This window comes from Anaerocolumna sp. MB42-C2 (genome assembly GCF_030913705.1).
Taxonomy (GTDB): Bacteria; Bacillota; Clostridia; order Lachnospirales; family Lachnospiraceae; genus Anaerocolumna.
On record NZ_CP133190.1, the window covers coordinates 2,018,500 to 2,133,842 of the forward strand.

At 36.4% G+C, this 115,343-nt stretch carries 90 protein-coding genes, 1 pseudogene and 1 riboswitch (1 of these 92 running past the window's edge); of the genes and pseudogenes, 21 read left to right on the plus strand and 70 right to left on the minus strand.

Features of this window, described 5'->3' with window-relative positions:
- Positions 1–21: 21 nt before the first annotated feature.
- Together dapB and dapA (RBU59_RS09035) are read right to left on the minus strand one after the other, a co-directional pair.
- Positions 22–777: a 4-hydroxy-tetrahydrodipicolinate reductase gene (gene dapB / locus RBU59_RS09030; RefSeq protein ID WP_308147550.1), complete on the minus strand. Its 756-nt coding sequence runs from the start codon at positions 775–777 to the stop codon at positions 22–24.
- Positions 778–843: 66 nt separating this feature from the next.
- Positions 844–1,734: a 4-hydroxy-tetrahydrodipicolinate synthase gene (gene dapA / locus RBU59_RS09035; RefSeq protein WP_308147551.1), complete on the minus strand. Its 891-nt coding sequence runs from the start codon at positions 1,732–1,734 to the stop codon at positions 844–846.
- Between the two features lie 259 nt (positions 1,735–1,993).
- Positions 1,994–2,168, minus strand: a riboswitch (Lysine riboswitch).
- A gap of 300 nt (positions 2,169–2,468) precedes the next feature.
- Here dapA (RBU59_RS09035) and RBU59_RS09040 point away from each other — a divergent pair.
- Positions 2,469–3,116, plus strand: a complete 648-nt coding sequence (locus RBU59_RS09040; RefSeq protein WP_308147552.1) for a VanZ family protein — start codon at positions 2,469–2,471, stop codon at positions 3,114–3,116.
- 77 nt (positions 3,117–3,193) lie between these two features.
- Here the strand turns inward: RBU59_RS09040 and RBU59_RS09045 are convergent, their stop codons facing one another.
- Genes RBU59_RS09045 through RBU59_RS09055 form a run of 3 tightly spaced genes read right to left on the minus strand, consistent with a single transcriptional unit; the run spans position 3,194 to position 6,678 of the window.
- Positions 3,194–4,804 (minus strand): extracellular solute-binding protein, encoded by a 1,611-nt coding sequence (locus tag RBU59_RS09045; protein WP_308147553.1) that lies wholly within the window; start codon positions 4,802–4,804, stop codon positions 3,194–3,196.
- Positions 4,805–4,822: 18 nt separating this feature from the next.
- Positions 4,823–5,731, minus strand: coding sequence for a carbohydrate ABC transporter permease (locus tag RBU59_RS09050; RefSeq protein WP_330698506.1), 909 nt, complete (start codon positions 5,729–5,731; stop codon positions 4,823–4,825).
- Positions 5,732–5,742: 11 nt separating this feature from the next.
- Complete coding sequence (locus tag RBU59_RS09055) at positions 5,743–6,678, minus strand: ABC transporter permease (RefSeq protein ID WP_308147555.1); 936 nt, start codon at positions 6,676–6,678, stop codon at positions 5,743–5,745.
- A gap of 229 nt (positions 6,679–6,907) precedes the next feature.
- Between RBU59_RS09055 and RBU59_RS09060 the strand changes: the two genes are divergently transcribed.
- Both RBU59_RS09060 and RBU59_RS09065 read left to right on the plus strand, forming a co-directional pair.
- Entirely contained in the window at positions 6,908–8,605 is a 1,698-nt protein-coding gene (locus RBU59_RS09060) for a sensor histidine kinase (RefSeq protein ID WP_308147556.1), read from the plus strand.
- Between the two features lie 64 nt (positions 8,606–8,669).
- Positions 8,670–10,316, plus strand: coding sequence for a response regulator transcription factor (locus RBU59_RS09065; RefSeq protein ID WP_308147557.1), 1,647 nt, complete (start codon positions 8,670–8,672; stop codon positions 10,314–10,316).
- 29 nt (positions 10,317–10,345) lie between these two features.
- Here the strand turns inward: RBU59_RS09065 and RBU59_RS09070 are convergent, their stop codons facing one another.
- Positions 10,346–10,978 carry a single-stranded DNA-binding protein gene (locus RBU59_RS09070; protein WP_161837972.1) on the minus strand — a complete coding sequence of 211 codons (633 nt, stop codon included), beginning with the start codon at positions 10,976–10,978 and terminating at the stop codon, positions 10,346–10,348.
- A 445-nt stretch (positions 10,979–11,423) separates the two neighbouring features.
- Here RBU59_RS09070 and typA point away from each other — a divergent pair, with 445 nt between their 5' ends.
- Both typA and RBU59_RS09080 read left to right on the plus strand, forming a co-directional pair.
- Positions 11,424–13,262, plus strand: coding sequence for a translational GTPase TypA (typA, locus tag RBU59_RS09075; protein ID WP_308147558.1), 1,839 nt, complete (start codon positions 11,424–11,426; stop codon positions 13,260–13,262).
- Between the two features lie 69 nt (positions 13,263–13,331).
- Positions 13,332–14,276, plus strand: a complete 945-nt coding sequence (locus RBU59_RS09080) for a DUF2156 domain-containing protein (RefSeq protein ID WP_308147559.1) — start codon at positions 13,332–13,334, stop codon at positions 14,274–14,276.
- Between the two features lie 183 nt (positions 14,277–14,459).
- On the opposite strand, the gene RBU59_RS09085 is transcribed toward RBU59_RS09080, so the two are convergent.
- From RBU59_RS09085 to RBU59_RS28635, 8 genes and pseudogenes are all read right to left on the minus strand, one after another.
- The gene (locus RBU59_RS09085) at positions 14,460–15,248 is read right to left on the minus strand and encodes a type II toxin-antitoxin system antitoxin SocA domain-containing protein (protein WP_308147560.1); all 789 of its coding nucleotides are present in this window, start codon (positions 15,246–15,248) and stop codon (positions 14,460–14,462) included.
- Positions 15,249–15,421: 173 nt separating this feature from the next.
- Complete coding sequence (gene ytvI / locus RBU59_RS09090; RefSeq protein WP_308147561.1) at positions 15,422–16,543, minus strand: sporulation integral membrane protein YtvI; 1,122 nt, start codon at positions 16,541–16,543, stop codon at positions 15,422–15,424.
- A 238-nt stretch (positions 16,544–16,781) separates the two neighbouring features.
- Positions 16,782–18,392, minus strand: coding sequence for a sensor domain-containing diguanylate cyclase (locus RBU59_RS09095; RefSeq protein ID WP_308147562.1), 1,611 nt, complete (start codon positions 18,390–18,392; stop codon positions 16,782–16,784).
- A gap of 402 nt (positions 18,393–18,794) precedes the next feature.
- Entirely contained in the window at positions 18,795–21,119 is a 2,325-nt protein-coding gene (locus tag RBU59_RS09100) for an ABC transporter permease (protein WP_308147563.1), read from the minus strand.
- Positions 21,116–21,799: an ABC transporter ATP-binding protein gene (locus tag RBU59_RS09105; protein WP_308147564.1), complete on the minus strand. Its 684-nt coding sequence runs from the start codon at positions 21,797–21,799 to the stop codon at positions 21,116–21,118. The genes RBU59_RS09100 and RBU59_RS09105 overlap by 4 nt, the downstream gene beginning before the upstream one ends.
- A 103-nt stretch (positions 21,800–21,902) precedes the next feature.
- Entirely contained in the window at positions 21,903–22,934 is a 1,032-nt protein-coding gene (locus tag RBU59_RS09110; RefSeq protein WP_308147565.1) for a sensor histidine kinase, read from the minus strand.
- Positions 22,935–22,943: 9 nt separating this feature from the next.
- Positions 22,944–23,630 (minus strand): response regulator transcription factor, encoded by a 687-nt coding sequence (locus RBU59_RS09115; protein WP_308147566.1) that lies wholly within the window; start codon positions 23,628–23,630, stop codon positions 22,944–22,946.
- Positions 23,623–23,788: pseudogene (locus RBU59_RS28635) on the minus strand (DNA-binding protein). The gene RBU59_RS09115 and the pseudogene RBU59_RS28635 overlap by 8 nt, the downstream one beginning before the upstream one ends.
- 201 nt (positions 23,789–23,989) lie before the next feature.
- Between RBU59_RS28635 and RBU59_RS09125 the strand changes: the two are divergent.
- Positions 23,990–24,229, plus strand: coding sequence for a hypothetical protein (locus RBU59_RS09125; RefSeq protein WP_308147567.1), 240 nt, complete (start codon positions 23,990–23,992; stop codon positions 24,227–24,229).
- A 212-nt stretch (positions 24,230–24,441) separates the two neighbouring features.
- Here the strand turns inward: RBU59_RS09125 and RBU59_RS09130 are convergent, their stop codons facing one another.
- The 4 genes from RBU59_RS09130 to RBU59_RS09145 all read right to left on the minus strand — a co-directional run bounded on the left by RBU59_RS09130 (position 24,442) and on the right by RBU59_RS09145 (position 27,455).
- On the minus strand, positions 24,442–25,182 hold the full coding sequence (locus RBU59_RS09130) for an ABC transporter ATP-binding protein (RefSeq protein ID WP_308147568.1): 741 nt from the start codon (positions 25,180–25,182) through the stop codon (positions 24,442–24,444).
- A gap of 18 nt (positions 25,183–25,200) precedes the next feature.
- Positions 25,201–26,295, minus strand: a complete 1,095-nt coding sequence (locus RBU59_RS09135) for an ABC transporter substrate-binding protein (RefSeq protein WP_308147569.1) — start codon at positions 26,293–26,295, stop codon at positions 25,201–25,203.
- Positions 26,296–26,392: 97 nt separating this feature from the next.
- Positions 26,393–27,190: an ABC transporter permease gene (locus tag RBU59_RS09140; protein WP_308147570.1), complete on the minus strand. Its 798-nt coding sequence runs from the start codon at positions 27,188–27,190 to the stop codon at positions 26,393–26,395.
- Positions 27,159–27,455, minus strand: a complete 297-nt coding sequence (locus tag RBU59_RS09145; protein WP_308147571.1) for a thiamine-binding protein — start codon at positions 27,453–27,455, stop codon at positions 27,159–27,161. The genes RBU59_RS09140 and RBU59_RS09145 overlap by 32 nt, the downstream gene beginning before the upstream one ends.
- Before the next feature lie 552 nt (positions 27,456–28,007).
- Between RBU59_RS09145 and larC the strand changes: the two genes are divergently transcribed.
- A complete protein-coding gene (gene larC, locus RBU59_RS09150) occupies positions 28,008–29,534 on the plus strand; it encodes a nickel pincer cofactor biosynthesis protein LarC (protein WP_308147572.1) in 1,527 nt (508 codons plus the stop codon).
- A gap of 234 nt (positions 29,535–29,768) precedes the next feature.
- Entirely contained in the window at positions 29,769–30,614 is an 846-nt protein-coding gene (gene larE, locus RBU59_RS09155) for an ATP-dependent sacrificial sulfur transferase LarE (RefSeq protein ID WP_308147573.1), read from the plus strand.
- Positions 30,615–30,768: 154 nt separating this feature from the next.
- Here larE and larB read toward each other — a convergent pair whose 3' ends face one another.
- On the minus strand, positions 30,769–31,512 hold the full coding sequence (larB, locus tag RBU59_RS09160; RefSeq protein ID WP_308147574.1) for a nickel pincer cofactor biosynthesis protein LarB: 744 nt from the start codon (positions 31,510–31,512) through the stop codon (positions 30,769–30,771).
- Between the two features lie 351 nt (positions 31,513–31,863).
- Between larB and RBU59_RS09165 the strand changes: the two genes are divergently transcribed.
- Positions 31,864–32,412 carry an ECF transporter S component gene (locus tag RBU59_RS09165; RefSeq protein WP_308147575.1) on the plus strand — a complete coding sequence of 183 codons (549 nt, stop codon included), beginning with the start codon at positions 31,864–31,866 and terminating at the stop codon, positions 32,410–32,412.
- Between the two features lie 115 nt (positions 32,413–32,527).
- Here RBU59_RS09165 and RBU59_RS09170 read toward each other — a convergent pair whose 3' ends face one another.
- The 9 genes from RBU59_RS09170 to RBU59_RS09210 form a co-directional block, all read right to left on the minus strand.
- A complete protein-coding gene (locus RBU59_RS09170; RefSeq protein WP_308147576.1) occupies positions 32,528–34,381 on the minus strand; it encodes a polysaccharide biosynthesis protein in 1,854 nt (617 codons plus the stop codon).
- A gap of 79 nt (positions 34,382–34,460) precedes the next feature.
- The gene (locus RBU59_RS09175; RefSeq protein WP_308147577.1) at positions 34,461–35,645 is read right to left on the minus strand and encodes a Coenzyme F420 hydrogenase/dehydrogenase, beta subunit C-terminal domain; all 1,185 of its coding nucleotides are present in this window, start codon (positions 35,643–35,645) and stop codon (positions 34,461–34,463) included.
- 2 nt (positions 35,646–35,647) lie between these two features.
- Positions 35,648–36,856: a polysaccharide pyruvyl transferase family protein gene (locus RBU59_RS09180; protein WP_308147578.1), complete on the minus strand. Its 1,209-nt coding sequence runs from the start codon at positions 36,854–36,856 to the stop codon at positions 35,648–35,650.
- 153 nt (positions 36,857–37,009) lie between these two features.
- Positions 37,010–37,822 carry a glycosyltransferase family 2 protein gene (locus RBU59_RS09185; RefSeq protein ID WP_308147579.1) on the minus strand — a complete coding sequence of 271 codons (813 nt, stop codon included), beginning with the start codon at positions 37,820–37,822 and terminating at the stop codon, positions 37,010–37,012.
- A 207-nt stretch (positions 37,823–38,029) separates the two neighbouring features.
- Positions 38,030–38,410: a DUF2304 domain-containing protein gene (locus RBU59_RS09190; protein WP_308147580.1), complete on the minus strand. Its 381-nt coding sequence runs from the start codon at positions 38,408–38,410 to the stop codon at positions 38,030–38,032.
- Between the two features lie 17 nt (positions 38,411–38,427).
- A complete protein-coding gene (locus tag RBU59_RS09195) occupies positions 38,428–39,117 on the minus strand; it encodes a glycosyltransferase family 2 protein (protein ID WP_308147581.1) in 690 nt (229 codons plus the stop codon).
- 63 nt (positions 39,118–39,180) lie between these two features.
- A complete protein-coding gene (locus RBU59_RS09200) occupies positions 39,181–40,425 on the minus strand; it encodes a lipopolysaccharide biosynthesis protein (protein ID WP_308147582.1) in 1,245 nt (414 codons plus the stop codon).
- A 20-nt stretch (positions 40,426–40,445) separates the two neighbouring features.
- On the minus strand, positions 40,446–42,221 hold the full coding sequence (locus RBU59_RS09205; protein ID WP_308147583.1) for a hypothetical protein: 1,776 nt from the start codon (positions 42,219–42,221) through the stop codon (positions 40,446–40,448).
- Between the two features lie 224 nt (positions 42,222–42,445).
- Entirely contained in the window at positions 42,446–42,907 is a 462-nt protein-coding gene (locus RBU59_RS09210) for a hypothetical protein (RefSeq protein ID WP_308147584.1), read from the minus strand.
- A 242-nt stretch (positions 42,908–43,149) separates the two neighbouring features.
- Between RBU59_RS09210 and RBU59_RS09215 the strand changes: the two genes are divergently transcribed.
- Entirely contained in the window at positions 43,150–47,508 is a 4,359-nt protein-coding gene (locus RBU59_RS09215; protein ID WP_308147585.1) for a S8 family serine peptidase, read from the plus strand.
- 94 nt (positions 47,509–47,602) lie between these two features.
- Here RBU59_RS09215 and RBU59_RS09220 read toward each other — a convergent pair whose 3' ends face one another.
- The 9 genes from RBU59_RS09220 to RBU59_RS09260 all read right to left on the minus strand — a co-directional run bounded on the left by RBU59_RS09220 (position 47,603) and on the right by RBU59_RS09260 (position 57,361).
- Complete coding sequence (locus tag RBU59_RS09220; RefSeq protein WP_308147586.1) at positions 47,603–48,331, minus strand: ABC transporter permease; 729 nt, start codon at positions 48,329–48,331, stop codon at positions 47,603–47,605.
- Between the two features lie 15 nt (positions 48,332–48,346).
- Entirely contained in the window at positions 48,347–48,940 is a 594-nt protein-coding gene (locus RBU59_RS09225; RefSeq protein WP_308147587.1) for an ABC transporter ATP-binding protein, read from the minus strand.
- Positions 48,941–49,047: 107 nt separating this feature from the next.
- On the minus strand, positions 49,048–49,953 hold the full coding sequence (locus tag RBU59_RS09230) for an ABC transporter substrate-binding protein (protein ID WP_308147588.1): 906 nt from the start codon (positions 49,951–49,953) through the stop codon (positions 49,048–49,050).
- Positions 49,954–50,180: 227 nt separating this feature from the next.
- Positions 50,181–50,768, minus strand: a complete 588-nt coding sequence (locus RBU59_RS09235; RefSeq protein ID WP_308147589.1) for a UbiX family flavin prenyltransferase — start codon at positions 50,766–50,768, stop codon at positions 50,181–50,183.
- 52 nt (positions 50,769–50,820) lie between these two features.
- The gene (locus tag RBU59_RS09240) at positions 50,821–51,693 is read right to left on the minus strand and encodes a UbiA-like polyprenyltransferase (RefSeq protein WP_308147590.1); all 873 of its coding nucleotides are present in this window, start codon (positions 51,691–51,693) and stop codon (positions 50,821–50,823) included.
- Complete coding sequence (locus tag RBU59_RS09245) at positions 51,683–53,119, minus strand: menaquinone biosynthesis decarboxylase (RefSeq protein ID WP_308147591.1); 1,437 nt, start codon at positions 53,117–53,119, stop codon at positions 51,683–51,685. The genes RBU59_RS09240 and RBU59_RS09245 overlap by 11 nt, the downstream gene beginning before the upstream one ends.
- Positions 53,120–53,592: 473 nt before the next feature.
- Complete coding sequence (locus RBU59_RS09250) at positions 53,593–53,754, minus strand: hypothetical protein (RefSeq protein ID WP_308147592.1); 162 nt, start codon at positions 53,752–53,754, stop codon at positions 53,593–53,595.
- Position 53,755: 1 nt separating this feature from the next.
- Positions 53,756–54,106, minus strand: a complete 351-nt coding sequence (locus tag RBU59_RS09255; protein WP_308147593.1) for a nucleotidyltransferase domain-containing protein — start codon at positions 54,104–54,106, stop codon at positions 53,756–53,758.
- A gap of 171 nt (positions 54,107–54,277) precedes the next feature.
- Complete coding sequence (locus tag RBU59_RS09260) at positions 54,278–57,361, minus strand: glycoside hydrolase family 2 TIM barrel-domain containing protein (RefSeq protein ID WP_308147594.1); 3,084 nt, start codon at positions 57,359–57,361, stop codon at positions 54,278–54,280.
- 290 nt (positions 57,362–57,651) lie between these two features.
- On the opposite strand from RBU59_RS09260, the gene RBU59_RS09265 reads away from it, so the two are divergent.
- Positions 57,652–58,509, plus strand: a complete 858-nt coding sequence (locus RBU59_RS09265; RefSeq protein WP_308147595.1) for a helix-turn-helix domain-containing protein — start codon at positions 57,652–57,654, stop codon at positions 58,507–58,509.
- Positions 58,510–58,554: 45 nt separating this feature from the next.
- Here RBU59_RS09265 and RBU59_RS09270 read toward each other — a convergent pair whose 3' ends face one another.
- The 9 genes from RBU59_RS09270 to RBU59_RS09310 form a co-directional block, all read right to left on the minus strand.
- The gene (locus tag RBU59_RS09270) at positions 58,555–61,905 is read right to left on the minus strand and encodes an ATP-binding protein (RefSeq protein WP_308147596.1); all 3,351 of its coding nucleotides are present in this window, start codon (positions 61,903–61,905) and stop codon (positions 58,555–58,557) included.
- The gene (locus RBU59_RS09275) at positions 61,865–62,527 is read right to left on the minus strand and encodes a DUF4194 domain-containing protein (RefSeq protein WP_308147597.1); all 663 of its coding nucleotides are present in this window, start codon (positions 62,525–62,527) and stop codon (positions 61,865–61,867) included. The genes RBU59_RS09270 and RBU59_RS09275 overlap by 41 nt, the downstream gene beginning before the upstream one ends.
- Positions 62,496–63,881 (minus strand): Wadjet anti-phage system protein JetA family protein, encoded by a 1,386-nt coding sequence (locus RBU59_RS09280; RefSeq protein ID WP_308147598.1) that lies wholly within the window; start codon positions 63,879–63,881, stop codon positions 62,496–62,498. Before RBU59_RS09280 ends, RBU59_RS09275 begins: the two co-directional genes overlap by 32 nt.
- A 173-nt stretch (positions 63,882–64,054) precedes the next feature.
- Complete coding sequence (gene queF, locus RBU59_RS09285; protein ID WP_308147599.1) at positions 64,055–64,552, minus strand: preQ(1) synthase; 498 nt, start codon at positions 64,550–64,552, stop codon at positions 64,055–64,057.
- A gap of 105 nt (positions 64,553–64,657) precedes the next feature.
- Positions 64,658–65,341: a 7-cyano-7-deazaguanine synthase QueC gene (queC, locus tag RBU59_RS09290; protein WP_308147600.1), complete on the minus strand. Its 684-nt coding sequence runs from the start codon at positions 65,339–65,341 to the stop codon at positions 64,658–64,660.
- Between the two features lie 23 nt (positions 65,342–65,364).
- Positions 65,365–65,940, minus strand: a complete 576-nt coding sequence (gene folE, locus RBU59_RS09295; protein WP_308147601.1) for a GTP cyclohydrolase I FolE — start codon at positions 65,938–65,940, stop codon at positions 65,365–65,367.
- 28 nt (positions 65,941–65,968) lie between these two features.
- The gene (gene queE / locus RBU59_RS09300) at positions 65,969–66,637 is read right to left on the minus strand and encodes a putative 7-carboxy-7-deazaguanine synthase QueE (RefSeq protein ID WP_308147602.1); all 669 of its coding nucleotides are present in this window, start codon (positions 66,635–66,637) and stop codon (positions 65,969–65,971) included.
- Entirely contained in the window at positions 66,624–67,061 is a 438-nt protein-coding gene (locus tag RBU59_RS09305; protein ID WP_308147603.1) for a 6-pyruvoyl trahydropterin synthase family protein, read from the minus strand. The genes queE and RBU59_RS09305 overlap by 14 nt, the downstream gene beginning before the upstream one ends.
- Before the next feature lie 451 nt (positions 67,062–67,512).
- Positions 67,513–68,304, minus strand: coding sequence for a lipid II flippase Amj family protein (locus tag RBU59_RS09310; protein WP_308147604.1), 792 nt, complete (start codon positions 68,302–68,304; stop codon positions 67,513–67,515).
- A 337-nt stretch (positions 68,305–68,641) separates the two neighbouring features.
- Here RBU59_RS09310 and RBU59_RS09315 point away from each other — a divergent pair, with 337 nt between their 5' ends.
- Positions 68,642–68,989, plus strand: coding sequence for a hypothetical protein (locus RBU59_RS09315; protein WP_308147605.1), 348 nt, complete (start codon positions 68,642–68,644; stop codon positions 68,987–68,989).
- Between the two features lie 25 nt (positions 68,990–69,014).
- On the opposite strand, the gene RBU59_RS09320 is transcribed toward RBU59_RS09315, so the two are convergent.
- The 11 genes from RBU59_RS09320 to RBU59_RS09370 form a co-directional block, all read right to left on the minus strand.
- Positions 69,015–69,857: a sugar phosphate isomerase/epimerase family protein gene (locus RBU59_RS09320; protein ID WP_308147606.1), complete on the minus strand. Its 843-nt coding sequence runs from the start codon at positions 69,855–69,857 to the stop codon at positions 69,015–69,017.
- Between the two features lie 175 nt (positions 69,858–70,032).
- Positions 70,033–70,818, minus strand: coding sequence for a response regulator transcription factor (locus RBU59_RS09325; protein ID WP_308147607.1), 786 nt, complete (start codon positions 70,816–70,818; stop codon positions 70,033–70,035).
- 83 nt (positions 70,819–70,901) lie between these two features.
- Positions 70,902–72,461 (minus strand): ADP-ribosylglycohydrolase family protein, encoded by a 1,560-nt coding sequence (locus RBU59_RS09330; RefSeq protein ID WP_308147608.1) that lies wholly within the window; start codon positions 72,459–72,461, stop codon positions 70,902–70,904.
- 50 nt (positions 72,462–72,511) lie between these two features.
- Positions 72,512–74,401 carry a sensor histidine kinase gene (locus tag RBU59_RS09335; protein WP_308147609.1) on the minus strand — a complete coding sequence of 630 codons (1,890 nt, stop codon included), beginning with the start codon at positions 74,399–74,401 and terminating at the stop codon, positions 72,512–72,514.
- A 72-nt stretch (positions 74,402–74,473) separates the two neighbouring features.
- Positions 74,474–75,268, minus strand: a complete 795-nt coding sequence (locus RBU59_RS09340) for a carbohydrate ABC transporter permease (protein ID WP_308147610.1) — start codon at positions 75,266–75,268, stop codon at positions 74,474–74,476.
- Positions 75,268–76,155, minus strand: a complete 888-nt coding sequence (locus tag RBU59_RS09345; RefSeq protein WP_308147611.1) for a carbohydrate ABC transporter permease — start codon at positions 76,153–76,155, stop codon at positions 75,268–75,270. Before RBU59_RS09345 ends, RBU59_RS09340 begins: the two co-directional genes overlap by 1 nt.
- 93 nt (positions 76,156–76,248) lie before the next feature.
- Positions 76,249–77,628: an ABC transporter substrate-binding protein gene (locus tag RBU59_RS09350; RefSeq protein ID WP_308147612.1), complete on the minus strand. Its 1,380-nt coding sequence runs from the start codon at positions 77,626–77,628 to the stop codon at positions 76,249–76,251.
- Positions 77,629–78,063: 435 nt separating this feature from the next.
- On the minus strand, positions 78,064–79,161 hold the full coding sequence (locus tag RBU59_RS09355) for a Gfo/Idh/MocA family protein (RefSeq protein WP_308147613.1): 1,098 nt from the start codon (positions 79,159–79,161) through the stop codon (positions 78,064–78,066).
- A 171-nt stretch (positions 79,162–79,332) separates the two neighbouring features.
- Positions 79,333–80,313 (minus strand): Gfo/Idh/MocA family protein, encoded by a 981-nt coding sequence (locus RBU59_RS09360; RefSeq protein WP_308147614.1) that lies wholly within the window; start codon positions 80,311–80,313, stop codon positions 79,333–79,335.
- 94 nt (positions 80,314–80,407) lie between these two features.
- A complete protein-coding gene (locus tag RBU59_RS09365) occupies positions 80,408–82,576 on the minus strand; it encodes a pyruvate formate lyase family protein (RefSeq protein ID WP_308147615.1) in 2,169 nt (722 codons plus the stop codon).
- A gap of 18 nt (positions 82,577–82,594) precedes the next feature.
- Entirely contained in the window at positions 82,595–83,488 is an 894-nt protein-coding gene (locus RBU59_RS09370) for a glycyl-radical enzyme activating protein (protein ID WP_308147616.1), read from the minus strand.
- A gap of 332 nt (positions 83,489–83,820) precedes the next feature.
- Here RBU59_RS09370 and RBU59_RS09375 point away from each other — a divergent pair, with 332 nt between their 5' ends.
- Positions 83,821–84,771 (plus strand): AraC family transcriptional regulator, encoded by a 951-nt coding sequence (locus RBU59_RS09375; RefSeq protein ID WP_308147617.1) that lies wholly within the window; start codon positions 83,821–83,823, stop codon positions 84,769–84,771.
- A 227-nt stretch (positions 84,772–84,998) separates the two neighbouring features.
- Here RBU59_RS09375 and dapA (RBU59_RS09380) read toward each other — a convergent pair whose 3' ends face one another.
- Complete coding sequence (dapA, locus tag RBU59_RS09380; RefSeq protein ID WP_308147618.1) at positions 84,999–85,877, minus strand: 4-hydroxy-tetrahydrodipicolinate synthase; 879 nt, start codon at positions 85,875–85,877, stop codon at positions 84,999–85,001.
- A gap of 211 nt (positions 85,878–86,088) precedes the next feature.
- Between dapA (RBU59_RS09380) and RBU59_RS09385 the strand changes: the two genes are divergently transcribed.
- Complete coding sequence (locus RBU59_RS09385; protein ID WP_308147619.1) at positions 86,089–86,931, plus strand: AraC family transcriptional regulator; 843 nt, start codon at positions 86,089–86,091, stop codon at positions 86,929–86,931.
- Positions 86,932–86,934: 3 nt separating this feature from the next.
- On the opposite strand, the gene RBU59_RS09390 is transcribed toward RBU59_RS09385, so the two are convergent.
- The 4 genes from RBU59_RS09390 to RBU59_RS09405 all read right to left on the minus strand — a co-directional run bounded on the left by RBU59_RS09390 (position 86,935) and on the right by RBU59_RS09405 (position 95,579).
- Positions 86,935–90,081 carry an alpha-mannosidase gene (locus tag RBU59_RS09390; protein ID WP_308147620.1) on the minus strand — a complete coding sequence of 1,049 codons (3,147 nt, stop codon included), beginning with the start codon at positions 90,079–90,081 and terminating at the stop codon, positions 86,935–86,937.
- Between the two features lie 476 nt (positions 90,082–90,557).
- Entirely contained in the window at positions 90,558–91,514 is a 957-nt protein-coding gene (locus tag RBU59_RS09395; RefSeq protein ID WP_308147621.1) for a hypothetical protein, read from the minus strand.
- Positions 91,515–91,731: 217 nt separating this feature from the next.
- Complete coding sequence (locus RBU59_RS09400; RefSeq protein WP_308147622.1) at positions 91,732–93,315, minus strand: extracellular solute-binding protein; 1,584 nt, start codon at positions 93,313–93,315, stop codon at positions 91,732–91,734.
- 164 nt (positions 93,316–93,479) lie between these two features.
- Positions 93,480–95,579 carry an AraC family transcriptional regulator gene (locus tag RBU59_RS09405; RefSeq protein WP_308147623.1) on the minus strand — a complete coding sequence of 700 codons (2,100 nt, stop codon included), beginning with the start codon at positions 95,577–95,579 and terminating at the stop codon, positions 93,480–93,482.
- A gap of 340 nt (positions 95,580–95,919) precedes the next feature.
- Between RBU59_RS09405 and RBU59_RS09410 the strand changes: the two genes are divergently transcribed.
- The 4 genes from RBU59_RS09410 (at position 95,920) to RBU59_RS09425 (ending at position 99,810) form a co-directional block, all read left to right on the plus strand.
- Complete coding sequence (locus tag RBU59_RS09410; RefSeq protein WP_308147624.1) at positions 95,920–96,891, plus strand: ABC transporter permease; 972 nt, start codon at positions 95,920–95,922, stop codon at positions 96,889–96,891.
- 55 nt (positions 96,892–96,946) lie between these two features.
- Positions 96,947–97,870, plus strand: coding sequence for a carbohydrate ABC transporter permease (locus RBU59_RS09415; RefSeq protein WP_308147625.1), 924 nt, complete (start codon positions 96,947–96,949; stop codon positions 97,868–97,870).
- Between the two features lie 99 nt (positions 97,871–97,969).
- On the plus strand, positions 97,970–98,971 hold the full coding sequence (locus RBU59_RS09420; RefSeq protein ID WP_308147626.1) for a glycoside hydrolase family 130 protein: 1,002 nt from the start codon (positions 97,970–97,972) through the stop codon (positions 98,969–98,971).
- Between the two features lie 248 nt (positions 98,972–99,219).
- Entirely contained in the window at positions 99,220–99,810 is a 591-nt protein-coding gene (locus RBU59_RS09425) for a 50S ribosomal protein L25 (RefSeq protein WP_308147627.1), read from the plus strand.
- 122 nt (positions 99,811–99,932) lie between these two features.
- On the opposite strand, the gene RBU59_RS09430 is transcribed toward RBU59_RS09425, so the two are convergent.
- Entirely contained in the window at positions 99,933–101,357 is a 1,425-nt protein-coding gene (locus tag RBU59_RS09430; RefSeq protein ID WP_308147628.1) for an MATE family efflux transporter, read from the minus strand.
- Between the two features lie 18 nt (positions 101,358–101,375).
- The gene (locus RBU59_RS09435; RefSeq protein WP_308147629.1) at positions 101,376–101,816 is read right to left on the minus strand and encodes a MarR family winged helix-turn-helix transcriptional regulator; all 441 of its coding nucleotides are present in this window, start codon (positions 101,814–101,816) and stop codon (positions 101,376–101,378) included.
- 343 nt (positions 101,817–102,159) lie between these two features.
- On the opposite strand from RBU59_RS09435, the gene RBU59_RS09440 reads away from it, so the two are divergent.
- On the plus strand, positions 102,160–102,537 hold the full coding sequence (locus tag RBU59_RS09440) for a hypothetical protein (protein ID WP_308147630.1): 378 nt from the start codon (positions 102,160–102,162) through the stop codon (positions 102,535–102,537).
- Between the two features lie 140 nt (positions 102,538–102,677).
- Here RBU59_RS09440 and RBU59_RS09445 read toward each other — a convergent pair whose 3' ends face one another.
- A complete protein-coding gene (locus RBU59_RS09445) occupies positions 102,678–106,040 on the minus strand; it encodes a DUF5107 domain-containing protein (RefSeq protein ID WP_308147631.1) in 3,363 nt (1,120 codons plus the stop codon).
- 249 nt (positions 106,041–106,289) lie between these two features.
- On the opposite strand from RBU59_RS09445, the gene RBU59_RS09450 reads away from it, so the two are divergent.
- On the plus strand, positions 106,290–107,153 hold the full coding sequence (locus RBU59_RS09450; RefSeq protein ID WP_308147632.1) for an AraC family transcriptional regulator: 864 nt from the start codon (positions 106,290–106,292) through the stop codon (positions 107,151–107,153).
- A 186-nt stretch (positions 107,154–107,339) separates the two neighbouring features.
- Here RBU59_RS09450 and RBU59_RS09455 read toward each other — a convergent pair whose 3' ends face one another.
- From RBU59_RS09455 to RBU59_RS09470, 4 genes are all read right to left on the minus strand, one after another.
- Entirely contained in the window at positions 107,340–109,439 is a 2,100-nt protein-coding gene (locus RBU59_RS09455; RefSeq protein ID WP_308147633.1) for an alpha-galactosidase, read from the minus strand.
- Positions 109,440–109,539: 100 nt separating this feature from the next.
- Positions 109,540–110,367, minus strand: a complete 828-nt coding sequence (locus RBU59_RS09460) for a carbohydrate ABC transporter permease (RefSeq protein ID WP_308147634.1) — start codon at positions 110,365–110,367, stop codon at positions 109,540–109,542.
- Positions 110,368–110,377: 10 nt separating this feature from the next.
- Positions 110,378–111,283, minus strand: a complete 906-nt coding sequence (locus RBU59_RS09465) for a carbohydrate ABC transporter permease (protein WP_308147635.1) — start codon at positions 111,281–111,283, stop codon at positions 110,378–110,380.
- A 200-nt stretch (positions 111,284–111,483) separates the two neighbouring features.
- Entirely contained in the window at positions 111,484–112,794 is a 1,311-nt protein-coding gene (locus RBU59_RS09470) for an ABC transporter substrate-binding protein (RefSeq protein ID WP_308147636.1), read from the minus strand.
- A gap of 603 nt (positions 112,795–113,397) precedes the next feature.
- Here RBU59_RS09470 and RBU59_RS09475 point away from each other — a divergent pair.
- The gene (locus RBU59_RS09475; RefSeq protein ID WP_308147637.1) at positions 113,398–114,462 is read left to right on the plus strand and encodes an aldose epimerase family protein; all 1,065 of its coding nucleotides are present in this window, start codon (positions 113,398–113,400) and stop codon (positions 114,460–114,462) included.
- A gap of 435 nt (positions 114,463–114,897) precedes the next feature.
- Here the strand turns inward: RBU59_RS09475 and RBU59_RS09480 are convergent, their stop codons facing one another.
- A protein-coding gene (locus RBU59_RS09480; RefSeq protein ID WP_308147638.1) for an HD domain-containing protein crosses the window boundary here: on the minus strand, positions 114,898–115,343 show its 3' portion. The gene runs 49 nt beyond the window's last position; the window shows 446 of its 495 coding nt (coding positions 50–495); its start codon lies beyond the right edge, outside the window; the stop codon is at positions 114,898–114,900.

A 115,343-nucleotide genomic window follows, 5' to 3' on the forward strand; every position in this document is an offset into this window, starting at 1 on the left:
GCTACAGCCCTTCACTTTTATTTAATCGATTGCATCACTCATATCATACAAACCCGGTACCTTATCCGCTAAAAATTTCGCAGCATGAATTGCCCCTTTTGCAAATATAGCTCTGGAATAAGCGGTATGTTTGATTTCTATTACTTCATCCAAACCTGCAAAGATCACTTCGTGTTCGCCGATAATTGTTCCGCCCCTGACAGCTGAGATACCAATTTCTTTTTTTTCTCTCTTTTTACGTTCCCCGGAGCGGTCAAATTTATAATTATATTCCTGATTCAATACCTGATTCATGACATCGGCTAAAGCCAAAGCGGTACCGGAGGGTGCATCCAGTTTTTGATTATGATGTTTTTCTACTATTTCTATATCAAAATCCGCCGAAGCTAAAACCTGTGCCGCGGTCTTTAATAATTTCATCACAGTATTAACGCCCACAGACATATTTGCCGATCTTAATATGGCAATATTCTGTGAAGCTTTTTCAACCATCGCAAGATCCTCTTCCGATAATCCCGTTGTACACAATACAACGGGCAATTGATTCTTTTCTGCAAATGCAAACATTTCGTCCAGCTTTTGCGGAGAAGAGAAGTCAATAATTACGTCTGCAATTACAGTACAGGCAGAAAAAGAAGTAAATACAGGATAACCGTTACCGGTTGATTCATGTAAATCAATACCTGCCGCAATAACTGCCTGTTTATCAGATTCAAGAAGTTTTGTTATCTCCTGGCCCATTCTGCCATTGCAGCCGCGTAATATTATTCTTGTCATTTTATCCTCCTAGTAACTATTATCTCATGGCACTTATTAATATTCTTACTTAACCTTATATTCATCTTAAACAATCTTAAGGCCGCTCTCTTTCATGGCTTTTATTAGCTTTTCTACGTTTTCAGGTTCCATATCCGTTAGAGGTTTTCTTAAACCTCCTACTTCAAATCCCATAAGATTTAATGCTTTTTTAATCGGTATCGGATTAACTTCGCAAAACAGGGCATCAATTAACGGTATGTAATTTAACTGCTGTTCACAACTTAATTTTACATTCCCATTTAAATAGTTTGCAACGATATCATGAGTTTCCTTAGGTACTATATTAGAAAGTACAGAAATCACACCAATTCCTCCTAAGGATAGTAACGGTACTATCTGATCGTCATTACCGGAATATAAATCAATGTCTCCCTGGGTTAGATGCATCAGGCTTGCTACCTGCGATATGTTTCCACTGGCTTCTTTAATTCCTACAATGTTATCCACATCTTTTACCAGCCCTGCTGCTGTTTTGGGAAGAAGGTTACATCCCGTCCTGCCGGGTACATTATAGAGAATAATCGGAATATTCACTTCCTTTGCTATATCAGTGAAATGTTCTTTTAATCCTCTCTGCGTAGCTTTATTATAATAAGGTGTAACCAGTAAAAGTCCGTCTGCCCCATATTTTTCAGCTTCCGTTGAAAGATATATGGCTGTATCCGTACTATTGGATCCGGTTCCCGCTATAACCGGTATTCTTTTATTTACTTTATCTACGGTATACCTAATACATTCCAAATGTTCTTCATGGGTCAAAGTGGATGCTTCACCGGTCGTTCCGCATATTACAATACTGTCAGTTCCATGTTCAATCTGATAATCCAGCAATTCTCCCAGCTTATCATAATTTACTTCCAGATTTTCTTTAAATGGTGTTACAATTGCAACACCGGCTCCTTTAAATATTGCCATAACAGCACCTCCTAATTTTTTTGCATAAAAGGAGTCTGGTTTACCAGACTCTGGCGCTGACGCGCTGTCACTTTAGTGACAATCTACCTCTGACGCGTCATGCGCATCCTGCCCGTTAGGGTTTTTATTTCATAGGGAAGTTCTAAGAACTTTCCTATGAAATAAAAAAAGCCGACTTAAGAGTCGACACTAAAGAATTTTCCTGTAACGCCCAATTCTTCAACTACAAATAGCAGTGTGCAAAATTAATGGCTTACATTCTTTAGGCAGCACTCCATCAATAAAATGATGACAGTCATATAGTTCTTAACCATATGCCCAACTAAGGCACTGCAGTTCTGCCTTAATTTCGGCATCTTTTCCTTTCCACAGCTTTCGTATATGTCTGCCATATCCAGCTATGTACTCTTAAAAAATGCGCCTCTACCAAAAAATCATCTATTCAATTTTATTTAAAGCTTCTACCATAATTCTTTTAACACATATTATCATTACCTTTATTGCTTGTCAATATGAATTTTAGATAAAACATGATTATTATACTCAGACTTTGAGCAAAGCTGAGGTTTGATTATACTTATTCAATTTGGAATTAATTAATCAATATCTTTATTTTCTACATATGAAATAAAGATTTATTTACTTTATCTTAATCAATCTTAAGGTTTTCAAAATGGTTATTATTCTGTTATTTTGCTAAAATTTATTTAACGAAATAGAAAAGAGGTGCTATTATGTTTTTGATTTTATTATTTACAAACGCTACAATTAATTTTACATTGATGATACCGCTTTTAATATTACTTCAGCTCTTGTTTAAATATATAAATCATATCTCTGCTTCCATTTATCATAAATTAGGAACTTATATTTTTTGTTTTTTAATGGCAGGTATTTTTCTGGTTACCGGTATTCCCTCCATTAAAACTATAAATTTGGACGCTAACATCAGTTTTAATCTTTTTGACGGAATCGTTCCGTATTATGATCAGTATGTTAATAATATTTTATTATTTCTGCCTTTCGGATTATTACTACCCCTTTTATGGGCTAAATATAATTTTAAAAAGACTGTTATTACGGGTTTTTTATTATCCCTGACCATAGAAACCATGCAGCTCTTTTGCTTTCGAATATCGGATGTAAATGATTTGTGGACTAATACATTAGGCACCTGTCTGGGATATATTTTGTTTCTCTCAGTGAATAAGCTCAGCCCTAAGATAATAAATAAATTTTGCATAAATACTTCCTTTTCAAAGAAAAAGGGCAAATTGATTTATCATGAATTGTATTTCTATTTTTTTATTACCTGGTTTGTTATCTTCTTTATTCATCCTTTTATATCGGATTCTATTACGAAATTTATCTATAATAACTGAGCTGATGGCTTAATTTGCCATCAGCTCAATACATTCTTACTCTATGATAACTAACTTAAGTAGTCCCTGTAATCTGCTTATTTTGTACTGTCCTGGTAAGCTTTATAAGCATCTTTCTGGATTTTTATGAAATCATCATATCCCATCTGCTTTAAGGTATCAAGATAAGTATCCCACTCTGAATCGACTCCGCCCTCCGTTACCCATTTTGCCTGCATAGTGGTTACATATGAGCTGATATCCATATAAAGAGTAGATAAATTATTTAATTGCTCATTCGTATAACTTACGTTGGGATAAGCAGGTTTTGCGTACTTGCTTAATTCTTTGTCCAATTCCAGTTTTAAACCGTCACCGCTGTCTGTCGGTAATTTTACTCTGTCATTAAACCCGTCTTCAACATATTTCGGTCCAAAATCACGTAAGGAATTGATCCATGCAAAAGTATCTGCAGAATTTCCGTCCGTCGGAGGCAGAAGGGAATAATTATCGCCGTCTTTTTCAATACCTATACCAAAGGAGCCGTAAAATGTCTGGATTGAAGCGTCCTCCGTATAGAACTGATCCATATACCTAAGAAGTGCAGCCGGATCTTTGCAGGTATTTGTAATCATAAATTCATTTCTGCTGTAATTCCAGTGTTCCGGATCAGAGGATACATAACGTTCTCCGTCAGGACCCTTAAGTGCCGGAAGAGCCGTGTATTCGGATGCGTTAGGTCCAAAAGTGGCATCTGCAGTCCAACCCGGTGCACAACCCACCAAAGGAGTTTCATTCATCAGTTTTGCGTCGCGCATGGAAGTATCCTGAGTATAAATTTCAGGATCTATCAGCCCTTCGGTAAAAGCTTTATTCATCCATTTAATACCCTCGCGATAAGAATCCAGTGTCGGTAAAAATACCGGCTCACCGTTTTTAACTGACATTAAATAAGTATTATCAGCACCTATGTTCATACCAAAAGGAAGCAGAAAAAACATGGTTGAATCGGCGTATCCCTGTCCATAAGGAATTTCATCTCCCTTATCTCCGTTGCCATTAGCATCCTCGTCTTTAAATTTCTTTAACACCTCATAAAATTCTTCATAAGTCTGTGGCATCGACAAACCTAAATTATCCAGCCATTTCTGATTAATAAACATCTGATTGGCTACTATAGGCCTGCAGGGCTTTTTACTTGGCAGACTATAAATATGCCCGTCAGAGGACGTGGCCAGTGCTTTCATGATTGGATCTTTTTCAAGAACAGCTTTAAAATTAGGCATATTTTCATCAATATAGTCGTCTAATGCAAGAAACGTATTCTGATTGGAGGCTATTTCCGCTGCCGAAAAACAAATAGAGCCAAGAAATGCATCCGGTAAATCCCCGCCGGCCAGCAGTACTGCCTTTTTATCGCCCCAATCGGCATTTAGTATTGTCTCCCAATTAATCGTAATCCCTGTTTTATCCGCTGCTGTGTCCACAAAACCCTCGTGATAAGCTTCGCCCCAGTCTGCCCAGCGGACGGTGGCAACTTTAAAAGCCTCTTTTTCGGCTGTACTGCTTTCTGACTTTGTACTGTCAGTCGTTTTTTCCTGTGCGGCAGGTTCCGATGTACCGGTAGCTGTTTCTTTTCCCCCGCAGCCCGTCAGTGCGGCTGCTAACATAGCTGCCATAACTATGGCACTTACTGTTTTCTTAAACATAATTTTTACATCCTCCTGTTATTCTTTAATGGCACCTATCATAACCCCCTGATTAAAGTACTTCTGTAAAAACGGATACAGACACATAATCGGTATGGTAGAAATTACGATAGACGCATATTTCATCATATCAGACAATCTTCGAAGCTCCGATGCCATTTCCCCCGTAGCGGCTCCAAGAAGAGACTGATTTGATATTAAGATTCTTCGCAGCAGTAACTGTAATGGCTGTAAATTTTCACTTTGCAAATAAATCAAAGCATTAAACCATGAGTTCCAGATACCTACTGCCGTCCATAACCCAATTACCGCAATAATTGCTTTGGATAAGGGTATTGCAAACTGAAAGAAATACCTTATGGTACCGCATCCGTCAATCTGTGCCGATTCCCAAAGTCCCTCCGGTAAGCTGGTACTAAAAAAAGTCCTTGCAACAATAATATTATAGATTGATACCGAAAAGGGTACTATCATTACCCAGAATGTATCAAGTAAGTTAAACTGCTTTACCACCAGATAAATAGGTATTAATCCACCGCTGATAAACATCGGAATGATATAGAAATAGTTAATCCATTTTCTTCCTGCCATATCTTTTCTAGACATGGCATAACCTGCAGTTAAATTGACCAGTAATGCAACCAGCGTGCCGGCAGCGGTATAAAGAACCGTATTGCCATAGCTTCGCCAGATAGCAGATTGCCTGAATAATTCCATATATCCGTCAAGTACCCATTTTTTCGGCCAGAGCCATACAATTCCGCCCGCCACATCAGCCGGGTTGCTAAAGGATGCAATTATTATAAACCACAGAGGGTAAATAACGGCTAATATCATTAAAACTGCAATTGTATAGATACAAAAATCAACAAATCTGTCCTGAGGGCTTTTCTTCATCCTCACAGGTCCTGTTTTTCTTTTACTCAATGACATCCTCCTTATATCAGTCCGGTATCAGTTGTCTTCTTTGATATCCAGTTAACGGCCAAAAGTACTGCCAGATTAACTACCGTATTAAAAAGCCCGATTGCCGTAGATAAACTGTATTGAAAACTCTGCATGCCCACTTTATAAACATACGTGGAAATTATCTCACTTCCCATGGAATTCTGGGTATTCTGTAAGAGAAATACTTTCTCAAACCCCACTCCTAAAATATTTCCTGCCCTTAAAATCAATAGAATCATAGCGGTTGGCATAATCAGCGGCAAATCTATGTAGCGGATCTTTTGCATGGTGGAAGCACCGTCAATAGTGGCTGCTTCATAAAAAGTAGGATCAATAGCGGATAAGGCCGCCAGGTATATAATACTATCCCATCCTAAATGCTGCCAGATATCACTCCACACATATACATGTTTAAAGGCAGTTACACTTGCCATAAAATTAGGTATCTGCACTCCGAACAGCCTGAAAAAGTTTGCTATGATTCCAGTGTTAGGTGATAAAAAAATCAGGATCAAACCGCACATTACCATAGTAGAAATAAAGTGGGGGAGGTAGGTGGTAACCTGAAAGATTTTTTTAAATTTCTGGTTTCGTATCTGATTACATAGTAAAGCCAGGGCAATCGGCAGCGGAAAACCTACTAAAATTCCATAAACACTAATAGCTAAAGTATTTTTTAATGTCAGTGAAAATTGGTAGGAATGAAAAAACTTAATAAAATGTTTCAGTCCTACAAAAGGACTCCCAAAAATCCCAAGGCCTGGAGAATAATCTTTAAATGCGATTACCAGGCCATACATTGGCAGATACGCAAAGCAGAACAAAAGTATGGCTGAGGGAAGTAAAAGAATATATAAAGGAATACTCTTTATAATTCCATTCCGCAGCGAAGCTTTTCTGCCTGTTTCTTTTGATATTTTTCTCATAACAGCTCCCATCTGTGGACTTAACCACATGTATAAATCCGGATGTAACTCATACTCTCCTTAGTGGAAATTTTATCACAAACTGGTTAGGGGACTATAGAACTATTCCGACATTTCTCTAGCACTATGCAGCCTTTCTTTTAATATTGCTAGAATATCCCTGTCCGTTACTGTATAATTATGGTTGATACAATCAAACATAATTATTAGAATTAAAATAGGAGTTGTTATGAAAAAGAAACCGTATCGATCCAGTTATTCCCTGGAACATTATATAAAGGTATTAATCAGTTTGTCCATTCCTATTATTGCAATTAATCTCATAGTCAGTTTTTTTTCTATTATTACAACCAGGGAACAAAACATTGCTCATATATCCAATACCATTACTTTATATCAGAATGAGACAATACGAAAAACAGCGGCTGTGGAGCACTTTGTCCGTTGGACTGCCATACATGAACCTTTAGTGGAAACCATAGAAACGAATACCAATTACGGGGACCGTATTGATGCCATTACCACTTTCCGTACAAGAGTCAGTGATAATCAATATGCAACCGGAAAAGAATTCCAGTATTTTCTATTTTTAGAGAAACAAAATTTATTTTTATGCTGTTCCGCCTTAAATCTCTCCTATACCGATTATAAAATCTGTAAAAAAGAACTTATGCAGAAAATTGAAAGTAAAGAAACTTTGAAAAACAGCAATGATTGGAAAATCCTAAAAATAAGAAATAATTTCTATTTATATTATACCATTACATATAATAACCGGACCTTTGTTGCTTTTATCTCTGCTAAAGATATGTTAAAACCTCTTGAGGATGTCAATCTTGGCACCAACGGCTATATGTTGATGAGAAATTTTAACAATACTACCCTGATCGGTACGAGCAGTAAAAAAAGAACTAAAGATCCGTCTGTCGGTAATCCCCTCTTTTTAAGCAGACTTGTCTTTACAAATAAGGATACAAACCTTCCTTTTACTCTTAATATCTATATTGATAACTGGTTTTATGAGCGTATTCTGTTTATTCAGGTTTTTGTTATTATTATGGCCTTTATCGTAGCCCTTACATTATTTGTCTTTTTATTCTATATGCAAAAGAAAGTGATCAAACCTATCCATAATTTTTCCCTTAATCTATCCAAAATAAATGAGGGGACAAATCTTCTGGATCTGCAGGACGGCAATATTATTGAGTTAGAACAGGCCAGTCAACAGTTTAAGAATCTTATGAGGGAAATCACGAAATTAAAAATCAACCTGTACGAACAGGAACTGGAAAAGAAACGAATACAGATAGGTTTCTTACAACAGCAGATCAAACCTCATTTTTACTTAAATTGTCTGACTACCATCTATAGTATGGCCCAGACTAAGAGTTACAAAGAGATTGAAACCATGGCCCTTTTTACATCAAATTATCTGCGTTACCTGTTCCAGACCAACAAAGACTTTATAAGCCTGGAATATGAACTGAACCATGTAAATGATTATTTAAGCATACAATCCTTACGGTATGGTTCTGCTTTTTCTTATGAATATCAGGTGGGTGAAGGTACCCGAGATGCCGTCATTCCTCCGCTTATCCTGATGACCTTTATAGAAAATGTTATTAAACACTGTGTATCCTTAACAATAACCTTAAAAATCAGGCTCTCCGTAAAAAAATACCAAAAAGAGAAAAAAGATTACCTTCATATTGTTTTAAGAGATACCGGTCCCGGCTTTACTACAGATGTACTGAATGCCTTAAACAACCGGCAATCCCTTGCAGGGGAAGACGGTACCAGAATAGGCATCAGCAATGCCATAACAAGATTGACTTTTTTGTATGGAGAAGCTTATGATTTAAAGTTCTCCAATAATGATGATATGGGCGCTTCCATTGAATTATGGCTGCCTTTGCAGTCAGAATAGGCACTCAGAAAACAGAAAGGAGAATATATAAGAACTGCATAAAGTTTTTATATAAGAAAAATTGATGAATATCTTACTTGTTGATGATGATCGATTTGTATTGTCCGCTTTAAATCAGAACATGAACTGGGAAGCTTTAGGGTTGAAAGAGGTGTTTATGGTTTCTAACATCAGCCAAGCAAAAGAAATAATCAAAGAAAAACCAGTACATATATTAATAACCGATATTGATATGCCCCAGGGAACCGGTATTGATCTTCTTTCCTGGATTCGTGAAAATAATTATGATATACAGACTATTTTTTTGACAAACTATGCAGATTTTTCATTTGCCCAAAAAGCCGTGGAACTTCAAAGCCTGGAATATTACTTAAAACCTATTCAATTTGATAAACTGAATCTAATTATTAAAAAAGCGGTAAAAAAAGCAGAATCTGCACGGCAGACAAAAAAAGCATTATCTATTTCTAACATGTGGGAGGATATTAAAACAAATATTTCAGAACATTTCTGGATGGCTTATATAAAGCAGGAAAATACTTATACGGAAGAAGAACTAAAACACCAATTAAATAAAAACCACCTTTCCTATAAAAAAACCGATGAATTCGTGACTGTTTTATTTGACCTTTATTCCATTACCTTATCCCATAATAATATTAAATGCTGTTATCAAGATGAGAAGAAACTGAATACCGGTTTTTATAACACTTTCCATGAGGTATTTGCAGGAGTATTGTCCCCTTATGACATTTTGTTGGAGTTAAATCCAGTTAGCGGTAATTTTATTGCTATTCTAAGATGTGATAAATCCATGGAAGATAAATTACTGACTGTTCTGTCTGATTATTGTGAAAAACTGATTGCCCTAGTTAATAAAAAGTTTAGTTCCTCCTTAAGCTGCTATATTGGTCTGCCCGCAACTTTTGATACTTTTCACTATAGGTTGCAGCAACTGCGCTCCATGAATGAAAATATTATAGACTGCAGAAACAGAGTCTTTTTATTAAGCAGCTATGTACCTGTTACTGCTGATTATATGGTACCTAACCTAAAACTGCTGGACGAATACCTGAGGCTTGAAAAGCATTCCTTATTTACCGAATACTGTGAGGATTACCTCTTCACCTTATCCCAGTCCAAAAAACTGAACTATACGGTTATTGCAAGCTTTCAGATTGATATTATTCAGTTAATTTATTATTTTCTAAAAGAGAAAGGGATATTGGCACATAAATTAATACAAGGCAGAACTAATGACATTTTACTGGAGCTATCCGTAAAGTCCGTTGAAAACATGATCATGTACATTTCTTACCTTGTCTGTACCTCCCTGGACTATGCCAAGTTTTCTGCCTCCCAGAAATCTGTTGCATCAATTATCTGCGACTATATAGATATACATTTTACCGAGGATATCAGCAGAAACAGTTTGGCAGAAATCGTATATTTAGATCCTGATTATACAGCTCGTTTATTTAAAAAAGAGACCGGAAGCTCTCTGGTAAATTATATTATCAAAAAACGGATCGCAACGGCAAAGGATCTGCTTGTCAATACAGATTTATCCGTTAATTTAATATCGGATAAAGTTGGTTATGGAAATTATTCTTATTTTACAAAGCTGTTTAAGAAAGAGACAGGTGTAACACCGGTAGATTACCGAAGAATTAATAAGGAGACTATAAACTCCCGAATTACAAAAAACTAACCGGGCAAAGTGTCCGGTTAGTCAATTTATCAATATTCTTCTAAATATTCCAGTTTGCTGACTGAAACTTCATATGCTACACGTCTTTCATAGTCGGTTTCTCCGACTTTTTTCTGATATTCTCTGCTTTGGATTCTACCCCAAACCTGTATGTGTCCACCCACAGTAAAATTCTCAGCGAATCTGGCATTTCTACCCCAGCAAATACATGGTATGTAATCAGATTTACCATAGGGACGATTTACCGCCAATAAAATATCTGCAATCTCTCTGCCTAAAGGAGTCTTTCGATATATCGGTTGCTTACAAACATAACCATCTAAAAAGATATAATTTGGTCTTACTCCATCCATATCTTCTTCACAAACTTTAATTTCTCTGGCAAATACGGACAGAACTAAACGGTTTTTATTGTCCTCATGCCGGTTGTAAGAGCGGAACTGCCCATTTACCTCCACATATTTTCCTTTTAAATCTGCTTTTACATCGATTAGTCTCTCAGACACCATGATAGGAATAATATCATAGGAATTACTTAACCGGCTTACCGATACATCTAAGATGTAAAAGCCTTCCCCGAATACATCGTGACTGAAAACAAAATCAGTCATTACCTCGCCTGCAATACTTACTTGATTGTTATCAAATACTTTATCTGTCATATCGTATGACTCCCTTCTCTTTAATCCTGCTCTGTACAAATATATTGGTCACCCAATTTCATTGTCCTGAAATTCAAGATAAATATTTTCTCCACTATTATATGTATGCTTGTTTTTATCATTTTAGAATCAAAATTTCAAAAAATTTCCTAATTTATTTTAAATATGGTTTATTCCTGACAGCAAAACGCTGAAAAATTGGGACAGTAAATGAAAAGCCTTGTAAATTTTCTGTTATATGATACAATATTCAAGTTAGAATGTTCCGAACTTTACTCATTTTAAAAGTTAACCATGATAATACGTTATAATCTATTACTTAACTGTATTTAATATGACAGTTCCGTTAATTCCGGTAATGGAATTATTTTATAAGTGAGTAAATTTTAAGCATAATTATATATTGCAGGGTGCCAAAAGACACCAAAAAGGAAGGAAGTACTATATGAAAATCAAAAGAGAAGATATTCGTAACATCGCTATTATTGCCCATGTTGACCATGGCAAAACAACCTTGGTAGATGAGCTTTTAAAGCAAAGCGGTGTATTCCGTTCCAACCAGACCGTACAGGAAAGGGTTATGGACTCCAATGATATTGAGAGGGAACGTGGAATTACGATACTTTCTAAAAATACAGCTATTTATTATGAGGGAGTTAAAATCAATATCATTGATACACCTGGTCATGCTGATTTCGGCGGTGAAGTGGAACGTGTCTTAAAAATGGTTAACGGTGTTGTCTTAGTTGTGGATGCTTTTGAAGGCGCTATGCCGCAAACTAAATTCGTTCTTAAAAAAGCCCTGGAACTGAACTTGCCGGTTATTGTCTGCATTAATAAGATTGACAGACCGGAAGCAAGACCTACAGAAGTAATTGATGAAGTTTTAGAATTATTTATAGAATTAGATGCTTCCGATGAACAGCTTGATTGTCCTTTTGTTTATGCATCTGCTAAATCTGGTATTGCTATTTTAGAATTAGATGATACACCTGAAAATATGAAACCCTTATTTGAAACTATTATTGATTATATACCTGCCCCGGAGGGCGACCCTGATGCCAGCACACAGGTACTGATCAGCACCATAGACTATAATGAATATGTTGGACGTATCGGAGTAGGTAAAGTAGACAACGGTACCATTAAAATGAATCAGGAAGCCGTTATGGTCAATGCCCATGACCCAAATAAAAATGTAAAAGTTAAAATCAGCAAATTATATGAATTTGAAGGTTTAAAAAAGATTGAAGTCACAGAAGCAACCGTAGGTTCCATTGTTGCCATATCAGGTATCGCAGAAATTCATATTGGTGATACCATATGTTCACCGGATAATCCGGTACCGATTCCGTTCCAGAAGATTTCCGAGCCAACGATTGCTATGCATTTTATGGTAAATGACAGTCCTCTTGCCGGACAGGAGGGTAAATATGTAACTTCCCGCCATTTAAGAGACCGCCTCTTCCGTGAATTAAATACGGACGTAAGTCTAAGGGTTGAGGAAACGGATGCTACGGAAAGTTATAAAGTATCCGGCCGCGGTGAATTACATCTTTCTGTTTTAATTGAGAATATGCGCAGAGAAGGTTATGAATTTGCAGTAAGTAAAGCAGAAGTTTTATATAGATATGATGAAAAAGGCAAACAGCTCGAACCTATGGAAAGAGCAATCATCGACGTGCCGGAAGAATTCTCCGGTACTGTAATTGATAAATTAAGTCAGAGAAAAGGAGAACTGCAGGGTATGTCAACTGCAAACGGCGGTTACTCCCGACTTGAATTCTCCATTCCCTCCAGAGGTCTCATCGGTTACCGCGGTGAATTTATGACTGATACAAAAGGTAATGGTATGATTAACACATTATTTGACGATTATGGACCTTATAAAGGAGATATCCAATATAGAAAACAAGGTTCTTTAATTGCCTATGAATCAGGTGAAGCTATCACCTATGGTCTGTTTAACGCTCAGGAAAGAGGTACCTTATTTATTAATCCCGGTGAAAAAGTTTATTCCGGTATGGTTGTCGGCCAGAATGGTAAAGCCGAGGATATTGAAGTTAATGTATGTAAGAGAAAACAGCTTACCAATACCCGCTCCTCCAGCGCTGATGAAGCCTTGAAATTAACTCCGCCGCGAGTTTTAAGTCTGGAACAGGCTCTGGAATTTATTGATACCGACGAATTATTAGAAGTTACTCCCAAAAGTTTAAGAATCCGTAAAAAAATATTAGATCCGACTATGCGTATGAGAGCTAAGAGAAACAGTCAGAACAAATAAAAATTAAATGAAAGGCGGCCTGGCTGCCAATGGCAACCAGCTGCTTTTTTATAATCTGGAGTGATATCTATGGGGATAGAATTTAAAAAATTAACTATAATGGACAGCATGTATTTAGAGAAATACAATAACTTACGTCCAATCTATATATCGGAACGTCAATCAATTAATGCAATTATATGGGAAGAATATTATGATACTTTTTATTACCGTAATGATACTTATATGGTGTGTCTAATTAAATCAAGGAATCGCAACTGTCCAATGATGCCCATGTGTAAAACGGAAGATATAAAAGATGTATTTATGGAAATTAAAAACCACTGGAATCAAACGCTGCATGAACCTTTAAATATGTATCTGGTAGACGAGGTTTTTCTGGAAGTTCTTAAAACAATTCCTGGTTTTATGGACGACTTTGATATTGTTGATGACAGGGACTCTTATGATTATATGTATGACGCCGAAAAGTTAAGAACCTTAAGCGGAAAGGCATATCACAAGAAAAAAAACCATTTGAATTCTTTTCTAAAGAACTATTCAGGACGATATGAATATAAATCTCTTTCCTGCTCCGATATTGACGAAATAGAGGCTTTTCATGATACATGGCTGGATAACCGTGACTATGAAGATAAACACGGCAGTATGCGCATGGAGGAAAACGGTATACACAGACTTTTTAGAAACTGCGGATTAATTGATTGTGAATTAGGCGGTGTTTATATAGATAATAAATTGGAAGCCTATTCGATTGGAAGTTATGCTCCTGATATACAATGTGCGTTTATTCACATTGAAAAAGCAAATATAAACATACCCGGATTATATAACTTTATCAATCAGCAATTTTTAATTAATGCTTTCCCCGAAGCTAAAATTGTGAACAGAGAAGATGATTTAGGCCAAGAGGGCCTTAGAAAAGCAAAACTCTCTTATCAGCCAATTAAATTAGAGCCCAAATATCACATCTATCAAAAAATAACCGGTTTTAAAACTTCGATACCTGAATAAAAGAAACTCATTCGTCCAGATAAACTTATGACACCGTTTTACTTGTTTAAAATAAACAATTTCTTATATATTTCACCCCAGATTATTCGGACCAAAATATATAAGAAATTGCTTAAGTAATTCTTATTTCAATTATTCTAATGATTCGCTGATTTCTAAAACAACTAAGACTTTCTATAAGCTTCAGATACCTTTTAACTGCATAAACCTTCTGTCAGGATACTTATTGATATCGTCCATATTATGTATATCATATTGAACTAAAATATCTTTAAAATAATTCTTTATCGTTTCTTTTGAAATAATCTTTCTGCCTTCTTTATCCCGGGATATCCGGAAATTAGATCGTTCTGACGTCGTGATTGATTTCAGTGCTTTAGGGCCGTACCAACAGAATGTGTCAAGAATTTTATTAATAAGTTTCATTTCTTCTTCTGCCAGTCTGCTTTCGGGAATTTCGAAGACATTAACACCATGTTTTTTCATCGTCGAATAAAGCTGGTAATAAGGAGCATTTTCCTGATTCACATTATAATCATCTTCAAAGATTTCTTTATCAAATAATGCCAGGGAAAAACCTTGGGAATAATATAAAAGCCATTGAAGATAACTTGGAGACATATCTCCCTGACTGAAATAAATCATATACTGTGCAATCAGATTAATCTTTTTCTCTGTCAATTTTTCCAGCACAGCCTGCAAACTTTTTCGATAAGCTACCTTGGTTAAATTATCTTTGTTCTCCAGTAATAATTCATAATAATAAGCCGGCTCTTCCGCTATGGTTTTTAATTTGTTGGAGTATTCCGCAGTCGGTATATCACCCTCTATATATCTTATGATGGTGGTTTCTCCCCAACCCAATAGTTTTGCAAGAGGTTTTTTGCCTATACGAAAATCACTTAATATTGCTCGTATTTCATTGGCAGTGACAATTGAATTAGCATTATTCTGCAGATTATTTTCTTTCATAGTTTTATCCCTTTCAGTATAATGTCTTCCCCAAATTCCCTTATTCCTTCGCATTCAATATCTAAATAATATATAATATTTATAGTTTGGTCAACAATAATTACGAAAAAACCAGGGTTATTTAAAGTAACTTATTTACCTAATTAAAATTAGTAATGATTCATACTAAAGTCCTAGAATTTACGAAATTCATTTAAATCATGAATTATAATTTTAAATCCTTTTATCACTCTGTCAAACATACCGATTTGGTAAAACTTAACTAAAATCATTCCAATTGGTATACCAATAATCATTCCAAGTACATTCATAAAACGATAACCGACAAACATAAATACCAAAGTTGCAAACGGATTGATTCCGATACTGTCTCCTACCATTTTAGGCTGCAGTACCTGCTTAACAATTTGACAGATAAGGTAAATCGCAATCAGCAGTACTGCTTTTAGATAATTGCCAAGTAAAAAATCTGCCAATGCCCACGGCCAGATTACCGCACCCGTTCCAAAGAAAGGGAGGAAATCCAGAAATGCAATACCAATTGCCAACAGGAGAGAATAATCTACTTTCAATAATTCCAAACCAATGAATAGTATTATGATCAGTATCAGCATAATTTTAAACTGAGCTTTGAAATAACCACCAACTGCCGTTTTAAAATTATCAATTATCAAAGTATAGCTCTTCACCACTGGGCCAGGCATAATCTTTCTAATACTTCTTGATAGATTATCCCGTTCTGCTATAAAGAAATATGCCGATAAAATAGTTATAATTGTCATAAGCAGCATTTTAACAATATTTTTTGCATATGCTCCGGCTTCACTAATAGTGGGCATATTTTCGTCCGCCATTAACTTTGATCCATATTCAGAAATATCTATATTCATCCTGTCCACCATATTTTTTAAGCCGGCAGGAAGTAAGGAATATACCCCTTGTAATTTAACTGATAATACATTTAACTGATTCTCTATACTTTTATAAATATCAGGCAAGTCACGCATTAACCCAATTGACTCCTTGATAACTAAGGATACTAAAGCATATAAAGCTCCAATAACTGCTGCAATGACAACTATGATTATAATTGCTGAACTATGCTTTCTTAAGATCTTCACTCTTTTCTCCAAAAACTTAACAAGCGGGTTCGCTATCATGGATATAATCCAACCAATTACAAATGGCATAAAAAATGCTAAAATTTTAGGGAATATGAATATGACAAAAAGCAGTCCTAAAACAAAAATTATTAGGTTTACAGTTATTTTAAGATATATTATCCCATTTTTCATCTATTCATCTCCATATAAGAATGTAATAATTTTACTGCTAAATTAATTATAATACTATACCAATTTTAATGTAAATATCTTTTTCTAAATTTAATTACTGTAAATCTCATTACTGGTTACTGTTCACAGGTAACAACAGAATGTATTTTTTGTGAGTGTATTGACACAGAATACCGGAGAATTGCAGTGACAAAATGCTTCCGCCCCATTTTGTGTGCATCGCGAAGTCTGTTATTGTTCACGGAACTGTAACTATATCTCTGCTGCCAACTACCTTGTTTCTCCCCTGTTCTTTTCCTTCATATAATGCTTTATCCGCACTCGAAATACACTGGTCAAAATTATTCGCTTTCTCGTATTCCGCCACACCAATGGTAATAGTAAAGGTTATTGTTTGAAAATTTTCTAATTTAGTAACAGAAGTTTCTATATCTTTTCTGATATTTTCTGCTATTCTAAGTGCTTCTTCATACGTCTTATTAAATAATAAGATTAGAAATTCCTCACCACCCCAACGGCAGACAATATCTTTTTTCGTTACATTTCTTTTCATAATATCAGCCGCATTAATTAGAAGCTTATCACCTGCCGTATGTCCATAAGTATCATTATATTGTTTAAAAAAATCGATATCTGCAATTAAAACGGAAATAGGTGATTTATTCTCTTCCGCCTCATTCATATATTCGATTAATTTTTCCTCATAACCCCTTCGATTGTAAGTGGTTGTTAGAAAATCCATTTTAGCAGCGCTCTCTAACAATTTCTGATAAGACTTTAATTCCACTATAGACTCCCTTAATAATCTGGCTGTTTTTTTCCTTTTCTCTGCTTCATTCATGGTCAATAATAAGAAAAGGCAGATTAACATAATAGGCAGTGTTGTAAGAACTGATTCTAATAATATAGTCCAGGCAGGTACACGTATAAACAATTTCCAGGGTGCATTGGCTAAACGAATGGAATAAACATAATAATCATTAATTCGTTTTACCTTATTTACTTCCATATGTTTCATAGTATTAGCGGTAAAATCTGAAATATCCATAAATTTTTCCATGGAAATCATCTCTTTACCCAATTCTTTTTTATGCCCGGAAGCTATTACAAAACCATTTTCATCAATCAGGCAGCTTTCAAATTTTGAATCTATCATTTCTTTGAAACGAAAATTTGAGAAATCAATTGTTACGACACCCATAAATTGTTTTCTATAATAAATAGGTATTGAATATGTAACGATCAGTTCTGTTTTATCACGGTTTAAGTACACCGGCGTCCAGACAGACTTTTGACTATCGTTTTCCTTTGGTGCTGCCTTTGTATAAAATATCTGCTTCTTTAAATCCTCTGTATATCGGAAATCTCTTGAATATATAAAAGGGTATCGGTTAATAAAATTATTCTCACTGATATAACTCATCCATTTTATATCCGGAAGTTTATGGTATAGTTTATTAAAAACTTTATTAAAATGTACCGCTAAATTTAATTCATCCCTTACAGATTTATCAATTGGTATCTTTCCGGCACCGGTTAAATTTCCCTCTGTTTTTTCCATTTTTGTACCACCGATGGCATCTGCATGGAAATAATTTTCCTTTGAATTAAATTTAATAAAATTAAGAAATCCGGAATTACCTGATTCTGTACTCTGATAAATACCATTACCAAAAATAGATATAATGTCCGCATAACCACTGATTAAATCTATATGCCGATTCAAAATAGCTTCCTTTGATATTGCATTATTTTTAAAATCCTTTATTAAAGAATCATACTTATTTTGATAAGTTATTAAGTTACTGATAAAAATCAAGAAAATTATAATAGGTTTTTTCAGTTTCATCAAATTCTCCTTCTAAGTAAGAATCACGTTGGATTAACATGCAGTCTCCCTTTGCTCTATTTGTTCCAGCTATAACTTGATGCTTTTTATTTCGCTGACAACTACTTCTCCCTCAGAATATTTGATTAAAACCCGCCTTTCTAATTAAATCAATTATTATTAGCTCGATATTAATTTTATACGCAAAATAAATATTATGATATAAGAATGATTCAATGATAACGCCAAAATACTACATAAAATAACAAAAAACGATTTTTATATATCTATTTTAACTAAAAATGTATATTTTTTCAATGTTTTTTTTATTCAAAAAGAGTCTTCCTAAAACTTACCATTATTACCTAATAATTAATCAGGTTTATAATTTAAGTTTGGGAAGACTCTTTTTGATTTAGTCTTTTATTGTGCGTTGACAATATCTGTAACGCTCATTTTATTAAGTGTTTTTACTGGACGTATGACGGACAAAACCGTTGATAATATAGTAATGCCGATTATAATTGCAAGCGTTCCAAAGGGTACTTGCCAATTAAGCCCCCATTTTGACGTTATCAGCATTTGAAATATCAGCCTGTGAATAGGCAGACTTATAATAAGCCCGGCCAGACAACCGCATATCGCATAGGTTGCCGCTTCAACAATCACCATATGGTGGAGTTGCCCTCCAGTCATTCCGATTGCTTTCATTACACCATATCTGTTTTTCCTGTTAGAAACGCTGTTGCTCATGCTGTTAATTATATTGAATACAGTAATAGACGCGATTATTACAAGAAAGCCATATATAAACAGTGCAAAGGAGTAGTATGCTGCTTTGGCTCCTGTATTGACCTCCCGCCGGTCTGAAAAAATCTGTTCAGATGAAGTAAGCCTGCGTAGTTGCGTAACTGTATCCTCACTTGCATTTCTTGCAAGCTGCGTATCTATTACCGAATATCCTTGTTCTTCGGTTAAACCTTGAAATGTCTGCTCGGAACAAATAACGGTCTGTATATCTGCTTCATTGACAAATGGACTGTTTGAAAGTACCCCGGCAACATAGACGGTGTTTTTGCCATGTGCTGTTTTTATTGTAAAAGTGTCGCCAACATGCAAATTAGAGTTATCCGAATAAACAACTAAAACAGTATTGTTTTTATTTATTACGGTATCGATGTTGCCGGAAACCAATTCCTGTTTTGCCCACTTAAACTGATTTTCTTCATAAGAAATTAAGCTGATTTTAGCATCACCATAAACGCTTGTTATAGATACATCTTCAAACATACGGCCAAAGGCGCGTTTTACACCGCTTATATTTTGCGCCTGCTTTAAAATCTTTTTATCCAATGAATTAGAATTGTCACTGCTTGCAATAGAAATGTCCGGCGTGTATGGTTTTAACGCTCGTATTCCCTGCCCCATAAAATCAACCATAACACTAAAGGAAAGAAAGAGTATTATGCTGATGGCGAATGAACCTGTCATTAAAATAATATTCTTTTTATCAGAGAACGCATGGGAAATCCCAAGTGATGTTTCCGGCTTAATTCGTTTTATATTCCATGCTGCTTTCGTTGTAAACATAGTGTTTTGCGCCGCATTGCCGGACACGGCGTTTTGCGGGGATACCTTTGCCGCTTTGTTGGCAGGAGAAAGTGCGGCCAGCGTCACAGTTAAAAATCCAACCAGTGTTCCACTTACAAGGCTTATCAGGCTTAGGTCAAATATTGGCATGTCACTGAAATATGCTGAATTGATGTATCTTAAAAATGCCGATGAAGCTATTGTTATAACCGTCCCAACAATAAGGCCGATCGGTATTCCAAACAGGCAAAGCCGGATACTTTCAAGCAGTACATATTTTTTGACCTGTGAAGTTGATGCACCAAGACAGCGCAGTAGTCCGAAAAATTGAACCCGCTCCCGGACAGACATGTTAATGCTGCTTGCAATCATCAATGTTCCGGCCGCAAGTACAAGTATAAACAAGATAACCGCTATGATATAGGTACTTACTATAAAACTATCGCGGCTTTGTCCAGTCAATCCGAGAAGCGCCGGATTTTCTGATACCTGTTCATCTGACAAATTGAAATCCTCTTTTATTGTATCGATGGCATTTCTCATATTAGCGCCGCTCTTAAACTGAACATAGTAAGTGTATCCGCTTGTGCCGCTGCTAATTTTCCGTATGCCATCATAGGATAAAAACAGACCATGGGTATCATCCTTTAGCTGTAACGGGGTATTGTTGTAAGTTCCGGTAATAACAAAGTCATGTGTGCTGCCGTCCGATAACACTACTTTTACGGTGTCATATAATGAAATACCAAGCTCCTTTACAAAATGTTCGTCCAGCAAAGCTTCATTTGCCAATCGAGGGAATCGTCCATTATTAACGGTAAGACCCATATTGCCGGATATTGCTTCATCACCGCCCATTATTGCAATAGCTTCTGTTCCAAGGATTCCTTCTTGTGTACTCGAAAGCCAACCGGCAACCTCTATTTCAGTGTGATTTTGAATGAGCGATGAGGTTTCATCATCTATATTTTTGAAAGCAACATGCCAATAACCATTTGCCTTGATTTGACCAATAGTTTGAGCCTGTATCATTGCTTCGGCCAAACCGAAAATAGCTGTAACAAGGCAAACGGCGATTGCAATACAGATGATAGTTATTCGTGTCTTTTTCTTATGGATTATTCCGTATTCCTTAATTAAACCAAGATAACTATTCATTCGGCGTATCCCCCCAAATCGGTTAAAACGCCGTCCGATACTTGTAGTACCCGGTCAGCTGCAGACGCGATGCTCCGATTGTGCGTAATCATAATGATTGTCTGCTGGTAGCGTTTTGACGCGGTTTTCAAAAGTGAAATTACTTCATTGCTGTTCTGGCTGTCCAAATTTCCGGTTGGCTCGTCGGCCAGTATCAGCATGGGGCGGGTAATCAGGGCACGGCCAATCGCCACTCGCTGTTGTTGCCCGCCGGATAGCTGCCGGGGCAGATGGCCGCGCCTGTCCTGCAAGGAAAGAACCGTCAATAATTCCTCTACATACGCTTTATCAGGTTTTTTATAGTCCAGCAACACGGGAAAAGTTATATTCTGCTCAACATTCAGTTCAGGAATAAGATTATATGCCTGAAAAATAAAACCAATATTTCTGCGGCGAAATATAGTTAGTTTTTCATCTTTCATACTGAATATATCTTTGCCGTCAATTAACACCTTACCGGAAGTTGGGGTATCCAGTGCCCCAATCATATTAAGCAGTGTGCTTTTTCCGGAACCGGATTCCCCTACAACGGCGATAAATTCTCCTTTAGGAACAGAAAAATTCACATTTTTCAATGCGTTTACCGCAGCTTCACCTGTACCATAGGTTTTACTAATTGCATTTACTTCTAATAAATCCATATCTTATCAGACCTTTCTAAGTGGCCATTTTATCACGTGTTTCTAACCACCTGATGACAAGGTAACATTGGCACCTTACTCCCACATGAATTTCCGCTTACATTTAAGTAAGGTTCAAAAAATTTATAACAAATGTACTTCCTTTTCCCAACACACTATCTACCGTGATATTACCGTCATGTGCTTCTACGATTGTTTTTGCAAGGGACAGTCCAAGACCGATACCTTGAGTATCTTTTGAAAAGCGGCTGCGGTAAAACCGTTTAAAAATATGGTGGATATCTTCCGGGTGTATACCGCTGCCATTGTCCTTTATGGTTATCTGTGTAACAGCCGGGAGTTTTTTCCACTGGGCTGTAATCTGACTTCCTGCGTTTGTATGGTCGAGTGCATTTTTTACAATGTTACTAATAGCTTCTGTTATCCAATCCCTGTCACAAAAAAGCTGGGTGTCATCTGGTCCTAACAAGATAATGACTTTCTGTTCCTTATTGGCACGAAATTCAAAATGCTGATAAATATCATTTATCATATTTGCTATGTTTACAGGTGCCTTTTTTATAATAATAGCCCCTGCGTCTAACTTCGTAATTTTCAAGAGGTTTTGAACGAGTATTTCAATCCGTTCAATCTCTTTCTCTGACTTTACGGCAAATTCATTTACATCGGCAATATCTACTGTTTCGTCCTGTAAAAGTCCGTTGTAAATCGAAAGAGCGGCAAGGGGTGTTTTTAGCTGATGAGAAATATCGGAAATAGTACTTTTCAAAAACTCTTTTACATTCTGCTCTTTTACCGCATGGGCATTAAGTGCCGTGGCCAGTGTGTTTACTGCATGAAAAAGTTTATACAAGCTGCCTTCCTTGTCGCAATTAATTCGGACATCTGTATTTCCTGAAAGGTATAAATTGATTTGAGATACCGCTTCTTCCATAATCTGATTTTGTTTGCGAAAATAAAGAAAGCAAACTCCTAAAATGCACAATGCAGCGAGCAAAGACAGTAATAGCATGACAAGGTTCAATGTGCCGTAAAACAGCCATGCAGACAATTGAAGTAAAAAAATAAAACCAAACAATATACACGATACTGCAACAAAAAAATTTTTAATATCTTTATTGGTAAAAATCTTCACCTGCCCACCTCAATTCAAACCATTCCATTTGTACCCCATGCCCCTGACGGTCAACAGCAATTGTGGGTCACCCGGATTGTTTTCTATCTTCATTCTTAACCTGCGAATATATACAGCTAATGTATTATCGTCCACATAGTTGCCCTCACCGTCCCATAGCTTATCCAGAATTTTTTCTTTGGATAGTATGATGTTGGGATTTTGCATGAGCAGACAAAGCAATCGGTACTCGGCTGTTGTCAAATCCAATAGCTGCCCATCTTTATATACTTGTCCTTGCAGCAATAAAACTTTTATCCCATTGGATATTATTTCCGTATCTGCCGTTCCAAAGTTCTTTATTCTCCGAAGCAAAGCGTTAATTCTTGATAGAAGAACCCCTAATTTAAACGGCTTAGTAATATAATCGTCACCGCCAATATCAAGCCCTGTGACAATATTCATTTCTTCATCTGACGCAGTTAAAAAGATAATCGGCACTTTGGATACCTGACGTACTTTTTGACAAACCTCAAAACCGGAACCGTCCGGCAAAGATACGTCCAGAATCAATAAATCGTATTTACCATCTGTCCAAATGGCATTGGCTTCTCTTACGGTTCGGGCAATATCCAATTCAAACCCCTGCCTTTTTAGTAAACAGGAAAGCCCATCAATCAGGCTTAAGTCATCTTCAAGAAGTAATATTCTATTCATTCGTTTTCTCCTTTCTCCGCCTATCCACGGGTTTGGTGGCGTCTTTGGGAATCATCCATACCCTGCTAAACCGAACCCTTGACTCTATTTTCTTCACAAAGCTTCTGAACCCGTCGCTCTGTGCTACTCCATTTTTCAGAGGCTTTCCGAACAGTCATATTCCATGTGATCATATCCTTTCAAGGTATATATGTACAGTGTATTCGTTTAACCGAATTAAATCAAGACATTAATCTTAACTTTATCAGTCCGTCCAACCCCTTCACTTTTTCCTTATTAGATGTGAGGGACATTTGTATGCCTTCTCTCTCATTGAAAAGGAGTGCTCTTAACCATGGAACGAGGAAACTTTTTAGTCATTGTGGATACTACTACCAGAACAGCAATTAATAAAAACAGACAGAGCCTTGCTATTTGTCAGGGAGGAAAATTTCAAAATACTCAGTGACCGGCTCCAGGACGAACAGAAAAAGCTGCGGTATGAATCTGATGCCATCAAAAAGCAAAAATTCAAAAAACAGAAAAAAAACATCCAGAACTTCGTATCCCTGATTCGGAATATGAAGCATCTGGATGAGCTGGACAGGTTGATTGTGTAAGTGCTGATTGAACAGATGGGAAAAGCCACACCGATGCCGACGGTGTGTGGAATCAATAGATTGATATTTTCTACAAGTTAATCGGCAAGGTGGACTTTTGAGCCTTGAAAAAATATGCTTCTTAATTTATCATCACGCTAATATAGGGTTATAGATGTGCAAATCGACAAATGTAAAATATTTATATGGTTTTTGACGCACGAATCATATTATTACTGCTGCAAAATATTTAATATACGTTTTTTATATTCCATAAATTCTTCACTGACAATAAAATCCTTGCCCCTGGGCCTTGGTTTATTAATTATAATCTCTTCAGTTATTCTGCCCGGTTTTCCTGTCAACATATAAATTCTATCCGATAAAAGGATCGCCTCATCAATATCATGTGTTATGAATAACGTGGATAGTTTGATTTGCTCCATTACCTCCAGATACCATTCATGCATACTGCTTTTGGTTATGGTATCTAGTGCACTGAAAGGTTCATCTAATAATGCCACCCTGTCAGAAAATAAATAAGTACGAAGCAAGGCTGCCCTTTGTCTCATTCCTCCGGATAACTGATGGGGATATTTTTTTTCAGTACCATAAAGACCGAATTCTGCAAAATATCCGGCTGCAGTTTCCCTTGCTATACTTTTCTTTATTCCTTTTATCCTTAAAGGCAGCGACACATTATCTAATATTGTCTTAAAGGGCAAAAGCAAATCTTTTTGAAGCATATAGCTGATTTTGCCGGCTTTACCCGTAATGTCAATACCGTCCAAGGTAACTGTGCCGCTGTCCGGATATAATAGGCCTGATAAAACATTAAATAACGTAGTTTTACCGGCACCGCTTACACCCAACAGGCAGACAATTTCATTCCTATTTAGTTCAATGGAGATATCTTCTATAATTTTATTACCATCAAAACTTACTGAAATTCCATTTGCAGTTAGTTTTTCCATGTATATTTCCTTTCCGGATTACTTTGCCAGATAATCGTTACTAAAACCGGTTCCTGCAGGAATTTCTTTTTCAACTAATCCATTTTTAAATAACCAGGCATAAAAAGCGTCCCATCTGGCCGGATCAATATAACCCCATCTTGTTTCTTCTGCCTTATATTGATCAGCAAGCCAGTTCTGGCTTTCTTTTACCAGGGTTTCATCTAATTCGGGAACAGCGGCTAAAAGTATTGCCGCGGCATCATCCGGATTGGCAATCGCGTATTCGTAACCCTGCCTTACAGCATCTAAGAATTCCTTTGCTGTCTCAGAGTTATTTTTCAGGAAATCATTATTACCGATAATAACCGGACTGTAATAATCTAATTCCTTACCGTAATCAGCAAAATTGAAATAATTAGTATCCAAACCTGCAACCTTTGTTGCAATACCATCCCATGCGTAATATACCCACACGGAATCAATATCAGTCTGAAGAGCAGTAACTACATCGGAAACCGTATTGGGGATCATTTTTATATCATCATAGTTACCGCCGTCATCTTCCACAATCTTCTTAATAATAGCAAGTTCTATCGGAGAATCCCATGTTGCATAAGAATGTCCTGCCATTTTAGCCGGTGTATCGATACCGGTCTTTTTCAAGGAAATAATACCTGACGTATTATGCTGTATAATAGCGGCAACTGCAGTTACCGGCATAGAATTATCAGAAGCAAACGTAGGTGCCAGGGTATCCTGGAAACTGATACCGAATTCTGCACCCCCTGCACCGACTAATTCTGTTGTACTTCCTTCCGGTGGCTGCATGATCTCAACATCAAGTCCGGCAGCATCAAAAAATCCTTTTGCCTGTGCTACGTATAAACCGGTATGATTGGTATTTGGCGTCCAGTCAAGTACAATTCGAACTTTCTCTTTCTCACCTGTGGTGTTTCCGGTATCTTCTGCCGTGGCAGGGGTTTCGGCTGCCGCCGCACTTTCTTCTGTAACGGTTTTATCATTCGCTGTATTTGTTTTACCTGTTTCATTTTTTTCTTTATTTCCACAGGCTGATAAAGTCGCTGAAACTAAAACAGCTATCATTAATAATGTCGATAATTTCTTTTTCATAATAAAAAAGTTTTCCTTTCCTGTTCCTTATTCTGTCAATATCTCTAGTTTTTAACGAAGTAAAAAATTATGATTCCTTAAATCAGATAATTACATTTTAACTGCTTACAGCAGTCCTGTCCGATTTCTTTGTATTAGACCGTTCCCAGGGCATTAATGCCTTTTGCATTAATGTCACTAAAAACATCAGTAATAAACTGATCAGTGATATAAAAAAAATCACAGCAAACATTTTATCATAGGAGTAAGATTTCCTGACTCTGGTCATATAAACACCTAACCCGTTAAAACCTCCAAGCCATTCTGCGACAACGGCACCAATTACAGAATAAGATACGGATATTCTAAGGCCAGCAAAAAAATGACTCATAGAACTTGGGAGTTTTATATGAATGAATCGCTGCATACGGCTGGCCCCCATAGCTTTCATGAGATTAATGGCATCTGAATCCGCAGAACGAAATCCATCTAATAAACCTATAGTAATCGGGAAAAATGATGTTATTACAATCAGTGTAACTTTCGGCAGTATACCATATCCAAGCCATAACACCAATAGTGGGGCAATAGCAACCGTAGGCACTGTCTGGGTAATGACCAGTACCGGATAAATCGATTTATAGGCAATCTGAAACCGGTCCATTACTACCGCCACTACAAATCCTAATAGAATTCCTAAGGATAGTCCTATAAATGCTTCCGTTAAAGTTGTACCGGCATGGGTCATTAATAATGAAAAATCACTGAAAAATGCAACCACAACATCGGCCGGCGACGGCAGCATAAACTTAGGCACTATACCAACGGCCGAGCATAGCTGCCATACGGCTAAAATAATAGTGATCGCGAAGATTGGGGATATTTTATAAATGATGTTTTGTAACTTTTTTTTCAATTGTTAATACACCACCCTCCGGTGCAAAGCTTATCTTTACATAGGCAGCTACTTTTGGACATCCGGCTTTTATTGCAATATACTGACAATTTTTCACTACTTCCATCAATTCTTCGTATTCGCCCTCAATAGCGGTTTCACAAGGTCCTACATAATAATTTAATCCGGTACTTTTAATATAAGCGATTACCTCATCAACTATTCTAATTACTTCTTCATCGGTATCCACATGGGGTAATACCTGAATTGCTACATTTGCATTCATTTTTTCTCCTCCTTTTTCTTCAGGTTAAATGATAACCTTACACTCTTATTGTTATTATGTATCTGTTTTCTTATCTACCCTGGCAGAGTACTCTTTTAACCTATCAGGACACACTTTCTTATAGATTAAGAAAGTATCCTGCTTGTGAAGTTCTCTGTCTGCAGCAAAAAACCTCTCCGTTACCGGAGAGGTATGTATATTAACTGGCCTAATTTATTTAAGCATTTTCCTATACATCCCTACGCCGGCATTATCCGGATCAGGTATGAAACAGTTCTCACTGTTTCAGGGTTTAAAACATTTAAGTAGTTTTCTCTCAGCCTAATTCATTAGGCTCCCCTAGTTCATGGCAAGTTTAGCATAACTGCTTCTTTATGTCAATAGTTATTTTTTAAGTACAAATGACCAGTACAATTGATTTTCACTTTGCACCTATTTACAATATTGGAAATGTTTTATTTATAATCTATTATTTGCTTATTTCTGGTACATAATGTTATAATATCAATATATGATTTAAAAAAGTACTTTTATACAGAATGGAGAATAGATATGCTTAAAAAGACTTTGTATTTAGAGTGTTATTCCGGCATAAGCGGTGATATGACTGTTGCTTCCTTAATCGATCTGGGAGCAGATGTGGAAGTTTTAACTGCCGGATTAGATAGCCTTAACGTAGATGGTTATAAAATTGAAATTAGCAGAAAAGCAATTAACAGTATTGAAACCTGTGATTTTCATGTAATTTTAGATGTGCCGGAAACAAATTATATGGTAGATGATAACAAGAATACTCCTTCCGGTGTCACTTTTGAGACACATAGCCACGACTATTATCATAAGCACAACCTGGAACATTCTCATGACCATAACTTAGGACATTTAAAAGAACATACCTCAGAGCATTGTCATATTCAGAACTCAGAACATTCTCACGAGCAGAACTCAGAGAATATTAATGAGCATAAAGCTGAAAATCTCCGTGAACATTCCGGTGGATACAAACATGTTCATCTTAATGCTCGCTTGAAGCAATCGGAAAGCAAACATATTCACTCCCACTCTCATGAGGGAGGTCATCCCCATATTCATTATGGGCACCATGAACATCGGAATCTGAATGATATTAATACAATCATAGATGGCTCAGCTATCTCTGATAATGCAAAACAAATTGCTAAAAAAATATTTTATATTGTCGCGGCTGCTGAATCAAAAGCACACGGAAAACCAATCGAAGAAGTTCATTTCCATGAAGTCGGTGCTGTAGACTCAATCGTTGATATCGTAGCTGTTTCCATATGCCTGGATAATTTGAATATAGGTGATGTAATTGTGTCAGAGCTGTATGAGGGAACCGGTCATATTAACTGCCAGCACGGGGTACTTCCGGTTCCGGTTCCAGCGGTAGTAAATATCGTAACAGAGCACCAACTTCCCCTTCATATCACCTCCATAAATGGTGAATTAGTTACTCCCACCGGTGCCGCAATTGTTGCAGCCATAAGAACAAAAGAAGTTCTTCCCAAAGAATTTAAAATTATGAAAGTCGGCCTTGGTGCAGGTAAGAGAAATTATGAACGTCCCAGTTTTCTGCGTGCCATGTTAATAGAAACTTCCACGAATTCTTCTTCTGATACTGTTCCGGATAAGGTTTGGGTATTAGAAGCTAATATTGATGACTGCAGCGGCGAAGCAATGTCTATCGCTATGGAAACCTTATTACAAAATGGAGCAAAAGACGTTTATTACACTCCTATATTCATGAAGAAAAACCGTCCTGCTTATCTCCTTGGAGTTATATCCAGTGAAGATAAAGTAGAAAAAATGGAAGAAATAATCTTTACACATACTACAACAATCGGAATACGTAAGCAGGAAGCTCTGCGCTCAACGCTTAACCGAGAAATTAAGTCTGTTACAACTCCTTACGGAGAGGCACTTGTTAAAGTATGTACTTATCATGATAAAACGTTTTATTATCCGGAAGCTGACAGCATTAAGAAGCTGTGCAATGAATCCGGTAAAGATTATATAACATTATACAGTCTCGTACAAACCTTAGCCAGTCAAGGTTAATTTAAATTATTGGAATATCCCCAAAACTGTTACTGTTCACTCCCCTGCAAAAAACAGCAGTTCCGCGAACAATAACACGCTTCGCGATGCACACAAAACGCGAAAACAGCGTTTTGGCGCTGCAATTCTCCGGTTTTCTGTGACTTTCGCTTCGCTACACTCACAAAAAACACGTCGCGTTTATTGGCCTGTGAACAGTAACCCAAAACTATCAAATTATAAGGAGTTAGGTCATTGAATCCAACATATGATATAGATCATGATAGAAATAAACAAAATCTAGAAAAACTGGAACAGTTAATGATTCATAATATGTCTGCTGGAATCTGTTTAGCATTTTCCGGTGGTGTTGATAGCAGCCTTCTGCTGAAAATAGCCTGTGATGCAGGTAAAAAGATGAATCATCCGGTTCTGGCCATAACTTTTGAAACAAAACTTCATCCTCATGGTGACTTAGCTGAGGCTAAAGCTTTAGCCGAAAGCTTTGGCGCAGTCCATAAGGTGATAGAAGTCGATGAATTTGCCGACCCTGAAATTATGTATAATCCGGTCGACCGCTGTTATCGTTGTAAGAATCTTTTGTTTAAAACATTAATAAAAACCGCCGAGGACGAAGATTACCATTATTTAATCGACGGAAGTAATTATGATGATTTAAATGCCTATCGGCCAGGGATGAGAGCTTTAAAGGAATTGGGGATACACAGCCCCTTATTAGAACTTCAGATAACCAAAAAGGAGATTCGTTCTTTATCATCTGACCTTAACATAGTTACCAGTACCAGACCCTCTGCACCATGCCTTGCGACCAGACTTCCATACGGAGCCGCTTTAGATTTTAATCTGTTGGAACGCATCGATCTGGGTGAAAAATTTATAAAAAGTCTGGGATTTTATAATGTAAGATTAAGAGCCCATAATGATATCCTCCGTATTGAAATTGATAAAGAGGATTTTATGAAGTTCATGGAATGCCAGGAGGCGGTATTGAAACGTCTGAAAGAATTAAGTTTTGTATATATTACTCTGGATTTGGAAGGTTTCCGTTCGGGAAGTATGGATATTAATATAACTAAATAGTTTTATTGTATAAGTTATAAGCAGATAGATGTTACAGTACCGCTATTTAAAAAGGGTTGTTGCAAAACACAGAAACTATCTTCCAGGTATAGCCTGATAAGTTTGCTGATTTACAACAACCTAAATTTTATTACATTTTATAAATCACTTTTTATTATTCATTCTTTAACCGATTTATCTGTGTAGCTATATAACCTGCCCCAAAGCCGTTATCAATATTAACTACAGCCAGACCTTCCGCGCAGGAGTTAAGCATGGTAAGAAGAGCAGATAATCCTCCGAAGTTAGCACCATAACCAATTGATGTAGGTACTGCAATTACCGGTTTATCAACAAGTCCTGCAACTACACCGCCCAATGCACCCTCCATTCCGGCTACCGCTATAATACAATTGGCTTTATGGATATCATCCATTTTGGACAGAAGTCTATGAATTCCTGCCACCCCTACATCATATATCCTTATTACATTCGAGCCAAAAAATTCAGCTGTTTGAGCTGCTTCTTCCGCTACGGGTATATCTGAAGTTCCCCCTGTGCATACCGCCACACAGCCCACTCCCGGTTTTTTAATTTTTTGTATGGATAAGATGCGGGAGGTTTCATCATATTCCACCATTGGTAGTACTTTCTTTACCTCTTCATATTGTTCCCTACTGGCCCTGGTTCCTAAAACATTGGTATCACGCTCATAAAATCTAACAAAAATATCACTGAGATGTGATATTGATTTTCCCTGGCAAAATATTACTTCTCCAAAACCTGAGCGTAACGTTCTGTGATGATCCAGCTTAGCAAATCCCAAGTCTTCATAAGGCAGTTTCTTTAATAAATTCTCCGCTTCTGCAAGGTCTATCTCATTGTTTTTTACCCGTTCTAATAATTTATGTATATCCATAATTATCTCCTTTCAAATGCACCCACGATAAATTGTATAGGAGTGCCTCACCAAATTCATCCTGCCTGACGCAGCCTAACATAGTAACACTCTTACCAGGTTTTCCTGCTGAAAACCCCTGATTAGCTCTCAATACTAAAAACCTATTCCTATTATACATCAAATTACTTCATATACATACTCTTTCTTAATTACATAAAGTAATTATATTAAAATAAAATCTTTGCCATGATGTATATCTGGCTCTATTATTTTTATCAATTCTGGAGCTTTTAATCATGCCAATATTATTATAAAGTATCAACAAGTTAAATAAATCAGGAAGTTGTATTGTTGAAAGGAGTACAAACAATGAATAATAAGACACTTAAGCTTGTAGTCGCCGCATTAATGGCAGCCATGACCTGTATCGCAACCATGATAATCAAAATTCCCTCTCCTACATCGGGTTATATTCATATGGGCGATGGTTTTGTATTATTATCCGGTATTATACTCGGGCCTGTCTACGGTGGTTTAGCTGCCGGAATCGGATCTATGTTTGCAGATCTATTCTCTGGATATGCAGGTTATGCACCTGCTACCTTTATCATTAAAGCATTAGCCGCAGTAGTCGGCGGTGTTGCTTTTTATTTAATTACCTCTGTTACCCCAAAGATTTGGCTGAAAATGATTTCAGTTATTATTGCCGGAATATTAGGCGGCATAGTTGTAACAGGCGGATATTTTATATTTGAAGCCCATATAATGGGACTTGGTTTTGCTGCAGCATTAACCGGTGTACCATTTAATTTACTCCAAAATGTATTTGGCATTATTGTTTCGTTTCTATTGTTTCCGGTATTATATAGTATACAAAACCTAAAAGGTTTTAATACTAAAGTTAATAAATCAATTTAATTATAGCTTAACACAATACGTTGTTTTAAGTGGTTTCTTATGAAAATATAAAGCCTGATATAAAAATTCAACATTTTATATCAGGCTCTTCCTCTGCATTTGACAACTACTTATCTTATTCTTTTATTACATAGGTAGGCACCATTTGTTTTACACGTGTTCTGATGTCATCAGTTTCTTCCTTAGCCGCACGGTCTAATTCTTCTACTTCTCTAAGAACTGCTTCTTCATCCATTTCAATTGGTTTTCCGATATGTATTAATTTATTTTTGGTGTCCTGTAACCCCTCTTCATCCATTAGTAGTTCTTCGTATAACTTTTCTCCGGGCCTTAAACCGGTAAATTCAATTGAAATGTCTCTTCCTGGTTCATAACCTGATAAACGGATTAAATTCTTGGCAAGTTCGGCAATCTTAATAGGTTCTCCCATATCAAGAACAAAGATTTCACCGCCTTTAGCATATGCACCGGCCTGAAGTACTAATGATACTGCTTCGGGTATAGTCATAAAATACCGGATAATATCCGGATGGGTAACGGTAACGGGACCACCGCGTAATATCTGCTCTTTAAATAAAGGAATTACACTTCCGTTGCTTCCTAATACATTGCCAAACCGTACTGCCACAAATTCCGTTTTAGACCGTTTATTAAAAGCCTGTATTATCATTTCACAGATTCTCTTGGAAGCGCCCATAATATTAGTCGGATTAACTGCTTTATCGGAAGATATCAGTATAAATTTCTCAACAGAGAAAGCATCCGCAGCTTTTGCCATCTTATACGTTCCGCCCACATTATTTTTAATTGCTTCATTCGGACTGTCTTCCATAAGCGGAACATGTTTATGAGCTGCCGCATGATATAAAATATTAGGTTTATAATGTTCCATAATCCAATTCATACGGTTTGAATTACGAACAGACGCAATTAAAACCACCAGATCCAGATCAGGATATTCACTTTTTAACTCCTGCTGTATAAAATAAGCATTATTCTCGTAAATATCAACTATAATAAGCTGTCTGGGTTTGTGTTTTACTATCTGTCGACACAATTCACTGCCGATAGAGCCACCGCCGCCGGTAACCATAATAACCTTACCCTTGACATAATTCATAATACCTTCCATGTCAATATTAACCGGTTCCCTGCCAAGCAGATCTTCTATCTCTACATCTCTTAACCTGGTGACACTTACTTCTTCATTTATTATTTGATACATACCGGGAAGAATTTTTAGAACGCAGCCTGTCTCCTTGCAAATTTCAAGGATTTTCTTTATATCTTTTCTGGAAGCAGAGGGCATAGCAATAAATATATCAGTTATGTCATATCTTTCTGCCGCTTCAATTATTTTGTCACGGCCTCCTACAACCTTAACTCCCTGTATGTAACTACCCAGTTTATCCTTATTGTCGTCAATTGCACAGATAATAGTGCCCTTTACATAACCGCTGACTGAAATCTCCCGTATTATGGAACAGCCTGCTTCTCCTGCACCAATAATCATAATCCGGCTCTGTGAACTACCATGATGTCGTTTGGAAAGCCGTCTTGCATAACGGTAAAAGAACCGGCTTATACTGATCAACGCCATCATAAATAAGGTACTTAACGGATAATAACTTCTCGGAACATGTATGGTAAAAATGAAATGCATCCCAATAAGCTGTAATGCACCTGCTATCATGCAGGCAAAGATAATATTGACCAGTTCATCAATTCCGGCGTATTTCCATAGGCTGTTATATAATCGGAATAAGAAGAATATAACAATGGATGTTACCGTGTTTATAATTACATAAGATAAAACTGCCTCAGCATACTCCGTAGGTATCTGGCCCAAACGGAAATCAAACCGGATCAGCAATGCCGAAAAAGATGCAATATTAATTAAAATAGCATCCAGAATAATCAAAAACAGTCTTCTTATAAATAATCTTTTATCATAAATAAATTGTTTCAAACTACTTCCCCCTGCTCTTTATATCAGGTGTATCTATTACCCTAAATATCTTAGCATATAAATAAACGAGATACAAGTTTTACTTAAAATATACTTTAATTATAAAAGTATACAAGCCAGTCTTTTTAAGTACCGGTACTGCTATTTTTTTAATTACCCATTGAACCGGTGTCAATCTTCCATATTTTAGTAAAACTTCAATTTTCCCCTTATTTATATATTCTTCCCAGAAAATCTTCCGTTTGGACGAAATTTTACTGGGCGCTTCAAAAATCGGCTGATAGAAATCGTCGTGGCTGCTTTCTGCTATCTCCGTTTTATTTTTAACAGCCTTTATCAGGTCTTTTCCCTTTTTTGTATTGGCAAGTACCAGGGAAACACCATTATCATCGTCAAAAGCCCGATTCGACTTTTCAATACCCCAATAATCCGCTAATGTAAGGTCCGTTACTCTGTGATAATTGGCATAGATGCACTCATGACAGGATGGTCTTAAGATAAGATGTGAAAAAAATAATATATAAAAAGGGTCTTCCTGCATGTTTTTTATATATATGTTTTTCGTTAATTCAACTTTTAAAGAACTATTCCTCCATCCGGTATCTTTACTGCGGAAATTAACTTCTTTAACTTTATCATGATACATTTCTTCCAGGTACGTCTTATAATCTGTCCAGATCTTTGGACTGGGCACACCATGACAGGCAATATCACAGAGGATCAATCCGGAATATTCTTTTTTAAGATAATTTTTCAGTCCGTCATTCTGACAGGGTGTACCGGTAAATAATACGTTTTTACCGCTTTCCAGAGTATTTTTTATCTCCTTAAAGATAGTCCCCAGATCACTTTGAACGTATTTTGAGCCTCTCATTTTATCCCTTTGCTTTTTATCCGCCGCCTTATTGTGAACAACCTCAAAACGGTCATTAAAAACTGCACCGTAAACAATTCCTCCCTGCTCTAAAACATAATCAGAAATAACAGTAAATGCTCCTCCTGAGGTACTTTTCTTTAACACACTTTTCTCCGTGTGTCTCATTGCATATACGGCCTGGTCTTTCGGGATCTTTTCTTTATATTCCTTTTTATGAAAAGGGCATACTCTTACACAGGCTTCACAAGAGGTACAGGATTCTGTATCTATCACAGGATACAAAAAACCCTCTTTATCTTTTTCCATAGTTATGGAATTATTGGGGCAGATATTTAAGCAGGCCGTACAACCGCAGCATTTTTTTTTATTTGCATATAAGTTAATCATATTTATCCGATCTTCTTTTTATAATCCAAAGAATTTGTTATCATTTTATTATCCTTTACGGATAACATATTACTCAGGTAATCCATGGATTCGTACCTGAGTTTATCGAGTTTTCTGTTTACTTTATTAAAATCTATCTCTGCACTGCTATAGTTGAATTTAACATATTTTTTCTTTGAATTACCGTATTTCTTTTTCTGTATCAACCGGTCCTCCAGCCCGAACGTATGCAGAATATGTTCTATACGTGAGGACATAGCCCCTCTGATTCTTTCTTCTGCTATTTCCACATAAAAATTACGGTTAAAATTAATGGAAAATGCGACTCCGTGAAAAGAATTAGTTACAATATACTTTCCATTTCGAATTTCCGTAAGCCATTCCACCGGTCCAACATCCACTCTGTAGTTTTCCTTTATATTTCTGTGAAGAGGTTTATTTAAAAGACGTATTGGGCAGTTTACCTTCTCCGATAATTCTCTTGCAAACTGCAGGAGACTTTCCGAATATTCAAGCATATAAACAATGATAACATTGTCCGTATTCGATTTCACACCCATAAGTTCCGACCACTCTTCCTTTCTTAAAAGTAAAGTCGGATCCAATACAACTTTTGCCTCTCGATGTACCAGTTTAGATAATAAATCTGCACCAGCCGTTTCTCTTACGGAGAGATATCTAAAATCTGCAAGAAGTCTTTTATATTCCCTTAAATATTTATCAGGAATCTCCTTAATCCCGAAACTGGCTGCATAACTGCCTTTCTTTTTACTTTCCGCTACAAAGTCCAGCAGGTAGTTTTTATCAAGAATTACTCTTCCACAGTTCCAGACCTGGTCACTGCCTGATATAAACAGATCATATTCATTATTTATGTATTTGATATTATCACTAGTAACCATTCTGCTTAAGTCATATCGTTTACGAAAAGTATTAAATTTAGCCGCAACAGCTTTTCTATTAAAAAAAAAGGTAGTTAATACCATACGTATAAATTCAAGATTTGAATATCCCTGGCGGTCAGGTGCCGCCCTCAGGAGACATTTGATTTTATTTTTCTGCCACAGATAAATATCTCTTAAGTTTTTTCTGTTATAATCGATAATATCGCAGTCGCACCCTAAACCTTTAACGGTTTTCTGCAGCGCATATGCCTGCAAAACTGCGCCGTAGTTATTCACTTTATGAAATGTAATTATACCTACTTTCATGTTTTCACCCACTTGTATAACGAATCTGTTAAACTTCGCTATTGCCTTTACTGTTTACTAATCTTCTAGTACCCGGTATCCGAGACTTTTATGATTCTCCTGTACTTTTGGGGAACTAATCACCCTGTTATCATTTTTCCGTATTGCCGCCATTCATTTATTGTTTCCCATATCCAAGGAATTAGATTTTTCTGATTTTGAATAAAACTTAGCTAAAAACTTAGCAATACACTCCGGCCAAAATCTGCGAAACATTTCATAATCCTCTTTTGAACGGATCTGATCCCCGATTATGGCTGTCGTGGCGGATTCCTCATGAATTCTGTGATAAGTTAAGATTCTGCTGCAATAGACATAATCGCCCTTTCGCCGTGACAGTTTCTCCCATGCCTGCCAGTCCTCATCAGAGCGGAAACCGACCAAAAAGACAGTATCAGGAAGATTATCTTTACAAAAAGTCACCGAGGGGCAGCAAATAGGATTTCCAAAAGACAGGATTCTTCTTCTGACAAATTTACTTTTTTGTAAATATCGAACAGTAAGTGGTAATAACATCAGCCGTTTTATTTTTAACATGGTATTATTTTTTACGATTTTTCCTTGTCTTATTTCTGCGTAATCTGTAAAACCGATTAATGGATGCTCTGCCTGTTTCATCTCTTTTAACATAATTTCCGTATAATATTTGGAATATATGTCATCCTGATGAGCAATGGTTGCATATTTGGTGTCCGCTTGTTTATATGCAAAATTCCAATCCTGCACAATTCCCTTATCTCCTGTGTTAATTCTCAGAGGTATCTCATATTTGTCTGCAAGACCGCATATATAACCATTTAAGGTTGATGTTACCATAATCAGTTCAGAACCTACCGTCTGCTTAACTAAAGATTGAATACATTCCTCCAGAAACGGACTTTCCTCATAGGCACAAATAATATAGGTATGTTCCCTGACCGTACTCAATGCCGTATCTCCTTTTTCTTAATTATTTTAGATTAGGTAATTGCGAAACTCAAAATTTGTATTAATATTCCATGCAGTTCATACAATTTTAGAGCTGAATCTTGCCCTAAAAGGCAACTGAAGCTATAAAATTCGTATGAATTGTATGGAATATTTAGATAACTATATTGTTTTGCAATTTCTTAAATTATTTTAGATCGTTATCTGCTAATCCTGATGTGACGTATCTGCGGCATTCCTGCTCTCAAGGTCTCGTATTCTTTTTTCCATTAAAGCATTGTCCTGAACCAGCCGTTTTATTTGATCGCTTTGTTTTGAAACAATCGAAGTGATAGAAATTAATATTATTAAAATAAAAAATAAAATTATGGCAAATAGCCCATTACTGGCCAATTTAATATCCGCTATATGAATAAACCAGTTTAATATTTCGGGAAAAATAAGCAGTATTGCCATCCCTGCCCCGCCGAATATCCATAATAAGGTATATTTTAATGAAAGAGTTTTCCTCTTTAATAGCGTAAAAATAAGTAAAAAGTATAAGGCCAAACCAATCGTTAAAAATAACCGAAGAGCTGATGATATCATATGTAAACTCCTCCCTTTCAGAATTTAAGCCGATAGGTAAATATTGCAATTGATACTTTTATCATATAATAAATAGATTTCCAGGAATGAATGGAACTGCTTCCCGCTTCTCTTTCATGCATAATGACAGGAACTTCTTTTATTCTGCCTTTATAAAAAGCTCCCGCAATAATTGCTTCCGGCTCAGGATAATCCTGTGAATATTCTTCGGAATATATTTTAATAAATTTCCTGTTTACGGCACGAAATCCACTGGTAACATCTTTCACCCTGGTTCCGCTGCAGATTTTGATTAACATACTTAAAAAATTAATGCCCATTCTTCTTAATCTGGATGACTGAAATCCCTGCTTTAATATAAAACGGGAACCGATTACAATATCGGCTTCCTCGTCCACAATGGGTTTTATTATATTTTCAATATATTTAGCATCATGCTGCCCATCACCATCCATTTGTACGGCAATATCATAATCATGCTCTATGGCATAGTGGTATCCGGCTTGAACCCCTCCCCCGATACCAAGATTAACAGGCAGAGAGATATAATGATATCCTTTCTCTTTACATACTGAGACAGTATTATCATTGGAACAATCATTTACTACTATATAATCAGCATAAGGAACATATTTCTTTAACTGGGTTATTACCTTTTCAATATTATGTTCTTCATTATAAACCGGTATTATGATTAGTAACTTCATTTTGCACCCATACCTTTCAATGTCAGGTCCTTACTAATTATATAAGGAACCAATTAGGACAGTTTATCTTAATGTTTTAACTTTATTTATAACAGTTAATACCAACACGCTCAAAAAGATCAGAAACAAAATAATACTTGATATAAAACAGACAACGGAAGCACCGAATATATTGTATTTTTGCACCAGAACTGGACTGATCACTGTCGTAATAACGGAAGCCGCCGCATAACCGGCAAGCAGGATTACCTGTTTACGCATTGCCGTAAGCACATGGAATAACAGATAGACACATGCTCCAAAACCGCCGCTTATCAATAACAGAATTAACTCATTCCGGTATTTCATTAAATCTACTCCGTAAACAAAGGTCAGAACATCAATTCCAATTAAATATCCGGTCGCAACAACAACTACTGTTATAACTAATATGCCCATCATTAATCGAAATATATAAAAAACAAAGTTTTTTATCTGGTTTTGTTCCCATTTGATTGCAATGTCTGTTAATAAAGGTTTAAAAATAAATTCGCTGAATAAATTAATCACAAACGCAGGCATAAACAAAATATTAAAAAAAGCTTGTATTTCTTCCGTCAAATAACGATCTATCATATATTTAGGTATATTATTAATATAAAGTGCTAAAAAACTGCCGATAAATAATGGAAAGCAGTTTATGAATAAAGTAATCAGTTCTTTTTTATTCAGTTCTAATTTTACGTCAGTTATTTTTTTAGCAGTTGGTACATTTATAACAAAGCAGGCTGCTACTGACAGAAGCCCGGTAATTATACATGTTAACAAAAGATCTTTTGTTATTACTAATAGGATAATAAAAGCGCAGAGGGTGATTAAATTTCTTGCGGTTAAATATTTCCCGGCGATATCGATACGGCCGTTCTGCTGAAATAAACCATGAAAAACATCCTCCAGGGCATCCGCCATCTTTATGATACAAATACTAAAAACAATGGCCGCTTTCATAAAGGTATAACCACTCCAGATAACGTAAACTATACTGATTATCAGCATGAGGGCACAGGTCAAAATACGGGAAAGATAATAGGTGGAAAACTTTACAGAACCTTTCATATCTGTAGCCTGATAAACCCTCATACCATATCTTCCGATGGTTAACATTAATTGTGCATTAGCAAATCCCAGGGCAAAAATACCCGCATTAAAATCTCCGCATATTCTTGTTACAAATATTAACAGCAAAAAGGAAGTGCCTGCATTGCACATGATTCCCATTGTATTCCAAATAAACTTACTTGCATTCCGGGTTATCTTTATGGGGCTCACTTTTATCTATCTCTTCTCTCTTATTCTTCTTGTACTCTTGAATATAAATAATACCTTTTTAAATTAAGATTTACCTTTTCATACCCTTTAATGGAAAACCATTTATTTGTTAGAATATATTTTGGATAATCTATGGCAGCATCATGAAACTGATGGTTAAAACTATACAGGTTAAGATCCCAGAAAGAATCATCGGGATAATCCTTAATATATTTGGTGAAATCCTCTGTCTTAGAATAATAATAGTCCGGGCGTTTTAAGAATGTTTCCAGTTTAGCATCCGAAACATTCTTATCCGAAATAATTAATAAGGATCTCCAGTTAAAATCCGGCTGCTGTTCATCTAAATATTCATTAATTGCCAGCGCATCCGAGTTTTTATTGACTGAATTTTGTTTATCATTATAAATATAAATATAGGTATATAGATTATTTATAATGCCGGATGATAATAATCCTATCACCAAAAGAGCATAAAATAATTTAATCTTCTTTTTATATAAAAGGTAGATTCCAACCGAAATCCCGATAATAACCAGCATACGCAAGGTATTAACCATCATCTCGCTGTCAAAAAGGTACTTAATATAATTAGCACCTACACAGTCTATGGTTGACCCTTCGGCAGGCATAATGCTGATATACCCTAATAACAATACGTATAACAAAGAAATAGCTATAATGGAATTATTAAATTTTATTATTTTTACTTTGTCATAAATACTGAATAATACTATTAATAACGGCACAATCAGATAGAACATATATCGGAAATGGAACCGGTGCATTACCTCATCTAAATTTTCAGCCGGTATGATTCTAAGACAGATAACCATAATAGTTGAGAATAAAATAGTACCAATCAGCAAAAATAATTTACCTTCTTTTTTATTCAAAAACTTACCAAAAGATAAAGGTAAGGTAATTGTGAAATATCCAAAGTATAAGGTCGATAATAACAAATAAGATAAAGTAGGGAAAACCAATCTGCTTAACAAATAACTATCAAACATATTCTGCAAAATGGCAATAATGGTTGTTTCGGCAGAGGATTCTTTAGAGATTCCATTTACAAGGTTGAAAAAGACATCATATGCCACCTTTAATACCATAAAAGTCGTTACAAAATACAGTAAACTAATCAGACATTTTTTTCTGTTTCCTTTATCAAAAACCAAAAACTGCAATATATAATATAAAGCTACTCCTGCAAAAATATTAAGTGCCATTTGTTTACATAAGCTGACCAGGAAAATATAACTGCTTAAAAAAATAATATTTCTTAACTTATACTGGTTTTTTAATATAATTACAATGAAAATATAAAAAAACCAGATTACCATTGGATAATACAGGTTCTCCTGTAGTATCTTGGTTGTATAGTACATTTCCGGTACCATAATGCTTAAAAAGGCAATAATATAGGAGCGAAACCGGTTATTCAGAAATTTCTCTGACATGAAATAAGCAGGAAATAAAACGGAGCTCATTAAAACCGAATTAATTCCCACTGCAATATGATATTGTGTCTGTACGTTGCCCAATATATGGGAAATGGATAATACAATGGAGTATAATATTTCCTTATAACTTAATATATCATTTCGAAAATTACTCCCCAAATGATAATATATGGATTTGCTTAAATTCCAATGCAATAATTCATCATAAAAAACATTCATCTGGCCGCATAGGATTCCTAAGCCAGTCCGTACTATAACACTGAAAATAAATGTTAGAATTAAAATAATATATATATTATGGCCTTTTTCAATAAATGCTTTTATTTTTGACATAATTTTCGCTTTCGTCGTATGAGTAATTTCTTGTTTTAACTATATCTATTCTCGTTTTATACTATATCTATTCTTTCCAAAAAGTATTAATTAAACATTACTGATTATACCTATTATTTAAATAACATGTCAATAGTATATCCATTGGATTTTATAAATTATTTGGTAATTTTTTGTGTCCTCGGATACGAGGCTTTTAAATCACTTGCCTTTCCGGGGACAATTCATACCAGTTTATTAAATGGACGGAGATTTGCAAGCTGCCTGTTTTCCTCCTTTAAGAGGAATGTTAAAATCTCATGAAAATACGGTGGAATTGACGAAGCGCTTGACATTTCAATAATTTGAGAAAGCAGAAATATCTGTTTATTTTCATTATCAATCGCTTTTGCTATTAATTGACCCGGTGTAACTATTCCATAATTATTCAACGCCTGTTTCATATTAATAAGAAGATAATTAACATAACCCATTAGTTCATCTCCAATTGGATATTCTTCCTTTGCCTCCTCATCTCTTATAAGATTGCTGTATACCTCTATATGTTTTCTTTCTTCTGACACAAGGATAGCTGCGGTATTTTTCAGTGCAAAATTTTGATTTTCTAGGAAATGCTCATAAAATTTTTCAAGGTAAAAACCTAAATCCAATAATTTGTGCAATAAATCTGTATTTGTATTTTTCATATTAACCCCTCAACTTTTATTGACTATAACATTATATATTATTTCTGAAAATTTACAATCGTAACAATTAAAAAGATTGATTTATTATTATATAAAATGACGAAAAGTTACTTTATTCATTATTAATCTATCTAAATCTTGTATATTTTCTTGCCGGCATGTCAACAGAATGGTTTCCTTTTCAATTGTAATTTTTTGGTAATTGTGATACTATGAGAAAAATCATAGAGAGAGGGATATAAATGAGAAAGAAACTTACAGCAGCTTTAACGGCCCTGGTATTTGTTTTTACGTCAATAACCACATACCCGGTTACTTATGCCAAAGCCGCAGGAACAACCCAGGAAGTAAAGTCTTTTACAAAAGCCGAAAACTCTAAAGAAATTAAGAAAAATACCATAAACAGAAAAATTTTTGAAAAGAATTATGCACCGGAAGATGAAGTTACCGTAATCGTAGAATTAAAGCAGATGCCTCTTCTGGAACATTTTGAAACTACTCAGTCTGAGAGACAATTTAAAAGCAGCAGACCAGTCAGTTTTGATGAATATGCCGAAACGGAGGAAGCGGAACAAATAACCGGCGGATTATTGAAACAGCAGAAAAATGTTACTGATAAAATTAAGGCTTTAAAATCCGAAAAAAATACTGCAGATGTAATCTATAATTACACCGCAGTTATGAACGGTTTTGCAATTAAGGTAAAGTATAAATCCCTGGAGGATATTAAAAAATTACCTAATGTAAAGTCCGCGTACATAGCAGGAAGTTATGAAAAGATCGAACCGGTAATGGATACCAGTACCGATACTATCGGTGCCGTGTCTACCTGGGATATGGGTCTGACTGGTAAGGGTACCATTGTAGCCGTATTAGACACCGGCCTTGATACCGGCCATAAAGGGTTTCAAAAAGAACCTTCTTCCCCCAAGTTTACGAAACAGGATATCCAGCAAAAAATTGAAGGCAGTGCGGGTTTAAACTCCGGTATCGCTAACGCAGATGATACTTATGTAAGTCCAAAAATACCTTATGCTTTCGATTACGCTGATTGCGATACAGAAGTAACTCCCACAGAGGAGTCAGTAGAACAAAACGGTAATGATCATGGTACCCATGTTGCAGGTATCATAGCCGCACCGGACGGGGATGGGGATGAGGTTACCGGCGTAGCACCGGATGCCCAATTAATGATAATGAAAGTATTCAGTGATGAAATTGGTGAAACTAACGCATATACGGAAGATATTCTGGCCGCCCTGGATGATACGGTAATACTGGGAGCAGACGTAATCAATATGAGTTTAGGTTCGCCAAGCGGATTCACTAAAGAAGGGGATGACTCTGTTAACGATGTGTATAACCGAATCGCAGGAGTCGGTATTAACCTGGCGGTTTCCGCAGGTAATAGCTACAGTTCCTCCTATCACAATGGATTAGAGGGAACTTCTTTATCCGGCAATCCAGATACTTCCGTTGTGGGTTCACCCTCTACCTATAATGCTTCCACTTCCGTAGCCAGTGTGATTAATGCTAATTATCATGCGTCTTACTTTGAACTGGAGGAGGAGAAAATACCCTATACAGAGACAGCGGCAGGCGGACAGCCTTACTTTCGTGACTTAAGTGTTGCGTCCGGCGGTGCAATTGAATTTGTACCGGTACCTAATGCAGGTGAACCGGAGGATTACGATGAAATCAATGTAAATGGCAAAATTGCCTTAGTAAAAAGAGGCGCTATTTCATTTAATGACAAATTATTAAATGCTGTTTCAGGTGGGGCTATTGGTATCGTAGTTTATAACAATCAGCCCGGAACTATCTCCATGGCAATATCAGATTATGTAATCCCAGCTGTTTCCATTACGGAGGAAGACGGAGAAAAGTTACTGGAGGCGGAGGACAAAACCCTTACTATCACCGGTGAAACAGGAACTTTTCCAGATGACCGGGCAAATCGACTTTCGGATTTCTCCTCCTGGGGTGTAACTCCTGATTTAAAACTCAAACCGGAAATTTCCGCACCAGGTGAAAATATCTATTCCACTCTGCCATTTGATAAATATGGCAGTATGAGCGGAACTTCTATGGCAGCTCCCCATATAGCCGGTACCTTTGCACTGATGAAACAATACCTGAATAATTCGCTTAATTTCTCTACAGATTATGAGAAATCGGAACTGGCAAACGATTTGTTAATGAGTTCAGCTGCTCCTGCCGTCAATTCCGACGGGATCTATTATTCCCCTCGTAAACAAGGCAGTGGTATTGTCAATGTATATAATGCAGTAAATACAGCTGCTTATCTTTATGTTCCTGAGGAAGCTGACCAAAGACCCAAATTAAATCTTGGAGATGATGTTTTAAAGACCGGTTTTTTTAGAGAATCCTTTCATATAAAATCTGTTACCGGCTCTGCTATTACTTTCGTCCCTCTGGCAAACACATTAACAGAAACCGGACTTGAAACAGATTTGGGAAATGCTCTTGGTGAAACTCCTCAAGATATCAGCTCAGATACGGAAGTAGAGTTTACCGTCAACGGGGAAGCAACCGATATTATTACAGTAGATCCAGGAGACGATGTGGAGGTATCCGTATCAATACAATTATCCGATGATTTAAAAGAAGAATTAGATTCAAGCTTTGAAAACGGAGAATTTATCGATGGTTTTATCCGCTTAGAATCAAAAGAAACCAATTATGATTTAACTATACCGTTTATGGGATTCTTTGGTGACTGGACGCAGGCGCCGCTGTTTGATTCCGGTTCCGCTAATGACTTGCAAGGCTATCAGCAGAATATTCATGCACTTTATACCGATGACGGAAACAGTTACTTAGGCGTAAATCCATTTGACCAGGATGCATATGCTTTAATCGGGAATTACAATCCATATATTTACCCCGAATATTATGAATTATTCACACCCAGAGCAGATCTGGATAAAATAGCCATCTCCCCCAATTACGATGGTTCCTTCGACAGGTTGGATATAGCGCAAATAAGCTTATTAAGAAATGCCAAAAACCTCAATTGGTCTATAACGGATGAAAACAACCATGTTATAGTTTCAGATTCCTATGCCTATATGCCAAAAACTACCTATGATCCTAATTCAGATTATGTGATACCTACTTATTTTAAGAATATTTACTGGGACGGAACAGATGAAGACGGTAATATATTAGAGAATAATACAGTAGTTAATTTTACAGTAAACGGAGAATTGGATTATTCCAATCACGAACAGAATAATTTACGTGATACCCTGACCTTTCCGATTGCCATAGATACAGAGAATCCAACGCTGGAAGCTGCAGCGAAAGATGAAAATCATATACGGGTTACCGTACAAGATAACCAGTATGTAGCTGTTGTGTATCTCCTTGATAAAACAGATTTGTCTACACCTTTAGCAGAATGCCTCTTAGATGAGGATAATAAAGGTACCGCTTCACAGATAGATTTTGATCTTGAAGAATTAGGTTTAACTGATAAAAATCCTTCGGATCTAGCTGTATTATTATTTGATTATGCGACTAATTTTGATTTGTATGCCCTTGATGATGCGGTAACTCCTACCCCTACCGATACTCCGGCACCGACCGACACTCCTACCAGTACACCAGCTCCTACGGATACTCCAACTCCCACACCTACTACTCCTGTTGTAACACCTACACCTCCGACTACTATAACCCCTACTCCAACGATTCCTGTTATAACGCCAACTGCTACACCGACTCAAAAACCTGGCAAACATAATTCAGGCACTTCCTCAAATACAACAAAAACACCGACAGCAACACCTGCAATTACTGCTACTCCATCGCCTGCTCAAACTCCGGCCCCGGAGGTTACTCTGACTCCGACCCCGGCAGTTAACCTGGTAAAAGTCACTCCGGCTAATGTTACCTTATATACAGGGCAGACCGGAAAAATTTCTGTGAAATTACCAGCCGGTTATGGGAATAAAGCTATTAAATCTTTCAGCTCCGGTATAAAATCCATTGCAACAGTTTCCGGGAATGGAATAATAACTGCCGTAAAAGCTGGGAGTACATCCATCACTACTAAAGTTACCCTAGCCGGAAATACAAAGACATTTATAACAAAAGTTACTGTTAAAAATCCTTATATAAGCTTTGGTAAAAAACCTGCCGTTATTTATACCGGAAATTCCTATAACTTTAATGCTAATGCTTATGGAACAGAGAATAAGATAACTTATAGCTTATCAGATTCTAATCTTGCGGTTATTAATAAAGATACCGGCAAACTTACTGCCAAGGAAACAGGTACCCTATATGTGACTGCCAAAGCAGGTTCACTGGCAAAGAAAATAAAAATAGCTATTAAGAAGCCTTATCTTTCTTTTACCAGAAAGCAGGAGTCTTTAAAAGTAAATCAATCCTTTGATTTTAATGTAAAAGCCTATGGTATAAAAGGAAAAATAACGTATCAGTTATCAGATATAAAGTATGCTGTCATAAATTCTAAGACCGGTGTCCTGAAAGCCAAAAAATCGGGTACGGTCACTGTATTTGCAAAAGCCGGGTCCTTTACTGAAGAATTTAAGGTAACGATAGTAAAATAATCATTATAAAAGAACTGCTCCTCTTATTGTCTGGAATCACAATGCTTTTATCTCAAACATTGTGATTCCAGGCAATAGGGAGCAGTTGATTGTTTTAGCCCTGTTTTGGCATCCAGGGACAGATACACCTTTGAAGCCGGTTGACACCTGATACACTGATAAGCCCTAGAATCCCCAGTGCTAAAATGCCCGCATACATCTGCTTATAATCAAGTCTCATCCACATGTCCATTATGTAAAAGCCGAGTCCCCATCTTGTTCCGAACGTTTCTGCAAAAAATAAAACAGAGATGCCGGTGGCAAGGCCTATCCTGACGGAAGTGAACATTTCCGGAAGAACCGCCGGAAGTATAATATGAAATACAATTGCTTTATGCCCTGCGCGGATCGTCCTAAGAGGTATAAAGTACTCCCCGGGTATATTTTTTACCGCATCATGGGCTGCTACAATAACCTGAAAAAACATAATAATAAAGATAATAAAGATCTTAGATAAGTTTCCTATTCCAAATAAGAGCATAATCATTGGAAGCAAAGCTATTTTAGGAATAGGAGCCAGTAAGTATATAACAGGGGATATATATTCGCTTAAGGTTCTGTGATAACCGATTAAGATACCCACAGGCATACCGATCATAACAGCCAGGATAACACCGGAGGCCAATCTTAAGCTGCTGTAAAACCCATGAATTAAAATAGTACTGCTATTAACAGCAAATGATTTCATTACCTGTAAAAATGTTGGGAATATATAATTATGGGTAAGAACTGCTGTAACCTGCCATAGTATAATCAAAGCCAGGATACCAATCCATTTCTTCAAAGTTTATTCCTCCAATCATTTCTCCAGATTAATAATTCTGCTGCCTAAATACTCTGCTTCATCTATATTATGAGTAACAAATACGGTTGTTATATTATGCTGTTTCTGCAGCTTTAAAAAGAGTTCCTGAATCTCTCTTTTTGTTTTAGCATCTAATGCAGAAAAGGGTTCGTCCATTAAGATAATATCCGGTTCATAGAAAAATGCCTGACCGAGAGCTGTTCTTTGATATTGTCCTCCGCTTAAAGTCAGCGGATATTGCTTATCAAGTCCGGATAAGCCAAGATTTTCTATCAGTTTCTCTGCGCTTGGTTTATCAACCTGTCCAGCCTCCACTTTTTTTAATAGTATAATATTATCATAAACTGTTTTCCAAGGAAGCAGACAATTACTCTGGGAAATAAAAGCGATTCTGCTGTTCTTTGGAATATCAAGTGTTCCGTCATATCCTTTATGGATTCCGGCGATAATCTTTAAGATTGTTGATTTGCCGATTCCGGATGCCCCGGTTAATGAAACAATTTCTCCTTGCTTAATCTTAAAAGATACATCTTTTAAGATTGGCTGCCCTGTTTTATAATAAATGGTTTCTGCTTTGAATTCTATCATTTTTACACCCATTACACAACACATCAGCTGTCAGATGTATTACTGCCTCTGTTATTTAATGTTACTGTTCACTCCCCTGCAAAAAGCAGCAGTTTAGCGAACCGTAACTATTTAATCTCTTTCACCAGGTCCGCATAGGTATATTCCTGTTTTAACATTCCTTTATCAATTAACCATTTCATGGCATTTAACACCTGGTCTTCTGCAGGCAGGGTGGTTTTTTCATATTGCGGCAATTCTACCTTAAGGGCAGTGTCCGGCAGACCAAGTTCTTTTATTACTGCAGGCATAAAATCTTTCGGATCGGTGGAATTAATATATTCAACCGCTTTGTCATAAGCCTCATAGAATTCTTTGATTTCTTTGGTTTTCTTCTCCGCCGCAGTTTTGGTAAATAACATAACACCCGGATTAATGCTGTATTCGTCGGATGTATTTACAATGGTTTCTCCTGCTTTTCCTGCTGCTGTAATATAAGGTTCCGGCATGGCAACTGCATCAATCTGATTATTCTGTAAAAGTTCCAGTCTTGATGGTATTTTGGGCACAGAGGTCTTTTTAAGTAAAGCAGGATCTCCTCCGTCTGCTGTTACCATACTGTCCGTAACATACTCAATCACGGTATTTAAACTAAGGCCGATTTCTCTTCCCTCTAACAATTTTGCACTGGTAATTTCTGAATTTTTCCCTGAAACGATACCGTACCGTCCGTTTGTTTTGGAAGTTGCATAAACCGGGAATTTGCCCTCTTTCGCAAGGCAGACAGCAAGAACATCAGAGATACTGCCGTCCAGATTACCGGAATATAAGGCACTGTCTCTGTCTACAGGACTTTGATAAACTTCTAATTTAACGTTGTCCGGGAAATAACCCTGCTGTTTAGCCACCATAAAAGGGATGGAGTCCAGGTCTGTCATAATTCCTACCGTTAAAGTATTTTTTTCTTTGGAACATGCAGTTAATATAAACATAACTGCTATAAGACATAAAATATTTAATTTTCTTAAATTCATTATAATACCCATTACATAACATATCTTCTTACAGATGTGTTACTGCCATTAATACTATGTGAAACAAGTTTCACAGCATAAATAAAAATTTATATGGCATTCCTTTCTTTTCATTATATTTTTGAGTTAATTGCGAAACTCACATATTGTCTTTATATACCATGCAATTAATACAATTTCAGAGCTGATTCTTGCACATAGGGTCTCTCACGAGACTATTCTTGTAGCTACATTTCTTTTCCGTTATTCCATTTGGTATACAAATCATTTTCTATCCCTGCGGATTTTAAAATCCTGCCTGCAATTCCGTCTATTAAACCATTATAATCCTCTGATTTAGCATAAAACATAGGAACCGGAGGTAATATGATACTTCCGTTTTCACTTAGAGTCAGCAGATTCCTAAGGTGGATGCTGTTAAGAGGTGCTTCCCTTGGCGATATAACCAGTTTTGTTTTCTCTTTCAGACAGACATCTGCCGCACGGCATAGCAAATTTCCCCCGGTACCGGTTGCTATCTTAGCAGCCGTAGCCATAGAACAAGGTACAATCATCATGGCATCCGTAACAAAGGAACCGCTTGCAACACTGGCAAACATATCCTTATTATCATAGGAGTGGATTTCTGCCTTATTCTGGCTTACCGATCTTAAGAATTGGGACCAGGGAATCCCTGTCTCATATTCAAATACTTTCCTCCCCATGTCAGTTGCGATAATATGAAGTTCCGCCTGGGTGTCCGATAAATAACTTAATACTCTTTTAGCAAGAACACTTCCGCTGGCACCGGTAACACCAATAATATATCGTTTCATCAATTTCTCCGTTCTGTTTGTACTTTTTATCTTGTTAAAATGCCGTAAGTCCTCATATTTGAATAAACTTATCAAACCAGAAATCCAGCATGGCAAAAATAAAAAATACAATACTTAAAACCTGATTCATGTGGTAGGAAGCGAAAATCATCTTATCTTTATTCTCCGGAATTACATTATAATGCTCAATGCAAAGTAACAGAATGGAAACTATAATTCCGATAAGGAAAAAGATTCCTCTCGGCATAAGAATGAAAATAGCCAGTAGGCACAGAATGCACATTGTATGGGAGGCCCTGGCTATCCATAAGGCATTTTTAAATCCAAACCTTGCAGGTACAGAGTGAAGTCCTTCTTTTCTGTCAAATTCAATATCCTGCGTTGCATAAAGTATATCAAATCCTGCTACCCAAAAGCAAACAGCAGCTCCAAGGAAAAGAGGCATTAAGGTGATTCCGCCGGTAACTGCAATCCAGGCTCCCACCGGTGCCCCACCGCAGGCTGTTCCCAGAATAAAATGACATAACCAGGTTAATCTTTTGGAATAGGAATAAAAGATAAACAGAGCAATGGCAAAAGGAAGCAGTATCAAACAGGTTAAATTCAACATATACGCTGCAACTGCCATTAATACAAAACATAAAACTGTTATAATAACAGCTTCGTATAATTTGACCTGTCCGGTAGACAAATGCCTGTCCCTGGTACGTTCATTTCTCCCATCAATAAAACGGTCTGCAATACGGTTAAATGCGTTGGCTCCGTTTCTAGCTCCGAATAAGGCTACCAGAATCCAGAAAAACACCCGTAATTCCGGTATTCCGTTTGCCGCCCATAACATGGCAATCAGTCCAAAAGGAAGTGAAAAAATGGTGTGGGAGAACATAACCAGTTCTCCATACTTTTTTAATTTATCAAATACCATATTCCTTCCACCTCTTATCTACTTTTTCCTTTATCTTATCTGTCATAACAATATCATCCGGCCATTCCCTTTCATATCCCTCGGAGGCCCATTTTTTTGTAGCGTCAATTCCCAGACGATTTCCAATCAAATGCAAAGGCGAGGAATGATCTAAAGCATCCAGAGGCCCCTCCGAAATAATAAGGTCCCTTTTCGCATCGATATTATTAAATACTTTCCAGGCTACTTTAGAAATATCATGGGGATCTACTTGCTCATCCACCACAATAATTAACTTGGTATACATCATCTGTCCGCTGCCCCATAAGGTATTTAAAATCTTTTTTGCATGGGCTGGGTACTTCTTATGGATGGATACAATGACACAATTATGAAAAACTCCTTCTAACGGAAAATTAATATCCACGATTTCCGGAGCAATCATTTTCAGCAAGGGCAAAAATAGCCGTTCTGTCGCTTTTCCCATAAAGCAGTCTTCCATAGGAGGTCTTCCTACGATGGTTGCCATAAATACCGGTTTTTCTTTTCTGGTCATCTTTGTAACGTGAAACACCGGATACATGTCCTTCTCCGAATAATAACCCGTATGATCCCCGAAAGGACCTTCCATCCTTAATTCCTCCGTATCCACATACCCTTCTAAAACAAATTCACTGTTTGCGGGAATATAGATATCATTTGTAACGGATTTTACAATAGGTACCGGCATTCTTCTTAAATATCCCGCAAACATAATTTCATCAATCATTTTGGGAAGCGGAGCCGTCGACGCGTAAATAGTAGCCGGGTCGCAGCCGATTACTACGGTTACCGGCATTTTACCGCCTAGTTTTTTATATTTATTATAGATCTCACGTCCGTCTTTATGCAGATGCCAATGCATGCCTGTAGTTTTTTTATCATAAACCTGGAGCCGGTACATTCCAATATTCTGCTGCCCGGTTTCCGGGTCTTTGGTAAAAACTAAAGGCAGTGTAATAAACCGTCCCCCATCATCCGGCCAGCACTTTAAGATAGGGAGCTTACTTAAATCCGGCTCCTCAATAACTTCCTGACAGGGTGCCTTCTTAACCTTAATCGGGAATACGGTTAACAGCCTGGCAAGCCTTGGTATGGATTTCACCTTATCTAACATGGTCTGGTAATTGGAAAAGTCAATCAGATCCTGTATATCATTACCGATATCATCCAGTTTATTTGCACCGATTGCCATACTCATTCGCTTATAAGAACCGAATGTATTAATTAAAAGCGGATAAGGAGAACCTTTTACGTGTTCAAACAGTAATGCAGGTCCCCTTTTTTTTACCACCCTGTCCGCTATTTCCGTGATTTCCAGAATAGGGCTTACTTCTGCTTTAATCCGTTTTAACTGATTTTTCTCATCTAAATATCTCATAAAATGTTGAATATCTTTATATGGCATTGTAATTTCACCTCACATATTTCATTTGTATAACTTGTCCATAGAATACTATAACACATTGTAAAAAAAGAATCATCCTATTGCAATGAATTTTTGTATCATTAATATATTTATTACTGTTCACTCCTCTGCAAAAAGCAGCAGTTCCGCGAACAATAACACGCTTCGCGATGCACACAAAACGCGAGAACAGCGTTTTGGCGCTGCAATTCTCCGGTTTTCTGTGACTTTAGCTTCGCTACACTCACAAAAAACACGTCGCGTTTATTGGCCTATGAACAGTAACTATTTATTACTGTCACTCCCAATGTCACTTAGATGACCAGAATGCCACAGCAAAAAATGTACCCGCTTAATAATGAATAAAAATGCGAATCCGTCACTGTTTATCAGGCATCTAAATTCATTATTCCGAGTACATTTTACTTTCCTGTTAAATATTATTTTTTATATTAGTTTATTCACAGCTTCCACTACTTTATTAACAGTCTCATAACATTTAATATATGCTTAAAAAGTTTTTCGCATATCTGCTGGCAAGCAATACAATGCTGATTATAATAAGGTAAATGTTTAACTGCATTTAGATATTCTATATCATTCATGGCTATGTGATAATAATCATTTTGTATCATATTAACATTTCCTCCATAATATGATTCGATTTTTTAAGATTTCAGCAGCCAGTAGATCCGGATTATCCTTGTACAAACTGCTGCTGTTTATAAATACAATATCACAGTTGTTTTCCTCCGCAATTGAACGCAGCATACCTTTTACCGTTCTGTCTGGTATACTTTCGTCAAATACAAGATAAATATCCGCATCACTGTTACAGGTAAATGTATTACATGCCAAACTCCCAAACAAACCTATTTCGAGCAGATTATTTAGATTAGCTTTTTGTATTTCACTTATTACCACACAGGCATTTGCTAATAATTTATTTTTTAAGTTGTTTCTGGCCTCTGATAAGTTTGCCTGCATACTTTTACACTCCTTATAACCCGACTAATGCATTTAAGTTATATATATGTTTTATTATAGCTATCTTTAATAACAGATTCAAGTACCTGTCTAAAAAATCCGAATGAAACCATTTTGTCTTGGCAACATTCGGATTTAACTTATTACTTTTTACTCATTCTTACCTTTTTATCAGCCCTGAAAAGATAAGCTCCATTTGAAAGCAATCTTTTCTTCATCCAGGCGGTATTTCTTAATTAATTCAGGACCGCAGCTGTTAGAACCGATACCGCTGTTCTTATAATCCAGACATACTACCGTATAATCGGATTTCTGAAGTTCAAAATTATGCATCTTCATCGTTAATTCTTCCTGAGTGTATTCCGATACATTAAAACTGAAATCTTCTTCTCCGGTCACTTCAAAGGAATTATTCCGTTCATCACTTACATTTAGGTAATGGCAGCCATAATGACTGGAATTCTCCTGGGGTTTAATATAATCTTCATACATATCGGATACCCTTTGCTCAAATTTACCCATATAGGTGCATCTGTGCTTATCAACATAACTTTCATAAGGTCCATAACCGAAATATTGAACCTTACCAAAAACTTTCGGCATAAACATACGCAGTCCGAACCTTGGCAGGTAAGGCATTACCGTATTACGGGCTGCATTTACTTTCACGTCGATATTTCCATTCTTCTTAATGCTCCATATTACATCAATATCAATAATATGCTGCATCTGAATAGCCGCAATGGCAAGATTGGAAGTTATCTCTGTCTCTTCACCGGAAGTAATCTTTGTATGATACACTCTTACGATTTTTTTGTCGTAACCGGCTTTTTCCCATTCTGCCCTAATGTTACGGTCATTATCCGTAGGCGCGCGGAAAATATTGAATTCCATAGGTTTCTCAAGATAGGAAACCTGATTATGAACCAGGGAATCAAAGGTTCCGGTCAGCTTATTATATACATAACGGAAATTGGAACCGGTTAAGGTGACAGCCCTTTCATCTTCCTCGATCTGAATATCCCCTCCGGCAATCGTAACGGAATTATCTTTGTCTTTATCGGCTCTGAATCTGCCCTCTTTCATTAAAAGCTGGTCAAACCCTAATATATGTCCTTTGGCTAAGAAAGGTCTGTCTTTCTTTAAAATATAATTCAGATTTAAATAGCAGATACCATCTGATGGAACGGTAAAGTTTAAATTAATTGATTTACCGGATTTGGCCGGTATATCAAGTTCTTCGATCACTCCGCTTTCTACTGTATCCCCATTGCATATCACATCATAAGAAACGATTAAATAATCCTTAAGATTGGTAAAGTCCAGCTTATTCTCTAAATAAATCTCACCGGAAGCTAAATCTTGTATAGCAGCTCTTACCGGACGGATTACATTCTTATATTCCAGTAACCCGGTTCCAACTCTGCGGTCAGGAAATACAAGGCCATCCACACAGAAATTACCGTCATGAGGATATTCACCGAAATCACCGCCATAGTAGAACTTATCTTTGCCCTCTATCGTTTTACCCATATAAACCGCATGATCGCACCATTCCCAGACAAATCCGCCGATGAAACGGTCGTCCTTATATATTTTTTCAAAATAATCTTCGATATCTCCCGGGCCATTTCCCATGGCATGAATAAATTCACATAAAACATAAGGTTTCTTATTATCCTTATTATTCAGATATTCGTCCACCTTTTCTATAGAATCATACATCTTGCTGTATACATCCAGCATGGAGGTATCATTTTTATGACCACCTGTTTCATGAATACTGCTCTCATAATGGGTAAGACGGGTATTGTCATAGGACTTTATCCACCTTGCAGCATCTTCAAAAGCTTTACTGTAACCCGATTCATTGCCTAAAGACCAGAAAATAATACTGCCGCAGTTCTTATTATGTCTTACATTACTTTCCACGCGGTCACAAATAGCCTCATGGTAGATATCCATCTGTACAAGATCTCCAAAAGTAGACTGATGGCCAGCATGGTAAAATGCATCAGATCCGTGGGATTCAATATCGGATTCGGAAATTACATAAAATCCGATTTCATCACACATCTGTAAAAACCAGGGTGAGTTAGGATAGTGGCTGGTACGGATTCCGTTAACATTATGCTGTTTCATTAATTCGAAATCTTTTAATGCCTGTTTTTGGTTAATGGCAGCGCCGGTATAAGGATCACTGTCATGACGGTTAACCCCTTTTATCTTAATAGCGACTTTATTTATATAGATAACCTGATCTATAATTTCTACTCTTCGTAATGCTACTCTCTGTACAATGATTTCATCCTCTGTTTTTAATAAAAGAGTATAGAGTACCGGATTTTCTGCATTCCAAAGCTTTGGATGATCAATTTCAAATTCAATATGACCGTCTGAGACCTGCTTGGTTTCCAGGATATTACCTTTCGCCTGACCCAATAATTTTTTACCGTCTTCACTGAAGCTTCCGGTTTTATCATCTGCTTCCAAAAGGAGACAGGTAGTCGGTACCAGATTTTTAAAATACTCGATATCTACCAGGATTTTAGCCTGTTTACAGTCAGAAGAAACCTCCGACTTTGCAAAGAAATCCCGGATATGTTCTTTAGAACGGGTTACGATATATACATCCCGGAAAATACCGGAGAAGCGGAATTTATCCTGGTCTTCCAGATAACTTCCGTCGCACCACTTTAAAACCAGTACCGCCAGGGTGTTCTCCCCTGCCATTAGGAAATCCGTAATATCAAATTCGCTGGTAGAGTGGGAAACCTGACTGTAACCAACAAATCTGCCGTTTACCCAGACATAAAAGCAGGAATCCACTCCCTCAAAATTTAGGAAGTTTTTCTTATCTACCTGTTCTTTTGTCATCTGAAACTTCTTTATATAAGCACCGCATGGATTCTCATCGGGCATATAGGGCGGATCGTAAGGAAATGGATAATTAACGTTAGTATAATGGTTCCTTTCATATCCAAGGATTTGCAAACAGCTGGGTACCGGAATGGTATCAAAATTCTTAGCTTCAAACTCAGTCCTAATAAATGCTTCATCAACCTCAAAGCGGTTATTATAATAATGAAATTTCCAGTCTCCGCTTAACATGGTAACTTTCTTTGAATCTTCTCTTGCTGTTTCTAAAATTTCAAAAGCTGACTTGTCTGCTTCAAAGGGAATATAATAAGCCCTGTATGGCATAGTTCCCAGATGAAGTGTTTTTGGGTCTTCAAAATACTTCGGTAAATTCATAAGCGTCTCCTTTTTTAAAACAATACATTATATGTTTCGGTCACTTGTTTAGCACGTTTAACCTATGTAAATTATAATATATTTCCTTAAAAACGCATATAAAGGATATTATCTAAAACATGCACAAAATGATACAAACCGCTTTACATTTTTATAGATTTCATTCATACTGATAAATGCAGAGAGATAGAACTTTCTAATATCTATCAATTATCTTTTATTTGTTTTATTGTTAATTTACAGGGGATTTATTAACTCTGATAAGAAAAGGCAGAAATAAAGGAGCCAATATGTTAAACATATCCGGATATTTAAATGAATATGATGAAGAAATAGTAGATACACAAAATAATATTTCCGTAAACAGCTGCGGACATTATAAATTAATCAGCTTAAATAAATTTGAAACCCAGCGTCCCCTCGGCAGACAGGATTATCAACTGCTTTATGTTGCACATGGTTTTGCCAATTTTTTAATTCGCCGGGAAATGGTTCGTGTTCCGGCAGAATCCTTTGTATTATATTATCCCGGCGAAGGGCAGCATTATAATTACTGTCTGGAGGACCGCACAGATTTGTACTGGGTACATTTTTCAGGTGTGCAAATAACGGAATTACTTAAAAAGTACAATTTGTATCCCCATCATCTTTTTCATGTCAATACCGGAGAAGAATGTAAGAGAATTTTTGATAAGATAATTCTTGAACTACAGTTGAAACGAACAAATTTCTTTTCATTGATTAATGTTTATTTTGAAGAATTGGTATTGCTGCTATCCAGGCAAATAACAGAGGGGACCAAAGAAAGCGGTAAAAGCAGTGAATTAATTGAGCAGGCTATTGAATATTTTCATAAGGAATACAGGAATGAATTATCTATAGAAAAATATGCCCGAAGCTGCAATATAAGCTGCTGCTGGTTTATCCGCAGTTTTAAGAAACACACAGGGACAACTCCCGGACAGTACCTTTTAGATATCCGTATCAATAAAGCAAAAGAATTATTAAAAAACGGTACGTTTAATATCAGTGAAACCGCGGAATTCGTGGGCTTTGACAATCCCCTTTATTTCAGCCGGATCTTTAAAAAAAACGTAGGGATATCCCCCAGCGAGTACTTAAAAAAGCAGCAGCCTTATCTGGAGTAATCCCCACGTACTGTTACATATTTCAGTCAAAGATTAAATGTTAAATTACGCATCACTCCCACTCTCCGATGTCAGCAGTTCACCAAACTCTTTCCGTTCAAACTCCTGAATGGAAATTCTGTTTTTATTAGGATTGGCGAAAACAAATGTTTTATCAACGTTTTCCACATAATTCTGTATTTTATCATTAGTTGCGCTGATAATGGCCTGGAAGCCCAGTTTCCGGATAAGCCCGATACAGCTTCCTACCTTTTCTGCATCCATCTTAGAGAATGCTTCATCCAAAACTACCAGTCTGGGTGTTGGTCTCCGTTTTGCCGAAGGTTTTAAATTCACCCTGTAAATCTGTGCAAAACTGGCTAATAAGGCAACGTAAAGGGGATTTTGTCCCTCCCCGCCTGAATTTTTCGATAGCATCCTGCTTAATCGCATGGGAGGCATACCCTCCACTAATTGTTCCATATCAAAAGACAGGTAGGTTCGGTAATCCGCATACCGCTCCATATTAGCTCTTGCTTCCTCAAGGGCTTTTGCATCGCTGTTTTCCGGAGGCATAAACAGATTTATCAATTCATTGATTAATTCTCCGTAATTATTTTCATGATGTATGCTGAATAAATTCATCTGATTTTTTACCTGGCCGGTTAACTCATAGGGATTGATTTCCAGATCCTCATCCATGAACATGTCATAGAATCTGCCTTCCTCCCCTTTATTTTTTGTTATAATGAATTTATACTTATCCTTACCGAAATTAAGCCCGGCTAATATCCGGTTCAGATCCTCTTTCTGCTGCATTACTTCTTTGATAGCGTCTCTGACTTTAAAAATAAAATCCGTCTTAAAGTGATATACCGCTACTTTTGCCTGCTCCGTTGCTTTCTCGGTAAATTCGGACAGTTTATCACTCCTTAAATTAGCAAGCAGTCCGCTGTATTCCTCATTATCTTTGGCAGTCAGTGAAAATCCTCTAAAAGCATAAGACTTTAAATAATTCTCTCGTTCGGATAATAAAGCCCCATATTCTTCTTCGGCTTTTTCTTTACTTTCTTGTATCTTATTATATAAAATGCTCTTAATGATATCGTTTCTTCTGCCGGCATAGGCTTCCATAAAACGGTTAAAGGCCTCATCCTTGTTTCCGTCAGAACTGAAAATCTGTTGCTTCTGCACTAATTCTTCATTTAATTCAAGAATCTGACGTTTCATGTTTTCTACTTCATGGTTCTTAGCACTTAAGTCAATCATTCCGGTATCTTTTAGTTTATTGATACCTGTAATCTGTTCCTCCAGTTGCTGCCTTTTTAAAAGCCACTCATCCAGTTTTTTCTCTTTTAGTTCCTTAATTCTTTCAGAGTATTCCTCTTTTTGTTTTTCTCTCACCGGAATCGTCAGAATTTCCTGCAATAATTTATCATAGCTGTCCATATCCTCCTTAAAGGATTCATAACCCAGCAAAATATTAGCTTCTTTTATCTGATTATTTAACGGCTGCATCCCTTTATCCAGTTCCTCTGCCTTAGCTTCTAACTGCCGTAATCTTCTGGTTATGGCACTGCGGCCTATGTAAGCATATTCCGTATAATTTTTCGGATTTACATGCTGCAGTTTATACCCCTGGTAAAGAATGCAGTCAGCAGTAATACTGCTTTTATTTTCACGTAATTCATCAATTCTTCCACATTTTATTACGGAACCCATTAAAGAATCCACATAAGCACGGACATAATCCACAGAAGTGACTATTTCTTCCGCCAACGAATTTGTTAAAATGGGTTTGACATCTTTTAAAACTTTTTCCGTATCCAACACCGACACTTTATAATACAGTTTTTGATCCAGCTTCCTGTAGATTTCCATGGCTTGTCCCACATATTCAGGAGGAACAACGATGGATAATTTATTATTTCCCATATATCCTTCCACCGCATTCAGCCATGTTTCATCATGAACCTCAATTAGGTCTGCCAGAATATCTGTCTGTACCGGTTTTTTATAATACTGATTAAGCTTTTCAGCAATAATTTCCCTGGCTTTTGTAAGATAAGGAGGATATGCTTTCTGTCCGTTTTTTAACAGGTCAACCTGGTCCGACACTTCTTTATATTGTCTCTTTATCTCCAGAAGCTCTGCAGACCATAGATCTTTGTTTTTCTGAACCTCTTCTTTCGTCTCTCTTAGAGCTGACTGAATCTGTTTCAAATCATCAGGTTCAGCCTTATAGTTACTAAAACGTTCTATGCTCTCCTTTACAGACAAATTTAAGGAATCTATCTTTAGCCAGTCCTGTAACCGGTTTGCAACTTTATCATAATTACTTTTACTTCCATAAAGCAATTCCAGCATCTGGTTTAAGGAGGTTAATTCCCTCTCCAAATGGTCATAACCGCTGTTCTCAATAGATATAATAACCTGATCCCTTTGCTTTCGCAGTTCTTTTAACTGGTTTGTAAGGGTTAGAACTGAATTCTCAAGAAGTGCAATATCCTTTGCATACTCTGTCTGCTTATCCAGTAAAACCTTAAGTTTCCTTTCTATGGACTCTATTTCAAACTTATCCAGGTTATATTGATATTGCAAAGTCTGATCTTTAATAACTGTATATTTATTGAATTGTTCTTCTATTTCTGTCAATTTGGCTATTTCATTCTTAGTATCTTCCAGCTTACGTTTCAGGCGGGTATATTGTGCCACACTTTCCTGCATATCCTCAATACGAATATCATTTTCGGTGCAGATATAATTTTTAACAAAGTCCTCCAGTTTAATATCCATCTTAAATGGGATGGCCCGTTTAAACAGGCTGGGAAAGTGTTTTGGGTGTAATCCGCCGAAATAACTGCCATACAACTCATTTCGGAACTTTTCGTTGGTTCTGCTGAAATAGAAGTCTTCAGCTTCATAGTTAATTTTCATATGCTCTTTCAGCTCACTAATAGACAGAACCCGTCCATCTTCCCGGTAAATCCCTTGTTCCAATTCCCCTTTATGCCTGAAAAACATATGATTTATATCATTGGTTTGTACATCTACATCAAATACAATACCGATACTTTGGTATTTTAAAGTCTCCGTATCCTTAAATTCCAATACAATAGTCGAAGAGAAATTCTTATTTCTTAAATAACCTATTTCATTATTTTCCTGAACCGCTTTCATACCTCTTAAATATTCCATTAAAGTACGGTCAGAGTCTTCTTTTGCCGCTTTATTAAAAAAGTTGCGTCCATTACTGTCCGCATATAATACAATCTGTAATGCATCCAAAACCGTAGATTTACCGCTTCCTGAATGCCCTGTAAAAAAGTTAATATTATCGTGAAAACGTAGCAGTTTTTCATTGATATAATGCCAGTTATTCAGACACATCTTGGTCAGTGATTGATATCTGCTCATCCTCTGTCTCCTCCGTATCTTCCTGGTATTGTTCGATTATGGCCTGTATGGACTGTCCCTCTAACAAAAGATTCACCGTGGGATATAAGATAAATCTGGTATCCCCGTCTAGTTCCCCCATCTCTTCCATCATCTCAACCACCTGATATTTTCTAAGAGCCGCCATGGTTTTACGTACTTCCGTCGGTGATATTGTTTTATTATTCCACAATCGGAAAAGCTGTATCTTATCAAATATTTCATTCAAAGTCGTATATACATGGATGGAACTTGATGCTGTATTCATTTTTTCATCATAGATTAATTTAAACAGTAAAAGAAATACCGTAGTCAGCTTGCTTAATTTATCTCCCTGCAGATTCTGTGTCTTTAATGAGATAATGCCTAATTGACGGTTTTCGATGATATCAATATCAGCTATCTTAAAATATTCTCTTAGAAATTCAAGATGTCCCTCACAGGTACGATACTGTTTATTCGGCAAATACCGTCCTGATTTTTTATCAAATTTATTCTCCAATAGAAAAGTCTGATGAAACAAAGTTTTTATAACTTCTGTCAGCATATCCTTTTCTTCATCTAATAGTTCATTATAATATGGAAACATGGTTATTCCTTTCAAATACAATATCCGGATATGTATATTTCTTATTGGATAAATTGCTTTCCTTTTTGTTCACAACATGAAACGGACTGTTTTTGCGGATACTGTAGTCATATGCCAAAATTAACAGTTCAAATTCCTCTTCGGAATTAACCGGATGATCTATGGTACGGTAAATTCCATCCTCCATCTGATCCAATATAAACTGCTCAATCTGCTCTTTATTATAACGGTTTTTATTCCGGTTCAAACGAAGAATTTCTTCCTTGGATAATTCCTCTTCCGTCCTCTCTTCCACTTCCACTGTTTCTTCAAATACACGCCTTTTTCCTCTTTTTCTATAGAGGGAATCGGAGGAGGTTATCGTCAGATCATTAATACGAACGGCATTTGCCACCTGGTTTAGCAGTACTTCTTTTTGATCATTTCCCATCAGATTAAGTAAAGTAATAACATTTCCTTTCATGCTGTCTTCATTACTTAATAAATATTCCAGGCGGCTTACTGTGGCTCTTACATATTTACTGTGTTCCGAATCAATATGGGAAATTCGGTTTTCCATATTAATGATTCCACGTTCAATCTGGTAAAGCAGATCCAGAAATTCATTTTCAACCTCTTCTGCATTTTTCCCCTCCGCTTCCAACCTTTGCTTTAATAAATATATCCGGTTTTCATCCTCCTGGAGGGAACGCAGAAGTTTTTTTATATCATTTTTATAAATGTAAAAGTTATCACTTGTCTTTAAGAGACTATATTTTTTATTTACAATGGTCTCAACATAAACATCCAGATGCTCATTCAGCAGTTCTTCATAATTATCCTTTTCCAGCAATGTCCCAAAAAATTGATCCATATTATGAAGCATATCCTGCAAAGAGCGGTTAAGCCTCGTAATGTTGACCATGGCTGTCCTTAATATCTCCATTCCGACTTTATTATCATGATAAAAGGAAAAGATATTGGTATACACATTTTGTATGTAAAGATCCGTATCACTTTCGTCCGGATTACTCAGTTTTTTAAATACCTCTATGAAAATAGAAGCATAATCCATAATAACAATATTTGTTTTAAAAGAGCTGTAATCCTCCACTTTTTTCAACCAGGTAAACCGAACTAAACGGTTTAAAATCTTGGTTGCCATTGGCTCATACGTATCGGTATCCCCCTCTTCATCGTCCGCAGTAATATCCACGATCCGGTCTGAAAAGTGTTCCGCTATAAGCTGTATGCAGGTTTCTTTGCTTAAAAAATAATCATTATATAAATATTCATCGTATATAATCATAAGGGATTCCATATAGATATAGCGATTCCTGGAATAGAACAGCCGAAAGAACTGCTGCGGTATTTTTAATATTTCCTCCATGTGTAACTCCTTATTTCTTTTTTCATAAGATTGGGTATCAAAACCATAAACGACCTAACCTGACTCAAAGAGGCTTTTTTGGCACATATCATTTTATATATAAATATAACATGATTCGAGCATCAAAAGCAAATTTTATATTATGGTTTCGTCAAAGGCTTATTTAAATTCTCCTACCTGTTATCCACCTTTTCGGGATAGAGGTCATGATTTGCCAGCCGGTTAAATGCGATATTTTCCCATTTGGTATTTGCCTGTCCATAATTACAATAAGGATTAATGGAGATGCCGCCCCGGGGAGTGAATTTCCCCCATACTTCAATGTATTTTGGATTCATAAGTGCGATCAGATCTTTCATAATAATATTGATACAGTCCTCATGAAAATCTCCATGATTGCGGAAACTAAACAGATAAAGCTTCAGTGATTTACTTTCTACCATTTTTACATTAGGTACATAAGAAATAGTAATCGTAGCAAAATCCGGTTGTCCGGTAATTGGACAAAGGCTGGTAAACTCAGGGCAATTGAATTTTACAAAATAGTCATATTCCTGGTGCTTATTTACAAAGGTCTCTAAAATGGATGCATCATATTCCATTTTATATTTTGTCCCTTGATTTCCCAAAAATGTGATTCCCACTGTTTCTTCCGTATTTCTTCCTGCCATAATATACAATCCTCCCGACCTTATTTGTTATATAAGAATTTAGCATCCTATCAAATCTATAGATAATTGCAAAATAATCAATTTATTAAATCTACCATACAACTTTTACATTTTTATTGCCGGATCGCATACCCCATTATTCTCAAAGGCAGCGGCCCGGTCTATACAAGTACCGCATTTTCCACATGGCTTCTCTCCACCCTCATAACAGCTCCACGTTAATTCATACGGTACTTTTATTTCCAAGCCTTTTCTAACAACCTGGGCCTTAGTCCAAAAAACAAAAGGAGCCTCAATCTGTAATTGTTTTCCGCTGCCTATATAAATTGCCTGATTCATTGCTTCATTAAATGCACTGCTGCAATCCGGGTAAGCATTCCCTGCCGCATCATCACTGTGTGCACCATAATAGATCATACTGCATTCTTTTGATAAAGCGATACTCGCAGCAGAAGATAAAAACAACCCATTCCGAAACGGTACGTAAGTTGAAACCGGTTTTCCGCCGCTCTTTTCAAGCTGTTTAGCATATGCTTCTTTTGGAATGTCCTGATTGGAATGTCCTAAAAGCGAACACTTACTATATTCAAATATTTCTGCCAGATCTAAATGTATAAATTCCACTTGATAATAGGCAGCAATTTTTTTCGCCGCCTCGATCTCTTTTGTGTGCTTTTGTCCATAAGAAACAGACAGTGTAATCACATTTTCCTTTCCATATTGCTTAACGGCTAATCCAAGGCATGTCGCGCTGTCAACTCCACCGCTTAATAAAACTAATATTTTCATATATCTTCACCATCCCGTCTATGTTATTTTAAACGCATTTGTAACATTACATCTGTCTGAAAACGGCCGCGTAACGCGTAAGTATGTGTTCTTGCGGTAGATTTCCTAATACCTCTTGCTCCCATACAGCTATGGCAGCCCTCAATCAAAACTGCAACATCTTGCGAATCAGTTATTTCCTGCATAATCTCAGCAATATCGGAACCGATTCGTTCCTGAAGCTGTAATCGCTTTGATACCATATCAGCAATTCTTGCAATTTTACTAAGCCCTATCACCTTACCATTTGGTATATAAGCTACCGTAACTTTCATATCATACATCAATGCCAAATGATGTTCACAAAAACTGTACACTTCTATATCTCTTACAACAACTAAATCCTGTGTGTCATGATAAAGCTCCGAATCTTCTTCAAATGTTTTATGAAACATTTCAGCAATTTCATGATTACTATAATTCATTCCTTCAAATACTTCCTTATACATACGTGCAACTCGTTTCGGTGTATCTTTTAATCCTTCCCGTTCCGGATTATCACCTAATGCCACCAGAATCCCTTTAATATGTTTTTCAATTGCTTCCATATCTATTGCCATATCTATTCACCTCGCTTTCCAAGTTCAACTAAATGCCTCGTTTATCAGGATCCCAGATAACTTTATGCATCTGTAATTGCAGGGTTACCCCATTCATACAATTTGCTTTCATATATTCCACCACTTCATCCAAACCGATTTTTCCAAATACGGTGCTGATATAAACGTGGCATTTTGTAATTAAGTGATGCATTGTAATGGTTTTCCTTGCGCAATTTAAATCCTCTATACTTCCTACCACAAATTTAACCACATCATTTTTTGTAAGCAGCTTAAAGTTTGAAACTAACATTTTTGATTCCATTAAACTTCCCGGAAGCTTATAATCCATAGTAAATACAGGTCGGTTGCTTATCTTCGTAAAAGTCAGCAAGTCTATACTTCCATTTGTTTCAATTTCAACATGTAAATTACTATCTGCAGCAAGCAATTCAAGTAGTTGCATTATATCAGGGACCAGCAAGGGTTCACCACCCGTTAATGTGACATTTTTTACACCCGTTTTTTTAATTAATTGATAGATTTGCTGCTCTGTCAAGATACTATAGGCTGTACTGTCCTGGTTGGCCCAAGCGGTATCGCAATAGGAACATGCCAGATTACAACCTTGGAATCGAACGAATACAGCTAACTGTCCCGCCAGAACGCCTTCTCCATTTATACTGGTAAACGTTTCCACTACCTTATACTGTGACATCAGAATCCTCCTCATAAGAAGCACAGTTATTCGGAGTTTCATAAATCGTAGCCGATTTTACCTGATATCCTTTGTTTACCAATTTATCGTAAAAGTATTTTGACAGTCGCTCAGCAGTTGGACGAAAATCTAACTCAATAAGGCGAAACCCTTCTTCTTGTAGCGCTTCATATGTAGAAATCTTCAATGTATTTCTTTCTATAATAAGTGCATGATCCAAAAAATCCACTTCTTCTTTTATGTCTTCTTTTAACTGTGCAAAGTCAACTATCATTCCTTCTGACTGCTTTTCCGACTGCAAAGTTAAACTTTTCACTTCAATAATAACACGCCATCTATGTCCGTGAATATTCCTGCATCTTCCCTCATAACCAGCCAATATATGTGCTGCATCAAAGCTTTGTTCTGATTTTAAATAATACATATTTAAATACTCCTTCCTATTTACTAAGGCATCGCTTTTAGTTCAAGTCAAAAAAACAGGCATAATTAACTATGCCTGTTTTATATATCAGTTTATAAGATTAATAGAGTGACTCGTCACATTTAACCTATATACTATAATATTAAAAAATAGCCCTAGTTTTGTTTAGAGACAGGATGGTACAAATGAACTGTCTTTTATTGCTGTTAGCAAGTATAGCACTTATTTGATTGTTGTGTCAAGTTGTATTTATCCCGCGTTTGTGTCAAGTAACATAGTTGGCAATTCTACAATTAATTATTCAAAATGATATTTATCATATTTTTTTGCTCTGCAAATAAACCCAGTTTAATGGTTTTCTTAGTATTAGTATACAAATGCTCTTTTAAATGCTTTTCTTGAAACCGTTACATTGCATCTAACAGGGGCCATTCCCTTATATACCAAATTATTATATAATTCTTGCAATAAAAACGATCAAATAAGAAGCTGGAATAAGCAGCAACAGGGAAGCAAAGGTTCCTAAACTTTTGCTTCCTACCATAGCAACCACACATGTCCTGAAATCTTCTTCCGTACATTTCCCATCAATAACTTCATCCGTCATAATTGACAGCTGCGGGTCAATAAATATTGACATTAAAACGGTAGCAACACCATTTATAATCGATGATAAAGTAATACATGTCGCCCTTAAATCCGGTGCAAGCTTCCCTGCATAAATAGGAGCTAACGAACCTACTGTAATCAGGGAAACGGCAATTAAATTAAATATTACTATTTTTACAGGCAATTTTTTATAATTAATCTTTGTTAAATTATTTTTTACAGGAATAGCGATACACTCTCTCATATAGTTAATACCTGTTTTTGAAAAACTATGCATAATAAGTTTGGGTATTGATTTGTCAATGGAAAAACGCAAAACTCCTCTGTAAAATATTCTTTGAAAGGTTGGTATCAAAAATGCTCCGGCAATCGTTGCTATACCGGAAACGATTATTATCAAATTGAATATACTGATTAAATCACTTCCACCGGAATTATTCTCCACAAACTTTGTTAATATGGGCACTTGAAATGTTACTGCTATTCTCGATATTAATGTTAAAATATTAAATACGGAATAAGTAACTGCTATCTTTCCGGTTCTGACACCAACTAACCTGACGGAATATGCCAAGGTTCCTATTATAGATATGATAAAATTCAAAAATAAAACCGTTACTATTTGAAGATTCAAATTTCCCCTCCGTTGCATTTTTAACTTACTATATTATTAGAGTTAACAATAGTTTTTTGCTTAAATTATTATTTAAGTTCATACAAATTATACCATTAGTAGCCACTTATTAAAATGGTTTTATAATATCACTTAAAAAACTTTATTAAACACAAGGGATCTCTCCAATTTAGTAACCATATTAAAAAATACTTCTATATATTTTAGAAATTGTTATACCCTGAGTTATAATTGGTAAATTTTAATGGCAATGTCAAAATAAAAGATATATAATAAAATTAAACATTTAATAAAATTGAAATTTTTTTAAATCCATAACAAATAATGGGGTGGTATAATGATAATATGTCCAGTTTGTAAAAGTGAATATCAGGAAGGATATAAAATCTGCAGTGATTGCAAATGCGATTTAATAGAAATACCCGATGTAGTAAACGAAAAATATAGCTCATCTAAATCAGGAAGGATAGTTCTCTTCTTGCTTGGAATACTTATAATACTTTGCTCACCATTAATTGCCTATCAAATTACAAAAGAATTTTTTATCCCTGATGGGAATGGTTTCTATGACCCGGACCAATTTGAATGGATGTTAAACGCATTCTATCATTCATTTTTATTGACAGGCAGCATAATCTGCTTAACTTGTATTATATTCTGGATCAAAAGCAGGAACAGTAAATAATCAGATTCCATGCTACCTTCGGTTTTTATTCATTATAAGCTTCCATAATTAGTTTTTTTAGAAGGATGGATTCGGCTACATTATCATTCTGGTTACAATTTTCCCATTCATCCCAGGTATATTCCAAACCAATATAACCTTTATAGTTTAGAGCTTTTAACTGCTTAATAATACCGGCATAATTGATTGTGTTTTCCGAAACCCTGCACTGCAATTTACGGGGAGCGGCTCCCCTGGCATGAAAATGAGAAGCATATGGTAGCAGTACGGCAATCTGGTCATCCGGAATACCACATCTGGTAAAATGAGTATAATCAAGAGTAAGCGTAAGTCCAGGGACATTTTGAAGCAAATTAAGTGCCTTATCCGGGGTATCTGCAATTGAACCCACATGTGCCTCAATTCCGAATATCAGACCATATTCTTTTGCTTTTTCTACTCTCCAGGCTAGCTCGGAATAACACCTATATAAGGACTCTTCTGATTCCTCATCTTCAAAGGTTACCCCTGGCAAAACCGTTATATGTTCACTTCCTGTGATGGAAGCATATTCTAAAGTATGTAAAAATAAGTCTCTATTTTTCTGTCTTACCAATTTATCCGGATGATTCGGTGCAATTAATTTAAAATCCAACGCTGTCTGCATAAAGATGTCTGCTGCCATTAATCCGGTCTCTTCCAGCTTCTTTTTTAAAGTTTCAGCACTTGCTTCTGTTTTCATAAATTCCGTAGAAGGTCTTAGGTGGGAGCGTTCTTCAAAAAGCCCGATATCAACACCTGTGAAACCCATCATTGCTATCAATTTTAAAACGTCCTTATGTTTTAATAACGGAAATGAAAAATCTGCACAGGAAAATTTTAATATCATATAGTTATCCTTTCTTGATAAAAAGAAAAGACTGCATAAAACAGCCTTTCACTCTGCGCTAACTAAATATTTATTTAGTACTGCTAAGAGTAATTGCTTGCGGTTTTATACAGTCTGAGTATTGTTTCATTTCAGTTATCCCTTAAAAATATAGTCTGCAGCTACCGCCTCCGGCTTATGTTTTGTCGTTTGTCTGGACTGTTATGGACAAATAGTCATTATGACTTTTATATTGGGACGGCGTCATACTCATATAATTTTTAAACATTTTGGTAAATACACGGTAATCACTGAATCCAACTGCTGAGGCAATTTCCGAAATACTCTTATCAGTTGTTGTAAGTAAGGTTTTGGATTTATTAATCCGTAATCTGGTAAGATAGGAATGATAATTGATTCCCGTTTCATTTTTAAATAACTGACTGATATAAGCAGGATTCATATGAAATTCCTGGGATAACTTCTGTAAACTGATGTCTTCCACCAGATGTTCCTGTATATATGCAATAAAACGGAAAATTATTTTACTGTTTTCATTTTTGATTTCTTCTTTTAATGGAGCTTTATTATCTACTGCAACATGAAATTGGTCCATTCGGATATGGTCGATTACTTCTCCTAATTCCTCATATTTTACCGGTTTTAAAATATAATCTTTCACCTTTAATCTTAATGCTTCCTGACAATATTCAAATTCATCATAACCACTTATCACAATAAATGTAATATTGGGATTTTGCTCACGTATCATACTTATGGCATCAAGACCGTTTACAATAGGCAGATTAATATCCATGATAATAATATCCGGCTGATACAGTTTAGCCTGATTTATGGCAGACATTCCATCTCCGGCTTCACAAATTAGCATACATCCGTGTTTATCCCAATCAAAAAGCTTCTTAAACCCCTCTACAATGGTAACCTCATCATCAACAATCATTACTTTCAATTTCTTCATAAGCTTCACCACCAGTTGTTATAGTTTGCGTTATTAGTATTTACCAAATATTTTGTAAGACCTTTTGATGCTCGAATCATTATTTAGTTATTTCTCATAAGTGTTACCTTCATGGAACCGGAGGAATGCCTTCCTGCTAAGGATACATCCACTATAAATTCTAATTTTGCTCCCTCAAACAGATCTGCATTAAACTCAAATGTAGTTTCTGCTTTGGAACCATATAAATTATTCAAAGGTAATTCTACACTTGCCCCGTTAAGCAGCTGAATTCCTGTCGGCATATATACTTTGATAACTGCCCACTGTTGTTGACACATAGTATGGGAGTTTATTACGGTTACCTTTAATTTACGGGATTCTCCTGTTTTGAAAAATATGGAGTCCATATAATCAATCATAACCTGGAAAGCAGGGAAAGAATAACGTACAACATAAGGGGACAAGCTGCATAAATCCCTGATAGGAAGCTCCTCATTTTTGCCGTGTCCGTTGATATACAACAGGTAATCCGTTGTTTTGTTACAATAAAGCTCTTCTCCGGTCCTGCAATTAACTGTCATTCCCTCTTTTGCAAACAAATCGCAGATGTCCTGTCCTAAAAACAAGGGCATAGTACGCATAACACGGTCTGTTAATTCGGTTACGGTTGACGGCACCCATATACCCCTGCTGGTTTTATCAATGCAAAGTGTCACTATTTTATCATCCAAAGGTGTTGTCCACTTAGAAGGTAAAGCTGCTGCTCCGCTTATTATGCCAAGGGTCGCTCCCAAAGTAGCTCCGGTACAGTCCGTATCCTCTCCGCAGGCTACGGCAAGGCATAAGCTCTTTCCGAAATCTCCTTCCCCATATAACCAGGCAGCCACGGTATAAGCCACATTTTCCGGAGCATCAAAGCCCGGAGTTCCAACCTCCATTCCCTCATTTCCATCTACTTTTATATCGGATAATTTTATACTCTGTATACCAAAAGTGCCTGGTGCCGTATTATGTATCTGCTTTCTTGCTTCCAGAAATTCAACATTATTTTGATAACATTCAATCGCTTTATTTATCGCTTTTGCTGTTTTACTAGATTCCGGAATATAGGATAATGCAATATCCAATAACTTCATGGTATCACTTTCAACAAACGCAGCACTTTGAAGAGCAGCAAAGAAGATTTCTCCATACATTCCCTCACCGGAATGATCCACTATTGCATCTTCATAAGCATATCTGGTTGCTATCTCCGGGTGTCCCGGTGCAAGGCAAGCCCAGATTTCAGAGCGGATATAACATCCACAGCTATCCTTATACGTATTGTCTATCAAACCGGTAAGCGGAGGCTGCAATCCGGCACGGAGATTTGCTTTACCGGTACCATATTCAACCCAGTTGGGAATAACATAAGAAAGCCAGTATTCTCCAAGTATGGAGGCATTTACATTACGGCCGTAACGCTCTACCGCAGCCAGCCATACGATCTGTAGATCCAGGTCATCATTCGGCGGAGGTCCCATGGATAAATCCTGCGTATAAAAATCCAGTTCATTCACCTGCCTGATTCCCTCAAAGGGTGCACCTAACACACCGCCAATATTTTTACCTGCCCAACAACCCATTACCTTATCTTTATAAGCTTCAAAATTTAATTTCATACTTTTTCTCCTTTTTTATGTTTGCATCCATAAGATGCTTTTATTCTGTGCTATTCCCTATTTATTTCTATTTCTTTTTTAAGTATTATAGTTACTGTAATTCCGCCTTCCGGATTTTCAGTGTAAATAAGTCCTTTTTCCTCCGGGTAATACATAAGTAAACGTCGTTGTACATTCAGAATACCGATATGATTATCTTCGCCGTTATTGTCATCCAAAATACCCTTGCCCACAGCCGCCAGCATTTTATTAAAACAATACCTGTTTTCTTCCCTTAGACCTACTCCGTTATCATAAACCTTTATTATTATGTAACCGTCCCTTGTATAATCCTGTTGAATAGAAACCAGGATACGTCCCTTATAACCCTTTCCTTTTAGCCCATGCATAAGGCTGTTTTCTGCCAAAGGCTGTAATATGAAATTGGGTATTTTCACAAAATCCAAGGTGGTATCAACATCAAGATCACATAAAAGATTCGGATAACGCAAGCAAATCAATTTAAAATAAACCTGTAACAGTTTAACTTCATGTTGTATATAAACAAGCTGACTGTCAACTTTAACGCTTAATCTGAAGAAATCCACCAGGAGCATAATCATATAAGCTACATCTTTATCTCCCTGTATTTCTGCCTTGGTCCTTATATTATCCAGGGTATTATAAAGGAAGTGGGAATTAATCTGATTTTTTAAATATAGCAGGGACATTTTCTGTTGATTTAACTGTGCTTCACGTAAACTGACTTTACTTTTATACTCTGATTCAATCAAATTATTGATGATATCCATCATGGTATTAAAAGAAGCTACCAGCTGGCCGGTTTCATCATCGGATTCAATGGGAAATCTTACACACATATCATTCTGATTAAAATTTGCCATCGCCTGAGAAAGTTTATGCAAAGGCTGCAGCATTTTTCTTGTATAATAGGTTACCAGTACTACTGCAGTCAATATCATGAGTGCAAAGAATACCAGGCTGAGCTTAATAAATTCCATTGATTGCAAACTGAGTAGTTTATTTTCTGTTCCTGTAATTAATATTAATTTGCTGTATTCTGATTTCTGGTAGGAAAACAGATAAGAACCATTATGGATAGTTGCCCGAAAGCTTCCGCTTTTACTCGTTATATTACGATAAACCTGGGGCATTTCCTCTTTTAATTTACTGCCTATCATATCTTCCTCATCACTGCAGACAATGGAACCATCCTCTGTAATCAACAGGTAGGGTGTCTCAGGCGACAGATATACCTTTAAAATATCATCCATTACTCTTGCCGGTGTTGTAAGCAGAATATGCCCTATTTGTTTATTGGGTGAGAAACTCTTAATACCCCGGATTAAATATAAACAATTTTTATCCAGCTTATTTTTTACAGAACTTTTTGAATATCTCATAAACTCCGGCTGTTTTCCTAAGACTAGTTTGCAGCCTGCGACATTTTCGTCATTTTGTTCAATAATTTCTAATTTTTTTATGTAGTTTGAAATTTCATAATTTCTTCGAAAGGACGGATCATAGGAATCCTGATAAAAAATAAGGTTATTAAAGTCAAACATATATATACCGCTGATATCATCACGAATTGTTACCAGGGATGTATATAACTTGTTCAGGTAAGTACTACTTGACAATTTTTCCATATAAGTAAAGGATTCATAATTTTTTAAAATATCCTGAGTATGGGTATCGGAAAAACACATAAGAGAAACCCTTCCCATATCTTTGAGTTTATTATCAACGGAACTGAGTGAGTTTGAAAGGTAAACATCCATCATCTGTTTTTCTTTTGCTACAGATAAGTTGTAATTAATTTTTGCAGTAACAAAAATCATTATGATAAAACCCATCAAAATAATAAACGCATTAATTAAACTGACTTTTGCGCTCAGGCTGTTACGAATCATTAACTTTACAATTTTATTTTTGCTCATGGATATCCTCTGGTATTATGTAATTGACATTTCGATAATTTTTTACTTTTTTATGTTTACCTATGTTTGTTTTTATCCTTTAATTGCGCCCTGTGTTAAACCTGTTATAAGGAATCTGGAACCAAATATGTAAAATACAGCGATTGGTAACAGACAAACCACCAATGCCGCAAACATTACCTCCAACGGAAATCCCTGAACTCCGGCAGTCTGTGTAAATCTTAGCGGAATAACAGAAATCGGCTGCACTTTTGTATCATTGATAAAGATTAAAGCCATCTGAAGTTCATTCCAGGCTGAGAGAAAGGTTTGAATTAATACAAATGCCAAACCAGGTATTGCCAAGGGCATCATAATCGTTGAAAATGTTCTTGTAGTACCGGCTCCGTCAATTTTAGCAGCTTCCAGCAGTTCATTCGGTAAAGAATCAAAATAATTTTTTAATATCATTAAATTAAAACAGCAATTTAAAGTTGCATAGGGAAAAATTAAAGAAAACGGAGTGTTATTTAATCCCAAACCTTTTATTATCTGAAACAAGGGGAAAATTAATGCGGAAGTCGGAATCATCATTCCCGTCAATACCATATAATAAATAAGTTTCTTATAAGTAAAATTCAGTTTAGAGAATGCAAAAGCTGCCAAGGTAGCGACTAGTGATACAATAAGAAGGGTACCAAAAACAACGATTAAACTGGTAACGAAATTCGGAACTAAATTGACCGCTTTAAATACTTTTACATAATTATAAATCCCGCTGCCACCAAAAGATCGAATCAGCATTAATATTAATGGGAACAAAAATAATACGGTAGCTATAATGCAGATAATCTGTCCGAATACTTTATAAATCAGTGAATTTCTCATTAACCTGCCAACTCCTTATCTTTATCATTTCGATAATACAATTTTAATTGTACCAATGTAATAACCATGGCTATTAAAAACATTATAACAACTAAGGCTGAGGCCTGACCCTGGTCAAATAAATTAAATGACAGTTTGTATATATAGGTGGATAAAAATTCAGTAGCATAGTTTGGACCGCCCTTAGTAAGTACATAAGGTAAGTCAAAACATTTAAGTGAACCTAACATACCCATGATAAACAAAGTAAAATGTGTACCTCGAAGAAGCGGAAATGTAATTTTTGTGAACTGCCTCAATTTGTTTGCACCGTCAATGGTAGCCGCTTCATATAAATCCTGAGGAATATTGAGCATATTTGCATAATATAAAAGCATACTGTATCCGGTCCACTGCCATGTATTTACGAATATAATACAACCAAGAGCAAGTTTCGGGTCCGCCAACCATTGGCCGGTCAGAGAATTAAATCCTGTCAAACGAAGCAGTTGGTTTAAATACCCCCGATTGGTTTCAAATATTTTTGAAAATATATTACCTACAATTGCAGGTGTCGCAATAACGGGAATATAAAAAATGATACGATAAAACCCCGAAAACTTTAATTTATTAATAAATAATGATGAAAAAATCAGACCAAAAAAAGCCTGTATTATTATTGTACATAATGCAAAAACAATAAAATTTTTAATAATTTTAATCATAATAGGATTCTTTAAAAGTACAATATAATTGCTTAATCCTGCAAAGTCTTTTTCAATGCTAATGCCATTCCAGTTATAAAAACTAATAATAATATTATAAACAATTGGATAAACAATGAATATTAAGAACAAAATCACAAGCGGCAGGATGAACAGATACCCGATATACTCTTTTCTTTTCATGACGATTCTTCTCCTTACCTTTTGAACCGGAACTTTAAACAGAACCTTTTACATAAACTAAAGTTGTTCAAAGCTCCCGGTCCAATATGTTCTTTATCTGGCTTGTGCCGCGGAAGCAGCTTCTACCTCTTTCGCCGCCTCTTCCGGTTTGGTACTTCCTAATGCTAAAGCAGTCAGAGTATCTGAGATTTTCTGCTTTAATTCCGGATATGCCATTTCTCTGTAACCTCCCAGATTATTTTCTGCCTCATCACAAATATAAGTTAGATTATCCAGTCCATCCTGACTCATACCTGCTACATTAAGTTTTAAATCTGTTCTGGAGGGACAATAAGAAAAGTACTTATTTACTAATATGTCCTGTCCGTCATGTAACATATAATCCATAAATTTCCATGCAGCGTCCGCATTTTTTGTATCTTTATTAATACATAGGCAAACATCTACGGAAGCTGTAACCGGTGCAGATTTTCCGTCATTATTCCAATCAATCAGGAATACATCATGATTGGCTCCGTCACCGTTAAATACTTTAGCCTCATCCGGATCACCGCTTACATATGCACCACCTGCCCACGAACCATTTAATATCATTGGAATACTTCCCTCTTTCTGGAACAGGTCAGTGGTATCATTATACATATTTACTCCCAGCGCACCATCCTGGAATACACCATTAGTAAATAGAGACTGCCAGATTTCAAATGATTTAACTAAATCCGAATCTTCAAAAGATGTTTTACCCTCCAAAGCCGAGTATAATTTTTCTGAATTAATATCGTTTGCAATATTCATCCAGGTATCAATATTAATCCAGGCGTCCTTAGCACCGATCGCCAGAGGATATTGTCCGTTATCACGCAACGTTTTTGAAATTTTAACTAAATCATCTAAATTCTTAGGAACAAAAAGATTGTATTTCGACAGCATATTTACATCTGCCCATGCAAAACCGGCATAGGTTAAACCCAGAGGCAATCCATAAAAATGACCATCTTCATTTAAAAGCTTCATACAGAACTCCAGATAACCGGATTGCCAGTCACTGCCCCAGGATTCATCTGCCCTAGGTGTCAGATCCATCTCAAAATCACGGAATTCTTTTATGGTTGCACCGGTCTGCATACCAAATACATCTGCTGCCTGTCCGCTTGCCAAATCAACTTTCAATTTTTCAATATGATCGGAATAAGGCATATAGACATAATCAATTTTAATCTCAGGGTTCTTTGCTTCAAAATCTGCCTGTAATTCTTCCCAGGCAGCCCCCTCTCCCGGATTCCAGGTTTGAAATTTAATCGTCACCGGCTCAGCGGATCCGGAACTGCCGTCATCGGTTTTAGCAGCATCAGCTGACGTTTTATCAGCAGTACCCTCCGTCGAATTTGTTTTCACCGACGCTGAACATCCCATAAGTAACGTTGTTCCAATCATTACGATTGTCATTACAAAGCAAGCTAATTTCTTTTTCATAAAATACCTCCTAATTAAGATTTTTTTCTTACCTGCAATGTCAATTATAATTGTATAATACTGTTTAAAATAGCTGTATTTTATAGCTGATTGTGTCTTTTTTATAGCATATGGTGTGTTCAAATTGAATATTTTATTTTTTTTATATCAATTATTATTATTTCTTCTTAATAAATTCCTGATCTTTTAGTCATTATAACCTAAACCCCAATTTGTTCTATTTTTACTATAACACATTTATAAATTATAAAAAACTAATTTCACATTAGTCTTCTATTTTTTATTAAAGGATTTGACACCCTAATCATTCAAAGAAGAAAACGAAAAACTTCCCACTAAATAAAAAGAGCCCTTTTCATAGAATATCAAAACAAATGACATTCTTTATGAAAAGAGCCTTTCTACCCAATTACATATTTTATCGGAATCCTATTGTTAATCCAATTTCGGTATTTCTATTTCAACTTCTCTTTTTAATTTACTGGAACGGTAAATTCCGTCACAGATTGCCTGGTTATATATAATTTCTTCCCCGGGAATAGGCGCCGGCCGGTCTTCTATAATTGCATCACAGAAGTCGCGGACTTTGGCTTCAAAAATGTCCATTTCTTTCGGTGACTCATAAGCGTTAAATGGTAATGATGGTAGTACGAAACTATCAATATTCTGGCCGTTTACGTCTGTGAAATACATAATACGGGACGGTTTATTGCTGTAATCAAATTCATTTTTAATTTTTATTCCGCCTTCGGTGCCAAGCCAAAGAGTATCCCCTAATGTATCCGCATGCATTGCCCAGGACTGTTTGAAAAGAAAAGTCACATCATTTTCCAACCGTACAAAGGCTACAGAAAAATCATCCACGTTAAAAGTATCCGCTCCGGAGAAATATTTCGGGTTTTTACCAAAATAATCAGTAGCCACAGCCGATACGGTTAAGGGTTTCGGATACTGTACTGCGTGGAGACATTGATCGATGGAATAGCATCCGATATCACCTAAGCAGCCATACCCGGCTTTATCCCCATCAACAAAGGTGCCTCCGGGAATTCCCCGTCTTCTGCCGCCGCCGCTTTGAATATAATAAACCTTGCCAAGAGCTCCCGAACGTATCATATCATCTACCTTACGACGGGTGGTATCATAACGCGGCTGAAATCCGATTGTCAGTATTTTGTTCGCTTTCTTAGAAGCTTTCACCATATCCACTGCTTCCTGCAGGGTAAAGGACATGGGTTTTTCACACAGAACATGTAAACCGGCTTCCAAAGCGGCTATGGTACATTCCGCATGAGTTTTGTTATAAGTACATATACTTACCCCATCCATTTCTACATTTTCTATCAGTTCTCTGGCACTTTCAAATGCTTTGGCATTAGGCAGGTTCCATTTATCCAAAAATTCTTTTGCTTTTCCCGGTACAATATCTGCCCCGCCTACAATCTCAACATCTTCAAATTTCGAATAAGCTGCCATATGTGCATGTGCTATACCCCCGGTTCCGATTATCCCAATTTTTAATTTTTCTCTCATATTTACCCCCATTGCATATCACAGGCAGACCTGCGATACTGCCACTAATAAAAAGGAGTGAAAGAATCACAAAGTGGCAACCTTTCATTTCTAAATTTTCTTTCACTCTTCCTCCATTACATACCGCAGATTTGTTTGCGGTACAGCCAAAAATAAAACAGATTGAAATAATTAAAAAGTTACTTCTCTCTTTTCCTTATGAGCGATATAGGCTGCCTCCAAAAGCTCAGTAAGTCTTGTTCCTGCGGCTTCATCAAATAAAATCGGTTTATTGTATAACACACCGTCAACCCACTGTCTTAAAGGATGAGGTAATGCCTTGGGTAGCTTGGCAGGTGTTACCCACCCGTCAAATTCTTCTCCCATCTTATTTGAAGTCAGCCGTATATTATTATCACAGATAATTAAAGTTCCCTCCGTTCCATAAACCTCAACCATGGAGGGCGTTTTATATGTAACAAGGCTTGTTTCCACAATTGCTACCGCTTTATTCTCAAATTCAATCGTGCAGACAGAATTATCCTCCACCTTTCTGTCTGTAAAATAACTGAACATGGAGGAAATTCTTACCGGTTTACCTAAAATCCAGCTGGACAGGTACATAGGATGACATCCCAGATCCATCATAGCTCCGCCTCCTGCCGTGTTCTCATCATACCAATACTCCGGCAGCCAGTTACGGGTGGCCCCATCATGACCGTTCCGGATTCTTAAAAGAGTTACTTTACCGATCACCCCTGAATCGATCACACTTTTTACATACAGATTAGCCGGTGTTGTACGGGCCGGAAAAGAAATTCCGAACTTAACCCCTGCTTTTTTCACTTCTTCAGTAATTTCATTACAATCTTTTTTGGTTAGAGCCATGGCTTTTTCCGTAAAAATGTGTTTTCCGGCTTTGGCTGCTTTTATCATAATCTCTGCATGTTTGCTGGTAGGGGCGCAAATAATTACACCTTCTACGTCTTCTCTAAAAAGAATCTTATCCAAATCCTCTTCAAAATCAACTTCCAAAGACTTTGCCCATTCTCTTCCTCTTTCCGATTCTTCGTCCCATACACAGGTTATTGTTACATCCGGGTATGTTCTTAACGTTTCTGCATACCCTTGTGCATGCACATGCCACTTACTTATTAACGCTACTTTTAACATAATAACTCCTCCGCTTTTCTTTATTGTATTATTTTATTTTGTGCTTCACTTTTAAACCCAGACAAAGATTTAACAGTGAAGCATATAAAACAAATTAAGCTGATAAAAACCTGTCAACAATCTGCTGTCTGTATTCCTTGGAAAGTGAGGCAAAAAATGCGGAATATCCTGTTACACGCACGATCAAATCCGGATGTTTCTGAGGATCTTCATGTGCCTCAAGAAGTTTCTGCTTTGTCAGGCAGTTTAAGTTAATTAATGTACCACCCATCTGATTATGTGCATGAATTAAAGCTATTAAGGCATCCACACCGCCCTCTGAATCTAACAGATCCATATCTATATCCAGGTGCAAAGGTGAGGAATTGCCGTAACCGGGCTGTACAAGCGCTACCGCATTGGCTTTTAGTGTTGGTGAAAATGTATGCAATCCCATAGCAAATCCCGGATCCGGTTCATTGGAGTGAGAAATCGGTTCTCCGTTTTTTCTTCCATTGGGAGTGGCCGGCAGCTTAGCTCCCAGCTCCTGAATAGAGCCATGTGAAAACATTCCAGGAATAATTGGAAGATGATACCTGGGCGTACCCTCGTTTTTACAGCACCGGACAAAATAATCACGAATTCTTAAAGCCCAATCCTTGGCAGAAGATTCCGGTGTACCAAATCTTTTAATATTTTTCATCATAAGCCGGGTATTCTCCGCCCCCTCATAATTGTTATCCAGAACATCAAATAATTCCTGCCAGGTAATCCGTTTCTCTTTTACGACACGCTGCTCAATTGCTGCAAAAGAATCTGAGACAGTTGCCAAAGCCACCCCGTCAATATTAAAGTTTAAAATATCCACTCCGCCTTCCGAGCAATTAAGTCCCCTTTCAATTGGCCCGTGCATAAACAGGTTATAGACTAATTCCGGCTTATTTCTTCCCATTATTTCATAATGCTTATCATATCCGGCCTTGATACTATCTACAATAGCTTTTGTATGAAAACAGAACCGCTCAAACAAAGCTTCCAGAGATTGTTCTCCCTGTTTTATATCCAAAAGTGCATAATATAGGGCAAACCCCAGATTGCATCTGGTGACATCCTGCAGAGGATACTCTTCTCCCGGTATGCAGGTCCAGTTGCATCCGACTTTTGCTCTTTTTCTGGCCAATTGTAAGGGGTAGCCATTTTGTGAATACCCCTGTTCGCATCCTACATTGCAGGAATAACTGACGCCGGATCCGGCTTCCATGGTATATTCTAAAGAACGCCTTAGCAAAATAGGATTTACATTATCAGAAACCCTTAATGCTATATTTGCCGGTATGGACAACGCAAACATGGCATCCAAAATAAGAAAGGACATCCTGCTTGTCATATCATATTCCCCATCCGGGGTAAGCCCGGCTATCTGGGAATAATGAGTATCATTAAAAAATAGACTGGCTATATACCATACTGCCTGTTCGTCTGTCACAAGTCCCTCTTTACTGTCTATTTCATAATATGGCTTTAATACCTCATCCAGCTGGTCAAGAGCTCCTCCTACGAAATAGGTGCGGTCCAATGTCTGGAAATGTGCAATAAACTGGCAGGCTTCCCTTAAAGTTCTGGGCGGATTATGAATGAGCCATTCATTCACTCGTGCCATATCCATTAAATTTTCTTTGATTGCCAAATCTGTTTCTTCTTCTGCCAACCTCTTTGCTTCATTAGAAAGAGCCAAAATCCATTCCTGCATTCCTAATACAACCTGTTCTTCTCCGTCATAAAATTCAGTACTCGCAGGGGCATTCAATTCTTTATAATATCGTATTTTTTCTAACAAACCGCCCCATCCAAGCTTTAGTCCTATCGTCATATCTCCTGCACAATGATTCATTCCGCCAAACCCGGGACGAGTGTCATACTTTTCCCATATCTCAAAAAGTTCTTCCGGCCGGTCCTCCGGTGCAATTTCAATCGGAACATAGTTGATTATAGGTCCGATCCATGCTCCGGCAAGCGCGCTGTTTTTATTGATATATTTGGGTATTTCATTAAAGAATCTCCTTAAATGCTCCCCAATAGCAAGCGGACCGCATACTATTCCTGACTTATGGTTAGGTTTGGCCTCAAACTTAAAATCAGGATAATACACAAAACCCCAGTCATCAAAATCCAGTGATCCGAAGTATTTTATCTTAGTTTCATTAATCTTGACTTTATCTTCGTGCAAATTATGTATTCTTTCTTCATATAACGGTGACAATAAAACCTTATCTGTATTTAACATCATTACCCCCCTTGATTTTTATGTTTTGCAGGCATTTAATCCACAATTTTTTAGAATTGTTATCGCTTTATCAACCGTTTCCTCAGTTGGTGTCTGTGTATGGTATAATTCATAACTAAGCCCAAGAGCCTTATATTTACTGCTGCCAAGCTTGTGATACGGCATAACTTCCACCTTCACAATCCTTAAATTCCTTAGCATATTCCCGATTTCTTCAATTTGATCCTCATTCTGACCAGGAATGAACGGGATTCTGACAATTATCTTCTGGCCGGCATCCGACAGCTTACATAAATTGTCCAGAATCAATTGGTTTTTAACACCGGTAAGTTGTTTATGGCGGATGGAATCAGCAGCTTTTATATCATATAAAAACAGATCCGTTACTTTCAGAATTCTTTCAAAATAACTCCAGGGTACACATCCGGCTGTATCCACTGCAGTATGAATTCCCTTATTCTTACATAGGGTAATGATTTCTTCCAGAAAGTCAATCTGAAGCATAGCCTCCCCTCCGGAAAAGGTAACCCCACCGGAAGAATTATCATAATATAGCTTATCTTCCACAATAGTATTTAAGAGATAGGAGCTGTCTACGTTTAACCCTACGCCAACCAATGCTTTGGAATAACAGGTTTCGGTACACCTTAGACATCCGGTACATTTTAACCGGTTCAGCTGATGCTCACCACTAACATTTTGAAAATGCACCCCGGCAGTACATACCTGATAACAGGCTCCGCAGCCAATACATCTTTCCGGATAGAATTCAATCTGGTTGCTTTTATGAATGGATTCCGGATTATGGCACCACCTGCATCTGAGATTGCATCCTTTGAAGAAAACCGTCGTTCGGATACCAGGGCCGTCATGTATGGAAAATTTTTGGATATTAAACAACTTGCCTTCCACGGATACTATTACCTCTTCTTTCCTGTGATAACTGAATTATATACATTGGAAAGATGAAAATCATTGCAGTTTTTATACAAAACCTCTCATTTCTTTAACTTTTAAGTGCGAGATAAACTTTAGAGTTAAAACTTATGATTAGTTCTAATTCACAAGTTATCTGTGGTATTTTTTTACAGTATATATTATAATGAAAGCGAAATGAGGAAGACGAGCTTGTTCGTGTTCCGATTGGAGCTACAAGATCATGAACTTGTTTTTCAGTTCATGATATAATGAAAGCGGAATGAGAAACTCGAGCTTGTTCGTGTTCCGATTGGAGCTGCAAGATCATGAACTTGTTTTTCAGTTCATGTTATAATGAAAGCGGAATGAATTATTACGGGCTTACCGGTAAGGAAAGAGGTTTATTTATGCTCCCTATATACCTAACAGAAAACGATAATAATTTCTCTTTTGATATTTCTATTCATAACATAAAAAATGATGTATATCCCCATGGGCATAGCTTTCTGGAACTCCATTATGTATTTGAGGGGTTGGGTATTGAGAAGATAAATGGGATAGCACATATAATGAAACCCGGTACTTTTGCTGTCATATTCCCGTATCAGGTTCACGAAATGCATATTCTTAATGGTTCAAAAGTCCGACTATATAATCTTTGTTTATCGGCTAAAACTTTATTTGATCAGGATGAATACGGACTGGTTATGAACAAGCTTTTATTTGATATAGACCTAAATGCCAGGACAATTTATGATATGGATGCAGAAACTTCAGAAAAGGTTTTTACTCTTTTAAGTGAGATACATGCAGAATATAAAGAAGACGAAATCTGGAGAAATTTTATGCTGAAAGCAAAAATAACAGAGTTATTTATATTATTTGACCGCTATCGAAGATCCTTTGTTACGAAAGATAATGACAGTCTTCAAACCACCTTGGGCAACGATACCTGGTCCATCATTCATTATGTCTATAAGAACTGGAATACCAATATTACTTTAAAAAGCCTGTCACAACTTTTTTATTTAAGTGAATCCTACATCAGTACAATATTTAAGCAATGTCTGGGTATCAGCTTTCACATTTTTTTACGGGATTTGCGTATTGAAAATGCCTGCAGCTTGTTAACCTCCTCAAAAATGTCCGTTACGGATATCGCTTATGAGGTTGGATATTTATCCTACAGTACATTTGTAAGAGTATTTCATACCAGAAAGGGTGTGAGTCCTGTTATGTACCGCCAGATAATAAAAGCAAATGCCTCTAAAACTTAACGGTTTAAATTTAATAATACAGCCGGACAAAAAGAGTGATATAACTATGGGGTTTATTATACGATAGTCACTTTATATGAGATTTCTGACTACATTTAATAAGCCCCAAGCTGTGAATTCCTTTATTGTTATTTAATTATACATTCGTCTTTCATAATGCTACTTCTTATTGCTGCTTTATTACATGATTATATAATTCACCATTATAAATACTATCTCCTCAGAAATTATTTATATTTTCTGAAGTTTAGCACTTGATCCAATTTTTCTTTTAACGGATCGGTAATCTGCGTTAAGGGCAGCCTTAATTCATCGGAATCCAATAATCCCAATTCCTTTAAACAATACTTAATCGGTGCCGGATTGGGCTCCTTAAATAAAAGCGGGATAAAAGGATACAATTGTCTCCAAGTTTTTAGTGCTGCATTTTGATCGTTATTTTTTACTTTATTATAAACGTCTACAAACAACTCCGTCTTTAGATGGGATGATGCCAGGATTCCACCCTGTCCTCCTAAAGTAAGTGTTAAATAAAATAGGATATCCTCACCGGTCAAAATGGAAAAATTCTCAGGCCGATTTAAAAGTAAAGCCATCGTCTGCTTAATATCTCCGCAGGAATCCTTTAAACCCACAATATTCTTATGTTCTGCCAGTCTGTATAAAGTTTCGTTTTCAATATTCGTCCCAGTACGGTAGGGAATATTATAGACAATTATATTTAACCCGGTTTCTTCGGCAATACTTATAAAATGCCTGTAAATACCCTCCTGGCTCGGTCTGTTGTAATAAGGACAGACGGATAAAATACCTTCAATAGGATATTTCTTAGCAATTTTAGCCTTATTAATTACTTTAGCGGTATAATTCCCACCTACCCCTACATAGATAGGCAGACGGCCTTTATTGAACTCCAGGGTCTTTTCAATCATTTCCTCAAATTCATAATCAGTTAATGTGGGGATTTCACCGGTTGTTCCTAAAGGAATCAATCCGCTTATTCCCTTATCGGCATAATGATCAATCAGTCTCTTATATGATGTATAGTCTATTTTACCATCGATAAATGGGGTTATTATGGGTAACCAGACACCAGAAATCGGCATAAAAATACCTCCTGTAAATAGAAATCCTAATAGTTTTATATTACATTTTATTGAAAAAATGAGATTTTGCTACTTTTATTCACCACTTTCTCTCACTCATTGATACTATTTTATAAAACATTATTTTTTAAAAATACCTTTATAATGCTTTAAATATTGCAAATAGTGCTGTATAATTAATCATGAAAATAATACTTGAAAGGAGACTAAAATGGCTAGTTTTGATAAACTGGGTTATTTAAACGATGATTTCAGAATCTTTCATAACATAGATGCGCAAAGAAAAGTCTTTGATTACCATTATCATGATTTTAATAAAATTATGATATTTTTAAGAGGTGATATGAACTACTTCATTGAAGGCAGAAATTATGTGTTAAAACCCTATGATATCGTTCTTGTAAACGCGGGGGAAATCCATAAGCCTTCTTTCCTTACCGATTCAACTTATGAAAGAATCATTATTTATGTTTCACCTGGCTTTATCGGAACATATAAGGAAAAGGATTATGACTTAAACTATTGTTTTGACCGCGCAAAAAAAGAGCATTCCAACGTCCTTCGAATCCCCTCCATCGATAAAAGTAAACTTTACCAGGTATGCAAAGAACTGGAACACTCCATTTATGACAACGAGTTCGCCAATGAATTATATCAGCGAATCTTATTTCTGGAATTTATGATTCAATTAAATAGAACCGCCATATCTAATCGCATTAATTATATGGATTCGGATATGGCGAATTCTAAACTGCTTGAGATATTAGACTATATCAATGTAAATCTTTCAGAGGATATTACCATTGATGACCTGTCTGCCAGATTTTATTTAAGCCGTTATTATTTAATGCATTTCTTCAAAGAAGAAACCGGGTATACCATAGGAAAGTACATAACGGAAAAACGCCTGTTACTGGCTAAAAACCTGGTTCATAACGGAAGCAGCTTAACGGATGCCTGTTATAAAAGCGGCTTTAAAAATTATTCCACTTTCTCCAGAGCATTTAAAAGAGCCTTTAAAACAATGCCTAAAAATGCTACTTATATTGATTAAATGTTATTTAAAAGTAACTTTTAAAGTTTTGATTTCATAAGGTTTGATGGTAAAGAAAACATCTCTGCCGTCATAATCCACAGGCTGGCCGTCTTCTTCCATCATATTGCACTCTTCAATAGAAGCGATTTCTTTGCCAAAGTTAAGTATTGCATCGGTTCTGCGGTTAAAACACTCATAAAGACGAAGGATAGTACTTGCATCTTCTTCCGCTTTCTTTACTACTTCTACAATAACATTATCCTGGTTTGAAGTTACAAAAGAATAGCTGGGGCTTAAAGTTCCGCCTTCCTGTTCTTTCACAACTGCTGTCAATGGATTATTGATCTGGTATGCCTGTTTCACGGTACCTGCTTCTCTCCAGTCTCCCTGATGAGGGTAGAAAGAATAAGTAAACTCATGCACTTCCTTATCTGCTTCAGGATTCGGATAGATTGCTGACTTTAACATAGACAAACCGATTACACCATTTTGTACGCTGCAGCCATACTTACAGTCATTTAACATACTGACACCATAATTGTCCTCTGATAAATCAAGCCATTTGTGTACACATACTTCAAATTTAGCAAAATCCCAGGAAGTATTGGCATGGGTCGGGCGTTTCACGTTACCGTATTGGATATCAAAGGTTGCTTCACTGGAATGTATATCCACAGGGAATAAGGTTTTCACAAAAATCTGATGTTCTTTCCAGTCTATTACATTCTTAATATCGATACGAGGTATTTCCTGATACATATAAATATATTGGGTGATAGTTGAGTCTAAGTATTTCCGTTCCACTTTTATACAGGATCTTACCGGACCGTCTTCCAGAACTTCCATAGACTCTACCTGATCAACCTCCCAGGATTTTTCTACATAATAGTTATTTACATCCCAGGCATCATAATTATGCGGTCTGTCCTCATAACTCATAATAACATTGGCAGCCTGACCTTCTTTTAACACTTCTCGATCCGCACGTTTATCATAAATATGTGCCAACTGGCCTTTTTTATTAAATTCAACAGTAAAATAATCATTTTCCATTACAGAGACAGATACTCTTTTGGTTGGTTTATCTTCCGGTAATTCCTCTTTTAATATAAAGGTTTTGTAACCTTTGCCCGGAACTTTATCTGCTTTAAAAATATAATTTCCGTCAGCGGTTTTCTGAACAGCCAGCTTTTTCTCGCCGTCATAAACAGTTGCAGCCTTGAATCCATCCGGGCATTCAAAAGTAACAATTTCCTCTGCTTCTGCACTGTTAGGATTATAAACTACAAGTGAATATTTTGGTGCATTTACTTTCTCTGTTATGCTCTTAAGGGAGTCCGCAACCAGTTTTCTGTTTATTGAGAGGATTCCTTCATACTCTTCTTTAGAATCATCATATACTTCTTTTATGGATGATCCGGGAAGAATATCATGGAACTGGTTTCTTAATATAACCTCCCAGCCTTCGTGCAGTTTGGTATCCGGATAAGCTGAATTGTTTAACTGGTTATTAAGCATAGCATACAGTTCCGCATTTTGGTAAGCAAATTCAGATTTACGGTTATATTTTTTATTTCTTGCCATGGAGGTATAGGTTCCCCTGTGATATTCCAGATAGAGTTCCCCAACCCAGGACGGAAGATATTTTTTATCTCTTACATTCTTATCCAGGGTCTCAAAAAAATTCTTAGCGGTACTCATAACCGTCTTTGGACAACCCGGAATTCCTTTGGAGAGACGTCTCTGATTCTCTAACATATCCTGTGTAGGACCGCCGCCGCCGTCCCCAAAACCAAAGGACATAAGCACCTCATTATTCAGATATTTCTGGCTGTAACGTTTCCAGCCGCCTTTTACCTGGGCCGGGTTGATATAACCGTTGTAGGTGGTGTAATGACCTGTTTCAAATCCGCCCTCTACAGCTGCTTTACTGTAATCTCTGGTTGGTATAAAATGGGTGAGTACACGGCTTCCGTCAATTCCCTCCCATTCAAAGGTGTCACAGGGCATCTTATTAATTTCGTTCCAGCTGATTTTGGTAGTCATAAAATAAGGCAGACCGCACTTATTCATGATCTGAGGAAGAGCTGCAGAATAACCGAATACATCCGGCAGCCACAGGATAGAGTTATCTTTCCCGAATTCGTCCTTAAAGAATTTCTGTCCATGTATAAACTGACGAACCAGAGCTTCACCGGAAGCTATGTTACAATCCGCTTCTACGAACATTCCGCCCTCCGGCTCCCATCTTCCTTCCGCTACTCTTTGTTTGATTTCTTCATAAACTTCAGGGGCATTTTTCTTAACATATTTATAAAGCTGAGGCTGGCTTGACATAAAGATATATTCCGGATACCTGCGCATTAATTCCAGTACGGTGGAAAAACTTCTTACTGCTTTATCCTCTGTAACTTTTAATGTCCATAACCAGGCACAGTCAATATGGGTATGTCCCACGCAATAGACAATCGCTTCGGAATCCCCGCATTGTTTCTCATAAAATTCCTTAGTTATATATTCCTGTGCCTTCTCCAAGCTGTCATAATATTCTTTTGATAATTCTTTTCTTAAATCCAATAGATTTAAGGACTCATTCAGGTTTTGAATGATCGTTATATAAGCTTTGTCTTCTTCATTTAACATACGGGCTACGTTGTAAGGTACGGATAAATCATAAAAATACTTCTCCGTTTTACGGTCTAATACTTTTAATTTGGAATCCAACTTTAAACTGAAGTTCTGATCACCGGTAAATGCTGATAACAGAATACGGAAAGTTTCTCCCGATACTGCCTTTTCCGTTAATATCACTTCGCGGTGATTGACATCCAGACCTTGTCTTACTTCACCGTTCACATAAAATAAAAATTGTGGATTGGTAGCATCCCATAAACCTTCTTTTCCCGTAGTTACTTCATAAACCACACACTTACTTTTAAAATTATCCGGTATTGTAACAACCGTTTCAAACCAGTAAAACTCCCGATGTCCGCCCCAAATCTGCTGGTGATTGAAATCCGACCAGCTTGAAGTATCAAGATTCTTCACATCCTGAAACCGTTCATCGGTACGAATCATCTTATAATCTGTAATATCAACCTGTTCCTGATACACCAGTTCCTGCAGATATTCCAGCAGTTTACCTATTCTTTCCTTAATAAGTACCATTTTTACCTCCTGATTTAGATATTTATTTTAGCGAATCTGTTCTTTTAGATACCCATATGAGTATTTTACATACACTTAACTCATTATGATATATCTATGCTACCACTTTGGGATTAATCTGTACATTCCATAATTTTAAAAAAGGGGTATATTTTTAAACTGATTCTAGCAACAAACTTTTTTCATAATTTAATCCATACAGGTAATATAAGAAAGAAACCGGTTGACCAGACACTAGTACTGATGCTTTCGCAGATTACATTATTCAGCCAAAGGAAAGGGTGGCATTACATAATCTGGATTGACCTTATTATCCTCTGGAAATTTTCTGTGGGTACAGGACATTCCAAAAGAAAGGAATATATAAGATGTTCATCTAACATTACTCCTCTTGAATATCTTCTCGTATTAATAAATAAATTAGATAACCATGCAAATTCTATGAATTCATTTTATCCTTTGTTTGCCTGTTACACTTACGATACAGGATATTTCATAAGTTCAGCTAGCAATTCATTTATGTTAATTTTTGCTGAGGCTATATATTTATCAGCGGCACCATAATATAAGTTTAATTGACCGTCAAGAATATATGCCCCCTCAGGAAAAACAACATTACTGACATCACCGGATATTTCATATTCTTTTGTAGGCTCTAAAAGTGGGTAAGGTAAACGAGCGATGACATTGGCCGGATTTTTCAAATCAAGGAGTGCTGCACTGCATCGATATACTTTTTCATCATCTACCCCATGATACAATAACAGCCAACCTTTATCCGTTTTCAGCGGAGGTGTACTTCCACCGATTTTTTGATTTTCCCAATTATACTTTCTTTTCATGATGATTGAAGCATTTATTCTGTCTTCATAACCAATCCAGGAATCTTTCGAAAGTAATTCATCAAAGCTATTAAAATAATCTAATTGGATATTTGGTGATATTCTATGTATATATGCAATCTTTCCATCAATTCTTTCAGGTAAAATAAAAGCATCTTTATCATAACCGAAATGCTCTATAACACCCAGTTTTTCATATCGATCAAAATCTTCTGTTCTAGCTATAGCTACTCTTGCTTTAATTCCGTCATATGCCGTATAAAAAATATAAATATTATTTTCGAATTCAACGATCCGCGGATCTTCACAGCCTTTTACCTCATAAGGCAGCGTAGGGAATATTACTTTTTTGTTTGAATCATATAATATATTATTATTCGTATCAAGCCTTGCATAACCAATGGAAGAAATATAGTTTTGTCCATCTTTTATATCACTGTTTGTTGCCCTGTATAACATATGAATTATCCCGTCTTTATAATAGATACCGGGATTAAACCGGGCATAACATCCCAGTTGATCTTTCAGTGGTTTCATTACAATTCCTGTTTTTTCAAATTTAATCATATCAGTACCAATTGCCCAAAACATTTAAAAATGTGTCTGCCGGTAGATAGTTGGAAGCGGGAGGCAGAGGCAGCATTATCCTTTATTTTGAATTTTTCCAACTTAGCTCTTATAAAGAAATCAGGTAATTGCGATTGATTAATTTTCTAACCAATTAATTTCGCAATTACCATTAAAGATTAGGGTGTCCCTTGAATCTAGTAAAGGGAGGGTAAACATTTCGTATCATTTTCCGCTATATTTACTTTGCTGCATCATAATCTTCCATCCACTGAACATATTCTGTATTCATAGCTTCAGCAGCCGGAAAATAGGTATTGTTTAAAAATTCTTCGAACGTTTTAAGATCCGTTTCACCAACAATATATTGAACTTCCATCTGCGATAATTTCGTTATTAAATCCGGATTATCCGCCGAAAAAGTAGTATATAAAGGAGCTTTAATTGATGGAACCCTGATGCCTGTAACAACGGATTTCATGGCATTATAATCGTTATAATATTTATCCAGACGTTCTTTTGTTGTTGCATTTTCAACAATCGCCGAAGAACCATCTTTTGCATAGGTAAATGTAAAATAAGAACTTGTTATGCCCTTTAATGTATTTTCCTGTTCCGCCGTTCTGTCCACAGATCTGCTCTCGTAGTCATAAGAATTGTAATCTACCCCTTCTCTTCCTAAAGACATCAATACAAATCCATCCTTTGACATACCGTAATCAAGTAATTCCAGACATTTATCCACATCCGCATCCGCTGAAATCATCCACGCTCCCCACATAGACGGGGTTATGTAACTGTTTCTTTCTCCTTTATCATTCGCAGGCGGTCCTATATAGGTAAATCTCTCACATGCATCCGGTGTATTAGCTAACAGACCCATAACATCCACCTGATGTCCGACTTTGATTCCGGCCGTACCAGCCGCCAGTTTTTCGTCATCCACAGCATATTCATTGGTAAAAAATTCAGGATCCAGAGCTCCGTCAGCATATAGATCACGTAAATAGGTTAAATAAGGAATGTATCCACTCTTTTTTTGTCCGATTTTATACTGTCCGTCTGTATCTTTAATTCCGTCAACCACTCCAAAAGCAGTTTTAATTGGAATCATATCAACAAAGGTACCCATAGCGTAAGATAGTCCATAAGTATCATCTTTACCGTTTTTATCAGGATCGTTATGCGTAAACTGATGTGCAACCTCTTTTAATTCCTGTAAGTTTGTCGGAGCTTTCAGCCCTAAATTATCGAGCCATTGCTGATTAATAATAAAACCCCAGTAATTATCGACATTACATTTGGGAATCGCCTGGATTTTACCAGTTTTTGTAGAACGAATAGCATTCCAATAGTCTTCCGGCACCGTAGCCATGATATTAGGATAATTCTGAATCTTATCATCCAGTTCTGCTAATAACCCGTCTCCTGCCCACTGTTCATAATTTTTATCCGCACCACCCCAGTTATAAATGATATCCGGAATATTGCCGGCTGCCATTGATATCTGGAGCTTTTCATTATAATTATTGATGGGAGGTGCTTCATATTCAATATCAACATTCAATTTATCTTCCAATTCTTTTAGAATCGGATTGTCCTCCACAATTACCTCTGCATTTACCCTGTTCAGGATATGAATTTTTACCGGCTTACCTTTTTCTTTATTCTGTTCGACGTTGTTTTCTTTCGCCGTACTGCCGGCCCCCGATGTAACTGCAGAATCTTTGGCAGTATCTGACTTCTGGCAACCGTTAAATATTGTTAATGTCATTGCCATAATACAAGTTATTGCCGCCAGTTTTTTGAACATAATTTTTTTCACAATAAATCCCTCCTAATAGTTTGTTTCATAATTACTGGTTTTAAAAATTTACCATTATAATGTTTACCCCGTTTCCTTTCACAAGCCAAATTATATTTAGCCGTATGCACAAAGTAAATGACAAAGATGACTTACAATAACACAACATGTCACTTATATCCTTATCATGCATTATTGTTATTTATTTGCATTTCTCTAAATTGACCGGGTGTAATTCCTTCCATATTTTTAAATACCTTAATAAAATAATGAGCATAACTAAAGCCTGTACGGTGGGATATTTCTTCCACAGTTAACATAGTGGTAGATAATAATTCCTTTGCAAGAGATATCTTTTTCATGTTTACATAATCATTAAAGCTATAGGAGGTTTCTTCTTTAATTAATTTTGCCAGGTAGTTTCGGTTCATATTAAACTGATAGGATATGGAGTTCAAATTAAAATCATTTTCAGTCAGATTGGAATCAATGTATTCAATTATGGCTTCATTTATGATACTTTCGTTGTTTGGGTTTTTCTTTGCTATCTCAGAACATATGGATTGTATAAAATTAAGCAATATATCATGGATCTGACTCCTGCTGTGAATATTTTTCATATCGGAAGAACCGGATGTTTTTATAGATATGGGAAGAGAAGATATCCGTGTCAGTATTTCATTCTGTAACTGGTAAATGTAATTTTTGATCTGTATATCTGTTAATAAACCGCCCTCCTCAAAAATATGTTTTAAGAATTTCTCGGTGTAAAAGATACATCCTTCCGTATTTTTGACCAGCAGATTATTGATTAACTGTTTCTCCAATTCCACCGGATATATGATGGGGCTTTTCCTTTCCTGGAACCAGCGGTAATTTATAATATGATCTGTAATGGACAACTTATACTGCTGTATTTCATCACATTCCATATATGCAATAGAAAGAAGCGCAGGGTCTGTTTTACCGGAACTGACAGCAATATACACTTGCTGATAGTATTTTTCGTTGAGTTTCTGGTAAAACTGCCGCAAATAGTTATCGGTAAGCTGTTCCATTACGGAGTTGTTATTGTAATTTACAATAATGGCAACCCGATTACTAAAGATGGAAATAGGTTTCATTACTAAATTTCCTGCCGGAGCCGATAATTCTTCCAGTATTAAGGATACCGTTTTATAAATCTCCAGCTGATTATCGTTTACATCAATTAATAAAAGACTGTAATTATTATATTTAAAGAACTTTTCCATATTAGATGCCATAGGAAGTAATTTATCTTTTCCGTGACAGGAACCGGTCAGCATATCTTTCATTAATTTATCATTATAATCGGTAAGTACCTCTTTAATTGGTTTTGTTGTAAAACACAATATAATATAAGCAATAATAACTGCAGTAACAAATAATAAAAGAATGATTACCAGTAGAAAATAGTTATTGAACATTTTGCTGAAATTAAAGGAAAAGGGAACCTGCACATAAAAATAACTTTTTAGAGATGAAGAATAGGTAACCGCATCCATTACCCCGACTTTTTTATTAAGAACAGACCAGAAGCTTCTGCTTGGGAAAGCATTGTCAATTTCCTTTTGCTTTTTCATAATGCTTTTGTTTAAATTATTATAATCCCTGGAAATTAATATTTTATTATTTTCATCATATACATATAGGTTTATCTCTTTATCACCGGTATTAGACTTCATAACATCTTTATATAACTGCCCTACGTCAATATTAACACTTAATACGCATCTGGCCTTTGTACCAACTGACTTTAGCGGTACAATGACGGAATAGATTAATACGTCATTATTAACCTTGTGAGGAGGAACCGTTGTCAGATATTTAGATGTGACTGCATCTATAACCGCACGATCAAAGAACTTTTCTTTTCTGAAACAATTGCCCCGTTTCGAATCAAAAAATACCCCCTCATCCTCCGAATACAAATATACGGAATGTATGTATTGATTCCCCATAACGATTTGCTTTAATTCATCATATAACTTAATACTGTTTGTAATTTTCAGCTTTCGCTTCTGTACTAAACTCTCAAAATCACTTTCATAAATTGCAAGTTTGTTCACCTGATCCGAAATCTGTTTTATCACCAATTCAAACGATGAGCTAATTTGCTGCACAAGATTTTTATTAGTTTGCTCCATCTGCCTGATATATACTTTCTGCATCGTATTATTAAAAAGAATTATGCCAGAAATCAATATAACCAACAATAAACCTGCTATTAAAATAATAAAATACTTTCGTATCCTTTTTTCCATTAATATCTCCTCCGATTATACTAATAATATAGATGATTGGGAAGCAATTTAGTCGAAGATAACTGAAACCAGAAACAAATATCAATTCTATGGTATATTCTCCAAACTATATAGTTTCGCAATTGTCTAGATAAAGTCAGTATAAAAGGGGACAAATGATTATTCAATAACATTTATAAACTGAATAACACTTTTGCATAACATTTATTTATTGTTCCATTAACCTAACTATTCTTTTGTTAATACTGAATTATGTTATATACAGGCATTATTTCTATTTACTTGACTATTTGGCTCACCTATAATGATGACAAAATTGTAATTCAGAAAGGAAAACGTAATGGGTATGTTTAAAAAAAATGCGGACTCATTTGAAGGAATGAGTCAAAATCTTATAATCCCCAAAAAACAAAATCTCGGGAGTTATATAAAAAGGAAACGGTATTTATACCTTATGTTAATACCTGCATTGCTTTATTTTTTAATATTTAATTATGCACCAATGTATGGTATCCTGATTGCCTTTAAGGACTTCAGCTTTAAAAAAGGGATCTGGGGCAGTGACTGGATCGGGATAGAAAATTTCAGGTACATGTTTCAATTGGATAACTTCTATACGGTATTTAAAAATTCAATACTGTTAAGCTTTTTAAGAATCCTCTTTACATTTCCCATACCGGTACTTTTGGCGCTGCTGTTAAATGATATAAAAAGTTCAAAGTACCAGAAAGTTATACAGACTCTGTTCTACCTGCCTCATTTTGTTTCCTGGGTAGTAATCGGCGGTATTCTGATTAATTTCTTATCACCGGTTAACGGAGTTATCAATATCCTGATTCAATCTCTGGGAGGTCATCCGGTTTTTTTTCTGGCTGAAGATAAATACTTTAATCCCATTGTTATTTTGACTAGTATATGGAAAGATTCCGGTTGGGGTACTATCATTTATTTGGCGGCAATTACGGGAATTTCCAACGATTTATACGAAGCAGCCAGGATTGATGGGGCGAATAAGTTAAAATGCCTTAGATATATTACCCTGCCCTGTATTAAGTCAACCGTCGTTATTATGTTAATCCTAAGGCTCGGCAGCATTATGAATAATGGTTTTGAACAAATCTTTATTTTACAGAATTCCAAAAATCTTGGTGTATCCGAAGTATTTGAAACTTATACTTACCGCCTAGGCCTTCTTGGCGGAAGATATTCTTTTGCAACGACGGTAGGATTGTTTACTTCCGTAATAGGAATTATCTTCCTGTTAGCAAGTAATAAGATAGCCAATAAAATGGGGGAAGAGGGAATCTGGTAACGGAGAATGAAGATCAACTCCCAAATATCAAAAAAGAAAAGGACGGCTTCTATTTATGAAAAAAGAAAAGATATATACGAAAAATAAACGCAGTTTTTTAACCCGGTTAAAGAATATGACACCAGCCGATATCTTTTATCAGATTTTTGTCTATGTTATTGTGACCGCTTTTGCAGTTATCTGCTTCTATCCATTATTATATGTATTTGCAATTTCCATTACTCCTTATACGGAATATCTGGAAAATCCCCTTAAATTAATTCCGGGTACCCTCGACTTATCAGCTTATAATAAATTGCTGCATTTGCCGTTGATTTATTCCGGATACCGGGTAACCATATTCATTACAGTAACAGGAACTTTATTAAATATCTTTTTATTGTGTATCACTGCATACCCTTTATCCAAAAAAGATTTAAAGGGCAGAAATATTATTCTTGCCCTAATTACCTTTACCATGTTTTTTAACGGCGGATTAATTCCTAATTTTTACATCATCCGCAGTCTTCATTTATACGACACCATATGGTCCTTAATACTTCCCGGATGCCTTGGAGCTTATAACTTAATCTTAATGAAAAACTTTATCACAAGCATTCCCGCCAGTCTGGAAGAATCTGCCTATATTGACGGAGCCACTGAGTTTCAGGTATTATGGAAAATTATTGTCCCTTTATCGAAACCGGCTATAGCAACTTTTGTAATCTTCCATGTGGTAAGTCAATGGAATTCCTACTTTAATGCAATCATCTATACAACAAAACGGAGCTTATGGCCATTAATGCTGGTACTGCGTGAAATGGTGGTAGATGACGGCATGGCACTTGCCAACCAGTCAACCGCTGCCGATTCATTAATTAATACATATACCTTAAAAATGGCTACTATCATTGTCTGTGTCCTTCCAATATTATGTATCTATCCCTTTATGCAGCGCTACTTTACCAAAGGGTTATTAGTGGGTTCTGTAAAGGGTTAAGACAGGCGGAGATTATTAAAAAAAGAGAAAGGAGCACCACAGTGGATATTAGTCCTTCGATTTGTGGTGATGCGGATAACTATCCGCAAGTGAGATAAGATGAGTATAATGTTACCGGAATTAAAGTCAAGTACAGTAATTAAACGGGTAAACCAAGGAGAACCTGTTCTAAGTTCAAAGGATATGCCTTATGAAGCAGACTGTATCTTTAATGCAGGAGTAGTAAAATATAAAGACAAATATGTTATGGCTTTCCGGAATGATTATGATTATAATGGTAAAGGCGGTTTTCGTAAATGTTTTATCGGATTGGCTTTCAGTAATGACGGAGTAAAATGGGACATAAACAAAGAACCTTTTTTAACATCCGCCGATATACATGATCCGGATGTAACCCGGGTATATGATCCACGGTTAACGGTGATTGATGATGTATGTTATCTTTGCTTTGCCGTAGATACCAGACATGGAGTCAGAGGCGGAATTGCAGTAACGAAAGATTTAAAAACCATAGAAGTATTATCGTTAACTGCTCCTGATAACAGGAATATGGTTCTCTTTCCGGAAAAAATAGGCGGTAACTATGTGCGTTTAGAGCGGCCCTTTCCCGTTTATTCAAGAGGCGGAATTGACCGCTTTGATACCTGGATTTCCTTTTCGCCGGATCTTCGTTATTGGGGAGATACGAAACTTTTATTAGCTGTTGAACAGGTTCCGTTTGCAAATGACAAAATCGGCCCGGGGGCACCGCCAATCAAAACAAAAGCAGGCTGGCTTACCTTATTCCATGCAGTAGATATAGACAGGACAAGAGGTAAAAACGGTTGGGAAGAGAAATGGCAGAAGCGGTATTGTGCCGGAATCATGCTTTTAGATCTGAAAGATCCAACGAAAATTATCGGTTTGTACAAAGAACCATTAATTGCACCGGAAACCAGGTATGAAACCGAAGAAGGATACCGAACTAATGTCATATTCCCGGGTGGTATGATATTAGAGGACAATGGTGAGGTAAAAATCTATTACGGTGCCTCCGATACTATAGAATGTCTTGCTACTGCCAATGTTGATGAGTTAATTGCTCTCTGTTTACCCTGCTGAGTCTACAAAATTACATCATATAAGAATTTATTTTAGTAATACAATTTTATATATATTTTTTAATTTTACGTCAATAATAATTTAATCTTGATATTTTTCTGTTTTGATTTATAATAACCATGAAGAAACATTTACAATTCACAAATAAAACAGGAATTAACAGATTCTATTTGTCTTTTGCGAAGTTTCAATAATAAGATATGTAATATTATTTACAAAATACATGTTATATTAAGGAGGCTACGTACATGAAAGAAACTGTAACAATGAAATTTGTAACAAGAAAAGAAATAACCAAAGGTACCAACAATCAATTAAGAAAGTTGGGCTATCTGACTGGTAACATATCCGGTAAGGGTATCCCCTCCGTTGCTGTTGCCGTTAAAAAAGATGAACTTAGAAAATATCTTAATAAGTACGGAAGAAATACCATATTTAAACTGGAGAGTGAAGACAATTCTACATATAATGTAATGATCAAAGACATCCAGATTTCCCCTGTAAACCATGATTTCAGCCATGTGGATTTTCAGAAGATAACCCTTTCTGATGAGATAAAAACAGAAGTTTTGCTTAAGATAACCGGTATTGAACTTCTGGAATCCAAACATCTATATCTAAACCGGCAAATGGATGCCCTTCTGGTAACCGGATTGCCGCAGAATATTCCGGAAGATCTTGCTATAGATGTTTCCGGTTTATCTGCCGGTGAAGTTATTACGGTAGGTGATTTAAAACTTCCGGAGGGCATCCGCGCTGAAATCCATCCGGAGCAGATTGTTCTTTCTGCAAGCGTATCGAAAAATGAAGAGGTTCCGGAAGAAACTCCGGAACAATAATATAACCATCAAGGGCTGTTGCAAATACTGTAATAAACTCAAATTTTTCACAGAGTTTATTCCTATATCTGCAACAGCCCTTTTACAATAATCAGACTATTTCAACAATTAAATACTTAAATTTATTCAATATCATTTACAGCAGTTTCAATACAATCATCAATATCAACTTCAGCAATTTTCAGTTTCTCTGTTTTTATGGAATTATGGCTGTTATCGAGCTGTTTCATTTCTATCATAATAAAGGTACCGGTAATCACTGATGATATAACATCCGCTAAAGGTCCCGCTGATATAACACCATTCAGCCCAAAAAATTTTGGTAATATGAGTAATGCCGGAATTAGAATTAAGACCTGCCGTGAAAGTCCAAGTAAGGCAGAATGTTTCGGTTTACCCACAGCCTGGAAGTAATTAGAGGAAATAATCTGGAATCCGATAATCGGCAAAAACATCAAAAACCTTTTAAGTGCAAATACACTGAATTCAATCAGTTCCTTATCTTTCCTGTTAAACAGAAATACCAGCTGCTCCGGAAATATTCTGGTGACAATCCAGCCGATTATTACAATTGCCGTAGCAAAAATAACTGCTAATTTATACGCCTCTTTTACTCTTTTATATTTCTTAGCACCGTAATTATAACCTATAATAGGCTGAACACCCTGATTGATACCAAAAAGAGGCATAATCATAAGCGTAACAATACTATTTACAACACCCATACCGGATACGGCTACATCACCGCCATACGTACCCAAGCTGGTATTCAGAATAAGATTCTGTACACTTGCCGCCAGCTGCATGGCAAAAGGAGCAGTCCCTACAATTATGATACCTTTAACTGCAAAAGTTTTTAATAATAAATTTTTACGGATTATTTTTAATAAACTGCTGCCACGAAGAAAATACAAAAATACCCACGCTGCCGAAATAAATTGTGCAAGTATGGTAGCAATTGCTGCTCCCCGCATTCCCATACCGAAAACAAATATAAATAAAGGATCTAAAGCAGTATTAATTATCGCACCGATTAACATGGTATACATTGCGATTCGGGGATTTCCCTCCGACCTTATGAAATTATTCATACCCATTCCAAGTGATTGAAATACACCGCCGATTAATATAATCTGCAAATAATCCCTGGCATACGGTAATATCTGTTCGCTGGCGCCCAAAACTCTTAACATTGGATCCATAAATATCAACCCAAACACAGTTATTAAGATCGAACTGATTATTAATAAACTGATTGCATTTCCAAAAATAACTTCCGCTTCTTCTTTTTTATTTTCTCCTAAACGAATGGATACTAAAGAATTAGCACCGATACCTATCAGCATTGAAAACGCCATCATAATTAACATAACAGGGAAAACGATTGTAATACCTGCTATACCTAAAAAACCCACACCATTTCCTATAAATATTCGGTCTACTACATTATATAAAGCATTCACAATCATACCGATAATAGCAGGTATGGAAAATTTAAATAACAACTTTGATATCTTTTCTTCTCCTAATTGTCTGGATTTATCCATTTAATCACTCCTGTCCGATCATTCTTTACAGTTCTCGGTAACCCGTAATAAATAATTCTTAAAATTAACAACTTCTTCTTCTGTAAAACCTTTTAATATTCTGAAACTATTCTCTGTGGCGATATCCTCCAGCTCTTTTAACTTATCCGTCGCTTTTTTGGTAACCCTGATCAGACAGGATCTTTTGTCCTGGGGATTCAGAACACGTTCGGCCCAGCCCTGCGCTTCCATTCTTTCCAGAATTCCGGTCATTGTAGGCCTGTCAAATTCCAGCCTTGCTGCAATACAGGCAGGTGATAAACCTAATTCATTATTATTTATTTGATAATAATAAATCTCCTTAAGTACTGCCAATTGACCGGGCGTTATATCAAATTTACTTAATTTATTAGTAAAGTGACATTTTGCGGACATGGCTGCTCTGTGTAAGATATACCCTATTTCTTTTTCCCTGTTCATATTTATACCTCCTGCATAACGCAGACCTGTCTGCGTTACTGCTTTAATAAGTAGTTTGAAAGGAACTTTCAAACTTTTCACCTCTAAGATAGTTAGTATACTAACTATTTTAAATAAAGTCAAGGCTGCAAGCTATTTTTTCAATAAAAAGATTCTCCCTGTATTTTTAGAACCTCAAAACTAGTCAATTGGTTTTGACGTTTTAATCTTAAATTATACGAACGAGAAAATTAACCTGTTTTGGTATTCTTTTATTAAGGAAATGCAGAATAGGTATTTTATTAATAGAAGAAAATAAGTTTGAGAACAACAATCTCAAATTAATGAAAGGCGGTAAGTTATCATGAATCATAATGTTTCAAACAATTTAAACAAAACAAGCAGTGAGAATGAACGCAGAGTCGATCACCTTATTAATTTAGTGGAAAAAGAGACGAGAACCGAACGGCATCTGGAGCAGAACTCGGATATTTCAAATCCGGAAAATATACAACATGCAAAAGAAGTTCAGCAAAACCGCGAAGAAGAAATTGACAATCTGAAAAACATCCTTGTTTCCGGTGAACACAGTAATAATAACCAGGTAAAAAACCTGGAAAAACGTTATGAATATACCAATGGTTACCTGGAGCATAATAAAGACCATATGGATAAAGAGGCTCTAAAAAATACGATTGAAAAGCAGGAACATCGCAAAGATCAGTTAAATTCCATGAAATAAATATAGAGGAATCCTGAGGAAAGTAATTTATAAAACCACTTTTTTCATAGACAGCTTTCGTAAATGCCGGCCTATTAAAAAGTGGTTTTAATAATATTGCAACCAGGATACTTAAATTTTATTGAACTTAGAGCATTGTTTCAAATTTTATTATATAAAATACAATTTAAATGATTTTTATCTAATTCCAGGGTTTTTGCAAATGCTTCTTTTGCCTTCTCTATATCTCCAAGCCCTAAATTTCCCAATCCAATCAGATAATAACAATGAGCTTCATTTCTTTTATCCCAATCTTCCTCAAAAATCATAAAATCCGGCAGGGATACCGCAAAATAATCGATTCGTATTTTGTCAAACCTGTGCTGTTCCCCGTAGTCAATTAATTTGTAAAATCTGGCATTGGACGCTGCTGTTTTACCTAATTTTTTTAAAGCAAGACCCTGATATAAAATCATATCTGCAGGCTGGTCATTATAATACATCATACCTGCAGGTTCTTCGTTTCCTTCTGCTGCCAGATTGTAGTATTCTTTTGCAAACTCTGTTTTTCCCATAGCCTCATAAGTGCAGCCGATATAATAATTCAGATGGTTATCCTTTGTTCCTTCTAATTTTCCTTCCCCCAGGTTCTCAGGATAAACCAGGGCAGCTTTTAGATACTTCATTGCTTTATCATAATCTCCTGCCTTTAATTCACCTTTGGCAAGTTCTAAAAGAGACGTTTTGTATTGGGCAGTTACTTTACCTTCTCCACCTTCCCACGGATGAAATTTATGAGCCAGGATGTTATCCAATGCTTTCGCGTGTTCACCAATCTGATTTAATAGAGTAATATATTCAATATACATATCATCCCTTTGCTTAAAAGTATCCGGGTGTGTTTCATATAATGACAATCTTTCTGCGGCGGATAAGTTAAACTTCTTATATAATTGATCCAACTCAAGCATGATTCTGTCATCCGTTGTATTAAGAGCAAAAGCTTTTTCAAGAGCTTTCCTTGCTTTGACCGGATCTTTCTCTTTATTATAATATACATGAGAGAGATTTCTGAAAACTGCCCCATTGGAGTTATCCCGTTCTGCACTTATCTCCCATAATTCTTTTGCTGTTTTAAACTGCTTTTTGTCATAATATAAATTTCCCAGCAAATAAGGTGCTTTGGCATCTTTTTTGTTATTTTCTATTGCATAAAAAAGTACCGGTATGTCCTCTAATTTATTAGGAAAACAAAAAAGGTTGGTTCGCTTTTGCGCAGCTTTTAATGCTTCTTCAGCTTCATTCGTATCGGACAATTTATTGCTGTAATATGCTTCATAATATTTCAGCATGGGATTTTCTTCGCTGCAAAGTTTTAGAACATCGATTGCTTCCTGATATAAACCGAATTCCGCGTAATCTCTTGCTGTCTGAATAAAATTCTCAGAGAAATTACGCATAAGACTAACTAAGTTCTCAGTTAATTCCTCCCCTGATTCATTATAAGCCAACGGTTTTTCACTTTTGGTCCCCTGCTGATTATTTTCAGTTTCAGATATTACATTGACAGCTTTTTGATTTAATATCTTTTCATAGGCACTGACATAATCAAACCCATCGATTTTTAGACTTTCTTCAATAAAGTCATTAACCTCTTTATGTCCCAGCTTTCTTAAAATTACTGCTTTTAAACCTCTGGCTTTGATATTATGGCTGTTTTTTATTAATGCTTTCTCTATGAATTCCAAAGCTTCCTTATACTTCTCTTTCCTTACTGCAATAGCCGCTAAATAATAAAAGGACATTTCCTGCTGCTCATTTGTCCAGGATGCCTTATAGAAAGCATCAAATGCTTCTTCCATATGTTCCTGACAGAATAGTGACAGACCCAGAAAATAATATGCTTCACTATTATATGGATTGGGATTTTTCCATGTCAGCCTTTTAATTGCCGTGCGAAAATGCTCTTCTGCCTCTTTTAATAATCCCCTTCGGAATAAAAGGGATCCGTAAGCATTATTAATGCGGATGTCTCCTTTATCCCTTCTCAACCCTTCCAGATAATAATCATCCGGTTCATAGGTAGCGTGACGATACTGTTCAATATGTAAACCTGTAAGATATAATTCTTCGTTTGTAAATATTTCAGCCGGGTCCTTGGCCGGTTCTGCAGGGTCCGGTAATTTTTCACTTTTCTTTTTAACGGGAGTATAATCTACGAGTAACCGATCCATTTTATCATAAACCTCCACTGTTAATTCGTGTTCTAAGGAGAAAGATAACGGAATGGTTTTTTCATAGATTGATACAGGTGATATCGTTTTTACATCCTGACTGATAAGTTCACCTTTATTTTTTAATACAATTTTAGCAGATTCATATTTCTCAGTGGCATATACACACAAATACACACTATTTTCTTCGCAAACCATATTTACCATTGCATGGATCGTGGCATTTTTTACTTCTCCCACGGACTTATACGGCATAAAATATTGCTTAAACGTCTTTTCTTCAAATGGTTTCAGCCAAGAAAAATCCGGCTGATTATCCGTATATACTCCGGTCATTAATTCAATATACGGCCCGTCTTCATCTGTCAGATTTCGGTCCCAGGCTTTGCCGAACTCTCCACTCCCCCAGGTCCACTGCTTTTTACCGGGAGAGATGTGATGATCCGCCACATGGAGGATTCCAGCTTTTTTTCGGTAATCGTATCCTCCCACAAAATCAAAATCCGATCTTTCTGCCATATAGGAGGTGGGTACAGGTATATTTTTATACCTGGAAATATCTACCCCTTCGCTGTAATCCTTTTTATAATATACTCCGGTTGCTATAGGGAATTTGGATACATCCCTTTTCCCGTGATCCATAACAGCATGAACATCCGGCGGAAATATGGACTGAGTGTAATCATTGACTGCTACTGCCGGATTAGCCCACCAAAGAAAAGTCTGCGGGAACGGAGTCCTATTATAAAGCTGGCCTCTGATTTCTATATACGCTTTGTCCGGATATAAAGTAAAAGCCGCAATTCCTTTTGTTCCGTACATCTGATCCACGTCATTTACCAAAACCGTTCTGCTCCCATCTTCATTCTCCTGTAATTTATAATCTACCGGTAAAAAAGTGGTCGGTCTATGATGCTGGGGCCAGTTAAATTCAATTCCGCCTGAAATCCACGGACCGGTTAAACCCACCAGAGCAGGTTTTATTACATGATTATAATATACGAAATCATAATCATTTGTTTTATCATAAGCTCTTTGGATTCTTCCTCCCAGTTCCGGCAGAATCATAACCTTAATATATTGATTTTCAAGGTATATGGCATGATATTCTTTATCCACCTTTTTATCACTGATTTTTTCTATCACCGGATATGGATATACTTTCCCTGAGCTGCCCTGATAGACTCTTTTTTCTGAAAATATCGGATTTTTACCCGGTTCTCCAATTTCATAGGTAGGAATTGTCACGACTTCTTCCCATACCTTAACACTATTAAATTCCTCGTTCAAACTGATACCTCCTTGTTTTCTATTTGCAGTTGCATTATACAAAACATTTCTTTCAATTACATTAGTTTGATTTGCTATATAGTTTTGAAAAATTGCTCTCTTTAACATCTTGTTTTTTATCTTATATATTATCCTAACTAAGAATTTTTACTTGTTGACATGGTATTTCTTATACCTTATAATAACTATATAGTATATTCTGTGACCATGAAGTTTTAAAATTAGTCATGTCGGAAAGAGGTTGAAATTATGAAACCCATTGATCTGGGATTATCCCCTGATTCAGCGATCTATTTTCATTCTGCCAGTACACAGGCGCAGAAGATGTTCTTTTGCCTTATGTGCACCGGCCATTATTACTGTGATACGAATTATGCTGTTTCCAGAAGTAAATATGACAGTTACTTAATTATGTATATTAAAAGAGGGCAGGGTTCTGTTACCATAGATCAAAACACCATACCTTTTTCAAGCGGGCAGGTAGTGCTGATTGATTGTTATAAACCTCATTCCTATAAAGCATTGGGTGATATGGAGACCTTATGGATTCACTTTTATGGTAATACCTCCAGGGAATATTGTGATTATATCGTTTCCAAGTCAGGTAATGTTATCACGTTAAAAGATACTTACTCCTTTGAAAATAAACTGAATAAAATTTATACCTCTTTTTATAGTAACAATAAACTAAGCGAAGCCCTTATATCCCAATATATTACCAATTTATTAACTGCCCTGATTACTTTTACCAATGAAACCAAACCAAGCTACAGTCATTCTGATACAATTGAAGATACCATTGCCTTTATCTGTGATAACATCAGCCGCAATATCAGTTTACATGAATTGGCTTCCCGGGTTTCTTTAAGTCCTTATTATTTTACCAGGCTGTTTAAAAAAGAAACGGGTTTTACTCCCCACGAATATATTATTACGGCCAGAATCAACGCAGCGAAATTTTATTTAAAATCCTCCCGCTATCCTGTTAAGGAAATCTGTTTCAGCTGCGGTTTTACCAGTGAAAGCAATTTTTGCACCTCTTTTAAAAAAATAGTTGGCATAACTCCGTCCGATTACCGGGAAAGCTTCTCCGGATTATCCGTAAAGTTATAATTAGGATACATTCGAATGTTCAGATGTTGTTGAAAATAAAAAATTTATCTTACTTGGAGTCTGGTTTCCTATGTATGACATGTAATTCATATAATTTTAGAGCTGAATCTTGTCCCTAAAGGCAACTGAAGCTATAAAATTCGTATGAATTGTATGGAACATTTAGATAACTATATAGTTTCGCAATCATCTATCTTTTATTATCTCAATCATCTGACTGTCATAATCTCCTTTTAAAACAATATCCAATCCATGATACATCAGGTAAGCACCTGATTTCTCATACACCGTTTCATTAGCACTGATACGGTAATTGCTTTCATTACATAAACCTTTAAATTTTAAATTATAATGTTCTTTACCATATCTGCCGTTTATCAGAAATGAAAAAACAATACCGCTACCGTCTTTCTGGTATTGCACTGCATGAAATTCATCTTTTGTCAGGCTTTTTAAGCGGTATAACTTGCCGAATTGTACAATATTCCTGATTTTTTTATATACTGCCACTTGTTTTTTGATTTCTTCTGCTTCCTGATTACTTATGGTGTTTAAATTATTACCGATTCCTAAACTTCCGCACATAGCCGAACGCATGGCAAAAGTGACCGGTATTTTTCTATTGGTCAATCCGTCCGGTGTGTCGGTAATCCATGCCCGCATGTATTTGGCAGGATAGATATAGCTGTAACTTTCCTGTATCTCCAGACGGTCTAAGGCATCCACGTTATCACTTGGCCAATACTCATCAAAATATCTCATGGCACCCAAATCCACACGTCCGCCGCCGGAGGCACAGGCTTCGAATTCCACCTCCGGGTGTCTTTTTCTGCATTCATTAATTACACGGTAAAAATTTCTTGTGTGTTTAACCCATACCTCTTTTCTCTCCTCTGGCGTTTCGCCGCAGACAGAAGTCTCTCCGACAGGCCGGTTCATATCCCATTTAATATAGTCTATTTTATATTCGGTTAATAATACGTCAATAAACTGTATCATAAACTGCACAACTTCTTCTTTTGTTAAGTTTAAAGCATACTGGTTCCTGCCTTTTAAGATGGTACGGTTAGGATATTGATAGACCCAATCCGGATGTTCTCTGTAAAGGTTGCTGTCTTCATTCACCATTTCCGGTTCGATCCATATTCCAAATCCCATATTAAGTTTATTTACCTCTTCAATGAGTGGATTAAGTCCTTCCGGGAATTTTACTTTACTTACATACCAGTCACCTAAGGAACTGAAATCTGAATTTCTATTTCCGAACCAACCGTCATCGATGACAAATAATTCCGCTCCGATCCCTGCAGCTTTTTTTGCTAACTTTACCTGTTCCTCAAACCGCACATCAAAAAGTGTAGCATACCAGGAATTATATAAAACTCTAAGAGGTTTCTCTGCAAATGCTTTTGGTGCAAGCTCCTCTAAACAAAACCGATGCATGGTATGAGACATTTCGGCAAATCCGCTCCCGGAATATCCGCAATATACTGCCGGAGTTTCAAAACAATCCCCGGATTTTAAAACCCAGGAGAAATCCGTATCACTAACTCCAATCAGCACATTTAGATACTCATAAGGTGTCGCTTCCGCTACTATCTTAAAATTACCCGAGTATTCCAGCGCACCGTAATAAACTTCTCCTCTGTCTTCCTCTGCATCTTTATGTATCATAAAACATGGATTAGCTACATGGGCTGTGGAACCCCGTAAACTTTCATATACCTTTTTCCCTGCATTTATTTTATCTGAATATCTCTTAAATTCTGCACCCCAGGTACCGTTAAAATTAATGAGTTCATAGGATGTGCCGGGAATCCCATATTCTGCGGAGTAAAAACGCTCTAATACAATATCTGACTCACCCAGGTTTTCCGCTTTTCTATATCGTTTAATTATATTTTCTTTCTCAAATACTTCATAAAATAAGGTCACTTGAAATGGATAAAAAATATCCTTAAGTGTAACCAAAAGGCAATTGTTATTTACTTCATATCCAGTCACCTGATATCTGAAATCTCCCACACCATCTGAGTACCTCAGCTTTATGGAGGTTTCTTTATAACGCATCATTCCAAAGGAAGAACATTCTTCCATGGTTTTATCAATACAGGCATGATAAGAATTTTCTCTGTGTATTTCGCTATCTTCAAAATCTTTAATCTCATCTATTTTCCTACCCCAATATAAATGATTTAATATTCCGTTTTTATCTATCTTAAAAACATAAGAGGTTTTCTCGGTATTTAGTAAAAAGGTTTTATTTTCATAGACCTGAATCGGCATAATCGTTCTCTCCTTCTATTTTTGAGGCTTTTGAGCCAAATCCTGTATACTAATACAATCGTTTCATTTCATAACTGCTTGTAAAACATGTTATTACTCCCTAGTTCTTGGAGCCGGTAGTTGCGATACCCTCTACAAATTGTTTCTGGAATATAATAAATAAAACTACCATGGGTATAATTGCAATTACGGAACCGGCCATTAACTCAGGATAATTTGTGGTATATTGCCCCTGCAGTAATGCCAAACCGGAAGATAAGGGCATTTTTTCAGGCGTCATATTAACAATTAAAGGCCACATTAAATCTTTCCAGGCAAACAGGGAAGTAAAAATAATCAAGGATACAATACCGGATTTCGCCAATGGAAGCATTATTTTCGCAAATACCTGCCCAGTGTTACATCCGTCCAAAATCGCTGCTTCCTCCAGTTCATCCGGTATGCCCATAAAGAACTGGCGCAGCAGAAAGGTTCCAAAAGTACTGGCAATACCGGGTACGATTAATGCTTTTACCGTATTGGCCCAACCTATCTTCGAAACAATGATATACTGGGGCAGAATAAAAATTTGGGAGGGTACCATCATAGGCAGAAGGACTACAAGAAATAAAATTCCTTTACCCGGAAAGTCCAATCTGGCAAAGGCATAAGCCGCCATAGCACTGAATATGGTAGAAGTCAGCAGTCTGACCGCAATCATAATAAAAGTATTGGTAAAAAAATGTGTAAAGGGCAAGGTGTTCCATACACTTGTAAAATTAACAAAACTCCAGCTGTCCGGTAAAATCTTAGGAGGAATCTGCAGGGATTCGGATAAAGTTTTAAACGAGGTTAAAATACTCCAAATAAAGGGAAGCACCATGATAATACTTCCTAAAACCAATAAAAAATACACAACTAAATTGCCTTTAACTAATTTTCTTTTCATACGAATTCTCCTATCGATAAAATACCCATTTTTTCTGCAGCTTCATTTGGATAAAAGTTATGATTAATATAATAATCAACAATATTGTCGCTATTGTGGAACCATACCCCTTATTGTAATTAACAAAGGTATACCTGTAATACATATATACGACAGACTGGGCTGCTTTTTCAGCCGGATTACTCTGACCCACCATCATAAAGATATGGTCGAATACCTGAAAAGAACTTATAAAGGTTGTTAGTGTTACAAAAAATAAGGTTGGTGAAACCAGTGGAAGAGTTATATTCCTAAATTTGCAGAAAGACCCTGCACCGTCTATTTCAGCTGCTTCATAAAATGTTTTAGGAATATCCTGAAGTCCTGCCAGTAAAATAATCATATTGTAACCAACCATGGACCAGATACCAACGATAATCACCGCAGATAATATAAAATGACTGCTTCCCAGCCAATTAGGCCCTTTGATTCCGAATAGTGACAGAGTATAATTAATTAAACCGTATTCCGAATTATAAAGCCATCTCCATACCATAGCAATTGCCGCAGGTGCTGAAACTACGGGAATAAAATATAAGGTCCGAAAAAACCCTTTTCCTCTGATCTTTACATTTAAGAAAACCGCAGTCATTAGAGATAATGCAACTCCTACCGGTACTGCTACCACGGCATATAGGAATGTATTCAGCAATGATTTCAATAATTCTTTATCGTGAAAGGCTTTTAGGTAATTATCAAAACCAATCCACCTAGGGGCTGCCATTCCTTTCAGTTCATTAAAGCTGTACCAGCTGGTCTGAATTATCGGCCATATATTTAACAGAAGTATTAATATAATCGTTGGAGCAACAAAAACATACGCCCAAACCCATATCTTGACTTTCTTTTTGTTTATACCTGCATATTTTTTTTCCATTTGTAACTCCTATCTTTAATTTCCCGGATGGCTATCCGGAAATTATGATTCATTTGTTTCTTCTCTTACGAGATTTAACCAGGATCCAGCGCTGACGTACTGTTACTTACAGTGACAAACCAGAAATAAATGGATAGCAATTTAATATTAACAATCACTATCCATTTAGAAATATTATTTACATGAATACCGTTTGAAACCTATTTCGCATCCAAAATCTCCTGCACCTGATCCGCTATCTGTTTACAACCGTCTTCTGCACTGATGCTTCCGGTAAATACCTGGGTCATAATATCTTCTTCCAAAGTGACCCAGTCTCTTCTGGATTTTACATATTGTGTGGAATATCCGTAATCCGCTGCATCAACAAAAACTTTAGCATTAATCTTAGGAAATCCTTCAACCCATGGATCCTGTGAGCCGGTGAATGCAGAAATCGCTGCTCCGGACTTTGACTGAATCAAATTGGCATCCAGACTGCCTAAATACTCAACGAATTTCCAGGCTTCCTCCGGATGTTTGGTCTTTGCAGCTATGGAATAACCCATACCGCCGCAGATAGAACCTCTCTGAACTTTCTGAGGCATTGGCGCAACATCCAAATTTAAACCTTCAATTGCAAGATATTCCGTAGCCATCCAAGAACCGGCTGTAATCATTGCTGCTTTTCCAGATTCAAAATACTGATCCGGTGTGGTGTTTGCAAAATCTTCTGTTGTAGGTGAAAAACCTTTTTCAATAAAAGAAACCCCGTACTTGATTGCTTCAATTGTTTTCGGATCATCATACAAAGAATCTGTTTCATCTGCATTTATTACATCGGAGCCATTCTGCCAGATCAGATTGTAATAAAAATTCTGGCTGTTGCATGGAGCTAACATTCCATAGATTCCTTTGTCCTTATTGGTCAGTTTTTCTGCGGCACTCATCCAATCATCCCAGGTCCAGGTATCATCCGGATAAGATACTCCTGCAGCATCAAAAATATCTTTGTTGTACCATAAACCAATTGTGCTATAATCTTTTGGAATACCATATTGAACTCCGTCTATATTAAAATCTTCACCGATAAACTGAGGATAATTTTTAAGGTCAATACTGGAACCGGAAATTTTATCCGATAAGTTCATTAATGCATTACCCTCTACGTAATTATAAATCTGTTCCGGATGCATCCAGAATATGTCCGGCATGTTTCCGCCGGATGCTGCCGCATTTAACTTTGTCCAATACTGGTCCCATGGTGTTACTTCGACTTTCACTGTTATATTAGGATTTTCTTTCATAAATGCATCTGCCATTGCCTGCATTCCGGCCTGTTGATTTGCATCCCATATGGCAAAAGTCAAATCAACTTTTTCTCCGGCGGAATCTCCCTGTTTCGTATCTGTATCACCGGTTGCTGCCGTATCCTTACTCTCCCCGGAAGATTTACTGCATCCTGCTGCCAAACTGACGCACAATAATAGAGTTAAAACTAAACTTATAATTTTTTGAATCCTTTTACTCATAAAACCTTCTCCTTATACTGTTGATTAATAATTTCCTTTGTTAAAAACCGAAACTCTATATACCTGGCTATTGAAACAGCCTATCCCGCTGCACCTCCAATCCAATTCTTAACCGTTTTGGTTATTCAGATTATAACGCTATAACGGAAACAATACATTATTTTATATTGCTCAAGTCTTTATAAAAATTGCTCTATTTCTTTTTGCATATTGTTTGTTTTTCATACAAATTGTATAGTACAGTTTATGAAATTGAATATATAGCAAAACAGTGAACCAATATTCTGTACTTCATCCTAAGAATACCGAAGTATAATTTAGGAGGGAAATAATATAAGAAATGTATCATTTTAAATGATTAGGTACTAATTACGACAGAATCTATAATTTTGAGATTAATTGAAAAGATTCGAGTGTCAAAAGGTCAATTTTGCGTTTTGAATACCAGCGTATATATATTCATAAAATGCAGATTGAGAGAACTTTTGACACCCTAATCTTGAAAGAAAAAAAAGAGAAAGGAAAGCCATAAGATTTTTCAAAATTTTATTAATGGCAGCAATAACACATTCAGGAGCTGATGTGTTATTCGATGGGTGATTTATGAAAATAGCCACAGCAAAATCAGGAACATACTTACAGGAGGATATTTATAAATATACCTTATCAAATGATAATAATGTAGAAATATCTGTTCTATCATATGGAGGAACAATAACTGATATTACAATACCGGATAAAGATTCCGGTTTAAGAAATATTGTTTTAGCTTTGGATTGCTTTGAGAGTTATATCAATAATCCTCTTTACCCTGGAGCAACTCTTGGTCCTAATGCCGGCCGTTTACAGGATGGAGTTCTTAAAATTGGCAGTAATACCTATCTGCTTAGCAGAAATGACGGGAATCATAATCTGCATGGTGGATTTGTTTCGGTTTCTTATATGAATTGGATAAAAAAAGAGATAAAACAGAATAATAACAGCATTTCGCTCACATTATGTACATTTTTAGAAGACGGGCAGGATGGTTATCCCGGAAACAGACAGATAACTGCAACCTATACATTAGATAATACTGACCGGCTGACTATCGATTATGAAGCATCTACGGATAAAGATACTTATTTTAATTTATCAAATCATACCTATTTTAACTTAACCGGTGACCTTAACCATTCCGGTTTGGAACAGATTCTTACCATAAACGCAGACACCTATATCAGAAACAATTCAGAGCATCTGCCGGTAGAATTCTGCCCTGTTGATGCCAGTCCCTTTGATTTTCGAAGGCCTGTGACCTTACAGGAGAATCTGCTTCATTATCCGAATCACTCACAGTTAAAAAACTCCAGAGGTTATAATAATGGCTTTGATATACGAAAAGCCGTGGAAAAAGCCGAACCGGTACTAAGTCTTTGGAGTCCGGACAAAACCGCAGGGCTCAGAATGTATACTGATGCGCCGTGTCTGGTCGTATATTCCGGAGGCTTTATTGAAAATAGCTATAAACTGAAAAATGGAATCAAACTAACAAAGAGTTGTGCCTTAGCATTGGAAGCACAGGATTTTCCGGATGTATTTCATTTTGGGGAAAATTTTGTTAAAATTACAAGGAAAAAGGAACGTTTCAAAAGAAAAATAACATATGAATTCTTATACCAAACTTAGAATAGATAGATAAGATTGCAATAAATATGATTATACTTTTTCAAAAAGGATAAGGGACCATTATTAAGTCATTATTTTTAAATAGCTTTGTGATGGACCCTAATGAAAATAGAACTAATATGTTAAAATATTATTCTCCGTATTATAGTTTAATATTAAAGAATACTTATAAGCTTTCGGATACATATACAATTGTTCTCCAAAGGAGGAATCCCAATCCTTTTCTACTTCCTGGGGCTGTGAATATCCGTCTTTACCTTTAGAAGTTGAAACAAACCTATTGTAATACTTGCTGCTCGGGTCACTTACCAGCCAATGTGTTTCATCTACTTTTATATAAGGTATTTTAATTTTAGTTTTTAGAGGCTACTCCAAATGCAGCTGTAAAATAATAGTATCCATTACCGATACTTACTTCGTCAACAAATTTATACATTAGATATCTATTTTCCGCTTCAGGGAATTGTAAGTATCTTTATGAAAAGTTTCATGAAGAGAGCAGAATTTATCTACTAAGCATACAACCATACTTTCTTTATAGATTGGGGGTACGGGTGTCAACGGGAACATATGCTTTATTATGATATCTGTTTCAATCGTATTTAATTGTTTTATTCTTTCAGCATTATTTAAAGCAGCTTTTGGATGCCTGAATCCATGTAATTTATGGGATTTCTCCTTTACATGCCAGTCATATAAAAAGTAATCATGTAACAGTGCCCCCACCAAAAGGCTGTTCTTATCACAGGAGATGTGGAGTAACCTTGCCAGAAATAAGCTATAATAGGCAACTGCTATGCTATGCCAAAGGCAAGAAGTATCTCCGTGCTGTATATATTTATCTATAGTGAAAAACACTGATACTGCCGCAAGTTCTCTTA

Coding starts and splice junctions, on each gene's coding strand:
- dapB (WP_308147550.1), bottom strand. CDS start 777: ATGACAAGAATAATATTACGCGGCTGCAATGGCAGAATGGGCCAGGAG.
- dapA (WP_308147551.1), bottom strand. CDS start 1,734: ATGGCAATATTTAAAGGAGCCGGTGTTGCAATTGTAACACCATTTAAA.
- RBU59_RS09040 (WP_308147552.1), top strand. CDS start 2,469: ATGTTTTTGATTTTATTATTTACAAACGCTACAATTAATTTTACATTG.
- RBU59_RS09045 (WP_308147553.1), bottom strand. CDS start 4,804: ATGTTTAAGAAAACAGTAAGTGCCATAGTTATGGCAGCTATGTTAGCA.
- RBU59_RS09055 (WP_308147555.1), bottom strand. CDS start 6,678: ATGAGAAAAATATCAAAAGAAACAGGCAGAAAAGCTTCGCTGCGGAAT.
- RBU59_RS09060 (WP_308147556.1), top strand. CDS start 6,908: ATGAAAAAGAAACCGTATCGATCCAGTTATTCCCTGGAACATTATATA.
- RBU59_RS09065 (WP_308147557.1), top strand. CDS start 8,670: ATGAATATCTTACTTGTTGATGATGATCGATTTGTATTGTCCGCTTTA.
- RBU59_RS09070 (WP_161837972.1), bottom strand. CDS start 10,978: ATGACAGATAAAGTATTTGATAACAATCAAGTAAGTATTGCAGGCGAG.
- typA (WP_308147558.1), top strand. CDS start 11,424: ATGAAAATCAAAAGAGAAGATATTCGTAACATCGCTATTATTGCCCAT.
- RBU59_RS09080 (WP_308147559.1), top strand. CDS start 13,332: ATGGGGATAGAATTTAAAAAATTAACTATAATGGACAGCATGTATTTA.
- RBU59_RS09085 (WP_308147560.1), bottom strand. CDS start 15,248: ATGAAAGAAAATAATCTGCAGAATAATGCTAATTCAATTGTCACTGCC.
- ytvI (WP_308147561.1), bottom strand. CDS start 16,543: ATGAAAAATGGGATAATATATCTTAAAATAACTGTAAACCTAATAATT.
- RBU59_RS09095 (WP_308147562.1), bottom strand. CDS start 18,392: ATGAAACTGAAAAAACCTATTATAATTTTCTTGATTTTTATCAGTAAC.
- RBU59_RS09100 (WP_308147563.1), bottom strand. CDS start 21,119: ATGAATAGTTATCTTGGTTTAATTAAGGAATACGGAATAATCCATAAG.
- RBU59_RS09105 (WP_308147564.1), bottom strand. CDS start 21,799: ATGGATTTATTAGAAGTAAATGCAATTAGTAAAACCTATGGTACAGGT.
- RBU59_RS09115 (WP_308147566.1), bottom strand. CDS start 23,630: ATGAATAGAATATTACTTCTTGAAGATGACTTAAGCCTGATTGATGGG.
- RBU59_RS09130 (WP_308147568.1), bottom strand. CDS start 25,182: ATGGAAAAACTAACTGCAAATGGAATTTCAGTAAGTTTTGATGGTAAT.
- RBU59_RS09135 (WP_308147569.1), bottom strand. CDS start 26,295: ATGAAAAAGAAATTATCGACATTATTAATGATAGCTGTTTTAGTTTCA.
- RBU59_RS09145 (WP_308147571.1), bottom strand. CDS start 27,455: ATGAATGCAAATGTAGCAATTCAGGTATTACCCCATGTGGATACCGAT.
- larC (WP_308147572.1), top strand. CDS start 28,008: ATGCTTAAAAAGACTTTGTATTTAGAGTGTTATTCCGGCATAAGCGGT.
- larB (WP_308147574.1), bottom strand. CDS start 31,512: ATGGATATACATAAATTATTAGAACGGGTAAAAAACAATGAGATAGAC.
- RBU59_RS09165 (WP_308147575.1), top strand. CDS start 31,864: ATGAATAATAAGACACTTAAGCTTGTAGTCGCCGCATTAATGGCAGCC.
- RBU59_RS09175 (WP_308147577.1), bottom strand. CDS start 35,645: ATGATTAACTTATATGCAAATAAAAAAAAATGCTGCGGTTGTACGGCC.
- RBU59_RS09180 (WP_308147578.1), bottom strand. CDS start 36,856: ATGAAAGTAGGTATAATTACATTTCATAAAGTGAATAACTACGGCGCA.
- RBU59_RS09190 (WP_308147580.1), bottom strand. CDS start 38,410: ATGATATCATCAGCTCTTCGGTTATTTTTAACGATTGGTTTGGCCTTA.
- RBU59_RS09195 (WP_308147581.1), bottom strand. CDS start 39,117: ATGAAGTTACTAATCATAATACCGGTTTATAATGAAGAACATAATATT.
- RBU59_RS09205 (WP_308147583.1), bottom strand. CDS start 42,221: ATGTCAAAAATAAAAGCATTTATTGAAAAAGGCCATAATATATATATT.
- RBU59_RS09210 (WP_308147584.1), bottom strand. CDS start 42,907: ATGAAAAATACAAATACAGATTTATTGCACAAATTATTGGATTTAGGT.
- RBU59_RS09215 (WP_308147585.1), top strand. CDS start 43,150: ATGAGAAAGAAACTTACAGCAGCTTTAACGGCCCTGGTATTTGTTTTT.
- RBU59_RS09225 (WP_308147587.1), bottom strand. CDS start 48,940: ATGATAGAATTCAAAGCAGAAACCATTTATTATAAAACAGGGCAGCCA.
- RBU59_RS09230 (WP_308147588.1), bottom strand. CDS start 49,953: ATGAATTTAAGAAAATTAAATATTTTATGTCTTATAGCAGTTATGTTT.
- RBU59_RS09235 (WP_308147589.1), bottom strand. CDS start 50,768: ATGAAACGATATATTATTGGTGTTACCGGTGCCAGCGGAAGTGTTCTT.
- RBU59_RS09240 (WP_308147590.1), bottom strand. CDS start 51,693: ATGGTATTTGATAAATTAAAAAAGTATGGAGAACTGGTTATGTTCTCC.
- RBU59_RS09245 (WP_308147591.1), bottom strand. CDS start 53,119: ATGCCATATAAAGATATTCAACATTTTATGAGATATTTAGATGAGAAA.
- RBU59_RS09250 (WP_308147592.1), bottom strand. CDS start 53,754: ATGATACAAAATGATTATTATCACATAGCCATGAATGATATAGAATAT.
- RBU59_RS09255 (WP_308147593.1), bottom strand. CDS start 54,106: ATGCAGGCAAACTTATCAGAGGCCAGAAACAACTTAAAAAATAAATTA.
- RBU59_RS09260 (WP_308147594.1), bottom strand. CDS start 57,361: ATGAATTTACCGAAGTATTTTGAAGACCCAAAAACACTTCATCTGGGA.
- RBU59_RS09265 (WP_308147595.1), top strand. CDS start 57,652: ATGTTAAACATATCCGGATATTTAAATGAATATGATGAAGAAATAGTA.
- RBU59_RS09270 (WP_308147596.1), bottom strand. CDS start 61,905: ATGAGCAGATATCAATCACTGACCAAGATGTGTCTGAATAACTGGCAT.
- RBU59_RS09280 (WP_308147598.1), bottom strand. CDS start 63,881: ATGGAGGAAATATTAAAAATACCGCAGCAGTTCTTTCGGCTGTTCTAT.
- queF (WP_308147599.1), bottom strand. CDS start 64,552: ATGGCAGGAAGAAATACGGAAGAAACAGTGGGAATCACATTTTTGGGA.
- queC (WP_308147600.1), bottom strand. CDS start 65,341: ATGAAAATATTAGTTTTATTAAGCGGTGGAGTTGACAGCGCGACATGC.
- folE (WP_308147601.1), bottom strand. CDS start 65,940: ATGGCAATAGATATGGAAGCAATTGAAAAACATATTAAAGGGATTCTG.
- queE (WP_308147602.1), bottom strand. CDS start 66,637: ATGTCACAGTATAAGGTAGTGGAAACGTTTACCAGTATAAATGGAGAA.
- RBU59_RS09305 (WP_308147603.1), bottom strand. CDS start 67,061: ATGTATTATTTAAAATCAGAACAAAGCTTTGATGCAGCACATATATTG.
- RBU59_RS09315 (WP_308147605.1), top strand. CDS start 68,642: ATGATAATATGTCCAGTTTGTAAAAGTGAATATCAGGAAGGATATAAA.
- RBU59_RS09320 (WP_308147606.1), bottom strand. CDS start 69,857: ATGATATTAAAATTTTCCTGTGCAGATTTTTCATTTCCGTTATTAAAA.
- RBU59_RS09325 (WP_308147607.1), bottom strand. CDS start 70,818: ATGAAGAAATTGAAAGTAATGATTGTTGATGATGAGGTTACCATTGTA.
- RBU59_RS09330 (WP_308147608.1), bottom strand. CDS start 72,461: ATGAAATTAAATTTTGAAGCTTATAAAGATAAGGTAATGGGTTGTTGG.
- RBU59_RS09335 (WP_308147609.1), bottom strand. CDS start 74,401: ATGAGCAAAAATAAAATTGTAAAGTTAATGATTCGTAACAGCCTGAGC.
- RBU59_RS09340 (WP_308147610.1), bottom strand. CDS start 75,268: ATGAGAAATTCACTGATTTATAAAGTATTCGGACAGATTATCTGCATT.
- RBU59_RS09345 (WP_308147611.1), bottom strand. CDS start 76,155: ATGAAAAGAAAAGAGTATATCGGGTATCTGTTCATCCTGCCGCTTGTG.
- RBU59_RS09350 (WP_308147612.1), bottom strand. CDS start 77,628: ATGAAAAAGAAATTAGCTTGCTTTGTAATGACAATCGTAATGATTGGA.
- RBU59_RS09355 (WP_308147613.1), bottom strand. CDS start 79,161: ATGAGAGAAAAATTAAAAATTGGGATAATCGGAACCGGGGGTATAGCA.
- RBU59_RS09360 (WP_308147614.1), bottom strand. CDS start 80,313: ATGTTAAAAGTAGCGTTAATAAGTAAGTGGCATGTGCATGCACAAGGG.
- RBU59_RS09365 (WP_308147615.1), bottom strand. CDS start 82,576: ATGTTAAATACAGATAAGGTTTTATTGTCACCGTTATATGAAGAAAGA.
- RBU59_RS09375 (WP_308147617.1), top strand. CDS start 83,821: ATGAACTTGTTTTTCAGTTCATGTTATAATGAAAGCGGAATGAATTAT.
- dapA (WP_308147618.1), bottom strand. CDS start 85,877: ATGCCGATTTCTGGTGTCTGGTTACCCATAATAACCCCATTTATCGAT.
- RBU59_RS09385 (WP_308147619.1), top strand. CDS start 86,089: ATGGCTAGTTTTGATAAACTGGGTTATTTAAACGATGATTTCAGAATC.
- RBU59_RS09390 (WP_308147620.1), bottom strand. CDS start 90,081: ATGGTACTTATTAAGGAAAGAATAGGTAAACTGCTGGAATATCTGCAG.
- RBU59_RS09395 (WP_308147621.1), bottom strand. CDS start 91,514: ATGTTTTGGGCAATTGGTACTGATATGATTAAATTTGAAAAAACAGGA.
- RBU59_RS09405 (WP_308147623.1), bottom strand. CDS start 95,579: ATGGAAAAAAGGATACGAAAGTATTTTATTATTTTAATAGCAGGTTTA.
- RBU59_RS09410 (WP_308147624.1), top strand. CDS start 95,920: ATGGGTATGTTTAAAAAAAATGCGGACTCATTTGAAGGAATGAGTCAA.
- RBU59_RS09415 (WP_308147625.1), top strand. CDS start 96,947: ATGAAAAAAGAAAAGATATATACGAAAAATAAACGCAGTTTTTTAACC.
- RBU59_RS09420 (WP_308147626.1), top strand. CDS start 97,970: ATGAGTATAATGTTACCGGAATTAAAGTCAAGTACAGTAATTAAACGG.
- RBU59_RS09425 (WP_308147627.1), top strand. CDS start 99,220: ATGAAAGAAACTGTAACAATGAAATTTGTAACAAGAAAAGAAATAACC.
- RBU59_RS09430 (WP_308147628.1), bottom strand. CDS start 101,357: ATGGATAAATCCAGACAATTAGGAGAAGAAAAGATATCAAAGTTGTTA.
- RBU59_RS09435 (WP_308147629.1), bottom strand. CDS start 101,816: ATGAACAGGGAAAAAGAAATAGGGTATATCTTACACAGAGCAGCCATG.
- RBU59_RS09440 (WP_308147630.1), top strand. CDS start 102,160: ATGAATCATAATGTTTCAAACAATTTAAACAAAACAAGCAGTGAGAAT.
- RBU59_RS09450 (WP_308147632.1), top strand. CDS start 106,290: ATGAAACCCATTGATCTGGGATTATCCCCTGATTCAGCGATCTATTTT.
- RBU59_RS09455 (WP_308147633.1), bottom strand. CDS start 109,439: ATGCCGATTCAGGTCTATGAAAATAAAACCTTTTTACTAAATACCGAG.
- RBU59_RS09460 (WP_308147634.1), bottom strand. CDS start 110,367: ATGAAAAGAAAATTAGTTAAAGGCAATTTAGTTGTGTATTTTTTATTG.
- RBU59_RS09465 (WP_308147635.1), bottom strand. CDS start 111,283: ATGGAAAAAAAATATGCAGGTATAAACAAAAAGAAAGTCAAGATATGG.
- RBU59_RS09470 (WP_308147636.1), bottom strand. CDS start 112,794: ATGAGTAAAAGGATTCAAAAAATTATAAGTTTAGTTTTAACTCTATTA.
- RBU59_RS09475 (WP_308147637.1), top strand. CDS start 113,398: ATGAAAATAGCCACAGCAAAATCAGGAACATACTTACAGGAGGATATT.